Genomic DNA, 112,737 nt, shown 5'->3' with positions numbered 1-112,737 from the left:
AAGGCCAGCGCCGGCAGCCCGAAGGCGATGCCGTCCAGCAGCCACTGCACCAGGCCGACCACCAGCACCACCGGCACCAGCGCCAGCGCCAGGCCCCAGCGGCCGCTCCGGAAGCCGTCGTCGGGAAAGCGCCGGCCGAGCCAGCCGAGCAGCGCCGCGAACCAGCCGTAGTCGCGCAGGCCGGCCGCCAGCGCGGGCGCTACGTGCCCCAGCACCAGGGCCACCACCACCGCGAACAGGGTCGAGAACATGGGGCGATTCTAGCGCCGGCGGGCAGCGGCCACGGCTGCGCTCAGCCGCCGGCGTGCCAGCGCTCGATCAGCCAGCGCGAGATCGAGATCGACGGCGACAGCAGCAGGCCGTCGGGACCGCCCTCGCCGCGAAGCGCCGCCCCGACCTCGTCGCGGCCGAACCAGCGCGCGTCCTCGAGCTCGTCGCTGGGGCAGTGCGGCACGTCGGGGAAGGCCTCGGCCTCGAAGCCGAGCATCAGCGACGAGGGGAACGGCCAGGGCTGGGATCCGAGGTAGCGGCAGGCGCGCACGCGCACCGAGGACTCCTCGAAGACCTCGCGCACCACCGTCTGCTCCAGCGATTCGCCCGGCTCGACGAAGCCGGCCAGCACCGAATAGCGCCGCGGTGCCCATCCCGGCCCGCGCCCCAGCAACAGGCGTTCGCCGTCGCTGACCGCCACGATCACCGCCGGATCGGTGCGCGGATAGTGTTCGAGATCGCAGGCGGCGCAGTGGCCCAGCCAGCCGGCGCGGCGGAACGCGAGCGCGCCGCCGCAGGCGCCGCAGAACCGGTGCCGCGCACGCCAGTGCAGCACCGCGCGCGCCTGTGCGAAGGCGGTGGCCTCGAAGTCGGGCCAGGCCGCCGCGGCGCTGCGCAGGTCGATGCGCGCGGGCACATCGCGATGCGCGATGCCGGCATCCGCGACGGACGCGGTCGCGTCGACGGCCAGGTCGCCCTCGCGCATCGCGAACCAGCCCTCGTCCCCGCGCAGGCCCAGGAACAGTGCATCGCCCGGGCCGGCGGCCAGCCCCGCCGCCGGCGGCGCCAGGAGCGCGCCGTTCCCGTCCGCCCAGGCGCATCCCTCGGCGTCGAGTACCAGCGCGCGGCCGGCCGCCCACAGGCGCTCGAGCGCCGCGGCGTCGTCGCGCAGGTTCTCGGCGCGATCCAGCGCCGCTTCGACGAAGGCGTACGGCGCCGCGCGCCGCGGACTCATGTGGTGAAGCTGCTGCCGCAGCCGCAGGTCGACTTCGCGTTCGGATTGCGGATGGTGAACTGCGCGCCGTGCAGGCTTTCGACGTAATCGACCGAGGCGCCCATCAGGTACTGCAGGCTGAGCGGGTCGACCAGCAGCGTGACGCCGTCGGTCGCGACGGCGAGGTCGTCCTCGCCCTGCTCCTCGTCGAACTCGAAGCCGTACTGGAAGCCGGAACAGCCGCCGCCCTGGATGTAGACGCGCAGCTTGAGGGCGTCGTTGCCCTCGTCGGCGATCAGTTCGCGCACCTTGGCGGCCGCCGCGGTGGTGAACTCCAGCGGACGATCCAGGCTCTGGTAGCCCGGCGCGGACAGATCGATGGTCGTGCTCATGCCACCAAGGATGGAGGGTGCCGCGGCGGGCTTCAAGCGTCCGGGGCGGAACGGGGCGTCGCCGCCGTGGCCTCGGCCCAGGTGAACGACTCCTCCACCGCCTGCCCGCGCGGCGGCGTCAGCGTCACGATCACGCGCAGCGGCTTGAAGCCTTCGGGCAGGATCAGGTCGCCTTCGACCTGCTGGAAGTACTTGAACGAGTAGTCGACGCCCGGCGCGTCGCCGCTTTGCCGCAGGTCGGCCCAGGCGAGGCGCTCGAGGCTGTCGTTGCGCGAACCCTCGACCTCGACGGTCAGCGTGCCGCTGCTCACCGCGGCGCGGTTCAGGGTCTGCGTCAGCGTGGCGGTGAAGTGCCATGCGCCTTCGCCCTGCGACTGCAGGCGCAGGCCGTGCACGGTCAGGCCGCGGCGCTGGCTGGTGCTGCCGACCAGGCGCTCGTAGAAGGCGACGTCGGCGCGCAGCGCGGAAATCTCCTCGTCGCGCTCGGCCAGCATCAGCTGCAGGTCGCGGTTGGCTTCGCGGCTGACCTGGTCGGAACGCGTCAGCGTGGCGACGTCCTGGCGCAGGCCGTCGACCTCCTCGCGGAGCGGCCCGTCGCCGTCGCCGCCGGCACCGCTGGCGACCGTCCACGCCCCCCAGATGCCGAACAGCAGGCAGCCGGCCAGCACGGCCATCAGCGCCAGGTGCGCGCGCGGGTGGGGATGCTCGGGAGGCGGCGAGTCGGGCATCCCGGCATGTTAACCCCGGATCCTGAGCGCCGGGACAACGCGCGCGTGCCTATACTCCGCGCCAGTCCAGTCGCCCGGAGCGTGGCCATGTCGGAAGCCCACCTCTTCGCCGCGGGCGTGCTGCTGGCCTGGCTGGCGGGCATCCGCGTCTACCTCACCGTCTTCGGCGTCGGCCTGGCCGGCGCCCTGGGCTGGCTGGAGCTGCCGACAGCGCTCGAGGTCACCGCGTCGCCATGGGTGATCGGCATTTCGGGCGTGCTGGCCCTGGTCGAGTTCTTCACCGACAAGATCCCCGGCGTCGATTCCGGCTGGGACCTGCTGCAGACCCTTGCGCGGGTGCCCGCGGGCGCCTTCCTCGCCGCAGCGGCGCTGTCGCCCGACGGCGACCTTTCGGCGGGCATGCTGGCGACCGGGGCCGGCGTGGCGCTGGGCAGCCACGCCCTCAAGGCGGCCAGCCGGGTGCTGATCAACGCCTCGCCGGAGCCGTTGAGCAATTGGGGCGCCTCGGCCACCGAAGACGTCGCGACCGTCGGGCTGCTGGCGCTGGCCTTGGCCAACCCGCTGCTCGCGCTGGGGATCGCGCTGGCCCTCAGCCTGCTGCTGGCCCTGGCGCTGTGGTGGGTGTGGCGACGCCTGTTCCGACGGCAGCGGCCGGCACAGCCGGTGCGTTGAGCAGCCTGCGGACACCGGTATCGCCCGATCCCCCCGCGGTTTCTTGTAGGCTTGTCCGTTCGGGGGACGGCGGGCGTGCCGCGCTTCCGGAATGGCCCGACGGAGAAGTCCCGCAGTGAGCGCAGCCCCCGGAACACGGACCGCAGCGGACATGGGCCCGGCCACGCCGGCGCCAAGCCGTCCCGTGCGCGCCGAGTTCCCGCCGGCCCGCTACTGGCGGCGCTGGAGCGCCGACGCCGGCCCGCCCGAGCCCCTGCGCAGGGATGCCCCCGCCACCGAGCCGCCACCGCCCGCGGTCACGCCGCCGGTGGCCGCCGATGGCTCGACCGAGGCCGCCTACCGCGTGCTGGTGGTCGAGGACGACCTGAGCCAGGCGCTGTTCGCCGAAAGCGTGCTGTGCGGTGCGGGCATGGAGGCCGCCGTCGTGTCCGTGGCCAGCGAGGTCATGGCATCGCTGGAAGCCTTCCACCCGGACCTGGTGCTGATGGACCTGCACATGCCGGGCATGGATGGCGTCGAGCTGACCCACCTGATCCGCGCCCACGAGGCCCACGGCCACGTGCCGATCGTGTTCCTCACCGGCGACCCGGACCCCGAGCGCCAGTTCGAGGCCCTCGAGACCGGCGCCGACGATTTCCTGACCAAGCCGGTGCGTCCGCGCCACCTGATCGCCGCGGTGCAGAGCCGCGTGCGCCGAGCCCGCGTACTCGCCCGCGAGCGCAGCGGCGGCGGCGTGCACCCGGTCACCGGCCTGTTCACGCGTTCGCACATGCTGCAGCGCCTGAACGCGATGATCCCCGGCGACGGCAAGGGCGCGCTGTTCATGGTCGAGGTCGCCGGGATCGGTGCCCTGCGCGACCGCTACGGCTACACCGGCCTGGAGCAGCTGCTCACCGAGGCGGCCGCGCGCGTCGGCCAGGCGGCCGCCGGTCACGCGGTATCGCGCCTGAGCGACAGCATCTACCTGGTCCATGCCGCCGGACTCGAGTCCGACCGGCTGCCGGAAAGCGCGCGTTCGCTGCGCGACGCGCTCGGCCGCGAAGGCTTCGGGATCAACGACGAAACCGTGCGCCTGCGCGCCTTCGTCGGCTACACCTCGCTGTCCCACGGTTACGGCGACGCCAGCAGCGCGCTGGGCGCGGCCGAACGCGCGCTGCGCGAGGCGCGCACCCAGCCGACGGGCGTCGCCGGCTACCAGCCGCCGCGCCAGCGCGACCACGACCAGGCCATGGCCGAGGCCGTGCGCCAGGCCCTGGCCGACAACCGATTCCAGCTCAGCTTCCAGCCCGTGGTGGCCGTGGCCGGCGGCGAGGAGGCCCAGTTCCAGACCCTGCTGCGGATGCGCCAGGCCGACGGCAGCCTGCTGGCCGCCGGTGACTTCCTTGCTGCCGCCGACGCCGCCGACCTGATGCACGACATCGACCTGCGCGTGCTCGAGCTGGCCGTCACCGTGCTGCACGAACGCGCCGACGCGGGCAAGCCGGTGCGGCTGTTCGTCTCGCAGTCGGCGCGCAGCCTGGCCCGCGATGGCCACGCCGAACACGTGCTCGGGATGCTCTCCGCCTATGGCGTGGAGGGCAGCCGAATCGTGATCGACGTCCGCCAGGACGAGGCGCTGATCCACGCGCTGGCGCTGCGCGAGTTCTGCGACGCGATGGTGCCTGCGGGCGTGCAGCTCTGCCTGGGGCAATACCAGTCGGGGCGCGAGGCCGACGCCCTGCTGGGCCAGCTCCCGCTGGGCTTCGTGCGCCTGTCGCCGCGCTACTCGCAGAAGCTCGACGACCCGGCCGTGCGCGACGAGATGCGCCAGGCCATCGATCGGGCGCACCGCCTGGGCCTGTGCGTCATCGGCCAGCAGGTGGAGGACCCGCAGGCCGCCGCCACGCTGTGGATGAGCGGCGTCGACTTCATCCAGGGCAACCTGGTGCAGCACGTCGCGGGCGAAATGGACTTCGACTTCCACCACTCGGTGCTCTGACATGCTGACACGCGGACGCCCCACGGCCCTCATGATGCGCTGGCTCGCACTCGGTGCCGCGGCCGGCGCCGCGCTGACGCTGGTGCTGGACGTGATCGGACTGGAGGGACCGTGGCAGCACGCGGCGCTGGTGCTGGTGCTGCTGGCCCTGTTCTCGGTGATCGCGCTGCACGTGGGCCTGCACCAGCGCGAACAGCAGATGGACGAAGCCGACGAGCGAGCGCGCCGCGACGAAGCGGTCATGGCGCAGCTGCAGGCGCAGATCGAGCAACACACCCAGCTCGAGGCGCAGCTGCGCCAGGCCAAGCAGGCGGCGGAATCGGCGGTGATGGCCAAGGGCGAGTTCCTGGCCACCATGAGCCACGAGATCCGTACCCCGCTCAACGGCATCGTGCCGATGCTCGACCTGCTGATGCACGCGCGCCTCGCGGCCGACCACGCCGAGCTGGTGCGCACCGCATACACCTCGTCGCAGCAGATGCTGCGCATCGTCGACGACATCCTCGACTACTCCAAGCTCGAGGCCGACCGGCTCGAGCTGGAAACCACCGGCTTCAACCTGCGCGAGCTGCTCGACAGCGTGCTCCAGCTGATGGAGCGCCCGGCCCAGGGCAAGGGCCTGCGCATGATCCTCACCGTCGACCCCGCGGTGCGCCTGGCCGTGCGCGGCGATCCGGTGCGCCTGCGCCAGGTGCTGGGCAACCTGGTCTCGAACGCGGTGAAGTTCACCGAGCGCGGCTCGGTGTCGGTGTCCGTGCGCCGCATCGGCGAGACCCCCGCCCAGCACCAGCTGCGCTTCGAGGTCCGCGACACCGGCATCGGCATCCCCGCCGGCTCGCAGCCGCGCCTGTTCCAGGCCTTCAGCCAGGCCGACGCCTCCACCACCCGCCTCTACGGCGGCACCGGCCTCGGGCTGGCGATTTCCAAGCGCATCGTCGACCTCATGGGCGGGCGCATCGGCGTGGAATCCGAGCCCGGCCACGGCGCCACCTTCTGGTTCGAGGTCCCGCTGCTGAAGGCCGCCGGAGACATGCCGACCACGTCCGAGGACAGCACCGCGTCGCGCGGCCGCCTGCTCCTGCTCAGCGCCGATCCGCGTCTGCGCCTGCGCCTGTCCATGCTGCTGCCCAACTGGGGCCTGCGCGTGAGCTCGGTGGAGACCACCCAGGAAGCGCTCGACCGCCTGCGCGCGGCCGCCAACCAGGGCGCGCCCTGGGCCTACTCCCTCGTGCTGGCGGACCTCGCCGGCATGCGCAGCACCGCGGTGGCCCTGCACCGCAACCTCGGCCGCCAGGCCGTCTACGGCGACCTCAAGCTGGTCTGCCTGTACGGGGACGACCCGGTCCCCGACGAACTGCAACGCAGCGTCACGCTCCTCAGCCGGCAGGCCCCCGATGCCGATCTCCGCGCCGCCCTCCTCGGAGGGAGCTTCGCGATGACACCGGACTCCGGGGACACCACCGCCATGGCCCATACCCACATGCCTTCCTCGCCCGCGGCGCCCGTGCGTGCCGCGCGCGTGCTGCTGGTCGAGGACAACCCCGTGAACCTGATGGTGGGCCAGCGCCTGCTGTCGGTGCTCGGCATCACCTGCGACACCGCCAGCAACGGCGAGGCCGCCCTGCTGCGCATGGAAGCCTCGCGCTACGACATCGTGCTGATGGACTGCCAGATGCCGGTGATGGACGGCTACACCGCCACCCGTCGCTGGCGCGAGATGGAAGCCGCCGCCGACGACGGCCGCCACGTGCCGATCATCGCCATGACCGCGAACGCCATGGCTGGCGACCGCCAGAAGTGCCTGGACGCCGGCATGGACGACTACCTCGCCAAGCCGGTGACCCGCAGCGAACTCGAGCGCACGCTCGCTCGCTGGTGGAACGCCGAGACCGCCGCGGCCGCCGCGCAGCGCGAGTCCTACGACGTCGATCCCGAGACCGGCGACATGCTCGATCGCGCGATCGCGCAGGGCCTTCCGGTCGAAGTGGTGGAGGAAATCCCGCCGGTGCCGGAGCCGATGCCGGAGCCGGCCGCCATTCCGGCAGCGCCGTCATCCGTGCCGGCGGCACCCGTGGTACCGGCCGCGATGGCTCCAGCGCCTTCGCCGACAGTGGCCCGTGCGGTCCCCGCGGCCCCGCTGCAGCCGCTGCCACCGGTGCTCGACCACGAGATCCTCGATGAGCTGCGCGCCATGCTCGGCGGCGATCTCGACCACCTGGTCGACGTCTTCCTGGCGGACACGCCGCGCCTGGTCGCAGCGCTCGAACAGGCCGCGACCGGCCCGGACTACGAGGCGCTGCGCGACGCCGCGCACACGCTGAAGTCGTCCAGCGCGAACCTCGGCGCGATGTCGCTGTCGGCCGCGGCCAAGCGCGTGGAGCTCGGCGCCCGCGAGCGCCTGCTCGAGCGCCCGGCGGTGGCAGTGGCGCTGGTGGCCAACGAGTTCAGCAGGGCCCGCGCGGCGCTGCGCGCGGCGACCGGAGCGCAGGCCTGAGCGACCTGCGCGCGAGGGGATGGATGGGGCGGCCTCAGCCGCCCATCTTCGACTGCAGGTAATTCTGCTCGCCGATGCGGTTGATCAGGTCAAGCTGAGTCTCGATCCAGTCGACGTGCTCTTCCTCGGAATCGAGGATGTCCTTGAACAGGCGGCCGCTGGTGTAGTCCTTGATGCCGTCGCAGTAGGTGATGGCCTCGCGCAGCAGCGGAAGGCCGTCCAGCTCCAGCGACAGGTCGCATTCCAGGATCTCGCGCGGCGTTTCGCCGACGCGCAGCTTGCCCAGCGCCTGGAAGTTCGGCAGGCCCTCGAGGAACAGGATGCGGTCCGCCAGCCGGTCGGCGTGCTTCATCTCGTCGATCGATTCCTCGTACTCGTGCTTGGCGAGCTCCTCGATGCCCCAGTTCTTCAGCATCTTGGCGTGCAGGAAGTACTGGTTGATCGCGGTGAGCTCGTTGTAGAGCGCCTTGTTGAGGAACTCGATGACCTTGGGGTCGCCCTTCATGGCATGCCTCCTGCTGGAATGGATGCCGGGGACTCTAGCGCCTGCGATGGCGCCATGCCGGAACGGGAATCGTGATCATCCGCAGCCGCATCCCGACCGCAGGCCGGGCCTGCTTCGCGCGTACGGGTCAGGCCGCGTGGGCCAGGGGGAGCTCGTGCAGGACCCGGCGCGTGCCGGCTTCCTCTTCCAGCAGCGCCGCCGCGGTGCCCACGCAGCTGCCGCAGCTGGCGCCGCAGCCGGTGCGCATGGTCAGTTCGGCCATGCTGCCGCAGCCGGCAGCCGCCGCCTGGCGGATCTCATGGTCGGTGACCCCATTGCAGACACAGACGTACACGGCATGGCTCGCGGAATCCGGGACGCGTGCATTGTCGGCGCACATGAGAATGATTGTCAATACTGAACGAGATTCGTCCGCATTCAGGACGGCTCGCCCGAGGAGCGCCGGGCGCCGGCCGGTACCCGGGGCGCACCACGGAAACGGTCCCCCGGCCCCGCGCCCCCCGCGCGACCACGGCTGCGCTGGGTCTCGAGGCTGATGGTCGGCACCGCGGCCGAACCCGCGACCTGCCGCGCGAACGGCGCCAGGTGCTGCAGCGCGCGCACGTAGACGCCGCGCTTGAAGGTGACGACGTGCTCCAGCGGGTACCAGAAGTCGACCCAACGCCAGTGGTCGAACTCCGGCTTGTCGGTCAGGTCCAGGCGCAGGTCGGCGTCGTTGCCGGTGAAGCGCAGCAGGTACCAGACCTGTTTCTGGCCGATGCAGACCAGGCGGTCGTTGCGGCGGACGGCCCGCGGCGGCAGCCTGTAGCGCAGCCAGCCCGGCGTGACGCCCAGCACGTCGACGTGGCCGGCGGTCAGCCCGGTCTCCTCCCGCAGCTCCCGGTACATGGCCTCGAGCGGCGTCTCGTCGGAGTTCATCCCGCCCTGCGGGAACTGCCAGCCGTCACGGCGCACGCGACGCGCCCAGAACACCCGGCCGTCGGGGTTCATCAACACGATGCCCACGTTGGGGCGATAGCCGTCCGGATCGATCACGATGCGGACTCCCGAGTCTTTCGACGCTTTCAGCGTCACTGCGTCCGACTCTGCCACGGGCCGCCGGGAGGGACAAGCCGCGCCCGGGGGTTTGACGCGAGGGCCGGACTGGTGGACAATTGCGGGCTCGAAGCGCGATGCGCTAGAGCCCATGGCTATGTAGCTCAGACGGTTAGAGCGCGAGACTCATAATCCCGAGGTCGGTGGTTCGATTCCACCCATAGCCACCAGATTTCCGAATGAAATCAATGCATTAGCCGATGAAAGCCCGCCCTCGATGCGGGCTTTTCTGTGACAGGTCGACAGTCACAGTCGGACTGGGCTCACTGTTGAAGGGCCCGAGCCAGCCCACCCCGAAAAGCGCCGGAATGGCCTGTGACAGGTTCTGTGGCAAGTCCAGGCTTCCCGGGCAAGGACGCGATATTCGAGGCGCTCCTTGGCCAAGTGCTGCTCAACGCCAGGCTGGACGCCGACGCGATCTGGCAACCCGATGGCACGGTCGCACTGCCGGACATGGTGGACGCCTATCTCGACCGGATATACAGCATGGTGCAGAACCCGGTGTTCGCCGAGCTGTACCGGCTGGTACTGGCCGAGAGCGCGCGTGCCCCCGACCTGGTCCGGCGCTGGCACGATCAGGTCGTGCAGAAGTACCGCGCCGAAGAGCAGGCGCTGGTCGATGCCTGCGTGCGCCGCGGGGTGCTGCGCGACAGCCCTCTGACCGAGCTGTTCTCGCTTTCGGTCGCCCCGGCGTTGCTGTGGATGGTGGGCCGGCGGATCCTGGGCAAGGATTCCCCCTACCCGCTGGAGCAGGTGCGCCGCATCCATCGCGGGATGCTGCTCGACCAGCTGCAGCCGCGCTGACACCGTGCGCAAGGGCGTTGCACGGGCTGCGCTACCACTCGACCATCGCGCGGCGCGCCCCCCGCATCCCGGCACCCGCGCGCCCGCCACCCTGCCGAACCGGTGCCACCGGTCCGATCCTCAGCGCGACGGGTCGATCAGGTACTTCTCGCCCGTCGCCTTGCGCTCGTAATCGCGCAGGGTGTCGAGCTGCAGCGCGTCGCGCAGGCTGATGGTGCGGGTGTAACGGCTGGCGAATGTGGTGGTGAGTTCGTCGGCCACGCGCTGCCGCATCCGCGCCGCGACCGCGGGTCCCGCCTTCTGCAGGAACGGCGTCAGCAGCCAGCCACCCACGTTCCAGGTGAAGCCGAAGGTGCGGTGGAGCACCGTCGGCCCGGTGTCCAGGCTGCCGTAGATGTAGACCTGCTTGGGCGCGTTGGAGCCGTAGGGGCTGTAGCCCGCGCCGCGGTCGGCCGCTGCCTCCATCGCCTGCAGGATCTGCCCGGCGAGCGTGCCGCCGCCGATCGCGTCGAAGGCGATGGTGGCGCCGGTCTCGCGGATCGCCTGCGTGAGTTCCGCCTGGAAACCGGGTGACGTGCTGTCGACGACGTGCCGCGCGCCGATCGCGTGCAGCAGCTCGGCTTGCGCCTGGCTGCGCACGATATTGACCAGCCCGATCCCGTCCCCGATGCAGATCCGGTTGAGCATCTGGCCGAGGTTCGAGGCCGCAGCGGTGTGCACGATCGCGCTGTGGCCCTCGGCCTTCATGGTCTCGGTGAAGCCCAGCGAGGTCAGCGGGTTGACGAACATCGACGCCCCGTCCGCCACGTCCGCGCCCTCCGGCAGCAGGATGCAGTCGCGCGCCGGCAGCCTGCGCAGCTCCGCGTACATGCCGCCGCCGAGCATGCCGACCTTGCGCCCGAGGAATTGCCGGACGTGGTCGCCCGCCGCGACCACGGTGCCGGCGCCCTCGTTGCCGACGGCGAGCGACTGGTCCAGCCGGTCCCTGATCGCGCCCAGCCGCTGCGTGGGAATGTCGGCCACCACCACCGGCCGCTCCGGCGTCCCCTCGGCCCTGGCGGTCGCCAGGTCGGCGGGGCCGATCAGCAGGCCGAGGTCGGACGGGTTGATGGGCGTGGCCTCCACCCGCACCACCAGCTCATCCGGGCCGGGTTCGCCAGGCGTAGCGTCTTCCAGGCTCAGGCGCAGCTGGCCGTCGCGCGTGGCCAGTGACCGCAGTTCCAGTCCACGCATGGGATGTCTCCAGTCCGGGGTTGGCCAGTGTGCGGCCGGCGCGCCCGCGCGTCACCCGCTGCCGTCCGGGCGTGCGCGTCGCGGCGAATGCCAGGCTTGTCGCCGCCCGGGCACCCTCACCGCGCCAGCAACCGCCGCGTCCAGTCCAGCAGCACCAGCGGCAGCCGCTCCGGCGCCGACAACACCGCATAGTTGTCCGGCCCGAACACCTTGGGCAGATACCCCGGTGCCTGCAGGTCCACCGTCAGGCAGAACGGGAAGATGCCCTGCAGCCGCGCTTCGGTCACCGACTGGCGCATGTCCTCGACGCCGAACCGGCCGTCGTAGCGGTCGGCGTCGTTGGGCTTGCCGTCGGAGAGCACCAGCAGCAGCCGGTGTTCGGCGGGCTGGCGCATCAGCAGTGTCGTGGCATGGCGGATGGCGGCGCCGGCGCGCGTGTAGCTCTCGGGCTCGAGGCCGGCGATGCGCAGCGCGACCTCGTGCCCGTAGGTTTCGTCGTAGTCCTTCAGCATGCGCACGGTGACGCCGTGCGGGCCCTGGCCGGAGAAGGCCATGACCGAGAACAGCTCGCCCAGGCCCTGCAGGGCGACGCAGACCAGCAGCAGGGCCTCGCGCTCGACGTCGATGACCCGGCGGCCGCCGCCGATGAAGCCATCGGTCGAGCCGCTGGCATCGACCAGCAGCGAAACGGCGATGCTGCGCCGGCCTGGCCGGCGCGCCTCGTACAGGCCATCGCGCAGGAAACCCCCGGCGCGCAGGTCCGCGCGGCCCTGGACGCAGGCATCGATGTCGATGTCGTCGCCATCGCCCTGGCGGCGCAGGCGCACGCGCTCGGGACGCAGGGCTTCGAACTGCCGGCGGATGCCGTCGAGATGCGAGCGGTGGCGGGCCAGCGTGGCATCGACCCAGGAGGCGCTTCCCGCCGCCGGCGGCATCAGGCGCACGGTGGTGCCCTGCTCGAGATAGGTGGCGCTGGCGTGGTCCCACTCGGGATAGCGGAAGCGGGTGCCGCCGGCTTCGGGGGCGTCGAACTCCATCCGCGCGCGGCTGGCGGGCGGATCGTCGGACAGCAGCACTTCGCGCGGCGGGTCGGGGGCGGCGACCATGCGCGTGGACGACAGCTCGGACAGCATGTCGCCGTATTCGTCGGCGCTGGTCTCGTCGTCGCGGTCCACCGGCCGCTGCAGTCCGAAGGGGTCCTCGGCCACTTCGTGCGGCGCATCCTGCTGGATCATCCACACGCCCGGCTCGCTTGCCTTGTCCTCGTCCTCGATGGCCTCGCGCGCTTCCGGGCGCCGTTCCATGCGGGCGCTGCGCACGGGCCCCGCGTCGGCATCGTCCGCGTGACCCATCGGCTTGCCGTCAATGGAGCGCGCGCTGCCGCCACCGCCACGCAACTCGCCCGTCCACCAGTCGCGGTAGAGGGGCATCGGACCGAGGCTGCGGGCGTCGGTGGGGTCGATGGCCCAGGCCTTTACCAGGCCCCGGGCACGCTGGATCACCTCTTCGACCGGCGCCGGGTCGCCGGGCTCGCCCTCGAGAATCTCCCTGGCGAGGCGCTCCAGCAGTTGCCTGGCCGGGGCGAAATCGGCCAGGGCCGGGCGAGCGGCCAGCGCCAGGCGCCGCAGCCGCCGCAGCGCCGGCAGCAGGCCGGGGAATCCGCGGGCGACGACCGCTTCCGCGGCCTGCGCTTCGAGCACCAGCGCGGTGTCGCGCAGCAGCGGCGTGTCGAGCTCGAGGATCGCCTGCACGCCACCGCGGCGCGCGCGGAAGGCCTGCTGCAGGGCCATCGCGCGATAGAGCGCGGAGGCCTCGGCTGCGTCGCAGGTGCCGACGTCACCGGGCAACCAGATCGTGGCGCCATCTGTTGCCGGCACGGCCTGGCGGTGGCGCGGATAGGCGCGGCGGTGGAACAGCCGGTGCAGCACGGTCGGGCGCGCCGGCGGCAGCGCCACGCGCATCGCAATGCTGCCGCCACAGGCCGCCGAAACCAGGAGGTCGAGCCGCCGCAGCAGCGAGGCCAGCGTGACCGGAGCGTCGGGCTCGCGGGCGTAATGCCGCCGCCAGGTGTCGCGGATGAAGACGGTGGCGTGCCGCGCGACATCGACGACCAGGTCTTCGGCTTCGGCCACGTCGACTACCGCCTAGGGGAACATCGCATCGACGAGTTCGCGCATCGCGCCGAGCAGGGTCGGGTCGTCGCTGAGCGGCGCGACCACGGCGGCGTTGCAGGCCTCGCGCAGGCCGATGCCACTGGCGATCAGGCGCCCGGCGGCGATGAGGAGCCGCGTACTCGGCACTTCCGCCAGTCCGCGGTCGCGCAGCGAGCGCAGTCGGCCAGCCAGCTCGACCAGCGCCATCGCCGTGCCGCCCTCCACGCCGCTTTCGTTGCTGACGATCGCGGCTTCCGCAGGTGCCTCCGGAAAGCCCAGTTCGATGGCGACGAAGCGCTGGCGCGTACTCGGCTTGAGGTCCTTGAGCATGCGCTGGTAGCCGGGGTTGTACGAGATCACCAGCTGGAAGCCCGGCGCCGCTTCCAGGGTTTCGCCGGTGCGATCGATCGGCAGGATGCGGCGGTAGTCGGTGAGCGGATGCAGGACGACGATGGTGTCCTGTCGCGCCTCGACCACTTCGTCGAGGTAGCAGATCGCGCCCTCGCGCACCGCCCGGGTCAGCGGGCCGTCCTGCCACACGGTGTCGTCGTGGCGGATCAGGAAGCGGCCGATCAGGTCGCTCGCGGTCAGGTCGTCGTGGCAGGACACGGTGATCAGCGGGCGCCCGAGGCGCCAGGCCATGTGCTCGACGAAGCGGGTCTTGCCGCAGCCGGTCGGGCCCTTGAGCATCACCGCCAATCCCCCGGCGTGACACTGCTCGACGATGCCGACCTCGTTGCCGGTGGGCAGGTAGTACGGGCCGGCACCGGCCGGCCCTGCATGCTCGAGCACCGGTCAGCGTTCCTGTGCGACCTGCAGCCCGGCGTCGCCATCGTCCGCGACCACGTCGAAGCGCGGCCGGTAGCGGAAGAAGTCGTAGATGAACATGGCCACGCCCGTGGCGAAGATCGTCGCGGTCAGGATCAGCATCAGGAAATGCACCTGGACCTTGAGCTGGGCATCCAGATAGCCCATGCCCATGATCCGCTCCAGGTACACCTGTGCGATGCCCGCGGTGCCGAAGGACAGCGTCATCCCGAACATGCCCGACACCTGCAGCCAGAATGCCCAGTAACCCAGCGGCGAATACCTGTCCTGCGGCCTGTTGGTCAGGCCCGGGAGCGCATAGGTGATCATCGCCATGACGATCATCGCGTAGGCGCCATAGAACGCCGAATGCGCATGCATCGCGGTGATCAGCGTGCCGTGCGTCCACTTGTTGACGCTGGGCCAGGTGTGCGCCAGGCCGAGCAGGCCGGCGCCGAACAGCGCGAAGATCGCGCTGCCGATGGTCCAGTGCAGGGCCAGCGAGTTGGGATGTTTCACCCCCCCGCGGCGCATCGCCGCATAGGCGTAGATCGCCATCGCGGCCAGCGCCAGCGGCTCCAGCGCGCTGAAGAAGCCGCCGATCGGCAGCCAGATATGCGGCACGCCCACCCAGTAGTAGTGATGCGCGGTGCCGAGGATGCCGGCGAAGAACACCAGGCCCACGATCACGTACAGCCACTTCTCCATCACCTCGCGATCGATGCCGGACAGGCGGATCAGCAGGTAGGCGAGGAAGCCGGCCATGATCATCATCCACACGCCCTCGACCCACAGGTGGATCGTCCACCAGCGGTAGAAGATGGAGACCGTGTAGTTCTCGTAGTGCAGCAGCGCCGGGATGTACAGGATCGCCGACAGCGCAAGCCCGCCCAGCAGCACGCCCTCGGTGGTCGTGAACCGCCCGGACTTCCTGATGGTCATGCCGATGTTGTAGAGGAACATCAGCATGCAGATGACGATGACGAGCTTGTGCGGCAGCGGCTGCTCGAGCAGCTTGTTGCCGGTGCCGTATCGGAACAGGTAGCCGATGACCGCGGTCACGCCCATCAGCGTCCAAAGTCCCAGCTGCCAGTAGGCCAGCTTCGTGCTGTGCAGCTCGGTGCGCGACTCGTCCGGCACCATCCAGTAGGTCGCGCCCATGAAGCCCGTCAGCACCCACACGATCAGCAGGTTGGTGTGGATCGTCTTGGTGACGTCGAACGGCAGGATGTACAGGAGCGGGTCCGGGCCCAGGTACTTTGCGGCCGACAGCAGCCCGAACACGATCTGCAGCCCGAACAGCACCATCGCCACCGCGAAGTACCAGTAGGCCACTGATTGGGACTTGTAACGCATGGATGATCTCCCGGTGCCGGCGCAGGACGCCCGCCAGTCTTATTTCATCGATCCAAGGAAGGCCACGAGCTGGTCGACCTGCTCCGCGGTCAGGCTTTCCGCGTAGGTGTTGGGCATGAACGAGGTGCCCTCCGCCGAGAACATGGCGCCCGGCACCAGGTGTGCGCTCGGGTTGACGATCGACTCGCGGATGTAGCCCTCGACGTCGGTCGCGCTGCCGGTGTAGTCCGTGGAGGCGATCGTCTGCGCCGCGCGCTCGGCCATGCCGGCCATCGACGGGCCGGCCAGCTGCACGCCGGGTTGCAGCGAGTGGCAGGCGGTGCAGACGGGCACCGCCGTGCCGAACAGGTTCTCGCCGATGGCGCGCGGATCACTGTCGGCGCGCACGGGCCTGACCGCACGGGCTTCCGCGGCCCCGGCCTCGGTGCCCTGCGCCGCGACGACCGCGGCTCCGCCGGACACCAGGATCGGCCGCGGCGGCCAGCCCTGGTTGTCGACCTTCGACACCCAGTCGAGGAACTTGACCAGGTTCTCGATCTCGACCTCGCTGAGGTTCTGCGTCGGCATCAGCCGACGGTGGCGCTGCTCGTCGTAGAACTGCGACGGGTCGCGCATGTAGGCCTTGAGGTAGGCTTCGCCGCGGTGCTGCGCGATCTTGGTCAGGTCGGGCGCGTAGTAGGCACCCTCGCCGAACAGGGTGTGGCAGTTGATGCAGTTGTACTTGTGCCAGACATCCTTGCCGTGGGTGACTTCCGGCGTGATGTCTTGCGCGTTGGTCAGCTCGCCGAAGCGCGCATGGCTGTACCAGGTCAGGCCGAGGAATGCCACGGCGGCGAGGCCTGTTGCGACGATGGCGAAGATCCGGGACTGCCGCTTGTTCATGTGACCTTCCTCAGACGGCGATCGAGGGCCAGTAGGAAATCGCGGTATAGGCCGCGTAGACCACGGCGACCGCCATCAGCAGAAGGACGAACGATCCCACCCAGCGTACGGCTGTCATCAGGCTTGTCGCGTTCATTCGATGCTCCCCGGAAGGCTTTCAGGCTGTTCCGCCGCCAGAACACTGTGTCATCCCTCCTCCGCGCGTGCAAACCGTGACCTCTGCACGCAGGGGCCTGGATCAGGTTGCCGATCCCGCCCCGCCCCGTGCGTCGTTGCGCTCGTCGGACACCACGTCGCCGTCGACCAGGGTGATGGTGCGGTCGCAGCTCGCCGACAGCCGCGGATCGTGGGTCACCACCAGCACGGCGCAGCCGAACTGTTCGTTGAACCGGCGCAGCAGGGCGAACACTTCGGCCGCTGTCTTGGTGTCCAGGTTGCCGGTGGGCTCGTCGGCCAGCAGCAGCGACGGCTTCGTGACCAGCGCGCGCGCGATCGCCACGCGCTGCTGCTGGCCCCCGGACAGCTGGTCCGGGCGCCGGTCGGTGAACGCCTCCAGCCCGACCTCGGCCAGCAAGCCGCGCGCGGTGTCGAGGATCTCCGGCGTCGGTCGGCCGTTCGCCACCATCCACGGCATGAGCACGTTCTCGAGCGCGGTGAACGCGCCGATCAGGTGGTGGAACTGGAAGACGAACCCGATGTGCCGGCCACGCAGCGCCGTGCGGCCTTCGTCATCCATCGCGCGGGTGGGCGTGCCGCGCAGGTGCAGCTCGCCGGCGGTGGGCGAATCCAGCAGCCCGATCAGGTTGAGCAGGGTGCTCTTGCCCGACCCCGACGGTCCGACCAGCGCCGCGAAGTCGGCGCGGTCCAGGCGCAGGTCGATGCCATGCAGCACCTCGACTTCGTTGGGCCGGCCGATGTTGTAGGACTTGCGCAGCCCGTCGAGGCGCAGGACTTCGTCCGTCTCAGCCACGGATCGCCTCCACCGGATCGAGGCGCGAGGCGCGCGACGCCGGCACCAGCGCCGCACCGACGCCCGACAGCGTGGCCAGCGCCATCGCCGCCGGCACCAGCGCCGGCGGCATCGGGATCTCGAACAGCCCGGGGCCCAGGTTGTTGAAGGCCCACACCAGGCCCCAGCCGGCCAGCGCGCCCAGCAGCGCACCGGCCAGGCCCAGCACCGCGCCCTGGATCAGGAAGACCAGCAGCATCTGCCGGCGCCGGGTGCCCATCGCGCGCAGGATGCCGATCTCGCGCGTGCGCTGCGCCACGCTCACCGCGAGCACGCTGGCGATGCCCAGCGCCACCGACAGCGCGACGAACACGCTGATCATCCGCGTGGACATGCTTTGCGAGGTCAGCGCGTTCATCAGCTGCGCGTTGCTGTCCATCCAGCTCTCGGCCTTCAGGCCGGTGAGGCCGGCCACGCGCGCGGCGACCCGGTCGGCGCCGAACAGGTCCTGCACGGTCATGTCGATCACGGTCACGCCCCCCGGCAGGGCGAGCAGCGACTGCGCCTGCTTCAGGTCGAGGTAGACATAGCGGGCGTCGAGCTCGCGCACGCCGAGCTCGAAGATGCCGGCGACGTTGACGATCGCTTCGCGTCCCTCGCCCGCGTCCAGCCGCAGCTTGCCGCCCAGGCGCAGGCCGAGGTCCTCGGCCAGCTTGCTGCCGACCACCGCGTTGCTCGAGCCAACCTCCAGCCGACCTTCGACGATGTGCTCGTCGAGCGGGATCACGCGCAGGTAGCGCGGTATGTCCACGCCGACCAGCGCGACCGATTCCGCCGCGCTGCCGCGGCGCCCGAAGGCCGGTCCCGAGACGACCGGCGACACGGCGGCCACGCCCGGCAGGCGGTCGAGCACGTCGCGCACCTGCAGCCAGTTGTCGATGGGCCGCAGCGCCTGCGGACGCGGGTCCTCGAGCACCAGCTGCAGGGTTCCGACCGGTACGGGCGCGATGCGGTTGGCCTCGCGCGGCGCCTCCACGCGGACGTGCGCCTGCGTGCCCAGCGTGCGGTCGATGATGTTGGCCTGCAGGCCGGCGATCAGCGCGGTGACGAAGACGATCACCGAGACGCCCACGGCGATCCCGAACAGGATCAGCAGAGTCTGCGCACGTCCATGGCGCAGGAATCGCATCGCGATGGTGGACTCGATCCACACGGCTCAGTCGAACTGGACCGGCAGCTCGCCGCGGGTGTCGCTGCCGGAGGCCGCCGGCATGGGCTGGCTGTCGACGCGCGCCCGACTGCCGTCGGCGGGGATCGCGGCGGGCTCCAGCGCGCCGGCGGCCAGCAGCTGGTCCCCGGCCGCCACGCCGTCGACCACTTCGCTGGCCCCGAGCCCGCGCAGCCCGAGGCGCACGGGAACGCGCTCGACGCGGCCGCCACGCACCCGCAACACCTCCGCGCGATCGGACCCGTCGCTGCTGCCGATGAGCGCGTCGTCGGGGACGACCACGGCCTGCTCGCGGCGCCCGGTGAGGATGGTGGCGGTCACGGTCATGTCGGCCCGCACGAAGTCGACGCCGGGTTCGATGCGCAGGCGCACGTCGACGGTGCCGCGCGCCGGATCGATGCCGGGCGCGACGTGGTGCACGGTGGCCTGGAAGGGCCGGTCGGGGAAGGCGTCGGCGATGCAGGTCGCGGACTGGCCGACCTCGAGCCGGGCCAGGTTCTTCTCGTCCAGCGGCAGCAGGATCTCGCCCGGTGCATCGCGCGCGATCTCGAGCATGACGTCGCCGGGGGTCACCGTGTCGCCGGGCTCGACGTTGCGCACCAGCACGGTGCCCGGGACGGTGGCGCGGACCACCGCGCGTGCCAGTTCCGCCTCCGCCGCCTGCAGGCGTTCGCGCGCCTGGACCTCAAGGGCGCCGCCACCGGCCAGCGCATCGAGCGCCACCCGCGCCTGGCGCTCGGCCGCGCGCGCGGCGACGTCGGCCTGGGCGGCCTGCTCCACGCTTTCGCGCGACACCAGCTGCTCGCGGCCCAGGTCGCGTCGGCGCGCGAGTTCGCGCTCGGCCTGGGCGCGGCTGGCGCGCGCCTGCGCGAGCCGCGCCTCGGCATCGGGGCGCTCGGCCTGGCGCAGCGCGTCGAGGGCGGCGCGCGCCTCGTCGCGGCGGGCCTCGAGGTCGCGTGCGCGCAGCACCACCAGCACGTCGCCCTCCTCGACCCGGTCGCCTTCCATCACCCGGCGTTCGAGCACCAGGCCGGCGATCTCGGCGCCCACCTGGACCCGCGACAGCGACGCGGCGCGGCCGGTGGCGACGACGTGCTGCACCATCGGCCCCGACTGCAGCACGTAGCCCGGCAGCACCGGCCCGCGCCAACGCGCCACGCCCCAGGCCAGCAGGGCAAGGACCACCAGGAGGCCCACTGCGAGTGCCCACGTCCGCCGTCCGCCGCGCATGGCCATCGATCGATCCATCGGGAAAGACCGCATGGTGGCCCGGCAGCCGCCATCGCGGCAACGCAGGCACCCGCGCCGTGGTTCAGGCCGGGTCGTGCCTGCTGCCGCCCCGGCAGCGCGGCGAGTCCGGTGCGGCGCCCTGCGCGGCCCATTCGGCGGCGGTGTAGGTGTGCAGCGCCAGGGCGTGGATCTCGCCCATCAGCGGACCCATCGCGGCATACACCGCCTGGTGCCGGCGCACCGGCGAGCGGCCCTGGAAGGCTTCGCTTGCGATGACGGCCTTGTAGTGCGTCTCCAGGCCGCGGCTGTGCATGTGGCTTTCGTCCAGCACCTCGAGGTGGCTGGGCGCCAGCGCGCCGAGCGCGGCATGGATGCGGTCGAGCTTGCTCATGCCGGCATTATCGCCGATCGCGCCTGCAGGGCCGCGACCCACTCCTCGTTGGTCGGCTCGACGCCGACCCGTACGCGGCTGCCGGCGGTCGAGACCACCGCGGCATGCGCGGCGTTGGCGTCGTCGTCCAGCTCCAGTCCTAGGAAGGCCAGGTCCCGGCACACGCGCTCGCGGATGAAGGCGTTGTGCTCGCCGACGCCGGCGGTGAACACCAGCAGGTCCAGCCCGCCCAGCACCGCGGCCAGCGCGCCGATCTCGCGCACGATGCGGCGCACGTACAGGGCCAGCGCGATGCGTGCGCGTTCGCCGGTTTCGCCCTGGTCGTCTTCGTGGCGGACGATCACCCGCGGCTCCGGCGAGAGGCCGGACACGCCCAGCAGGCCCGAGCGGTGGTAGAGCAGTTGCCCGACTTCGTCCAGCGCCAGCTTCTCGATCTCCATCAGGTAGAGCAGCGCGCCGGGATCGAGCGCGCCGGTGCGCGTGCCCATCATCAGGCCGTCCAGCGCCGAGAAGCCCATGGTCGTGGCGACGCTGCGCAGGTCCTGCATCGCGCACAGGCTGGCCCCGCTGCCCAGGTGCGCGACCACGGTCCGCCCGCGGGCGATGGCGCCGTGCCGTTCGGGCAGCACCGTGGCCATGTAGGCGTAGGACAGGCCGTGGAAGCCGTAGCGCCGCAGGCCGCGCTCCCAGGCGTCGTAGGGCAGCGGCAGGATCTGCTCGACCTTGGGCAGGGTGTGGTGGAAGCCGGTGTCGAAGCAGGCCACCTGCGGCAGGCGCGGGTATTCGCGCAGCAGGATGGCCACGGCCTCCAGTGCGAAAGGCTGGTGCAGCGGCGCCAGCGGAATGTAGCCGCGCAGGTCGTCGAGCACCCCCGCGTCCACGCGCACGGGCTCGAAGTACCGGCTGCCGCCGTGCACCACGCGGTGCGCGACCACGCCCACGCGCCGCCCGGCCAGCCGCGCGAGGATGCGGTCGCGGATCAGGGCCAAGGCGGCGTGGTAGGGCTCGCCGGCATCGAGGGCGATGGCGAAGGGCGCCACGCCGCTCTCGCCGAAGTCGGCGGCCGGGCCGCCGATCCCCTGCACCTTGCCGTTCCACAGCGGCTTGCGCGGCAGCGGATCAACGCCGCTGTCATAGACCGCGAACTTGATGCTGGACGAGCCGCAGTTGAGCACCACCACCAGGTCGGCGCCGGACGACGCCACGGCCGGAGCCGGCGGCAGGGATGGGACCGCTTCGGTGTCGATGCTCACGGCGGACTCAGGCGGTAGTGGTGGGCGAGCATCAGCGCGATCGCGCACGAGGCCATGCGCGAGTCGCGCGGGTCGGCGCGGCTGGTCAGGACCACCGGCACCCGTGCGCCCAGCACGATGCCCGCGCTGGCCGCCTGGCCCATGAAGATCAGCTGCTTGGCCAGCATGTTTCCGCTCTCCAGATCGGGCACCACCAGGATGTCCGCCCGCCCGGCAACCGGCGAGAAGATGCCCTTGGTCTCGGCCGCCTCCATCGACACCGCGTTGTCGAACGCCAGCGGTCCGTCGAGCACGCCGCCGGTGATCTGGCCACGATCGGCCATCTTGCACAGCGCGGCGGCATCGAGGGTGGCCTGCATCGACGGGTTCACCGTCTCCACCGCCGCCAGGATCGCCACTTTGGGCCGGTCGATGCCAAGCACATGGGCGAGATCGATCGCGTTCTGCACGATGTCGGCCTTCTGCATCAGGCCGGGCGCGAGGTTGACCGCCGCGTCGGTGACGAGGAACGGGCGCGGATAGTGCGGCGTCTGGATCACGAAGCAGTGGCTGACGCGCCGCTTGGTGCGCAGCCCCGATGCGGAAGCGACGACCGCCGACATCAGCTCGTCGGTATGCAGGCTGCCCTTGATCAGGATCTCGACCTCGCCCTCGCGGGCCAGCTCCACCGCGCGCATTGCCGCGGCGTGGCTGTGCGGCACGTCCTCGACCGGCAGGCCTGAAATATCGACGCCGGCTTCCGCGGCTGCCGCCTCGAGGCGGCCACGCGGCGCCACGAGCACCGGCTGCACCAGCCCCTCGTCGCGGACGTCCAGCGCCGCGCGGATGCTCAGCGCGTCGCAGGGATGGACGATCGCCGCACGGACCGGCTCGAGTGCGGCCTGGCGGACATGGGCGAGCAGACGCGCGAGGCCATCGTTGCCGTTCGCGTCCGTGCCGTGGATGGCGGGGTTCGTCCGGGATCCTGCGCTCATCGCTGTTCCTGCTGCCGGCGGCCGCACAGTGTCGCGGCAAGCGCGATCCGGGACAATGGCGGCGGGTCGCGCAGCGCCCCTGCGTTATCGTGGCTGCTCGCCCACCACGCTCGCCCGGACGCGCCATGCCCTACGCCAACGTCGATGGCATGCTCACCTTCGACGCCTTCAGCAGCCTGACCCTCGCGATCCTGCTGCTGTTCACCGGAAAGGGCCTGGCCGCGCGCATCGGCGTGCTGCGCCGCTACGGCATCCCGGACCCGGTGGTCGGCGGCGTCCTGTGCGCGGGCGTGGTCTGCGTCCTTTACTACGTCGCCGGCGTCCGGGTCGAATTCGGGCTGGAAATGCGCGACATCCTGCTGCTGTATTTCTTCGGCGCGCTGGGCCTCAACTCCGACCTGCGCTCGCTTGCCTCGGGCGGCCGTGCGCTGCTCATCCTCGGCGTGCTGGCGACGGCCTACATCCTGCTCCAGAACGGCCTGGGCATGGCGCTGGCCGCACTGTTCGGCATGGATCCGCGCGCCGGCCTGATGGCGGGCTCCATCTCGCTGACCGGAGGCGTCGGCACCACGGTGGCCTGGACGCCGCATTTCACCGCGACCCTCGGGATCGCCGAGGCCGGAGAGCTCGGCCTGGCGTCGAACATGGTGGGCATGATCGCGGCCTGTGTGATCGGAGGGCCGATCGCCGGCGCACTGATCCGCCGCCACCCGATCATGCCGTCCGCCGATGCCAGCCTCGAGGTCGGGCGGCTGTACGGCGACGAGACGCGCACGACGCTCGACTATCACGGGGTGCTGCTGGCCCTGTTCTGGCTCAACGTCGCGTTGATGCTCGGCCAGGTGCTTGGCGGAATGATCCGCAGCGCCGGCCTCATGCTGCCCGACTTCGTCGGCTGCCTGCTCGGCGGGATCGTGCTGCGGGCGGCCGGCGACCTGCTGGCGCCCGAGGGCGGACGGATGTGGCGCTTCGGGGACATGCGGCCCGGCATCGCCCTGGTCTCGGACATGTGCCTGGGCCTGTTCCTGACCATGGCGCTGATGGGCCTGCAGCTGTGGATGCTGCAGCCCATGCTCGGCTTCATCGCGGTGTCGATGGCGCTGCAGGTGGCGATGGCGGTGGCCTTCACCGTGTTCGTGGTCTTCCGCGCGATGGGCCGCGACTACGAGGCGGCGGTGATCGCCTCGGGCTTCGGCGGCATCGCCCTGGGGTCCACCGCGACCGCGGTCGCGAACATGACGGCGGTGGCGCGCGAATACGGCGCGGCACCGAAGGCCTTCCTGGTCGTGCCGCTGGTCTGCGGGTTCGTGATCGACCTGGTCAACGCGCTGGTGATCGGGCTGGCTGCGCGTTGAGCGTTACGTGGGGGTCCTATTCCCCGGCCGCGGCCTCGAGCCGCTTCGCCGCTTCACGCTTGCCCATGCCGCGAAGCTCCGCCAGCGCCTGCACCTGCGCCGCGCGCGGCGCGGTCTTGCCGGCTTCCCAGTTGTAGATCGACTGCGCGCTGACGCCCGCCAGACGGCCGTACTCCGCCGCCGAAATGCCCAGTTTTTCGCGATGCGACTTGAGGCCCTTGGCCTGGAAACGCACGCGCGGGGCTTCGTCCCCGGCCGCCGTGGCCCCGCCGCGCTCCGCCCGTGGCGCGCGCAAACCCGATTTCAGCTGTTTCGACAGTGCCGCGACCTCGCGCTTCAGCGCTGCGATATCACGCCGGTAACCGGCATTGGCCTTGCGCAGCGGATCCAGCTGGGTTCTGGTTTCCTTGCGCGCAAGGCGGGCGATTTCGGACTTGAGGACGGTTGCGAGATTGGCCACCGGCGATGACTCCATGAAGCAGCGGGGGAATAATGGCCCAGTCTAGGGTTTGAATACGTCCGGCGTCGAACACGGATATCCCGGATTATCTCCGGACGGGCTTGCCGATCGATTGCCGCCCTCACGCGATCGCCCCTGCCCGGCGCGGCAGACTGCGGCATCACGCCGACACGATGGCCCGCGGAGCAACCGTGCTTTCGATCATCATCCCCGCCCACGACGAAGCGCCGGTGATCGGCGCCACCCTCGACGCCGTCATCGCCGCCACGCGCGGGAACCACGCCGGCGTCGAGGTGATCGTCGTCGACGACGCCTCGACCGACGCCACCGCGGCGATCGCAGAGGCCCGCGGGGCGCGCGTGGTCCGGGTGGGGGTGCGGCACATCGCCGGCGCGCGCAACGCCGGCGCCGCGGCCGCCAGCGGTGACCGGCTGCTGTTCGTGGACGCCGATACGCTGGTCAGCCGGGACGTCGTGGCCGCCGCGATGCGCGCGCTCGACGCGGGCGCGGTGGGCGGCGGCACGGCGGTGCGCTTCATGCGCCCGCTGCCGCTGCACGTGCGCGTGCTCGAGTCGGCCTCGATCGTCGCGTTCCGCATCTTCGGCGTCACCCCGGGCTGCTTCATCTTCTGCACCCGCGCGGCGTTCACCGCCGCCGGCGGCTTCGACGAAGGCCTGTACGTCGCCGAGGACGTCGCGCTCGGGCGCGCGCTGGCGAGGCAGGGACGCGTGGCGATCCTGCGCGAACCGGTCGTCACCTCGGCGCGGAAACTGCGGACCTATTCCCTGGGCGAGAAGCTGCGTTTCAGTCTGCGCTTCATGCTGTCGCCGCGGCGGTCCGCGCGCAGCCGCGACGCCCTGCCGCTGTGGTACGGCCCGAGGCGGCACGAAAAGCCGGTCAGGACACCTTCTCGAGAATGATCAACAGCGCCGCGGCGAAGGTCATCAGGGCGAAGAGCACCCCGCCCCAGCCGTTCACGGCCGACGCCGGTCGCCGCAGCCCGAAACGCAGGATGCCCACCACCAGGGATGGCAGCAGCAGCACGACCGCCAACAGCAACCAGCTGACTTCCGCCACGGTGATCTCCTTCACACCGGGCCGGGGCGGCCCGCGCCTCCAGACTCGCCGATCCGCGCCGTGCGGGTGTTGATCCAGGTCAGGCCGGCCCGCGGCGATACAATGGCGCCACCCACGCCAGCGTCCGCATCCCCATGACCAACAGCACGCTCCCCTTGAGCACGCACCGCAAGCCGCTTCCCGGAACCACGCTCGACTGGTTCGACGCCCGCGAGCCAGTGGAAGTCCTGCGCCCGGGCGCCTGGGCGGGCCTGCCCTACACGGCGCGCGTGCACGCGGAAAACATCGTCCGCCGCGCCGACCCGGCCCGCGTCGACGACTACCTTCTGCAGCTGATCGAGCGCCGCCGCGACCTCGACTTTCCCTGGTTCCCCGCGCGCGTGGTCTGCCACGACATCCTCGGGCAGACCGCGCTGGTCGACCTGGCCGGGCTGCGCGATGCGATCGCCGATGCCGGTGGCGACCCGGCGCAGGTGAACCCGGTGGTGCCGGTGCAGCTGATCGTCGACCATTCGCTGGCGGTGGAATGCGGCGGCTTCGATCCCGATGCCTTCACCCGCAACCGCGAGATCGAGGACCGGCGCAACGCCGACCGCTTCCACTTCATCGACTGGACGAAGCAGGCTTTCCGCAACGTCGACGTGATCCCGCCCGGCAACGGGATCATGCATCAGATCAACCTGGAGAAGATGTCGCCGGTGGTGTACGTGCAGGACGGCGTGGCGTTTCCGGATACCTGCGTCGGCACCGACAGCCATACCCCGCACGTGGACGCGCTGGGCGTGATCGCGATCGGCGTCGGCGGGTTGGAGGCCGAGAACGTGATGCTCGGCCGCGCCTCGTGGATGCGCACGCCGGAGATGGTGGCGGTGGAGCTGGCCGGCCGCCCGCAGCCCGGCATCACCGCCACCGACGTGGTGCTGGCGCTGACCGAGTTCCTGCGCCAGCAGAAGGTGGTCGGTGCCTACCTCGAGTTCCGCGGCGAAGGCGCCTCCGCGCTGACCATCGGCGACCGCGCCACGATTTCCAACATGGCGCCGGAATACGGCGCCACCGCGGCGATGTTCTTCATCGACGACAACACGCTCGACTACCTGCGCCTCACCGGCCGCACCGACGAGCAGGTGGCGCTGGTGGAGACCTATGCCAAGGCCGCGGGCCTGTGGGCCACCGACCTGGTCGACGCGCAGTACGAGCGCACGCTGCACTTCGACCTGTCCAGCGTGGTGCGCAACATGGCCGGGCCGTCCAACCCGCATCGCCGCTTGCCGACCAGCGCGCTCGAGGAACGCGGCATCGCCGGCGACCTGGCCGCCGCGCGCGCGCAGGAGGCCGAGGGCCTGCTGCCCGACGGCGCGGTGATCATCGCCGCGATCACCAGCTGCACCAACACCTCGAATCCGCGCAACGTGATCGCAGCCGCGCTCCTTGCGCGCAACGCCAATGCGCGCGGCCTGACGCGCAAGCCCTGGGTCAAGACCTCGCTGGCACCGGGCTCGCGCGCGGTGCAGCTGTACCTGGAAGAGGCGAAGCTGCTGCCCGAACTGGAGCAACTCGGCTTCGGCATCGTCGGCTTCGCCTGCACCACCTGCAACGGCATGTCGGGCGCGCTCGACCCTGCGATCCAGCAGGAGGTCATCGACCGCGACCTGTACGCGGTGGCCGTGCTGTCGGGCAACCGCAACTTCGACGGCCGCATCCACCCCTATGCGAAGCAGGCCTTCCTGGCCTCGCCACCGCTGGTGATCGCCTATGCCATCGCCGGCACGGTGCGCTTCGACATCGAGAAGGACGTGCTGGGCCATGACGCCGACGGCCATCCGGTCACGCTCAAGGATATCTGGCCCAGCGACGAGGAGATCGACGCGGTGGTCAAGGCCAGCGTCAAGCCGGAGCAGTTCCGCAAGGTGTACGAACCGATGTTCCGCCTGCACCTGGACACCGGCGAGCAGGTCAGCCCGCTGTACGACTGGCGCCCGATGTCGACCTACATCCGCCGCCCGCCCTACTGGGAGGGCGCGCTGGCCGGCGAACGCACGTTGACCGGCATGCGCCCGCTGGCGGTGCTGGGCGACAACATCACCACCGACCACCTCTCGCCGTCGAACGCGATCATGGCCTCGAGCGCCGCCGGCGAATATCTGGCGAAGATGGGCGTACCGGAGGAGGACTTCAATTCCTATGCCACCCATCGCGGCGACCATCTGACCGCACAGCGCGCGACCTTCGCCAACCCGAAGCTGCTCAATGAGATGGTGCGCAACGCCGACGGCAGCGTGCGCCAGGGCTCGCTCGCGCGCATCGAGCCGGAAGGCCAGGTCACGCGCATGTGGGAAGCCATCGAGACTTACATGGAGCGCAAGCAGCCGCTGGTGATCATCGCCGGCGCCGACTACGGCCAGGGCTCGAGCCGCGACTGGGCGGCCAAGGGCGTGCGCCTGGCGGGCGTGGAAGCGATCGTGGCCGAAGGTTTCGAGCGCATCCATCGCACCAACCTGGTCGGCATGGGCGTGCTGCCGCTGGAGTTCCAGCCGGGCACCACGCGGGTGACGCTCGGCATCGACGGCAGCGAAGCCTTCGACGTGGTCGGCACGCCCGCGCCCGGCGCGACCCTGACGCTGTCGATCACCCGCCGCGACGGCTCCAGCGTCGAGGTCCCGGTGACCTGCCGCCTGGATTCGGACGAGGACGTGCAGGTCTACGAGGCCGGCGGCGTGCTGCAGCGGTTTGCGCAGGATTTCCTGGCCCGGAACGCCAACGACGGCGACGCATCGCGCGCCACAGCCTGAGCAGAAGCCATGACGCAATCCACCACGCTCCACGCAGTGCAGCTCCCGGCTCCCCAGCTGCGCATTCCCGCCACCTACATGCGCGGCGGCACCTCCAAGGGCGTGTTCTTCCGCCTCGAAGACCTGCCCGAAGCCGCGCGCGCGCCCGGCCCGGCGCGCGACGCGCTGCTGATGCGCGTCATCGGCTCGCCCGATCCCTACGGCAAGCACACCGACGGCATGGGCGGCGCGACGTCGTCGACCAGCAAGTGCGTGATCATTTCGAAGTCCACGCGGCCGGACCACGACGTCGACTACCTCTACGGCCAGGTGTCGATCGACAGCGCCTTCGTCGACTGGTCGGGCAACTGCGGCAACCTCAGCACCGCGGTCGGGCCGTTCGCGATCGCCAGCGGCTTCATCGACCCCGCGCGGCTGCCGGAGAGCGGCTCGTTCGCGGTGCGCGTCTGGCAGGCCAACATCGGCAAGACCATCGTGGTGCACGTGCCGGTGACCAACGGCGAGGTGCAGGAAACCGGCGACTTCGAACTCGACGGCGTGACCTTCCCCGCCGCCGAGATCGTGCTCGAGTTCATGGACCCGTCCGACGACGATGGCGACGGCGGCGCGATGTTCCCCACCGGGAACCTGGTCGACGGGCTGGAAGTGCCGGGCCTCGGCACGCTGCCGGCAACGATGATCGCGGCCGGCATCCCGACCGTGTTCGTCAACGCGTCCGACATCGGCTACGACGGCACCGAGCTGCAGCCGGCGATCAACGAGGACAGGGCGGCGCTCGCCACGCTTGAGGCGATCCGCGTGGCCGGCGCGCTGCGCATGGGCCTGATCCAGGCCCCGGAAGAAGCCGCCAGCCGCCAGCACACGCCCAAGGTCGCCTTCGTGGCCCCGCCGAAGGACTACGTCGCCTCCAGCGGCAAGGCCATCGCCGCCGGCGACATCGACCTCAACGTGCGCGCGCTGTCGATGGGCAAGCTGCACCACGCCATGATGGGCACCTGCGCGGTGGCCATCGGCACCGCCGCGGCGATCCCGGGCACGCTGGTGAACCTGGCCGCGGGCGGCGGGACGCGGGATGCCGTGCGCTTCGGCCATCCCTCGGGCACGCTGCGCGTGGGCGCGGAGGCGGCCGAAGTCGACGGCCGCTGGACCGCCACCAAGGCGATCATGAGCCGCAGCGCGCGCGTACTGATGGAAGGCGCGGTCCGCGTGCCTGCCGACATCGGGGAGTGAGCGCCATGGACATCTTCAAGGTCTTCACCATCGAGTCCGCGCACCGCCTGCCGAACGTGCCGGAAGGCCACAAATGCTCGCGCCTGCACGGCCATTCCTTCCGCATCGAGCTGCACGTCTCCGGCGAACCCGGGGCCGACACCGGCTGGGTGATGGACTTCGCCGACATCAAGGCCGCGTTCAGGCCGCTGTACGAGCAGCTCGACCACCATTACCTCAACGACATCCCGGGGCTGGAGAACCCGACCAGCGAGCGGCTGGCCGCATGGATCTGGGAGCGGCTGCGGCCGGCGCTGCCGCAGCTGTCCGAGGTCGTGGTGCACGAGACCTGCACCTCGGGCTGCCGCTACCGCGGCCCGTCCGCGTAGGCGCTCCCGCAGATACGCGCAGGCCAGCGCGGGCTGAACGAACCGACGAGCGGTTGTTGCACCGCAACATGCGCCGGGTTATGCTGCACCGCACAAACCGGCAATCCCTGCCGGACATCAGCAGGAGCCCGCCATGTACCAGAACATCAACGAGCAGTTCGCGACCACCGCGCGCCAGTTCGCCGACACCGCCGCCCAGGTCAACCGCCTGGCCCTGTCGAGTGCCGAGAAGGCCTTCGGCCTGCAGCTGTCGACCATCGAGCAGAACACCAACGCCGCGTTCGCCTTCTGGGGCGAGCTGGCCGAGGTCCGCGACATCGATGGCCTGAAGGCCGTGTGGCCGAAGGGCGTGCAGACCGCCCGCGAGAGCATCGAGCGCTCGGTCAGCGCCGGCCAGGAAGCCTTCGGCCAGACCGTGGCCACCGGCGAAGCCATCGCCCGCATCGCCAAGGGCCAGGTCGAGGCCGCCCAGGCCAAGGCCGAGGAAGCCGTGCAGACCGCCACCCGCGCGACCGCCGGCAAGCCCCGCAAGTAAGCACCGTCTCTCCCCAAGGGGTTCCGGCAGCGGAACCCGGCGCCAAGCGATCCTCTCCCCGCGCGGCGCCACCTCCCAGACCCGGCAGCCCTGTGGCTGCCGGGTTTTTTCATGCCCGTGCGCTGCGCGCGGCGCGCGCCAGGCGTGCCCCCCGGTTGAGGCCGATGCGCAGCGCCAGCGGTACCGACTCCCAGGGCAGGCGATCGAGCGTGTTGCGCGCGGTCAGGCCGAGCTCGACGTCGCCGGTCAGCACCAGGCGGCGCTGGAAGAACAGCGTGTCGGCGTCCTCGAGCCGGCTTGCGAGCAGCAGCAGGTCGGTCGCGGTGCCGCGCACGCTGGCCTCGGGCGCCGCGTCGCCGGCCTGCAGGCGGCCGTCGCGCAGCTCCACCACCCAGTGCAGGTCGAGGTCGGTGACGTCGATACCCAGGCGGCGGCCTTCCATGAAGGCGAGGCTGCCGTCGGCCACCGGCGCGGCCAGGACCGCGGCCATGGCGCGCTCGAGCAGGCGCTGCTGCAGCCGCGGCGACAGCGCACGCAGCAGCGGCGCCCAGCGCCGCGGCGGGGGCACCAGGCGCAGGAGGGTGTTGGTGGCCTGTGGGGGAAGGGGCGTGCTGTGCATGGCGTGGCGGCTTCCGGTGGGTGGTGCGTGTGCGGCGACGGGCGGGACGGCGGCGATGGGCTGGACGGTTGCGGCTGTGGGACCGGCGGCGATGGCCGGTTCCCGATCGAGGCCTTGGGCGCGGCGTGCATCGGCGATAGCCAGCGTGACCAGCGCTTCGGCGGTCGAGGCCGGGAGGCCAATGCGGTGGGCGAGCGCGTCGACGCGGCGGCGCACGCGGACTTCGCGCTCCGGATCGGCCAGCGGGCGTCCGGCGCGGGCCTTGCAGCGCCCCGCGCGCACGGCGAAGCGCGCGCGGGCGCCGAGCAGCAGCACCAGCGCGTGGTCGATGCCGCCGATCGCCAGGCGCATGCGCGCCAGCGAAGCGTCCGCCGCAATGTCCAAGCCGTCGCGCCCTCCCCGGTTCCAGGCCGCCAGCAGACCACCGTCGCGGGCGCGGCGTCGCTGACCTGGATCAACCGCGGGCAACCCGGCGCAACGCACCCCGGTCGACGCACGCGCTTGACCGGGATCAGGGCGCGCCACGGCCCCGGGGCGCGACCCTGTCGCCCTCCACACATGACCCGGGGAACCTGCTTGGCCTTCCACGACCTGCGCTCCTTCCTGTCGCGGCTGGAGCGCGACGGCCAGCTGCGGCGCGTCGCCGCGCCCGTCGACCCGGTGCTGGAATCCACGGCGCTGTGCCTGCGCGCCCTGCGCGAAGGCGGCCCGGCGCTGCTGATGGAGCAGGCGGTCGGCGCGCAGCACCCTCTGCTCGGCAACCTGTTCGGCCACCGCGCACGCATCGAGGCAGCCCTGGCCGGGCGCCCGCTGGCCTCGCTTCGCGAGCTGGGCGAGCTGCTGGCCGCGATCAAGGAGCCGCGCTGGCCCTCGAGCCTGAAGCAGGCGCTCTCGACCTGGCCCGAGCTGGCGCAGCTGGCCCTGGTCGCACCGCAGGCGGTGCGCGAGGCGGACTTCAACGACGAGGTGCTGGAAGGCGGCGACATCGACCTGGCGCGCCTGCCGATCCAGCACTGCTGGCCCGGCGACGCCGGCCGGCTCGTCACCCTCGGCCTGGTGGTCACCCGCGGCACGCGCAAGCCGCGGCAGAACATCGGCATCTACCGCATGCAGGTGATCGGCCGCGACCGCGTGATCATGCGCTGGCTGCCGCACCGCGGCGGCGCGCTCGACTTCGCCGACTGGTGCGCCGACCGCCCGGGCGAACCCTTCCCGGTGGTGGTGGCGATCGGCGTCGACCCCGCGACCACGCTGGCCGCGGTGGCACCGGTGCCCGACACCCTGTCGGAATACAAATTCGCCGGCCTGCTGCGCGGCCATCGCACGCGCACCTGGCGCAGCGAGCGCACCGGCCTGGACGCGCCCGCCGGCAGCGAGATCCTGATCGAAGGCGTGATCCATCCCGGCGAGACCGCGCTCGAAGGCCCCTTCGGCGACCACACCGGCTACTACAACGCCGCCGCGCACTTCCCCGTGCTGCGCATCGAACGCATGCGCCTGCGTCGCGACGCGATCTACCAGGGCAGCTACATGGGGCGCGCGCCCTTCGACGAACCCTCGGTGCTGGCGATGGCGCTCAACGACATCTTCGTGCCGATCCTGCGCAAGATCTTCCCGGAGATCGTCGACTTCCACCTGCCGCCGGAGGCCTGCTCCTACCGCATCGCCGTGGTCTCGATCCGCAAGCAATACCCGGGGCATGCGCGCCGGATCATGATGGCGGTCTGGTCCTACCTGCGGCAGTTCACCTATACCAAGTTCGTGATCGTCACCGACGACGACATCGACGTGCGCGACTGGGCGCAGGTGGTGTGGGCGATGTCGACGCGCGTGGATCCGGCGCGCGACACCATGCTGGTGGAGAACACGCCGATCGACTACCTGGACTTCGCCAGCCCCGTTGCGGGCGTGGGCTCGAAGCTCGGCATCGACGCCACCAACAAGCTGCCCGGCGAGACCAGCCGCGAGTGGAGCCGGCCGATCGTGCCGGACCGCGACGTCGAGCGGCGGGTGGACGTGCTGTGGAGCGGAGTGATGGCCGAGTCGGCGTCGACCTGATCCAGGTCAAGGACGCTGGCGCAACGCGGCGGCGACGATGCCGCATTCATCGCCCTGGAGCCCCCGCATGCAACTGGTCTGTCCCGCCGGCAATCTGCCGTCCCTGCAGGCGGCGGTCGACGCCGGCGCGAACGCCGTCTATGCCGGCCTGCGCGACCAGACCAACGCCCGCGCCTTCCCGGGGCTCAACTTCAGCAACGACGAATTGGCCGCCGGCATCCGCTACGCGCACGCCAGGGGCGTGAAGGTCTACCTCGCGCTCAACACCTATCCCGACAGCGCGCGCGTGGCGCAATGGGAGGCCGCGGTCGACACCGCCGCGGGACTCGGCTGCGACGCGATCATCGCCGCCGAGATGTCGGTGCTCGACTACGCCGCGCGCAGGCATCCGCAGCTGCCGCGCCACCTGTCCGTGCAGGGCTCGGCGACCACCGCGCCGGCGCTGCAATACGCCTTCGAGCGCTTCGGCATCAGCCGCGCGGTGCTGCCGCGGGTGCTCTCGATCCAGCAGGTGGAGCGCCTGTGCGAGCGCGCGCCGGTGGCGATCGAGGTCTTCGCCTTCGGCAGCCTGTGCATCATGGTCGAGGGTCGCTGCCAGCTCTCGAGCTACGTCACCGGCGCCTCGCCCAACCGCCACGGCGTGTGTTCACCGGCGAAGTTCGTTCGCTGGGACGAGTTCGACGACGGCAGCCGCACCGCGCGCCTCAACAACGTGCTGATCGACCGTTTCCAGCCCGCCGAGCCGGCCGGCTATCCGACCGTGTGCAAGGGCCGCTTCGACGTCGGCGGCGAGATCTTCCACGCGCTGGAGGAACCGACCAGCCTCAACACGCTCGAACTGCTGCCGCGGCTGGCGCAGGCCGGCGTCGCCGCGCTGAAGATCGAGGGCCGCCAGCGCGGCGCCGCTTACGTGGCCTCGGTCACCCGCACCTGGCGTGCGGCCATCGACCGCCTTCGCGCCGATCCCGCCGCGTGGACGCTGCAGGAACGCTGGCAGTCCGAATTGTCCGCGCACGCCGAAGGCCACCAGACCACGCTCGGCCCCTACCACCGCGCCTGGCACTGAGCCGGACATCGAAAGGAACCACCGCATGAAGCTGAGCCTCGGCCCGCTGCAGTACTTCTGGCCGCGCGAGCGCAGCCTGGCCTTCTACCGCGACGTGGCCGGCTGGCCGGTCGACGTCGTCTACCTGGGCGAGACCGTGTGCAGCAAGCGCCGCGAGCTGCGCACCGTCGACTGGCTGGCACTGGCCGAGGAGATGGCGGCCGCCGGCAAGGACGTGGTGCTGTCGAGCCTGGCGCTGGTCGAGGCCGAATCCGAGCTGGGCGTGCTGCAGCGCCAGGTCGACCACGGCCGCTTCTGGCTGGAGGCGAACGACGTGTCCGCGGTGCAGCTCTGCCGCCGCACCGGCCTGCCCTTCGTCGCCGGCCCCTCGCTCAGCGTCTACAACCACCGCGCGCTGGCGATGCTGGTCGAGGACGGCCTGCGCCGCTGGGTGCCGGGCGTCGAGCAGGGCCGGCAGCTGATCGAGGAGCTGCGCGAGGGCATGCAGGCCGACGGCCATGCGATGCCGGAGCTGGAAGTGATCGCCTGGGGCCGCCTGCCGCTGTCGTTCTCGGCGCGCTGTTTCACCGCGCGCGCGCTCGACGTGGCGAAGGACCAGTGCGGCTTCCGCTGCATCGACTACCCCGACGGCATGCCTCTGGCCACGCGCGAGGGCCGGCCCTTCCTGCGCATCAACGGCATCCAGGTGCAGGGCGAGGAAACCACCGATCTCGGTCCCGAGCTGCCATCGCTGGCGGCGCTGGGCGTCGACCTGCTGCGCATCTACCCGCAGGCCGAAGGCACGCGGGAGATCGTCGAACGCTTCGACGCCGCGCGCGACGCGTCCACCGCGCTGCCGCTGGTGGGTGCGCGCAACGGCTACTGGCACGGCGAAGCCGGGATGACGCTGGCAGGGCACGGCGCCGGCGGCTGACACTGCGTCCAGGGGCCGACAGAGCGAAAGGCGTCTACCACGGATGACGCGGATTACGCGGATTTACGCGGATCTGGCCGAGGCGGGATTGAAGCGGGGCATGGCTGGAGATGCTTCTGCTTGAGACGGCTTGATCCGCGTAATCCGCGTAATCCGTGGCAACAAAAGCTTTCCCGGAAACAAGGAAGGGGCCGGAACATCCGGCCCCTTCGTGCATCAGCCCGCAGCGGGCGGCAACGTGCCTCCGCCGCCCGGCTTCGCGGCCGGCGCCGGATCGTCCAGGCGCTCGCCCAGCACCCGGCGGACGGTCACGAAGAACACCGGGATCAGCAGCAGGCCGAGGAAGGTCGCGAACAGCATGCCGCCGATCACGCCCGTGCCCAGCGCGTGGCGCGCGTTGGCACCGGCGCCCGACGACAGCGCCATCGGCGTCACGCCCATGATGAAGGCGAAGGACGTCATCAGGATCGGACGCAGGCGCATGCGCGCGGCCTCGATCACCGCCTCGCGCAGCGGCTTGCCCTGCGCGCGCTCCAGCACCGCGAACTCGATGATCAGGATCGCGTTCTTCGCCGCCAGGCCGATCACCGTGACCATGCCGATCTTGAAGAAGATGTCGTTCGACAGCCCCGGGCGCAGCATCGTGAACACCACCGCGCCGAGGATGCCCAGCGGCACGATCAGCAGCACCGCCACCGGGATCGACCAGCTCTCGTACAGCGCCGCCAGGCAGAGGAACACCACCACCACCGACAGCACCAGCAGCAGCGTCGCGGTATTGCCGGCGATGATCTCCTGGTAGGACATGCCGGCCCAGTCGTAGCCGAAGCCCGCCGGCAGCTCCTCGGTGACGATGCGTTCCATCGCGCCCATGGCCTCGCCCGAGCTGTGCCCCGGCGCCTGCGAGCCGACGATGTTCACCGCCGAGTAGCCGTTGTAGCGGGTCAGCGACGGCGTGCTCATCGTCCACTGCGCATCGACCACGTTGGACAGCGGAATCATGCTGCGCTCGCCGTCGGCGCCCACCGGGCCCGGCGTGTAGTAGCGCGCCAGTGAACCGGGATCGGTGCGGTAGGGCGCGTCGGCGCGCATGTTGACGCGCTTCACGCGGCCGTCGGCGAAGTAGTCGTTGACGTACACCGGCGCCAGCATCAGCTGGATCGCGCTGTAGATGTCGCTGACCGACAGCCCCATCGCCTGCGCCTGCACGCGGTCGACGGTGAGCTTGAGCTGCGGGGCGTCCTCGAGCGTGTTGGGGCGCACCGCCGTCAGCGCCGGATCCTGGGCCGCCGCGCCGAGCAGCTGGTTGCGCGCGGCGGTCAGGGCCTCGCGGCCGAGTCCGGCGCGGTCCTGCAGGTACATGTCGAAGCCGCCGAACTGGCCCAGGCCCTGCACCGTCGGCAGGTTCACCACGAAGATCTGCGCGTCGCGGATGCCGTACAGGGCGCCGTTGGCGGCCTGCAGGAAGTCCTGCACGGTGCCGTCGCGGTCGTCCCAGTCCTTGAGCTTGATGAAGGCCATGCCGACGTTCTCGCCCTGGCCGATGAAGCTGAAGCCGGCGACCTGCATCATGCTTTCGTAGCCGTCGACCTGCTCCAGCGTGGCGCGCACGTCCTCGAACACGGCCTGCGTGCGCTGCAGGGTGGAGCCCGGCGGCAGCTGCACGATGGCCATGGCGTAGCCCTGGTCCTCCTCGGGCAGGAAGCTGCCCGGCAGGCGCGTGAACAGCAGGCCGGTCACCACCACCAGCGCGGCGAACACCAGCATCCAGCGCGGGGCATGGCTGATCGCGCTGCCGATGTGGCGCACGTACACCGCCGCGACCCGCTCGTAGTACCTGTTGAAGGTGCGGAAGACGACGTTGCGGGGCTTGCCCGTTCCCTCGCCGTGGTGCACGTCGGAGGCCTTGAGGAAGCTGGCGCACAGCGCCGGCGTGAAGCCCAGCGCGAGGAAGGCCGAAAAGCCCATCGCCACCGCGATCGTGATCGCGAACTGCTTGTAGATCTCGCCCGACGCACCGCCCTGCAGCGCGCTGGGAATGAACACCGCCGCCAGCACCACGGTGATCGCGACCACGGCGCCGGTGATCTGGTCCATGGCCTTGATCGTGGCCTCGCGCGGTGCCAGGCCCTCCTCGGTCATGATGCGCTCGACGTTCTCGATCACCACGATCGCGTCGTCGACCACGATGCCGATCGCCAGCACCATCGCGAACAGCGTCAGCTGGTTCACGGTGAAGCCCAGGATGCTCAGGCCCAGGAAGGTGCCCAGCAGCGCCACCGGGATCACCAGCGTCGGGATGATGGTCGCGCGCAGGTTCTGCAGGAAGATCAGCATCACCAGGAACACCAGCACCACGGCTTCCAGCAGGCTCTTCACCACTTCCTTGATGGAGATGGTCACGAACGTGGTGCTGTCGAACGGCGAGAACCATTCCACGCCCTGCGGGAAGCTGCCCTGCAGTTCGTTCATGCGCGAGGTCACGCCCTCGGCCACGGTGAGCGCGTTGGCGCCGGGCAGCAGCTGGATGGCGAAGGCGCCCGTGGGCTGGCCGTTGAACTTGGTGTCGAAGCCGTAGCCCTGCGCACCGATGTCGATGCGTGCCACGTCCTTCAGCCGCACCGTGCCGCCATCGGCATCCGCGCGCAGGATGATGTCGCCGAACTGCTCCGGCGTGGCGAAGCGGCCCTCGGCCGACACCGTCGCGGTGAAGCCCTGGCCCTCCGGCGCGGGGTCGGAACCGATCGAGCCCGCGGCGAACTGGACGTTCTGCCCGCGCACCGCCTGCAGCACCTGGCTCGCCGACAGGCCGTAGCCCTGCATCCGGTCCGGGTTGAGCCAGATGTTCATGGCGTACTCGGAGCCGAACTGCTGGGTGCTGCCGACGCCGGGCACGCGCGAGATCTGCTCGAGCACGCTGGCGCCGATCAGGTTGTTGAGCGCGTTGCGGTCGAACGCGGGGTTCGACGAGCGCATGCCCACCACCATCAGGAAGCCGGCGTTGGCCTTGGCCACCACCACGCCCTGCTGGGTGACCTCGCTGGGCAGGCGCGGCGTGGCCAGCGCGACCTTGTTCTGCACCTGCACCTGGGCGATGTCGGGATCGGTGCCGGTCTGGAAGGTGAGCGTGATGCTGGCGCGGCCCGACGAGCTGGAGCTCGAGCTGAAGTACAGCAGGTTGTCGATGCCGGTGAGCTGCTGCTCGATCACCTGGGTGACCGCGCGCTCGGTGGTGGCGGCGTCGGCGCCGGGGTAGGTCGCGCCCACGGTCACCTGCGGCGGCGCGACGTTGGGATACGACTCGACGCCCATGTTGAGCAGCGCGATCACGCCCGAGAGCGCGATCAGGATCGAGATGACCCAGGCGAAGACCGGATGGTCGATGAAGAAACGAGGCATCGGCGTCAGTCCTGGCGACCGCTGGCGGCATCACCGGCCGACGCTGCTTCTGCGGCGTCGGCGGCGTCGGCCGCGTCGGTCGCCGGATCCGCCGCATCCGGATCGGCTGCGCCTTCGCCTACGCCCGGCGTCACGCCCGCGGCAGCGTCCTGGCCACCCGGTGCGGCCGCCGGCTGCGCTGGCGCCGCCGTCGCCGGCTCGCCCACGCGCGCGCGCTGCAGGCCCGACACCACCACCTGGTCGCCGGCGGCCAGGCCATCGGTCACGATCCACTGGCCGGCCTCGGCGCGGGCCGTGGTGACGTCCTTGCGGGCCACGTTGCCATCGGCGCCGACCACCAGCACGTAGGGGCCGTTGGCGTCGCGCTGCACCGCGGCCTGCGGCACCTGGAACACGCCGTGCTGCACGCCCAGCGTGGCCACCAGGGTCACGTAGGTGCCTGGCAGCAGGCGCCGGTCGGGGTTGGGCAGGGTCGCGCGCAGGGACACCGCGCCGGTGTCCGGATCCACGATGTCGCCGGAGAAGTCCATCTCGCCGGGGTGCGCGTAGACGCTGCCGTCGGGCAGCAGCACCTGCACCTCCACCGGCCCGTCGCGGTCCAGCTGCATGCCGCGGATCCGGTCGAGGTCGCCGGCGGCCATGCTGAAGTTCACGTACAGCGGGTCGATCTGGTCGACCGTGGTCAGCAGCGTCGCCGTGCCCTGGCCGACCAGCGCGCCCTCGGTCACCTGCTGCTTGCCGGCGCGGCCGGCGATCGGCGCGCGCACGGTGGCGTAGCCGAGATTGATGTTGGCGCTCTCCACCGCCGACTGCGCGGCCTGGACGGCGGCGTTGGCGCTGCGCTCCGCGGCCAGCGCGTTGTCGAGGTCGGACTGCGAGATGTACTTCTGCGGCGCGAGGCTGCGCGCGCGCGCCGCGGCGGCGCGGGCGTTGGCCTGGTTGGCCGTGGCCTGGGCGAGCGCCGCCCGGGCCTCGCCGGCGGCGGCGCGCAGCGGTGCCGGGTCGATCTCGAACAGCACCTGGCCTTCGGCCACGTCGCTGCCCTCCTGGTAGACGCGGCGCTGGACCACGCCGGGCACGCGCGCGCGGACATCGGCGCTGCGATAGGGCGCCAGCCGGCCGACGAGGTCGAGGCGCAGCGGCGCATCGGTGGGCTGCACCGCCACCACGCCCAGTTCGGGCGGCGGCGGTGCCTGTGGCGCGTCCTCCCCACCGCAGGCCGCCAGTGCCGCGAGCAGGATCGGGATCAGGGCGATGCGGCGCATGAGGGGTCCTTGGGGGAGATTCTGAACCGGAAAGTATGGCATCGCCTTGCCGCCGCGGACGTGCAGGAAGTCAGGGACGCGGATCGGCGCGCATTCACCCGCCTTCGGCGATGACGGAGGCCGCGGACGCCAGGTTCGACGCCAACGCCGCCGGGTCGGCGGGCGCCGGCGTCCAGGGCAGGACGCCCAGACAGGGGACGGGCAGCGCGTCGCGCAGCAGGGCGAGATAGTCTTGGCCGCGCCCGAAGCCCGGATCGACCGCGCTGGCGATCCAGCCAGCCAGCCGGCAGCCATCGCCCTGGATGGCGCGCACCGTGAGCCGGGCGTGGCTCAGGCAGCCCAGGCGCAGGCCCACCACCAGCAGCACCGGCAGCTCGAGCGCGTGCGCCAGGTCGGCGTGCTCGATGCCGTCGGCCAGCGGCGACAGCCAGCCGCCCGCGCCTTCGACCACGACCACGTCCGCGCGCGACGCCAGGCGCGCATGCGCCGCCAGCATGGGCGCCAGCGCGACCTCCACGCCCGCCGCGCGCGCGGCCAGCTGCGGCGCGGTCGGCTCGGGCAGCGCCCAGGGATTGACGTCGTCGTAACCGGGTACGGGATCGCTGGCCGCCTGCAGCGCCAGCGCATCCTCGTTGCGCCATCCTTCGGGGGTTGCGTCGCAGCCTGCCGCGACCGGCTTCATCCCCACCGCGCGCAGGCTGCGCGCCCGCAGCGCATGAAGCAGGACCGCGCTGGCCAGGCTCTTGCCGACGCCGGTGTCGGTCCCGGTGACCAGGACCCCGCGCGTTACACTCGTCTGCATGTTCACCACGCAAAGTCTAAGCGGCGACAAGCCGCAACAGTACGCCGGGCTTGCCGCACAGGCACGCGCCCTGCTCGCCGGCGAACGCGACCGCATCGCCAACGCCGCCAACCTCTCGGCGCTGGTCTACCACGCGCTGCCCGACCTCAACTGGGTCGGCTTCTACTTCTTCGACGGCACCGAACTGGTGGTCGGCCCCTTCCAGGGCCAGCCGGCCTGCGTGCGCATCCCGCTCGACCGCGGCGTCTGCGGCGCCGCGGCCAGCTCGGGCGAAACCCAGCGCGTCGAGGACGTCGAGGCCTTCCCCGGCCACATCGCCTGCGACGCCGCCTCGCGCTCGGAACTGGTGGTGCCGCTGTTCCGCGACGGCGCGCTGGTCGGCGTGTTCGACCTCGACAGTCCGGTTCCGGGCCGGTTCGACGTTGATGACCAGCGGGGACTCGAGGAGATCGCGCGCGTGTATCTGGACTCACTGGCGACATGAGCGCACCGCCGCTCAAGATGCGCAATATCGGGCCGAAATCGGCCGCATGGCTGCGCCAGGTCGGGCTGAGGACGCCCGAGGACCTGGTCGAGGCCGGGCCGCTGGAAGCCTTCATGCGCATCAAGCGCGCCGGCTTCAAGCCCAGCCTGAACCTGCTGTACTCGCTCGAAGGCGCGCTGCGCGACTGCCACTGGCAGGACGTGCCGGAGGATCGTCGCGCCGAACTGGTGGCCGCGGCCGAAGAGGCGATCGCCGAGCTGCCTGCGCCGCGCAACCGCCCGCCGGCGGGGCCGGTGACCACCACCGTGATGCACGACGACGACGCCAGCTGAGCCGGCCCGCCCGCCGGAACGCCGGGCCGCTCCGCACGGTCGCACCCACCCTGATCGCATCTGCCCGCCTGTAGGAGCAGCTACAGCTGCGACCGGCGTGGCTCGACGCGAGGACCGCGGTCGCAGCTGTAGCTGCTCCTACAGGGGATGAACGGGCACTCCCGCCGCCAGCACCAGGGCCAGCAGCAGCAGGGTTTCCATCGCCTCGATGCTGGCGCCCAGGCAGTCGCCGGAGATCCCGCCCAGCCGGCGCCGCCAGTACGCGCCGATCAGCGGCACCAGCGCCAGCGCCACCAGCAGCGGCGGCACCACCACGAGGCTCAGCGCCGCCAGCGCCAGCGCCCACAGCCACACCGCGCGCATGCCCAGCTTCCAGGAGAAGCGCTCGGCCATGCCGGCCTGCTGGATCGGCGGCAGGCGGCGACTCCACCACAGGGTGCCCCAGCGCGCCCAGGCCGGCAGCAGCGCGATGCCCCACCACCAGGCGGCGCCGGCCAGCTCGGCCAGCAGCACCAGCTTCAGCAGCAGCTGCACGACCAGGCTGACCGCGCCGAAGACGCCGATGTGCGGATCCTTCAGCACCGCGAGGAAGCGCGCCGGATCGCGGTGCGCCGCGCCCATCGCGTCGGCGACGTCGCTCATGCCGTCCAGGTGCAGCGCACCGGTCACCCAGGTCCACAGCGCCAGCGCCAGCACCGCGGCCAGCCACGGACGGTCGTCGAAGGCCCACAGCGGCAGCGCCAGCAGCAGGCCGATCGCGATTCCGACCAGCGGGTGGTAGACCGCCGAATGCGTGAGGTCGTCGTCGCGGAAGTCGTGCACCTGCGGCGTCGGCAGCCGGGTCAGGAACTGGAAGGCGAGGATCATGCGGCGCAGGCTCATGGCTGGGCGAGCTCCAGCAGTTCGCCCCAGGGGCGGCCGTCATCGCCCGTTTCCACGCGCAGGCGCAGGCGGGTGCCGTAGTCGATGCGCAGCGCCCACGATGCCGCCAGCGGCAGGCCGCAGGCCTGGACCAGGGCCATCCGCAGCGGGCCGCCATGGCTGACCACGAGCACCGGCTCATCTTCGGCGCTGGCGCCAGCCGCCGCGCAGACCAGCAGTGCGCGCAGCGCCGCCGCGATGCGCTCGCCGAACACATCCCAGCGCTCGGCACCGGGCGGCGGATGGCGCAGCGGATCGGCGTGGAAGGCGGCCACGGCGGCCGCCGGGAGCTCCGCGCCGCGCCGGCCGTCCCAGTCGCCGAAGTCGTACTCGGCCCATCGCGGCTCGGTCTCCACCGGCAGGCCCAGCGGCTTCGCCAGCGCCAGCGCGGTGTCGTGGGCACGACGCAGCGGCGAAGCGAGCACCCGCGACCAGCCGATGCCGGCATGGCGCCGGCAGGCCGCGTCGGTGGCGCCCACGACCAGCGCCGGATCGCTGCGGCCGTCCATATGGCCGCGGCGTCCGGTGTCGGCGTGGCGCACCAGGTCCAGGATCACGCCGGCGATGCCCCGGCCACCGCGGCCTCCTCGAAGGTCGCCATGTCGTTGTGCAGGGCGCAGGCCAGGCGCAGCAGCGGCAGGGCCAGCGCCGCGCCCGAGCCTTCGCCCAGCCGCAGGTCGAGCCGCAGCAGCGGCGTGGCGTCCAGCGCTTCGAGCAGTCGCGCATGGCCGCGCTCGGCCGAGCAGTGCGAGAACAGCAGCCAGTCGCGCACGCCCGGGTTGAGGCCCACTGCCACCAGCGCGGCGGCCGACACGATGAAGCCGTCGACCAGCACCGGAACGCCGCGCTGCGCGGCGGCCACCATCGCACCGGCCATGGCCGCGATCTCCAGCCCACCGACACGCCGCAGCGCTTCGAGCGCGGGCGTCGGCGCGGCGGCGATCGCACCGCCATGCAGGGCCAGCGCGCGCTCGATCACCCGCTGCTTGCCTTCGATCCGGGCGTCGTCGAGTCCGGTCCCGGCGCCCACCAGCCCATCGGCCGGCAGCGCGGCCAGCGCACAGGCCAGCGCGCTCGCCGGCGTGGTGTTGCCGATGCCCATTTCGCCCAGCAGCAGCAGGTCGGCATCCTGGCCGGCCTCGTCAACGGCGCGGCGTCCGGCCTCGAGCACGTGCGCCACCTCGACCGCGTCCATCGCCGCCTCCGCGCTAAGATCGCGGGTGCCGCGGCAGGGCTTGTCGACGGTAGCGCCGGGCACCGGACCCTCGGCCAGGGTGCCGACGTCGCGCAGGTGCAGCGGCAGCCCCAGCTCGCGCGCCAGCACCGCGATGGCGGCGCCGCCGGCGGCGAAGTTGGCGAGCATCTGCACGGTCACCTCGGCCGGGAACGCGGAGACGCCCTGCGCGACCACGCCATGGTCGGCCGCGAACAGCAGCACCGGCACCCGGGCAGCGCGGGGACGGTCACGGGCCTGCATCGCCGCCAGCTCGACGGCCAGGGTTTCCAGGCGGCCCAGCGCGCCGGGCGGCTTGGTCAGGCAGGCCTGTCGCGCTTCGGCGCGCTCCGCGTGCTCGCGCGAGAGGACCGCGCAATCCCCGCTCCACCACGCTCCGGCCATCCGACACCCCCAGTGAAAGAGGCCCGCATTCTATCGGCCGCGGTGTCCCGCGACCCGGGCGCGAAAGCTTTGGCGCCGCCGCCGGCGATCGCTTAGACTGCGCCCCACTTCTGGTGACCCGCGGGGATTCCTCCAAGGGTTGAAACGGGAAGCCGGTGACCTTCATCCCAGCCACGGCTGGCAAAGCATTCCGGCGCTGCCCCCGCAACGGTAGGCGTGGAACACCCCGGCAAACCGCCACTGTGCATCCGCACGGGAAGGCGCCGGGGCCGGGCGTCACGGTCGGTCCGCTGATCGCAATGCCCTTCCCGCAAGCCCGGAGACCGGCCAGGAGGACGACTGGTTGCGATGCGGAGGGCATTGCGGCGGCAGCGCGCGCCGTGCCGAAGCACGTCAACCCCTTCCGTCGATCTCCGTGACCGCAGCCCCCAACGACACCGTCGCGCGGGCGTGCGCGACGCATGGAGACACCGATGAAGCTGCAGCACCAGATCCTGACCACCGCCGTGGCGCTTGCCCTGTCCCCGGCCGCACTGGCCTCGGGCGCGATCCAGGCCACCGACCTCGACACCATCGTGGTGACCGCCACCCGCACCGCCATCAATGCCCAGGACAGCAACGTCCCGGTGCAGGTGATCGACCGTGCGGTGATCGAGCGCAGCCAGGCGACCTCCCTGGTCGACCTGCTGCGCGGGCGCGCGGGCATCAACCTCGCCAACCAGGGCGGGCCCGGCAAGCTGTCCTCGGTGTTCCTGCGCGGCACCGAGTCCGACCACGTGCTGGTGATGGTGGACGGCGTGCGCATCGGCTCGGCCACCTCGGGCATGGCCGCCTTCCAGGACCTGCCGCTGGACCAGGTCGAACGCATCGAGATCGTGCGCGGGCCGCGCTCGAGCCTGTACGGCTCCGAGGCCATCGGCGGCGTGATCCAGATCTTCACCCGCCGCGCCGCGGCCGGCGAAGGCCTGCGCTCCAACTTCAGCCTGGGCGTGGGCAGCAACAGCCTGCGCCAGGCCAGCGCCGGCATCGGCAATACCGGCGAGCGCGGCTGGTTCCAGGCCCAGGGCGCCTGGCAGCGCACCGACGGCATCGACTCCTGCCGCGGCACCGCCGCGGGCTGGGGCGCGGGCTGCTTCGCCGACGAGCCCGACCGCGACGGCTACCGCAACAGCTCGGTGAGCGTGCGCGGCGGCGGCAAGCTCGGCGACACCGTCGAACTCGAGGGCCATGCGCTGGTGGCCGACGCCTTCAACGAGTACGACGGCAGCGTCTTCGGCGGCAACGAGGCCGACACCCGGCAGCAGGTCTTCGGTGGCCGCATGGGCTGGCGCCCGGACCAGGGCACCGAGGTCAACGTCCGGATCGGCCGCGCCGACGACAACGCCGACAACCACTTCTTCGACCACGCCACCGGCACGCGCACCTTCGCCAGCACCTTCGACACCCGCCGCGACACCGCGTCGGTGCAGGGCGACTTCACCGTGGGCGAGGAGCAGGTCCTCAGCGCCGGCATCGACTGGATGCGTGACAAGGTCACCAGCAGCACGGAGTTCACCGTCCGCGACCGCGACAACACCGGGCTGTTCGTCGCGTACCAGGGCGGCTTCGGCGCGCACAGCCTCGAGGCCAGCCTGCGCCACGACGACAACGAGCAGTTCGGCGGCCACTCCACCGGCAGCCTCGGCTACGGCCTGGAATTCGGCGACGGCTTCCGCTTCACCGCCAGCGCCGGCACCGGCTTCAAGGTGCCGACCTTCAACGACCTCTATTACCCCGGCGGCTGGGGCAATCCGGACCTCGAGCCCGAGGAGTCGAAGACGCTCAACCTCGGCATCGCGCAGTACGGCGAAGGCTGGAACTGGACCTTCAACGCCTTCCAGACCGACGTCGAGGCGCTGATCGGCTACGACCTGGACTTCGCCCTGGTGAACGTCGACGAGGCGCGCATCCGCGGCGCCGAGCTGACCGGCTTCGTGTCGCTGGCCGGCTGGGACCTCAACGCCGAAATCAGCCACATCGATCCACGCAATGAAAGCGCCGGCAGCAACCACGACCACTGGCTGCCGCGGCGGTCGCGCAACACCGCTCGCGTGGACGTGGACCGGGCCTTCGGGGCGTTCCGCGTGGGCGCGAGCGCCTTCGGCAGCGGCGCGCGCTACGACGACGCCGCCAACCTGGTGCGCCTGCCCGGCTACGGCACGCTCGACCTGCGCGTGGAGTACGCCATCAACGCCGACTGGACGCTGCAGGCGCGCGCTTCGAACGTGTTCGACCGCGAGTACGAGACCATCGCCTGGTACAACCAGCCCGGCCGCGAATACGGCCTGACGCTGCGCTACGCCCCCGCCAACTGAGCCCGCGCTCCCCTGTAGGAGCAGCTATAGCTGCGAATTGCTTTGCATGCGGTGGGTCGCAGCTATAGCTGCTCCTACAGCTGCTCCTGCGGGCGGGCCAGGGACGGCAGGGTGGTGAGGTCGTCGAGCACGGCCACCGCACCCGCGCGCTCGAGGTCGAAGTCGCGCGGATAGCCATGGCGCAGCAGCACCAGGTCCATGCCGGCGGCCTTCGCGGCGCCGGCGTCGGCCTCGGAATCGCCCACCATCAGCGTGTCCGCCGCCGCCACGCCGTGCAGCGCCGCCAGGTGCAGCAGCGGCATCGCGTGCGGCTTGCGTTCGGCCAGGGTGTCGCCGCCGACGACGTGCGTGAAATAGTGGTCGATGCCCATCGCCTGCGCCAGCACGCGCGCCATGCGCTCGGGCTTGTTGGTCGCCATCGACATCGCCACGCCGGCGTCCGCCAGTGCATCGAGCGCTTCGACGGTGCCGGGATAGAGGCGTGCGTGGAGCAGCAGGCAGTCCTCGTAGTGGACCATCAGCCGCGGCATCACCGCGTCCACGTCGGCGGTGCTGCCGGCATGGCGCAGTGCGCTGTCGAGCAGCACGCGCGTGCCCAGTCCGATCCACGAGCGCACGGTGGCCTCGTCCTCGCGGGGATGGCCGAGCTCGTCGAGGGTGCGGTTCACCGCTTCGGCGATGTCGGCGGCGCTGTCGACCAGGGTGCCGTCGAGGTCGAACAGGACCAGTGCATAGGGAAAGGACACGCGGCGCCTCCTCGGCATGGGGGGAGCCATTGTCGCCGCGGTGGCGCGCGCGGGCTATTCGCTGACCCGCGCCACCGACAGGTCCAGGCGCGTGGTCGTGCCCTGCCCCGGCCGCGACGCGATCTCCAGCGTCCAGCCGAGATGCCCGCACAGCCGCGAGATCAGGTCCAGGCCGATGCCGCCGCGCTCGCGGCCACCTCCGCCGCGCGCCATCCGCGCATAGATCGCGCTGATCTCCTCGGGCGTCATGCCGTGGCCGGGATCATCGATGACCACGGCGCCACCGTCGACGCGGATGTCGATCTCGCCGCTGTCGCTGTTCTCGATGGCGTTGCGCAGCAGGTTGCCGATCGCGGCCTGGACCACCGGCAGCGGCGCCAGGATCCGGCAGCGCGCGGGCGCGTGCAGCAGCAGCGCCAGGCCCTTCTCGCGCGCCATCGGCAGGTGGTCGTCGATGATCTCGGGCAGCAGCTGCGCCAGGTCGATCCAGTCGCTGGACTGCGCCAGCCGCCCCGGATCCTTGGCCAGCACCAGCAGCAGCGCGATCAGGCGCTCGACCTCGCGCCCCGTGCGGCTGATGCGCGCGATCTGCTGCCGCGCCGCCTCCGGCACGCCGGCCTGCGCGGCCGCCAGCTCGGCCGCACCGGCGATCACCGAGACCGGCGTGCGCAACTCGTGGCTCATGCTGTCGATGAAGACGCGTTCGCGCTCCACGTACTGCTCGTTGCGCACGATGTAGTCGTTGAGCGCCTCGGCGATCACCGCCAGCTCGGTGCTGGCGTCCTCCGGCAGCGCGATGCGCTGGCCAACCCGATCCGGGCGCAGTCCCGCGATGCCCTGCGCAAACGCGCGCATCGGCCGCGTCAGCCGGTCGACGCCCCAGCCGATCGCCAGCCCCAGCAGCGCCACCATCACCAGCATCGCGCCCAGCACGCTGGCGGCGACGAAGAACTCCCGCCGCTCGAAATCGCCGATGTCGAGCGCGAGCGCCCACGGGTGCCCCTCCACCTCGCGCACCAGCACCACCCATTCCTTGCCGTCGAACACCACCTCGTCGTGCAGCCCGGGCGCCAGGCCCCGCAGCGCGTCCGGCAGCGGGCTCGCGGCATCGTCTCCATACAGGAATAGAGTCTCGGTATCGCTCCAGCGCTGGTCAGGCGAAAGCGCGCGCCGGCCTTCGATGTGGTCGAACTCGGCTTCGAGCAGCGACGTCCAGACCAGCTGTTCGGCATGCTCGTTGACGAGGAAGCCGTAGGAGTAGACCGCCGCCGAGACCAGCACCGCGTACGCCAGCAGGCCCTGCACCATCCGCCGCCGCAGGCTGGTCCTAGCCGGCATCGTCGTCCCCGGCCGCTTCGCCCAGGCGGTAGCCGATCCGCGGCAGCGTGTGCAGCAGCTTCACCGGCCAGGCGCCGTCGATGCTGCGCCTGAGCTCGTACACGTGCGAGCGCAGCATGTCGCCGTCCGGGGGATCGTCGCCCCACAGCGCCTGCTCCAGCCGCTCGCGCGTGACCGCGGCCGGGCTGGCGCGCATCAGCACCTCGAGCAGCTTCCGGCAGGCCGGATACAGGTGCAGGCTGCGGCCGGCGCGGGTGACGTCGAGGGTGGTGAGGTCGTAGCGCAGGTCGGCCACCTCCAGCACGCGGCCGCGTCCGCGGCCCCTGGCGCGCGCGACCAGGGCCTCGATGCGGACCTCCAGCTCCGGCAGCTGGAAGGGCTTGGTCAGGTAGTCGTCGGCACCGGCGCGGAAGCCTGCGATCTTGTCGGGCAGCTCGTCGCGCGCGGTCAGCATCAGCACCGGCATGTCGTGGCCGGCCTCGCGCAGGCGGCGCAGCACTTCGCGGCCGTCCAGCCGCGGCAGCATCCAGTCGAGCACCACGGCGTCGTAGGCCTGGGTCGAGGCGAGGTGGTAGCCGGTGGGTCCGTCCGGGGCCGCGTCCAGCACGTGGCCGCGCGCTTCGAAATAGTCGAAGAGGTTGGCGACCAGGCTCTGGTTGTCTTCCACGACCAGCAGGCGCATGGGAAGCTCCGGTGGGAGGGGACAGGCTGCGCGCCGTGACGTCGGAGCGATGTCGGAGGCGGCGCGCTCCGACGATTCTCCCACGCGCCGCCGACCACCATCGCCCGGACACCCGGTCCCCCGATGCAGACGCCGATGCCGCCGCCGCGCCCCGCCCGCACGCCGCTCCCGCCCCGCTGGCTACTGCTGGCACTGCTGCTGTTCGCGCTGGCCGCCGGCATCGGCCTGCGCGATCCCTCGCCGCCGGACGAGCCGCGCTTCGTCCTGGCCGCCAGCGCCATGGTCGACAGCGGCGACTGGCTGCTGCCACGCCGGGGCCGCGAGTTCTATGCCGAAAAGCCCCCGGTCTTCATGTGGATGCAGGCGGCCGCCTGGACCCTGGTCCGCGACTGGCGGGTGGCGTTCCTGCTGCCGTCGCTGCTGGCGGCGCTGGCGACGCTGTGGCTGGTGCGGCGCACGGGCGCGCGGCTGTGGTCGCCGCGGCACGGGCCGTGGGCGGCGGCGGCGCTGTTCGTCTGCCTGCAGTTCGGCCTGCAGGCCAAGCGCGCGCAGATCGACATGGTGCTGGTGCTGATGACCACGCTGTCGCTGTGCGCGCTGCTGCGCTACCTGCTGGACGGATACCGGCGGCGCTGGCTGGCGCTGGGCCTGTTCGCGGCCGGGCTCGGCACCGTCACCAAGGGCGTGGGCTTCCTGCCGGTGCTGGTGCTGCTGCCCTGGCTGTGGCCGGGGCTGCGACGGCGGCGGCCACGTCGGCCCGGTGCGCGCGTCGCCGGCGATGCGGTGCTCGGGCTGGCCGCCTTCGCCGCGGGCGCGGCGGTCTGGCTGGCACCGCTGGGCATCGCGCTGCTGCGCCATCCCGATCCCGCACTGCAGGCCTATGCGCACGAGCTGCTGTTCCGCCAGACCGGCACCCGCTACGTCAACGCCTGGCACCACGTGCAGCCGCCCTGGTACTACGCGCAGGTGATCGCGACCCTGTGGCTGCCGGGCGCCCTGCTGCTGCCCTGGCTGCTGCCGGCCTGGTGGCGGCGCCTGCGCCGCGGCGATCCGCGCCACGCGCTGCTGCTGGGCTGGGCGGCCCTGGTGCTGCTGTTCTTCTCGCTGAGCCCGGGCAAGCGCGAGGTCTACATCTTTCCCGCGCTGCCCGCGCTCTGCCTGGCCGCGGCGCCGCTGCTGCCGGCGCTGCTGCGGCGCGCCGGCGTGCAGTGGCTGCTGTCGGGCTGGCTGCTGCTGTGCGGCGCGCTGCTGCTGGGCGCCGCCGGCAGCGGCCTGTCCGACGCCGACTGGGCGACGCGGCTGGGTGGAACCCGGGGCATCGCGCCGGCCGACATGCGCGCTTTCCATTGGGCGCTGGGCGCACTCGGCGCCGCGGCCTGGGCGCTGGCCGCGGCCTTCCGCGGGCCGCGCGTGGGCTCCGGCCTGCTGCTGTTCACGGCCCTGCTGTGGGCCAGCTACGGGCTGGTGCTGGCGCCGGCGCTGGATGATTCGAGCTCGGGGCGGGCGCTGATGCGCGACGTCTCGGCGCGCATCGGCGTGCAGGGCGAACTCGGCGCGATCGCCTGGCGCGAGCAGCACATGCTGCAGGCCGGCCGCCCGATGCAGGAGTTCGGCTTCAAACAGCCACTGCACCTGCAGTGGCGCGAGGCCGCGGACTGGGTGGCGGCGGCGCCGGAGCGGCGCTGGCTCTGGATGCCGGAGTACGCGCTGGGACCCTGCATCGACCGTGGCCGCGCGCGGATGATCGGCCATGCCAGCCGGCAGGACTGGTGGCTGGTGCCCGGGACCGCGGTCGATCCAGGGTGCAGCGTGCCGCCATTCGCCGCGGACGGGGATTAACGAAGCGCCAACATCGCTCCAACGGCTCTCCGACAGCGGCGCCCGGATCATTCCGCCACCCCACGCTGCCGACGCCTGCGATGCCCACCACCATCTCCACCGCGCCCCGCCACCGTGGCGACGCCCTTGCCGGGACGCAGCCATGACGATGAATCCGTCCCTCGCGCGGCGTCCGCTGCCGCCGGCGCTCAGCGTCGTCGTGCCCGCCTACAACGAAGCCGACAACCTGCCCGCCCTGCTCGACGAGATCGACGCCGCCCTCCGCCACGTCACCCGCTACGAGATCGTCTGCGTTGACGACGCCTCCGACGACGGCACCGCCGCGGCGCTGGCCGCCTGTGCCGCGAACCGCCCGCAGCTGCGCGTGCTCCGCCACCGCGCGCGCAGCGGCCAGAGCGCCGCGCTGCGCACCGGGGTCAAGGCCGCGCGGGCGGAGTGGGTCGCGACCCTCGACGGCGACGGCCAGAACGATCCCGCCGACCTGCCGCGGCTGTTGCAGGCACGCGCGGATGCCGACGACAGCGTGCGCCTGTTCGCCGGCTGGCGCGTGCGGCGCGAGGATTCCGCCAGCAAGCGCTGGGCCTCGCGCATCGCCAACGCGATCCGCACCCGGCTGCTGCACGACGCCACCCCGGACACGGGCTGCGGGATCAAACTGTTCGCGCGCGACGCCTTCCTCGACCTGCCCGCCTTCGACCACATGCACCGCTTCCTGCCGGCGCTGATGCAGCGCGCGGGCTGGCGCACGCTCAGCGTGCCGGTGAACCACCGCCCGCGCCGCCACGGCCAGAGCAAGTACGACAACCTCGGCCGCGCACTGGTCGGCATCAGCGACCTGCGCGGCGTGCTGTGGCTGCTGCGGCGCAATCCCTGCGCCGTCGCGGACGAACGCATCATCCGCAGCGGGGAGCTGCTGTCATGAACGGGACCATCGAAGCACTCGCATGGACCGGCATCGCGCTGACACCGTGGAAGCTGGTCGGCGTGGCCGGCGCCCTGCTGTTCGGCGCGCGCTGGCTGGTGCAGTTCGGCGCCTCCCGCCGCGCCGGACGCGCGGTGGTGCCACGCAGCTTCTGGATCATCAGCCTCTGCGGCAGCGCGATGACGCTGTCGTACTTCCTATTCTCGGACAAGCAGGACGCCGTCGGCGTGCTGCAGAACCTGCTGCCGGCGCTCACCGCGGCCTACAGCCTGTGGCTGGAGCTGCGCCCGACGCGCGCCGCGCCCGCTCAGGCGGATGCGAACAGCGGCGCCTGGACCGGCACGTCGTCGGCATCCCGGAAGCCGGCCAGGCCGACGCCGGCCAGCCGGTAGCGGGTCGAGGCCGGCAGTTGCACGCGATCGCGCAGCGCCAGCGCGATCGCGGTGACCTGCTCCTCCGAGGCCGGTGGCGCGTCGGGGGTGAAGCTGCGGGTGAGGATGCGGAAGTCCGAGGTCTTGAGCTTCAGCACCACGGTGCGGCCGACGCGGTCGGTCTTGCGCGTCGCCGCCCAGGCCTTGGCCGCGAGCGCGCGGATCGCGGGCTCGAGTTCGTCCAGGCGCAGGTCGCTGGCGAAGGTGTCCTCGCTCGAGATCGACTGCACCGGCTGGTCCGGTTCGACCGGACGCTCGTCGATGCCGCGCGCGCGCCGGTACAGGCCGGCGCCGAAGCTGCCGAAGCGCGCCTGCAGCTCCTCCAGCGCGAAGGCGCGGAGGTCGCCGACGGTGGTCACGCCGATGTCGGCCAGCTTCTTCTCCATGACCTTGCCCACCCCGGGGATCTTCGACACCGGCAGCGGCGTCAGGAAGGCTTCGACCTGCGACGGCCTGACCACGAACTGGCCGTCGGGCTTGTTCCAGTCCGACGCGATCTTGGCCAGGAACTTGTTGGGCGCGACTCCCGCCGACGCGGTGAGCGACGTGGCCTCGCGGATTTCGGCGCGGATCATGCGCGCGGACTCGGTGGCGCTGGGCGAGGCGATCTTCGGCTCGGTGACGTCGAGATAGGCCTCGTCCAGCGACAGCGGCTGCACCAGGTCGGTGTGGGCGAGGAAGAGCCCGCGCACCTGCTTCGACACCGCCTTGTAGCGGGCGAAGTCCGGCGGCACGAACACGGCTTCCGGGCACAGCCGCTCGGCGCGCGCGGCCGGCATCGCCGAGCGCACGCCGAACACCCGCGCCTCGTACGACGCCGCGCAGACCACCGAGCGCGCGCCGCGCCAGGCCACCACCACCGGACGACCGCGCAGCGAGGGATCGTCGCGCTGCTCCACCGACGCGTAGAAGGCGTCCATGTCGATGTGGAGGATCTTGCGCATGGCCGCGCGATTATCGCCCACCGACGCCCACCGGCGCCTCCCGACGCCCGCCTGTAGGAGCAGCTAAAGCTGCGACCGTCCTTGTGGCGTGCCGGGGTCGCAGCTGTAGCTGCTCCTACAGGGGGGCGGCTTCGACGGGGAGGGTGACCAGCATCAGGGTGGCGTCGTCCGGGTCCGGAACCACCTGGAAGCCGAGGCGCCGGCACATGGCGAGCATGGTGCTGTTCTCGCGCAGCACCTGGCCCTCGATGGTGGACAGGCCCATCCAGCGCGCGACTTGGATCATCTCCTGCATCAGCCGCCAGCCCAGGCCGGCGCCCTTGAGGTCGGAGCGCACCATGATTCCGTATTCGCCGCGCTCGAAATCGGAGTCGGCCAGCAGGCGCACCGCGCCGAGCATCTCGCCGCTGGCGGCATCGATCGCCACCAGCGCCATCGAGCGCGCGTAGTCGAGCTGCACCAGGCGGGCGATGAAGTCGTGGCTGAAGTCGCGCACGGCGCGGAAGAAGCGCAGGCGCAGGTCCTCGGCGCTGACGTGTTCGAAGAAGCGCCGGAACATGGCGTCGTCCTCGGGGCGCACCGGGCGCACGAAGGCCTCGCGGCCGTTGGACAGCACCAGCGTGCGCTCCAGCTCGGTCGGATACGGGAATACCGCAAAGCGCGGATGGCCGCGGCCGCGATGCAGGCGCGTCGACGGCGCCACCGCGATCCGCGCGTCCACCGCCACCGCGCCCTCGGCGTCGGCCAGCAGCGGGTTGATGTCGACCTCGAGGATTTCCGGGATGTCGGCCGCCAGCTGCGCCAGCTTCACCAGCACCAGGGCCAGCGCGCGCTCGTCGGCGGCCGGCACGTCGCGGTAGGCACGCAGGATCCGCGACACGCGGGTGCGGCCGATCAGCTCGTGCGCGAGGCGCAGGTCCAGCGGCGGCAGCGCCAGCGCCGTGTCGTCGATCACTTCCACCGCGGTACCGCCGCGGCCGAACACCACCACCGGGCCGAACACGGGGTCGTCGGCGATGCCGGCGATCACTTCGCGCGCCTTCGCGCGCAGCACCATCGGATGCACGCTGACGCCGTCGATGCGGGCGTCGGGGCGCAGGGTCTGCGCCCGCGCGATGATCCCCGCCGCGGCCTCGCGCACCGCCGCTTCACTGCCCAGGTGCAGGCGCACGCCGTCGACGTCCGACTTGTGCGCGATGTCGGGCGACAGCACCTTGACCGCCACCCTGCACCCTTCGTCCAGCAGGGGACGGGCGGCCTCGACCGCGGCGTCGGCGTCGGCAGCCAGCACCGGCGCGGCGATGGCGATGCCGTAGGCGCCCAGCAGGCGCGCGGTGGCCGCGGGATCCAGCCATTCGCGGCCTTCGGCCAGCGCCGCGGCCACCAGCGCCTGCGCGGCCGCGCGGTCCACCGCGAAATCCTCCGGCAGGCTGGGCGGCGTCTCCATCAGCGCCGCCTGCGCCTCGCGGTGGCGCACCAGGTACATGAAGCCGCGCACGGCCTCGGCCTCGCTGGCGTAGGTCGGCACCCCGGCAGCCCCGAGCAGACCGGCGGCGCCGCCATCGTCGCCCAGCCATAGCGCCAGCACCGGCTTCTTCGGGGCGCCACGCGGACGCTGCTGGAGTACGCGCACCGTGGCTTCCGCGGTCTCGCGCGGATCCGACAGCACCGTCGGCACGTTGACCGCCAGCACGGCGTCGTTGCCGGGATCGTCGAGCAGGGCCTGCAGGCCGGCGGCATAGCGCGCGCCGTCGGCGTCGCCGAGCAGGTCGACCGGGTTCGCGCGCGACCAGCCGCGCACGAGTTCGCCGTCCAGCCGCGCCACCGTCGCGTCGGCGAGCTTCGCCGGCCGGCCGCCCAGGTCCTGCAGGCGGTCGAGCGCGAGCAGGCCGGTGCCGGCACCGTTGGTCAGGACCGCCAGGCGCTTGCCGGGCACGCTGCCCAGGTGCGACAGCGTCTCCGCCGCGGCGAACAGCTCGTCCAGCGCGTGCACGCGCAGCAGGCCCGCGCGGCGGAAGGCGGCGTCGTACACGGCGTCCGGCGTGGCCAGCGTGGCGGCATGGCTCGACAACGGACCCGGGCGCCGCGCGTGGCGGCCAGGTCGCACCACCACCACCGGCTTGCCGCGTGCGGCGGCGCGCGCCGCGGACAGGAACTTGCGCGCGTCGCGCACGCGCTCGAGATACAGCAGGATCGCGCGGGTGTGGCGGTCGGTGGCGAACCAGTCCAGCAGGTCGCCGAAATCGACGTCGACGGCGTCGCCAAGCGAGACCACCGCGGAAAAGCCCAGCCCGCGCGCGCTCGCCCACTCGATCATCGCCGCGCCGATCGCGCCCGACTGCGACACCAGGGCCAGGTCGCCCTTCGGCGGCCGGTGCGCGGCGAAGCTCGCGAACAGCTTCGAGTGCGGCGTGATCACGCCCAGGCAGTTCGGCCCCACTACGCGCAGCCCGCGCTCGCGCGCGACCGCCTGCAGCGCCGCGTTGTGCGAGCCGGGGCCTTCGCCCATGTCGCGGGTCAGCACGATCAGCGCGCGCGCACCGGCATCGGCGGCGCGCATCGCCACCCGCGCCACCGTGGCCGGCGGCGTGGCCACCAGCACCAGCTCGGGCACGAAGCCGAGCGCGTCCAGGCGCGGCGCGGTCGCCACGCCCTCGAGTTCGGGATAGCGCCTGTTGACCACGCCGATGCGGCCGCCGAAGCCGCCGTCGATGACCTGCCGCAGCACCAGCCGGCCCAGCGAGCGTTCGCGCGGACTCCCGCCCACCAGCGCCACCGAGGCCGGCGAGAACACGGATCCGAGCGCGTAGGTACCCATTCGTGGACGACCGGCCTTGGGGGACCCGACGATACCACCGCCTTCCCGCGGTCCTCGCTTGACGCAGGGCGCGGCGCTGGCCAACCTTCGGCGATGACGATGATGCTGGTCCGCAACGCGGACGTGTATGCGCCCGCGCCGCTCGGACGGCAGGACCTGCTGGTGGGCGGCGGCCAGGTGCTGTGGATGGGCGCGGAGGCCCCCGCGCTGCCGGACATCCTGGCGGCCACGACGGTGGACCTCGCGGGGCGGCGGCTGGTACCGGGCTTCATCGATGGCCACGTGCACGTGACCGGCGGCGGCGGCGAGGCCGGCTTCGCCAGCCGCGTGCCGGCGCCGATGCTCTCGCGCTACACGCGCGGCGGCGTGACCTCGGTGGTGGGGTTGCTCGGCACCGACGACGTCGCCCGCGGCACGCGCGAGCTGGTCGCCGGGATCAACGCCCTGCGCGAGGAAGGCCTGTCGGCCTGGGGCCATGCCGGCGGCTACCACCTGCCGCCGGCCACGCTCACCGGCAGCGTGCGCGCGGACCTGGCCTTCATCGACTGCCTCATCGGAGTCGGCGAACTCGCGATCAGCGACCATCGTTCGAGCCAGCCGACGCTCGACGAGTTGCTGCGCGTCGCCTCCGAGACGCACGTCGCCGGGCTGATGACGGGAAAGGCCGGCATCGTCCACCTGCACCTGGGCGACGGGCCGCGCGGCCTCGACCTCGTGCGCCGCGCGCTCGACCAGAGCGAGCTGCCGCCGCGCGTCTTCAACCCGACCCACGTCAACCGCCGCCGCGCGCTGTTCGACGAAGCCATCGAGCTCGCGCGCCGTGGCTGCTGCATCGACATCACCGCCTTCCCGGTGGCCGACGACGAGGACGCGTGGAGCGCCGCCGACGCCCTGGTCCGCTACTTCGCCAGCGGCGCGCCGCGCGAGCGGGTAACCGTGAGCTCGGACGCCGGCGGCTGCCTGCCCTGCTTCGACGAGCAGGGCCGCGTCTGCAGCATGGAGGTCGGCCACTCCGGCGCCCTCGCCGTGACCCTGCGCGAACTGCTCGCGCGCGGTGTCGCGCTGGAGGACGCACTGCCGGCCTTCACCAGCAACGTCGCCGACCTGCTGCGCCTGCCCCGCAAGGGCCGGATCGCGGTCGGTGCCGACGCCGACCTGGTGGCGCTGGACGACGACGGCGGAGTCACCGACGTGATCGCGCGGGGACGCGTGCACGTGCGCGGGGGCGCCGTGGTGCGCCGTGGTACGTTCGAAACGCAGCACACCTGAAACAGCGGAGCCATTGATGCCAAGCAAGCCCGTCAACGGGGAACAACGCGGCTGGATCATCCCGATCGGCGGTGCGGAGGACAAGGACACGAACCCGCGCATCCTCGCGCGCTTCGTCGAGCTCAGCGGCGGCGATGACGCCGACATCGTGGTCATCCCGACCGCAAGCCGGCTGAAGGACAGCGGCCTCAACTACCAGGCGCTGTTCCGCGAGATGGGCGTGGCCGAGGTCGAGGTGATGGACTTCGACACCCGCCGCGACTGCCAGGAACCCGGCCGCGTCCGGCGCCTGTCCGAGGCCAGCGGCATCTTCTTCACCGGCGGCAACCAGCTGCGGCTGTCGACCATCCTCGGCGGCACCGACATCGCGCGCACGGTGCGCTCGGCCAATGCCCGCGGCGTCACCGTCGCCGGCACCAGCGCCGGGGCCGGGATCCTGAGCGAGCACATGATCGCCTTCGGCAAGGAGGGCTCGTCGCCGCGCGCCAGCAGCGTGCGCCTGGCGCCCGGGCTCGGACTGACCAACCGCTTCATCATCGACCAGCATTTCCGGCAGCGCGACCGCCTCGGCCGCCTGACCGCCGCGCTGGCCTACAACCCCTTCGCGATCGGCATCGGCCTGGACGAGGACACCGCCGCCTTCATCTCGCCCGACGACACGCTCGAGGTCGAGGGCAGCGGCGCGGTGACCGTGGTCGACGCCCACGACCTGCAGTTCTCCTCGATGGCCCACGCCGACGAGGACGATCCGGTCTGCATGCTCGGCCTCGGCGTCCACATCCTGGTCGCCGGCGCCACGTTCAACCTGCACACGCGGCGCGCGTCCGCCGGACGACTCGCCACCCGCAAGACCTGACAAGGCAACCACACATGCGCATCCTCGAACGCACCGTCTACGTTGGCCCGTCGCTGCATGCGCACTTCCCGGTAATCCGGCTGCTGCTCGACCTGGGCGAGCTCGAGCAGTGGCCGACCGCGCGCCTCGGGCCCGGCTTCATCGACGGCCTGGTGGCGGCGCTGCCCGGCCTGGCCGAGCACGGCTGCTCCTACCGCGAGCCCGGCGGCTTCGTGCGCCGCATGCGCGAGGACGACGGCACCTGGCTGGGGCACGTGCTCGAGCACGTCGCGATCGAACTGCAGAACATCGCCGGCGAGGACGTGACCTTCGGCAAGACCCGCAGCGTCGACGGCCGTCCCGGCGTCTACACCGTGGTCTACGAGTACGCGCAGCGCGAGGAGGGCATCGCCGCCGGCGACCTGGCGCTGCGCCTGGTCGCCTCGCTGCTGCCCGACGCGCTGCGCCCGGCCGGCAGCGTGCCCGACGACTGGGCCTGGGACGAGGCGCGCGACGGTTTCATCCGCTATGCGCAGCGGCGCGCGCTGGGACCGTCGACCGCGTCGCTGGTGCGCGCGGCCGAGGAGCGCGAAATCCCGTGGCTGCGGCTCAACGACCGCTCCCTAGTGCAGTTCGGCCACGGTCGCTACCAGCAGCGCATCCAGGCCACCGTCACCGGGCGCACGCCGCACATCGCGGTGGAGCTGGCGAGCGACAAGGAAGAGACCAACCGCATCCTCGGCGCGCTCGGGCTGCCGGTGCCGCGCCAGGTGCTGGTGTCCAGCCAGACCGACGCGATCAAGGCCGCGCGCAGGCTCGGTGGCTCCGTGGTGCTGAAGCCGTGGAACGGCAACCACGGCCGCGGCATCACCATCGACATCCGCGGGGACGACGAGATCCGCGCCGCCTTCGCGGCGGCCCAGGAGCATTCCCGCTCGGTGATCGTCGAGACCTTCCAGCCCGGCGACGACCACCGCCTGCTGGTGGTCGACGGCCAGCTGGTCGCCGCGACGCGACGCACGCCGGGCCACGTCGTGGGCGATGGCCAGCGCAGCATCGCCGCGCTGGTCGACGAGGTGAACCGGGACCCGCGCCGCGGCGTCGGGCACGAGAAGGTGCTCACCCGTATCGAGCTCGACCGCGAGGCCGGCCTGATGATGGCGCGCGCCGGCTACGACGAGGACTCGGTGCCCGCGCCGGGAGAAATCGTCTACCTACGCTCCACCGCCAACCTCTCCACCGGCGGCACCGCCACCGACGTCACCGACCTGATCCACCCCGACAACCGCGAGATGGCGGTGCGCGCGGTGCGCGCGATCGGCCTCGACGTCGGCGGCGTCGACTTCATCACCCCCGACATCTCGGAAAGCCACCGCACCATCGGCGGCGCGATCTGCGAGATCAACGCCGCCCCCGGCTTCCGCATGCACGTCGCGCCGAGCGAGGGCACGCCGCGCGACGCCGCCGGCCCGGTGATCGACATGCTGTTCCCGCCCGGCTCGCCCAAGCGCGTGCCGATCGCCGCGGTCACCGGGACCAACGGCAAGACCACCACCGCGCGCATGCTCGCCCACATCGCGAAGATGTCGGGCCACACCCCCGGCCTCACCACCACCGACGGCGTGTACATCGATGGCAACCGGACGGTCGAGGGCGACATGACCGGTCCGGTGTCGGCGCGCATGGTGCTGCGGGATCCCACGATCGATTTCGCGGTGCTCGAGACCGCTCGCGGCGGCCTGCTGCGCGCGGGCATGGGCGTGACGAAGGTGGACGTAGGCGCGGTGATCAACGTGCAGTCCGACCACCTCGGGCTCAAGGGCATCGACACCCTGGAACAGCTGGCGGAGATCAAGCGCATCGTGGTCGAGGTCGCCACCGAATGCGCGGTGCTCAACGCCGACGATCCGAACGTGCTGCGCATGTCGGGCTACACGCAGGCGCGCACCATCTGCTACGTGACCATGAACCCCGGGCACCCGCTGGTGCGCGAGCACGTGCGCGCCGGCGGCCGCGCCTGCGCGCTGGAGGAAGGCGTCAACGGCCACATGATCACGCTGTACGACAAGGGCACCCAGATCCCGCTGCTGTGGACCCACCTGGTGCCGGCGACGCTCGAGGGGCGCGCGCTGCACAACGTGCAGAACGCGATGTTCGCCGCCTCCATGGCCTTCGCGATGGGCATCCGGCTGGACGACATCCGCCAGGGCCTGCGCACCTTCGACACGACCTTCTTCCAGGCGCCGGGACGCATGAACGTCTTCAGCGAACACCCGTTCAAGGTGCTGTTCGACTACGCGCACAACGCGCATGCGGTCGGGGTCATGGCCGACCTGGCGCAGCGCCTGGACGTCGACGGCCGCCGCATCGTGGTGGTGGCCGGACCGGGCGACCGACGCGACGACGACATCGTCGCCATCGCCGATGCGGTGGCCGGCCGCTTCGACCACTACATCTGCCGCCGCGACGACGGCCTGCGGGGCCGCGACGGCGACGAGGTGCCCAACCTCATCGCCCGTTCCCTGCGCGCGGCGGGCGTGCCGGACGACGCGATCTCGGTGATCCCGGACGAGCAGGCGGCGATCGACGCCGCGCTGCGCATGGGCCGCCCCGGCGACCTGCTGCTGGTGTTCGCCGACGCGCTGGCGCGCTCGTGGAAGCAGATCACGAAGTTCCGGCCGGAAGGCGCGGCCGAGGCGCCGGCCAGGCCCGCGCCGCCGCCGCTGCCCGGCTCCGACACGGCGCCTGCGTTCGAGCTCGAAGGCCTGGTGCGCGAGGAGCGCGGGCTGGTGTTCGCGCCGGACGAGGACAGCGACTGAGCCCGGGATCCACGATGAGCACCGCAGCGCCGCCCTTCGACGACTCTCGCCGCCTGACCGGGCCGAACCTGTATTTCGCCGGCACCGGCGCGGTGCTGGAGACCGGCATCGGCGCGCCGGTCGCCGACGCGCTGCTCGAGGCCTGGACACGGCGCATCGCGCGCGCCCGCGACGCGCTGGGCTGGCCCGACGGCCCCGTGCTGGTGCGCCCGCACGCCACCGGCGCCAGCCTCGCCTTCACCGCGCCCGCCGACGTGCTCTACGCCGCCACCGAAGTCAACGAATGGGCCTGGCTGGACACGCTGGCGGAGGCCGGCATCGACACCGGCGAAGCGGCGCTCCAGCCCGGGCACGCGCCGGTCGGCGACGAGGCCGCGGCCCTGCACCTGCTGCGCGCAGTGGCGGCCGCCGAGCACCTGCCGGGGCTGCCGGCGCTGCGCGAGGCGTCCGCGGTGCACGCGCTGCCGCTGCTGCTCGACGACGAGCGGCTGTCGATCGGCATGGGCACCGGCAGCCGCACCTGGGACAACCACGCCCTGCCCGCGCCGGACGAGGTGCCGTGGCAGGCGCTGCACGCCATCCCGGTGGCCCTGGTGACCGGGTCCAACGGCAAGACCACCAGCGTCCGGCTGCTCACGGCGATCGCGATGGCCCACGGCTGGCACACCGCCAACAGCTGCACCGACGGTCTCTACCTCGATGGCAGGCTGATCGAGGACGGCGACTATTCCGGCCCGGGCGGTGCGCGCACGCTGCTGCGCCACCCCGACGCGGAGGCCGCGGTCCTGGAGACCGCGCGCGGCGGCCTGCTGCGGCGCGGCCTCGGCGTCGAGCGCGCCGATGTCGCCCTGGTGACCAACGTCAGCCCCGACCACTTCGGCGAATACGGCATCCACGACCTGGACGGCCTCGCGCAGGTCAAGCTGACCGTGGCGCGCGCCATCGCCGCCGACGGCACCGTCGTGCTCAACGCGGACAACGCACTGCTGCGCGCGCATGCCGATGCGGTCGCCGCGCAGCTCGCATGGTTCTCCATCGACGACGACCACCCGCTGCTGCGACAGGCCCGCGGCGATGGCCGCGGCAGCTGTGGCGTGCGCGAGGGCCGCCTGCTGCTGTTCGACGGCACCCGCTCCCACGACCTCGGTGCAGTCGCCGACATGCCACTGACGCTCGGCGGACTGGCCACGCACAACGTGCAGAACTGCGCCGGCGCGGCGCTGGCGGCCAGTCGCCTGGGCATCGCGCCGGACACGATCGCCGCCGTGCTGGCCCGCTTCGGCAGCGCGCACGGCGACAACCCGGGGCGCCTGCAGCGCTGGACCCTCGGCGGCGGCGTGCAGGCCTACGTCGACTACGCGCACAACCCGGACGGCCTGCAGCACCTGCTCGAGCTGGTGCAGCGCGCGCGCGATGGCCGGGGGCGCCTGCACCTGCTGCTGGGACAGGCCGGCAACCGCAGCGACGAGGCCATCGGCGAGCTGGCGGCCACGGCCGCGGCGTTCGCACCGGACCACATCGTGCTGAAGGACATGGCGGGCTACCAGCGCGGGCGCGAGAGCGGCGCGGTGGCCGGGGTGCTGCGCGCGGCGCTGCTGCGCAGCGGCGTGCCGGCCGGCGCCATCGTCGAGTGTCTCGACGAAACCGCGGCCGCGCGCCTGATCCTGGCGGATGCGCGCCCTGGCGACAGCCTGGTCCTGCCCGTGCACGGCACCGGCAGCCGGGCGCGCGTGGTCACGCTGCTCGACCAGCTCCAGCGACTGGGCTGGGCCGCCGGCGACGCGCTGCCCCCGGAATCCACTCCGCCGTAAAGCCCGCCCGGCGGGCCGCAGCGTCCCGAACGCAGCGTCCGGCGCCTGCACACGGCCTTCAGGATCCGCTGGCTTACGATGGCCCGACCCGGCATGCGTTCGCATCCCGCCCCCTCGTCCGACGCCTCCGCGCAGGCGTCCACTCCGGAGGACCGACATGGTCTCGACCGCTCCTCGCCGGTACGCACCGGCGTTCCACCCCGTCCACGTGCTGCTGCTGGGCGGCGCGCTCACCCTCTTCCTCGGCGGCCTGCTCAGCGACATCGGCTACGCCCGCACCTACGAGATCCAGTGGCAGAACTTCGCGTCGTGGCTGATCGCCGGCGCGCTGGTGGTCAACGGCGCAGCGCTGGTCTGCGCGCTGGTCGCCCTGCTGCCCGGGCGCCGCACCGCCGCCGCGCTCCCGCACTTCGTGCTGCTGCTGGCGACCTGGATCGTCGGTTTCTTCAACGCGCTGATGCACGCGCGCGACGCCTGGGCCAGCATGCCCGGCGGCCTCGTGCTGTCGGTGATCACCGTCGCCCTCGGCCTGGTGGCGACGTTCTTCGCGGCCCGCGCCCCGCGCATCGGAGGTGTCGAATGAAGCGCCCGAGCCTGCTTGCCATCGCCACGTCCGCCGTGGTCCTCGCGGCCTGCAACCCCGACCCGGGTCCGATGCAGTACGGCAGCGACGTCAACCTGCCCGAACCCAAGCGCGGCATCCTGCCGCAGATGGTGATCGCCGACCCGTCCGAGTGGGGCGACCAGCTGCCGGTGGTTCCCGAGGGCTTCGAGGTGCGCGCCATCGCCACCGGCCTGGGCATCCCGCGCCAGACCCTGGTGCTGCCCAACGGCGACATCCTGGTGGCGGAAGGCCGCGGCGGCAACGCGCCCAAGCTCAAGCCCAAGGACGTGATCGCCGGCCCGATCAAGGCCGCCGGCACCACCGGGGTGAAGAGCGGCAACCGCCTGACCCTGCTGCGCGACGCCGACGGCAACGGCGAGTACGAAGTGCAGACGGTGTTCGCCGAGAACCTCAACGCGCCCTACGGCATGGCCCTGGTCGGCAACGACCTGTACGTGGCCAACCAGGACGCGGTGGTGCGCTTCGACTACACGCCCGGCCAGACCCAGGCCGCCGCAGGCGAGCCCGAAGTGCTGACCCTGCTGCCCTCGGACATCAACCACCACTGGACCAAGGCGATGACGGCCAGCGCCGACGGTCGCTTCCTGTACGTCGGCATCGGCTCCAACAGCAACATCACCGAGCGCGGCATGACCGCCGAGCAGGACCGCGCGATGATCTGGGAGATCGACGTCGAAACGGGCATGCACCGCCCGTACGCGACCGGCCTGCGCAATCCGACCGCGCTGGCGATCCAGCCCGGCAGCGGCCAGCTGTGGGCGGTGGTCAACGAGCGCGACGAGATCGGCCCGGACCTGGTGCCCGACTACCTGACGTCCGTGCGCGACGGCGGCTTCTACGGCTGGCCCTGGGCCTACTGGGGCAACCACGTCGATACGCGCGTGAAGCCGGAGAACCCTGAGAAGGTCGCCGAGTCGATCACCCCGGACTACAGCCTGGGCGCGCACGTGGCTTCGCTGGGCGTCGACTTCTCCAGCCCGGTGATGGGCCCGGAGTTCGCCGACGGCGCGTTCGTCGGCATGCACGGCAGCTGGAACCGACCGGATCCGTCCGGCTACAAGGTGGTGTTCGTGCCGTTCCGCAACGGTCGCCCGGCCGGTGACCCGATCGACTTCGCCACCGGCTTCCGCGACGACGACGGCACCACGCGCGGCCGCCCGGTCGGCGTGACCGTGGATCCGCGCGGCGCGGTGATCATCGCCGACGACCTGGCCAACATCATCTGGCGCGTGTCGCGCGTGGGTGGCCCGGCGGTGGTGCCGGACGCGCCCGTCGACGGCGCCGATGCGGATGCGTCCGCCACCGGCGAAGCGCCCGCGGACGCCGCGACGCCGGACGCTCCGGCGACCGGAACCTAGTCGGCGACGGCCGGGGGGCGCGACGCCCCCCGGCTCCGACGCGCCTTCGCGCGCGTCCGGCCCGGGGCCGCGGCGCCGGGCCTCGCGCCCGCGGATGCGGACGCCTCGCCGGGCTGCAGCACCTGCAGCCCCGCCAGCATGTCGACGTACGCGGTGAAGTGCCGCAGGTAGCCCGGCGACTCCTCCTGCATCAGCCGCAGCATCCGGCTCGCCAGCGCACGCGAGTTCAGCGGGCCGGCATCGGCCGGCGGCGGCACCAGCGCACGGCGGACCTGTTCGCGGCCGCGCAGCTGCGCCCAGAGCCCGCGGACGTCGTCCAGCCCCGGCAGCGCCGGCCATTCCGCCGCACCCGGCAGGCCGGCATCGAGCCCCGCCAGCAGCGCCTCGCGCTCCTTCGACCAGTCCCCGAGCGCGTCGACGAGTCCCGCGACCGCCCCCGCACCGGGTGTCGGCGGCGTGGCCGGCGGAGACACGCCCGGCGCGTCGTCGCGCGACGCCACGCCCTCGCGCTCGCCTTCGGTGGCGGTGCTATCGACCACGCGCCGCCCGCCCGTCCTGCGCCGGCGCCTGCCGCGGCACCGGCGCCATCTCGACGCGGCGGTTGCGCGCGCGCCCCGCCGCATCGGCATTGCTGGCCACCGGCTGCTCGGCGCCGAAGGCCGCGGCGAACACCGACGACGCCGGCACGCCCTGCGCCACCAGCGCGCGGGTGACCGTCAGCGCGCGCTGCGCCGACAGCTCCCAGTTGTCCGCGAAGCGCTCGCTGTCCCCGCGCACCAGCCGGTCGTCGGTGAAGCCGCTGACCATCAGGATCTCGTCGCGCCCGACGAGGTAGCCGGCCAGCGGCGCGGCCAGGCTTTCAAGCAGCTCCTCGCCCTCGGGCTGCAGGCGGTCGGAGCCGAGCGCGAACAGCACGCTGCCGCTGATGCCGATGCGGCCGTCGACCAGGGTGATGCGGCCGCTCGCCAGCGGCGCGGCCAGCGCCTGCTCCAGGGCCTCGCGGCGCTGCTGCTCCGCCTCGCGCTGCGCGACCTCGTCGGCCAGCTTCGTCTCCAGGTGCAGCTGCACGCCGATCACCCCGACCAGGATCAGCACGAACACGCCCAGCAGCACCGACATCAGGTCGCCGAACGCGGCCCAGACCGGCACCGACGCGTCGGCATCGCCTTCGACCTCCAGGCTCATGCCCCGGTCCCGGCGGCAGCGGGCAGCTGGCGCAGCTCGCCGATGATCTGCTTCTGCGCCAGCACGCTCAGGTCGACCAGTTCGCGCGCCTGCGCCACGTAGTAGGCCAGCTGCTCGTCGCCGCGGGTGCCGGCGGCTTCGAGCGCGGCGCCGATGCCTTCCAGGCGCTCAGCCAGCTCGGCGTTGCGTTCGCCGAACTGCTGCACGGCGCCGGCCAGCGCCTCGCCCAGCGCGGCCACGCCGGTGGCGCCGGCGTCCACGCGCGCGACCGCGGCCTCGATCGCGCCGGTGCCGGCGTCCACCCGTTCGCCGAAGCGCGCGCCGGCCTGCTCCAGCAGCGTCGAGGTCGTGGAGACGAGGGCGTCGATCGCGCCGCGCTGCTCGCTGGAGGCGTGGTTCACCGCGTCCAGCAGCGTCGACAGCGTGTCCATGAGCCGCGTGCGCTCGTCCAGCATCGCGGTGTCGCGCGCCATGCTGTCGGACAGCTTCTGGCGGAGTTCGGCCACCACCTCGGCGGCGGCGCGCGGCGCTTCCGACGCCGCCTCAACCAGGGTCGAGATCTCCGCGATGGTCGCGGCGGCGATCGCCTCGAGCCCGCCCTGCCACGCGGCCAGGCGCGCGGCGTCCTGCCCGGCCAGCGTCGACTGCAGGCGCGCATGCGTGTCTTCCAGCCCGGCGAGCAGCGCGGCGGAGCGGCCGTCGAAGGCCTCGCCAGCGGCGTCGAACGCCTGCCGGTGGCGCTCGGCCAGGGCCTCGTGCTGCGCCTGCTGGCGCGCGAGCGCCTCGTCCCAGGCGCTGCCGACCTGCAGCGTCGTGGCCTCGAGCCGCGACGACACCGCCTCGACCAGGTCGCCGGTGCGCTCGGCGAAGCGCTCGCCCGCGGCATCGAGGCCGCTGCGCAGCGACTGCGCCAGCGCCTGCTGCGAGCCCGCCTGCTGCTCCAGGGCCTGCCGCCACAGCGTCGTGGACGCGTCGGCACTGGCCCGGAAGCCGGCGTCCAGCGCGGCCAGCTGGCGCTCGACCGACTCCGCCACGGCGGCGTGCGTGCGCTCGCCCTCGCGCGCGAGCGCCTCCATCGCCGCGGCCACGGCGGGCTGCACGGCCTCGGCCGTGGCGCGCGCGCTGTCGGCGGCGCTGCGCTCGAGGGCCGCGCCGAGCGTGCCGGCCAGCTGCTGCCAGGCCGCAGTCGTGCCGGCGTGGAAGGTCTCCTGCTGCGCCGCCTGGTGCGCGTGCGCGGCCTGCGCCTGCCGCTCCAGCGCCAGCGCCAGCGCGTCCAGGCGATCCACCAGCGCCGGCATCGCCTCCGCCTGCGCCTGCGCCAGGCGCAGGGCCTGGTCGCGCTGGTAGGCGCGGGTGTGCACGTGCAGGCCCTCGACGCCGGTCGCGGCGGCGTCGAGCAGGCGCACGGCCCCGGCACGCTCGCGGCGGCACAGCGCGGCCAGCAGCCCCAGCATCGCCGACGCGGCGACGCCCGCGATCGAGGTGCCGAAGGCCACGCCCAGGCCCTCCACCGGCGCCGCCAGCGAGTCGCGCACGGCCTGCAGGTCGTTCGCCGACTGCAGCGCCATGCCGGTCCCGCGCAGCGTCACCAGCATGCCGAGCAGTGTGCCGAGCATGCCCAGCAGCACCAGCAGGCCGACCAGGTAGGGCGTCAGCGCCGGCGCCGGCAACGGTCCCTGCCCGCTGTCGATGCGCTGGCGCACCGCGCCGCGCAGGCCGGGGTCGAGGCCGCCCAGCCAGGCGGCCAGCCCCTCCGGTCCGGGCGGCGCATCGAGCGCCGAGACCAGGCCCGCGGTGGCCCGGCGGTAGCGGTGCAGCTCCAATCCGCCCAGTACGTACAGCACGCCGATCAGGACGGTGACCGCCAGCGCCAGCGCGTGGCTGCCGACGTAGCCCGCGCCGATCCAGCACACGGCCAGCAGGCCGAGCGCGAACACGAGGGCGTTGGGGAGGGTTCTGTTCATGCGTCGGGACCTGGACTGCGAAGCGCGGCAAGCAGGGCTTCGATGGGTTGGAAGCGGAGATCGAGTTCGGCCAGCAGCACCTGGCGGGCTTCGGCGCGGAAGCGGTCGCGCCAGCCGGCCGGGGCGACCGGGGCCGCCGCACCGGCACCGGCGTCGGCGCCGGCATCCGCGCCGGCGTTGAGGGCATGCAGCCGCTCGAAGCGGGCGACCAGCGCGGGGACCACGGGCACCAGCAGCGCGTGCTCGCGCGGCGCCAGCAGGCCCTCCATCACCGCGTCGACGGCGGCCAGTCGCGCCGGTCCGTCGCCGCGTCGGGCCAGCTGCTCGCGCAGCTCGCCGCGCAGGCGCCCGACGGCCGACTGCAGGTCGCGCTGCAGGCCCTGGCAATGCCGCTGCACCGCGCCCGCGCCGGCGGCGGCTCCCATGCCGTCCTCGCCCGGCCGCGGGCGCAGCGGCCGGGTCCAGTCGCGCGCGTCGTCCTCGATGGCGTCCACCAGGGCGGCGCGCCGCTCGAGGACCCCGGACGCCAGCGCCGCTGGAGCGTCGGGACCGCAGGCGGACGCGGTGCCGTCGGGCGTCATGCCGGCGTGCTCCGCGGCCTCCGGCTCGGGCGCCTGCGGCACGTCATCCAGCGCACGCGACAGCGCCACCGCGCGCTGCCAGTCCAGCCAGTCGCCCAGCAGGTCGGCCGGCGCCTGCGTCGGCTGGACGGGTTCGAGCGCCTCCAGCCGGGCCAGCAGCCTGGGAAGCGTGGCGCCCCGGGCGGGCGCCCGGGAGCGGTGCTGGAGCATGCGGATGGCCAAAAACGACCATTTTAGCGCGTCGCCGGCCGGGGCCGGGGGAACACGGCGAAGGCCCGGTTGCCCGGGCCTTCGCGTCGACGCCATGGCGATGTGGCCGGCCGCGTTACTCCACCGTCACGCTCTTCGCCAGGTTCCGCGGCTTGTCGACGTCGGTGCCGCGCGCCAGCGCGACGTGGTAGGCCAGCATCTGCACCGGGATGGTGTGCACGATCGGGCTCAGCACGCCGACGTGGCGTTCGGTACGGATCACGTGCACGCCCTCGCTGTCGGCGAAGTTGCTGTCCGCATCGGTGAACACGAACAGCTGGCCGCCGCGCGCGCGCACTTCCTGCATGTTCGACTTCACCTTCTCCAGCAGGCTGTCGTTGGGCGCGATCACCACCACCGGCATGTCGTCGTCCACCAGCGCCAGGGGGCCGTGCTTCAGCTCGCCCGCCGGGTAGGCCTCGGCGTGGATGTACGAGATCTCCTTGAGCTTGAGCGCGCCTTCCAGCGCGATCGGGTAGTGCACGCCGCGGCCCAGGAACAGCGCGTGCTCCCTGGGCGTGAAGTGCTCCGACCACATCGCGACCTGCGGTTCCAGGTTCAGCGCGTGCTGGACGTCGCCGGGCAGGTGGCGCAGGGCCTCGATGTACTCGGCTTCCTTCGCCTCCGGCAGGCGGCCATTGACCTTGGCCAGCGTGGCGGCCAGCGCGAACAGGCCCACCAGCTGGGTGGTGAAGGCCTTGGTCGAGGCCACGCCGATCTCGGCGCCGGCGCGGGTGTAGAACACGAGCCTGCTGGCGCGCGGGATCGCGCTCTCGGGCACGTTGCAGATCGACAGCGTCAGGTCCTGGCCCAGCGACTTCGCGTACTTCAGCGCCTCCATGGTGTCGAGCGTTTCGCCCGACTGGGAGATGGTCACCACCAGGTGCTTCGGGTTCGCGACCGCGGTGCGGTAGCGGTACTCGCTGGCGATCTCGACGCTGCAGGGCAGGCCGCTGATCGCCTCGATCCAGTAGCGCGCCACCGAGCCCGCGTAGAAGCTGGTGCCGCAGGCCAGGATCTGGACGCCCTCGACCTCGCGCAGCACGGCATCCGCGTCCTTGCCGAACAGGGTCGGCTCGAAGCCGCCGGCGTCGATGATCGCTTCCATCGTGTCGCCCAGCGCGCGCGGCTGCTCGTGGATCTCCTTCTGCATGAAGTGCCGGTAGGGGCCGAGCTCCAGCGAGGACAGCGAAACGTCGGACAGGTGTTCCTCGCGCTGTACCGGCTGGTCGTCGCCGTCGAACACGCGCACCGCGTCGCGGCTGATCTCGGCGGTGTCGCCCTCCTCGAGGAAGATCACGCGGCGCGTGGCCTGCAGGATCGCCGACACGTCGGAGGCGACGAAGTTCTCGCCCTCGCCCAGGCCGACCAGCAGCGGGCAGCCCATGCGGGCGACCACCATGCGCTCCGGCTCCTTGCGGCTGACCACGGCCAGCGCGTAGGCGCCATGCAGCTCCTTGACCGCGCGCTGCAGCGCGGCGAGCAGGTCCGCGCCGTCCTGGAGGTAGTGGTGGATGAGGTGCGCGATGACCTCGGTGTCGGTCTGCGACTCGAACTCGTATCCCAGCGCCTTGAGCCGTTCGCGCTGCTGCTCGTGGTTCTCGATGATGCCGTTGTGCACCAGCGCGACGCCGTGGCTGACGTGCGGGTGCGCGTTCGACTCGGTGACGCCGCCGTGGGTGGCCCAGCGCGTGTGGCCGATGCCCAGGGTCGCCGCGAATCCCTCGGCCGCGGACGCGTCTTCCATCGCGGCCACGCGGCCGGTGCGGCGCACCCGGCGGATGTCGGCGCCGTCCACGACGGCGATGCCGGCGGAGTCGTAGCCACGGTATTCGAGACGCTTGAGTCCTTCGATCAGGACCGGAACCACATCGCGATCCGCGATCGCACCGACGATGCCGCACATGTCTATAGGACGCCTTGCCTGGGGACTGCACAGTGTAACGGCGAAACCCGTCCGCGCCGTCCGCGCGGACGCGCGAGGTGTCCGCGCGGACACCCGGACACTTGGCAAAAACGTCCACATATCAAGCACTTGAAGTTGGCACGCCGCTTGCGTTGAAGGGATTGACCCCCGAATCGACGCCACCGGACACACCATGGAAACAAGCCGCGCCCGCATCCGCGACACCTCCGGCCAGGACCGCGCGCCGGCCACGACCGCGCCCGCGCGCCGTCGCCTGCGTGATCCGCGGATCGTCGCCGGGATCGCCGGCGCCGTGGTGCTCGGGCTCGCGGCCTGGGTGGCGGCGGGCTGGAGCAGCGGCGGCCGCTCCCACGACGCCTCGCGCATCCGCATCGCCGAAGTCGTGCGCGGCGACCTCGTCCGCGACCTCTCCGCCGATGGCCGCGTGATCGCCGCCAACAGCCCGACCCTGTACGCCATCGCCGGCGGCACCGTGGCGCTGAAGGTGGTGGCCGGCGACGCGGTGGAGAAGGGCCAGGAGCTGGCGGTGATCGACAGCCCCGAGCTGCGCAGCAAGCTGGTCCAGGAAGAGTCGACCCTCGCGAGCCTGCAGGGCGAGGCCAACCGCGCCCAGCTCGACGCCCGCCTCACCCGGTCGGATGCGCAGAAGCTCCTCGACCAGGCGCTGATCGACGAAGTCGCCGCCGAGCGCGACGTCGAACGCTACAAGCGCGCCTTCGAAGGCGGCGCGGTCTCGCGCAACGACTACGACCGCGCGCTCGACGGCCTGAAGAAGGCCGAGATCGGCGTCGCCTCGGCGCGCCAGGACTTCGCGCTGCAGGGCCAGGGCGCCGGCATCGACGCCAGCAACAAGCGCCTGCTGGCCGAACGCCAGGAAGCGGTGGTCGAAGAGCTGCGCCGCCAGGTCGACGCGCTGACCCTGCGCGCGCCCTTCGACGGCCAGGTCGGCCAGGTGCAGATCGCCCAGGGCACCAACGTCGCCGCCAACGCGCCGATCCTGGGCGTGGTCGACCTGTCGCAGTTCGAGGTCGAGATCAAGGTGCCCGAGAGCTTCGCCCGCGACCTCGGCATCGGCATGCCGGCCCAGGTCACCAGCGTCGGCAAGCAATGGCCGGCGGAAATCTCGGCGGTGTCGCCGGAAGTCGTCAACGGCGAGGTCAACGCCCGCCTGCGCTTCGCCGACGGCCAGCAGCCGCCCGGCCTGCGCCAGAACCAGAGGCTGTCGGCGCGCATCGTACTGGACACCCGCGAGGACGTGCTCATGGTCGAGCGCGGGCCCTTCCTCGAGCAGGAAGGCGGCAATTTCGCCTACGTCGTCGACGGCGGCAGTGCGCAGCGGCGGCCCATCCAGGCCGGTGCCTCGAGCCTGTCGGCGGTCGAGATCGTGTCGGGGCTGCAGGCCGGCGAACGCATCGTCGTGTCGGGCAGCGACCAGTTCCAGCAGGCGGACCGCGTCCGCATTTCCGGAGAATGACCATGCAAGCGACCACCGGTTTCCCCCACACCGTGCACTGGGATTCGTTCCAGCTGGCCGATGCGGTGCCGCGCCGCCTGAGCGAGCTGTACCACTTCGACGCCCGCGAACTCGCCCGCCCCACCGCCTTCCCCGCCGACGGCGAGCCCCGCCGCGCGCACGCCCTCCGCCCCTACCTCCCGTCCTCGTCCCTGCCCACCCGGTTCCAGGTCGACTGATGGACACCACCGCCAACACCGCACAGGGAAGCAACGCCATGCTGGACATGCGCCAGGTCACCAAGGTCTACCGCACCGAACTCGTCGAGACGCACGCGCTGCGCTCGCTCGACCTGCGGGTCAATGAGGGCGAGTTCGTCGCGGTCACCGGGCCTTCGGGCTCGGGCAAGACGACCTTCCTCAACATCGCCGGGCTGCTCGAGACCTTCACCGGCGGCGAATTCCACCTCGACGGCGAGGACGTGCGCGGGCTGTCGGACAACCAGCGCAGCCGCCTGCGCAACCAGAAGATCGGCTTCATCTTCCAGGGCTTCAACCTGATCCCGGACCTCAACCTGTTCGACAACGTCGACGTCCCGCTGCGCTACCGCGGGATGCCGGCGAACGAGCGCAAGCTGCGCATCGAGGACGCGCTGGGCATGGTCGGCCTGGGCTCGCGCATGAAGCACTTCCCGGCGGAACTTTCCGGCGGCCAGCAGCAGCGCGCCGCGATCGCGCGCGCCATCGCCGGCAGCCCGCGTCTGCTGCTCGCCGACGAACCCACCGGCAACCTCGACACGCAGATGGCGCGCAGCGTCCTCGAGCTGCTCGAGGACATCAACCAGCAGGGCACGACCATCGTGATGGTCACCCATGACCCGGAGCTGGCCGCGCGCGCGCACCGCAACGTGCACATCGTCGACGGCATGGCCACCGACCTGTCGGTCGAACCCAGCCTGACCCGCGCCTCGCGCGCCGGGCGGGTCGAGGCCGACGCCCGCGCCGCCTCCGAAGCCTGAGGAATCCCGCCATGCTCGCCTACTACTCCAGGCTCGCCCTGCGCAGTTTCCGCCGCAACAAGGTGCTGACCGCGCTGATGGTGCTGGCGATCGCGCTGGGCATCGGCGCCTGCATGACCACGCTCACCGTGTTCCGGGTGCTGTCCGGCGACCCGATCCCGGAGAAGAGCGACCGGCTGTTCTACGTGCAGCTCGACCCGGCGACGATGCGCGGCTTCGTCCCCGGCGAGGAGCCCGCCGCCCAGGTCACGCGCTTCGACGCCGAGACCCTGCTGCGCGAGAAGCGCGCCCTGCGCCAGGCGATGATGACCGGCGGCGCGGTCTCGATCACGCCGGAGAAGGCCGACCTGCCGCCGTTCTATTCCGACGCGCGCTACGCCACCGCCGACTTCTTCGCGATGTTCGCCGCGCCGTTCCTGCACGGCACCGGCTGGACGGAGGGCGACGATGCGTCCAGCGCGCGCGTGGCGGTGATCTCGAAGTCGCTCAACGACAAGGTCTTCGGCGGCGCCAACAGCGTCGGCCGGCCGCTGCTCATCGGCGGCAACGAGTTCCGCGTCGCCGGCGTGCTCGACGAATGGCGCCCCACCCCGCGCTTCTACGACATGAACAGCGACCGCTACGGCGAGCTCGAGGACGTGTTCCTGCCGTTCTCCACCTCGCGCGCGCTCGACTTCGGCCGCAGCGGCAGCATGGACTGCTGGGGCGACTCCGGCGCCGACGAGACCGCGCTCAACGCGCCCTGCGTCTGGATCCAGTACTGGGCCGAGCTCGAGGACGCGTCGAAGGCGTCCGACTACGAGGCCTACCTGGTCAACTACTCCGCGCAGCAGAAGGCCGCCGGCCGCTTCGAGCGCGAGCCCAACGTGCGCCTGCGCAACGTCATGGAATGGCTGGACTTCAACAAGGTGGTCCCGCGCGACGTGATGATGCAGCTGTGGCTGGGCTTCGGCTTCCTGCTGGTCTGCCTGCTCAACACCGTCGGCCTGCTGCTGGCCAAGTTCCTGCGCCGCAGCGGCGAGATCGGCGTGCGCCGCGCGCTCGGCGCCTCGCGCACCGAGATCTTCAAGCAGTGCCTGGTGGAAGCCGGCGCGATCGGCCTGGCCGGCGGCATCCTCGGCCTGGGCCTGGCCCTGCTCGGCCTGTGGGCGGTGCGGCAGCAGCCGTCCAGCTACGCCGAACTCGCGCACCTGGACCTGCCGATGCTGCTGGTGACCTTCGCACTGGCCGTGGTGGCCAGCATGGCCGCCGGCCTCCTCCCCGCATGGCGCGCGATGGACGTCACGCCCGCCATCCAGCTCAAGTCGCAGTGACCCCGAGGAACGACTGATGGACATCCGACCGATCCTGTCCACCCTGCTGCGGCACAAGACCGCGGCCGCGCTGATCGTGCTGGAGATCGCGCTGACCTGCGCCATCATCTGCAACGCGCTGTTCATGGTGGGCGAACGCCTGACCCAGATGCGCGAGCCCAGCGGCGTCGCCGTCGACGAACTGGTGCGCATCCAGATCATCCCCGTCGGCAACGACGCCGATGCCGCCGCGCAGACCCGCTCGGACCTGCAGGTGCTGCGCGGCCTGCCCGGGGTGAAGGCGGCCACGACCACCAATCAGGTGCCGTTCGTGAACTCGTCGTGGAACTCGGGCGTCAACCTGGTTCCCGACCAGCAGCAGCCGACAGTGGTGGCGACCACCTACATGGGCGACGAGCAGTTCCTCGATGCGTTCGGCATCGAACTGGTGGCGGGCCGCTACTTCACCAGCGACGAGCTTGTCCCGAACGACGATTTCAGCGACCCGGAGAAGGAGGTCACGATCCCCGGCGTCGTGGTGACGCGGAAGCTCGCCGAACGGCTGTTCCCGGGGCAGGACCCGCTGGGCAAGGCGATCTACGTCTGGGGCGACACGCCGGTCAGCATCATCGGCGTCGTCGCGCACCTGGTCCGCCCCGGTGCCATGGGCGGCCCCGAAAGCCGCGAGTACACCCTGGTCATGCCGGTGCGCGCCAACTACGACCTCGGCGGCCAGTACATCCTCCGCACCACGCCCGAGCGCCGGCAGGAGGTCCTGGCCAGCGCCAGCGAAGCGCTGCGCGCCAACGGGCCCAAGCGGATCATCATCGAAGAGAACACCAAGACCTTCCGCGAGCTGCGCGACGAGTACTACCAGCAGCAGCGCTCGATGGTCTGGCTGCTCGGCATCGTCTGCATCGCGCTGCTGCTGATCACTGCGCTGGGCATCGTCGGCCTGGCCAGCTTCTGGGTGCAGCAGCGCAGCAAGCAGATCGGCATCCGGCGCGCGCTGGGCGCCACCCGCGGCCAGATCCTGCGCTACTTCCAGACCGAGAACTTCATCCTGGCCACCATCGGGATCGTGATCGGCATGCTACTGGCGTTCGGCATCAACCAGCTGCTGATGGGCCGCTACGAGCTGCCGCGGCTGCCGCTGGTGTACCTGCCGGTCGGCGCGGTCGCGCTGTGGCTGCTGGGCCAGGTCGCGGTGCTGGGACCCGCGCGGCGCGCCGCCGCGGTGCCCCCGGCCGTGGCCACGCGCAGCGTATGATCCCGGAGCCATGCCGACCGTCCTGATCATCGACGACAACCCCGCCGTCGCCACCGCGCTGGACCTGCTGTTCTCGCTGCACGACATCGACACCGTGGCCGCGCAGTCGCCGGACGAGGGGCTGGCGCGGCTGCGGCGCGGCGACATCGACCTGGTGGTGCAGGACATGAACTTCCACGCCGACACCACCTCGGGCGACGAAGGCGTCGCGCTGTTCCATGCCATCCGCGGCCAGGAGCCCGACCTGCCGGTGGTGCTGCTCACCGCCTGGACGCACTTGGAGTCGGCGGTCGACCTGGTCAAGGCCGGCGCCGCCGACTACCTCGGCAAGCCCTGGGACGACCGCCGGCTGCTGGCGACGGTGAACAACCTGCTGGAGCTGTCGGAAGCGCGGCGCGAGCTGGCCCGCCACCGCGGCGCCGAGCGCCGCCGTCGCGACGCGCTGTCGCGCGGCCACGACCTGCGCGGCGTGGTCTACGCCGATCCGGCCAGCGAGCGCCTGCTGTCGCTGGCCTGCCAGGTCGCGCGCTCCGAACTGCCGGTGCTGGTCACCGGCCCGAACGGATCGGGCAAGGAAAAGATCGCCGAGATCGTCCACGCCAATTCGATGGTCAAGGACGGACCCTTCGTCGCGCTCAACTGCGGCGCGCTGCCGGGCGAGCTGATCGAGGCCGAGCTGTTCGGCGCCGAGGCAGGCGCCTACACCGGCGCGGGCAAGGCGCGCGAGGGCAAGTTCGAGGCCGCCGACGGCGGCACCCTGTTCCTCGACGAGATCGGCAACCTGCCGGCGGCCGGCCAGGTGAAGCTGCTGCGCGTGCTGGAGACCGGCCGCTTCGCGCGCCTGGGCGGCAACCGCGAGCGCCAGGTGCGCGTGCGCGTGGTGAGCGCGACCAATGCCGACCTGCCGGCGATGATCCGCGACGGCCGCTTCCGCGAGGACCTGTACTACCGGCTCAACGCGGTCGAGCTGAAGCTGGCGCCGCTGGCCGAGCGCCCCGACGACATCCTGCCGCTGGCGCGCCACTTCCTGCCCGAAGGCCGGCGCCTGGCCGCCGACGCCGAGCGCGCCCTGCTGCGCCACGCCTGGCCGGGCAACGTGCGCGAGCTGCGCAACGTGGTGCAGCGCGCGGCGCTGCTGTCGGCGGACGGGGACATCCGCGCCGACGCGCTGGGCCTGCCGCGTGCGCCGGTGCCGATGGCCGCGCCGCCGTCCACGGTGGACGAGCCGGACCGCGCCGCGATCGAGGCCGCGCTGGCGCGCCACGGCGGCGTGTTGGCGCAGGCGGCGCAGGAGCTCGGGCTGTCGCGGCAGGCGCTCTACCGGCGACTGGACCGGCTCGGGATCCGGCGCGACTGATGGCACGTCTCCCGCGCCTGCCGCTGAGCGTCTCGTTCACGGCCGTCGCCCTGGCCTACATGGCGATCGCCGGCGCGCTGGTGCTGCTGCTGGAGCCGTGGCTGGGATCGCGCTGGCTCGCGCTGCCGGTGGCGGTCGCCCTGCCCCTGCCGCTGCTGCTGTACCACGTCAGGCGCCTGCTGGCGCCGGCGCACTCGCTGTTCCGGGCGCTGGCCGGCAGCGTGGCCAGCTACCGCGACGGCGACTACAGCTTCGGTCTGTCCTGGGAAGGCGGCGGCGAGCTGGGGCATCTGGTCGCCAGCCACCGCGCGCTCGGCGATACCCTGCGCGAGCAGCGCCTGCGCCTGGTGCAGCGCGAACTGCTTCTCGACACCATGGTGCAGAACACGCCGGTGGCGATGCTGCTGGTCGATCCGGGCGGCCACGTGGTGCTGGGCAACCTTGCCGCGCGCAAGCTGCTCGGCGACGGCCACCGGCTCGAGGGCGTGCCCTTCGCCGAGCTGCTCGAGCGCGTGCCCGAAGCCATGCGCGACGCCTTCGCGCGCGGCGGCGACGGCATGTTCACCGTCGGCGACGACGACGACGAGGACATCTACCACCTCTCCCGCCGCCTGTTCCGCCTCAACGGCCGCCGCCACGAGCTGCTGCTGCTGCGTCAGCTCACCGCCGAACTGCGCCGCCAGGAAGTGCAGGTGTGGAAGAAGGTGATCCGGGTGATCAGCCACGAGCTCAACAACTCGCTGGCGCCGATCGCGTCGCTGGCCCATTCCGGCGCCGAGCTGCTGCGCCGCGGCCAGCACGAACGCCTGCCGGCCGCCCTCGCCACGATCGAGGAGCGCGCGCGCCACCTCGAGGGCTTCATCCGCGACTACGCGCGCTTCGCCAAGCTGCCGGCGCCGCGGCTGGAGCCGGTGGACTGGCGCGTCTTCCTCGAGCGGCTGCGCAGCCAGGTCGACTTCGGCATCGAGGGACACGTGGAAGGCCAGGTGCGGGCGGACGCCGCGCAGCTGGAGCAGGCGCTGCTGAACCTGCTGAAGAACGCCCACGAATCGGGCTCGGCGCCCGGCGACGTGCGCCTCGCGCTGCGGCGGCTGCCGGACAGCTGGCGCATCGACGTGCTCGATCGCGGCACCGGCATGAACGAGCCCGTGCTGGCCAACGCGCTGCTGCCCTTCTACTCGACCAAGCGCCACGGCACCGGGCTGGGGCTGGCGCTCAGCCGCGAGATCGCCGAAGCCCACGGCGGCCGCATCGCCCTGGCCAACCGCGAAGGCGGCGGCCTGGGCGTGACCCTGGTGCTGCCCGCCTGAGCTCCGCGGGCGTTCCGAGCCCCGTGGGCGTTCCGAACCCCGTGGGCATTGCCCTGTAGGAGCAGCTATAGCTGCGACCGCATCACTGGAAACTACGGCACCGACAGGTCGCAGCTATAGCTGCTCCTACAGGAGGGGTGATCGCAGGAGGGGTGGTCGGTCAGGAGGGTGCTCAGTCGGGCTTTGGCTTCTTCACGGGGCGCTGCCAGCCTTCGATGCTGAGCTGGCGTCCGCGCGCGATCGTCAGCTTGCCGTCGGGGGCATTGCTGGTGATCACGGAGCCGGCGCCGATGGTGGCGTCGCGGCCGATGGTCACCGGCGCCACCAGCGAGGAGTTCGAGCCGATGAAGGCGCCATCCTCGATCGTCGTGGTCGACTTGTTGGCGCCGTCGTAATTGCAGGTGATGGTGCCCGCACCGATGTTCACGCCGGCGCCGATCTCGGCGTCGCCCAGGTAGCTCAGGTGGTTGGCCTTGCTACCCACGCCCAGGACCGAGTTCTTGGTTTCGACGAAGTTGCCGATGTGCACGCCGTCGGCAAGCACGGTGCCCGGGCGCAGGCGTGCGAAGGGTCCCAGCTGCGCGGCGCCCTCGACCCTCGCGCCCTCGATGTCGCAGTGCGCGCGCACCACCGTGCCGGCGCCGAGCTCGGCGTCGCGGATGCGGCAGAACGGCCCGATGCGCACGCCGTCGCCCAGCACCACGCGGCCTTCCAGCACCACGTCGACGTCGATCTCGACGTCGCGGCCGACGACCACCTCGCCGCGGATGTCGACCCGCGCGGGATCGGCGAAGCGCGCGCCCTCGGCGCAGAGCGCGCGCACGCGCCGCCGCTGCATCGCGCGCTCGAGCTGGGACAGCTGCCAGGGATCGTTCGCGCCCTCGGTCTCCACCGGGTCGTCGACCAGCACCATCTCCGCGGCGCTGTATTCCTCGGCGGCCATCGCGAAGATGTCGGTCAGGTAGTACTCGCCCTGCGCGTTCTCGCTGGACAGGCGCTGCAGCCACGTCTTCAGCGCCGTGGACTCGGCCGCCACCACGCCGGTGTTGACGATGTCGATGCGGCGCTGCTCGGCATCGGCATCCTTCTCCTCGACGATCGCGCCGACGTTGCCCTCGGGGTCGCGCACGATGCGGCCGTAGCCGCGCGGATCCTCGAGACGCGCCACCAGCACCGCCAGCCGGCCTTCGGCGGCCAGCAGGCGGCGCAGGGTCGCGGCGGTGATCAGCGGCACGTCGCCGTACAGCACCAGCACCTGGGCGCCGTCGGGCACGTCCGGCATGGCTTCGCGCACGGCGTGGCCGGTGCCCAGCTGCCGCGTCTGCTCGACCCAGTTGATGTCGGAGCGGTGGCGGTAGGCCTCGCGCACCTGGTCGCCACCGTGACCATGGACCACGTGGATCGCCGCGGGCGACAGCTCGCGCGCGGCCGCCAGCACGTGCGACAGCATCGGCTTGCCGGCGATCTTCTGCAGCACCTTGGGCATCGCGGACTTCATGCGCTTGCCCTCGCCGGCGGCGAGGACCACGACGTGCAGGTCCGGGGCGGAGCTGGCGGTGTTGGCGGCGGTCATGGATCGGTCCTGTTCCCTGGAGGCGGCCATTCTAGCGATTGCGGCGCTCTGCTAGCATGCGCCGCGATGCCGATCCCGCCGCCGCAAGCACCCGACCATCGCCAGCGGCGACATGCGCTGAGCCTGGGCCGCCAGGGATCGAGCTACCTCGCGATCGGCGGCATCCAGTGGCTGCTGGACTGGGGCGTGATGGTGCTGCTCAGCCACCTCGGGCTGCGCATCGGCCTGGCCAACGTGGCCGGCCGCATCTGCGGCGCGCTGCTGGGCTTCTGGCTCAACGGGAGGATCACCTTCGCCGCCGACGACGGCCGCGCGCCGGGTCGCCGCCAGCTCGCACGCTTCGTGCTGATGTGGCTGGCCATGACCCTGCTCAGCACGGTCGCGATCGAGGCGATCGACGACGTGCTTGGCCGCAAGTGGGCCTGGCTGGCCAAGCCGCTGGTGGAGGTCGGCCTGGGCGTGCTCGGCTTCATCGCCTCCCGGCACTGGATCTACCGGCGCTGAGGCTGGCGGAACACGAAAAAGCCCCGCGCGATGGCGGGGCTTTCCGGAGACCGCGGGCGGCGCCCGTCAGTGCTTCAGGTTCTTGCGCAGGCGCTCCAGCGCCTGCAGCTGCGCGGCGACCTCGGCCATCTTCTTCTGCGCCTCGGCGACGTCCATCGCCTCGCCGCGGCCGGCCAGTACGCGCTCGGCCTCTTCCTTCGCCTTGCGCACCTTCTCCTCGTCGATCTCGTCGGCGCGGATCGCGGTGTCGGCGAGGATCGTCACCACCTGCGGCTGCACCTCGAGGATGCCGCCGCTGATGGCGAAGTCGAGCTTCTCGCCGTTGGCCTGGGTCACCACGACCTTGCCGGGCTTGAGCCGGGTGATCAGCGGCGCGTGGCGCGGCGCGATGCCGAGCTCGCCCACTTCACCGGTGACGACCACCAGGGTGGCCTCGCCGCGGAAGATCTCGGCCTCGGCGCTGACGATGTCGCAACGGATGGTGGTCATGGGTCGCTACCTGCCTCAGGCCTTCTCGGCCATCTTCGCGGCCTTCTCGACCGCCTCGTCGATGCCGCCGACCATGTAGAACGCCTGCTCCGGCAGGTGGTCGTACTCGCCTTCGACGATGCCCTTGAAGCCGCGGATGGTTTCCTTCAGCGGCACGTACTTGCCCGGCGAACCGGTGAACACCTCGGCCACGTGGAAGGGCTGCGAGAAGAAGCGCTCGATCTTGCGCGCGCGCGACACGGCCTGCTTGTCCTCTTCCGACAGCTCGTCCATGCCCAGGATCGCGATGATGTCCTTGAGCTCCTTGTACTTCTGCAGCGTCGACTGGACCTTGCGCGCGACCTCGTAGTGCTCGGTGCCGATCACGTTCGGGTCGAGCTGGCGCGAGGTGGAGTCGAGCGGGTCGACCGCCGGGTAGATGCCGAGCGAGGCGATCTGGCGCGAGAGCACGACGGTGGCGTCGAGGTGGGCGAAGGTGGTCGCCGGCGACGGGTCGGTCAGGTCGTCCGCGGGGACGTACACGGCCTGGATCGAGGTGATCGAACCGGACTTGGTCGAGGTGATGCGCTCCTGCAGGACGCCCATTTCCTCGGCGAGCGTGGGCTGGTAGCCCACCGCCGACGGCATGCGGCCCAGCAGCGCCGACACTTCGGTACCGGCGAGGGTGTAGCGGTAGATGTTGTCGACGAACAGCAGCACGTCCTTGCCCTTGCCGCTCTCGTCCTTCTCGTCGCGGAAGTACTCGGCCATGGTCAGGCCGGTCAGGGCGACGCGCAGGCGGTTGCCCGGCGGCTCGTTCATCTGGCCGTAGACCATCGCCACCTTGTCGAGGACGTTGGAGTCCTTCATCTCGTGGTAGAAGTCGTTGCCCTCGCGGGTGCGCTCGCCCACGCCGGCGAACACCGACAGGCCCGAGTGCGCCTTGGCGATGTTGTTGATGAGTTCCATCATGTTGACGGTCTTGCCGACGCCGGCGCCGCCGAACAGGCCGACCTTGCCGCCCTTGGCGAAGGGGCACATCAGGTCGATGACCTTGATGCCGGTCTCGAGCAGCTCGGTCGACGAGGACTGGTCCTCGTACGACGGCGCCGAGCGGTGGATTTCCCAGTGCGCCGAAGCGTCGACCGGGCCGGCCTCGTCGATCGGGCGGCCGAGCACGTCCATGATGCGGCCCAGCGTGCCGGCGCCGACCGGGACCGAGATCGCGGTGCCGGTGTTGGTGGCCACGAGGTTGCGCTTCAGGCCGTCGGTCGAACCGAGCGCGATCGCGCGCACGATGCCGTCGCCGAGCTGCTGCTGCACCTCGAGGGTGATCTCGGTGCCTTCGACCTTCAGTGCGTCGTACACCTTCGGCACTTCGCTGCGCGGGAACTCCACGTCGACGACGGCGCCGATGATCTGAACGATCTTGCCCTGGTTGCTCATTGCCTGTTCCTCTGAAACTCGCTGACTTTGTGGGAGCGGCCTTGGCCGCGATTTCGGGATCGGCCGCTGTCGGCCGCTCCCACACACGTTTGCATCAGACCGCGGCGGCGCCGCCCACGATCTCGGAGATTTCCTGCGTGATCGCCGCCTGGCGGGCCTTGTTGTAGACCAGGTTCAGCGTGTCGATCAGCTTGGTCGCGTTGTCGCTGGCCGCCTTCATCGCCACCATGCGCGCGGCGTGTTCGGAGGCGATGTTCTCCATCACCGCCTGGTACACCAGCGACTCGATGTAGCGGGTCAGCACGTGCTCGAGCACGGTCTGCGCGTCGGGCTCGTACAGGTAGTCCCAGTCATGGGTCACCAGCTTCTCGTCCGACGGCGGCAGCGGCAGCAGCTGGTCGAACGCGGCGCGCTGGACCATGGTGTTGACGAAGTCGTTGTAGACCATGAACACGCGGTCCAGGCGGCCGTCGGTGTAGCCGTCCAGCATCACCTTGACGATGCCGATCAGCTGCTCGACCTCGGGGTTGTCGCCCAGGTGGGTGACGCTGGCCAGCATGCCGACCTTGAGGCGGCGGAAGAACACCGTCGCCTTCTGGCCGATGGTGACCACGTCGACCTCGACGCCCTGCTCCTGCCACTGGCGCATCTCGCCCAGCAGCTTGCGGAACAGGTTGTTGTTGAGGCCGCCGGCCAGGCCGCGGTCGGACGACACGATCACGTAGCCGACGCGCTTGACGTCCGCCCGCTCCACCAGGAACGGGTGCTGGAAGTCGGTGTTGGCCTGGGCGAGGTGGCCGATCATCTGCTTCATCGCGCGGGCGTAGGGGCGCGAGGCCTTCATCCGCTCCTGTGCCTTGCGGATCTTCGAAGCCGAGACCATCTCGAGCGCGCGCGTCACCTTGCGGGTGTTCTGCACGCTCTTGATCTTGGTTTTGATTTCTCTGCCGCCGGCCATGGGTCGCTCGCTCTGGTCGCTGTGGGGTCTGGGTTCGGTGTCGTGGGCTCAGCCCGCGATCACCAGGAACCCGTCGCCTTGAAGTCTTCGATGCCCTTCTTGAACGCGGCTTCGATCTCGTCGTTCCAGGCGCCCGAGGCGTTGATCTTCGAGACCAGCTCGCCGGCCGTGTTGTCGAAGTGCGCGTGCAGGCCGTCCTCGAAGGCACCGATCTTGTTCACCGGCACGTCGTCCAGGTAGCCCTCGTTGACGGCGTAGATCGACACCGCCTGATGGGCGATCGACATCGGCTGGTACTGGCGCTGCTTCATCAGCTCGGTCACGCGCTGGCCGCGTTCGAGCTGCTTGCGGGTGGCGTCGTCGAGGTCCGAGGCGAACTGCGCGAACGCCGCCAGCTCGCGGTACTGCGCCAGCGAGATGCGGATGCCGCCCGACAGCTTCTTGATGATCTTGGTCTGCGCCGAACCACCCACGCGCGACACCGAGATGCCGGCGTTCACGGCCGGGCGGATGCCGGCGTTGAACAGGTCGGTCTCGAGGAAGATCTGGCCGTCGGTGATCGAGATCACGTTGGTCGGCACGAACGCGGACACGTCGCCGGCCTGGGTCTCGATGATCGGCAGCGCGGTCAAGCTACCGGTCTGGCCCTTCACTTCGCCCTTCGTGAACTGCTCCACGTACTCCTCGGACACGCGCGCGGCGCGCTCGAGCAGGCGGCTGTGCAGGTAGAACACGTCGCCCGGGTAGGCTTCGCGGCCCGGCGGGCGGCGCAGCAGCAGCGAGATCTGGCGGTAGGCCACGGCCTGCTTGGACAGGTCGTCGTACACGATCAGGGCGTCCTGGCCGCGGTCCATGAAGTACTCGCCCATGGTGCAGCCGGAGTAGGCGCTGATGTACTGCATCGCGGCCGACTCGGACGCCGTGGCGGCCACCACGATCGTGTGCGCCAGCGCGCCGTTCTCTTCCAGCTTGCGCACGATGTTCGCGACCGTCGAGGCCTTCTGGCCGATGGCGACGTACACGCACTTGATGCCGGTGCCCTTCTGGTTGATCACCGCGTCGATGGCCATCGCGGTCTTGCCGGTCTGGCGGTCGCCGATGATCAGCTCGCGCTGGCCACGGCCGATCGGGATCATCGAGTCGACCGACTTGTAGCCGGTCTGCACCGGCTGGTCGACGGACTTGCGCCAGATGACGCCCGGCGCCACGCGCTCGACCGGCGCCGACAGCGAGGCCGCGATCGGGCCCTTGCCGTCGATCGGCTCGCCCAGCGCGTTGACCACGCGGCCCAGCAGCTCCGGGCCGACCGGCACTTCGAGGATGCGGCCGGTGGTCTTGGCCACGTCGCCCTCGCGCAGGTGCTCGTAGTCACCCAGGACCACGGCGCCGACCGAGTCGCGCTCGAGGTTCAGGGCGAGGGCGAACGTGTCGTTCGGCAGCTCGATCATTTCGCCCTGCATCACGTCGGCCAGGCCGTAGATGCGCACGATGCCGTCGGACACGGAGGTGACCGTGCCCTCGTTGCGCGCCTCGGCGGCCAGCTTGACCTTCTCGATGCGGCTCTTGATCAGTTCGCTGATTTCAGAGGGGTTGAGCTGGGTGCTTGCCATTTCCGGTTCCTCGGTGCGCGCCAGCGGTGGTGGTGCGCGGTAAGTGGATCTTGGGGTGACCGTCGGGTCCGGCGGGGCCGGGGCCGCGATGGCCTGGATACTTGATCGAAGCTGTAGCTATCGCAGCTGTAGCTGCTCCTACGCGCCCAGCGCCGACTGCAGGCGCGCGAGCTTGCCGCGCAGCGAGCCGTCGATGACGACGTCGCCGGCGCTGATCACGGCGCCGCCGATGAGGGCCGGATCGACCGCGGCCTCGACCTCGACCGCGCTGCCGAAGCGGCGCTCGAGCGCGGCGCGGATGCCGGCCATCTCGGACTCCGACAGCTCGGCCGCCGACGTGACCGTGGCGCGCACGATGTTCTCGGCTTCCGCACGCAGGTCCTCGTAGAGGCCGGCGATCTCGGGCAGCTGCGCCAGCCGGCCGTTGGCCGCCAGCAGCGCGAGGAAGTCGCGCTGCCCGGCGTCCGCGCCCTCGACGGCCAGCAGCTCGACGGCGTCGGCGTCGGCCAGCGAGGGATGGCCCAGCAGCGGGGCGACGCGCGGGTCGGCGGCGACGCGGGCGGAGAACGCCAGCGCCTTCGACCAGCCCGCGAGGTCGCCGCGGTCGCGCGCGATCGCGAAGGCCGCGCGGGCATAGGGACGGGCGAGGGTGATCTCCTGGCTCATCGGGCTCAGATCTCCGCGGCGAGTTCGTCGAGCAGCGCCTTGTGGGCGCTGGCGTCGATCTCACGCTTCAGCAGCTTTTCCGCACCGGTGACGGCAAGCGCCGACACCTGGCGGCGCAGGTCCTCGCGGGCACGGTTGGCCGAAGCCTCGATTTCCGCGTCGAACATGGCCTTCTGCCGGATCGACTCGGTCTGCGCTTCGACGCGCGCGGCCTCGACGATCTGGTTCGCGCGCTGGTGCGCCTGGTCGATGATCTCGTTGGCCTTGGTGCGCGCGGCCTTGAGCTCCTCGTTCGCCTTGTCCTGGGCCTGCGCAAGGGCGCGCTGGCTGTTGTCGGCGGCGGCGAGACCCTCGGCGATCTTCTGCTGGCGCTCCTCGATGGCCTTGAGCAGCGGCGGCCAGACGAAGGTGGCGATCAGCCAGATCAGCGCAGCGAACGAAAGCGCTTGGGCGATCAGGGTGAGATTGATGTTCATGGCGTTGCCTGTCGTGGTGGTCGGGGCATGCGCGGGTGCACATGCCGGCCCTGCGGTATGGCCGGGGCGACGCGGGCCGCCCCTGCCGGACGCGAAGGGTTGATCAGCCGGCGACGCGTGCCAGCGCCTCGGTCCACGGACCGATGAACGGGCTGGCGAAGGCGAACAGCAGGCCGACGGCGACCGAGATGATGAACGCGGCGTCGATCAGGCCGGCGGTGATGAACATGCGGACCTGCAGCACCGGGATCAGCTCGGGCTGGCGCGCGGCCGACTCGAGGAACTTGCCCGACATGATGGCGAGGCCGAGGCCGGCGCCGAGCGCGGCGAGGCCGATCATGATGCCGATACCGAGGGCGGTCGAGGCCTGGACCTGGGCAAGCGTGGCGAGGATGGTTTCCATGGTGATCTCCGGGCGTGTTGCTTTGAGGGTTGGACGAAAGGGTGGAGGGTGGAACTGTTGAAGCTGGAACCTTAGTGGCTGTCTTCCGAGAGGCTCAGGTAGACGATCGACAGCATCATGAAGATGAACGCCTGCAGCGGGATCACCAGGATGTGGAAGATCATCCAGCCGAAGCCGAACAGGGCGCCGCCGATGAGGCCGAGGATGCTGGCGCCGCCAAGCACCCAGATCAGCAGGAAGACGATCTCGCCGCCGAACATGTTGCCGAACAGTCGCATCGCCAGCGAGATCGGCTTCGACAGCCACTCGACGATGTTGAGGATGAGGTTGAACGGCATCATCCACTTGCCGAACGGCGCGGTCAGGAACTCCTTCGAGAACCCGCCGATGCCCTTCGAGCGCAGCGCGAAGAACAGCATCAGGAAGAACACGCTGAAGGACATGCCGAGGGTGGCGTTGACGTCCGCCGTCGGCACCGGCTTCCAATACTCGATGCCGATCCACGACAGCGGGATGGCGAAGAAGTCGGCCGGGATGAACTTCAGCATGTTCATCATCAGGATCCAGAAGAACAGGGTGATCGCGATCGGCGTCACCAGCTTGCTGGAACCGTGGTAGGTATCGCGGGCCTGGCGGTCGACGAACTCGAGCAGGATCTCGACGAAGGCCTGCCACTTGCCGGGCACACCGGCGGTGGCGCGGCGGGTGCCGGCCCAGAACAGGAAGGTGATCAGCAGCCCCATCGCCAGCGAACTGACGAGCGTATCGACGTGCAGGGTCATGAACGACCCTTCGCCGACCGACGCGGTCAGGTTCTGCAGGTGGTGCTGGATGTAGCTGGTGGGGGTGAGATCCGCCGCAGCCGCCATGTCATGGATTCCCGTTTCGATGTCCGCTGGCCATGGCCAGCACCTGTGCCACCAGGGCGACGACCGCGCCCCCCATCACCGCCAGGGCCGGCAGCCTTGCCACTGCGATCGCGATGAACAGCGTCGCGATCACCACCAGCCACTTCGCCAGCAGCCCCAGCACCAGGCGCGCAAGCGCGCCGATGGCCGGGGCGATGCCGCCGCCCAGCGCGAGCACGCCGTACAGCGCGCCGCCCGCGGCGATGGCCCCGCCGCCCGCGAGGGCGGCCAGCGACCACGCAGGCCCCTTCGCCAGCAGCGCAAGCGAAAGCGCGGCGACCGCGACCGCCTGGAAGGCGATCGTGCGCCGCACCAGCCGCGACCCTGCGGCAAGGGGATTGAGCATTGGTGTCCTGTGATCCTGGTGCAGGAGCCGGTCCGGTTTGAATCGGCCCCGTAAAGCCCCGGAAGTATAACAGTCACCTGCGCCCCGGGGCCAATGCCCACGGCCTGTCTTGCTGAACAGGCCGCCGCCGGCCGGGAGGGCCATCCGGCAGGTCCCGGTGGCATTCCCGGGAACCCTGGCGCCACGGCGCTGTCAGACCCCTTGCGCGGCCCGTGCGCTCTCCCCTCGTCGATCCGCACGGCCCCGCGGAAGCCCCGGCATGCCGGGGCTTCGACTTTTCAGCCGTCCTGCCGCCGCTCCTCCTCGCGGGCGATCCAGTCCTCGATGGCGCGGCGGGCGCGCCGCTCCTCGGCCTTGTCGCGCAGCACTTCCATGCCCAGCACCCGCTGCAGCCCCACCATCACGCCCAGCATCAGCAGCGCGAACGGCAGCGCCGCCACCGTGATCAGCGCCTGCAGCGCGTCCAGGCCGCCGGCCATCAGCATCGCCGCGGCGACCAGCGCGATCGCGATGCCCCACGCGAATTTCCTCGCCAGCGGCGGGTCGCCGGCGTGCTCGCTCGACATCGAGCCCAGCACCAGCACGGCGGAGTCGGCCGAGGTCACGAAGAAGATCACCAGCAGCAGCACGCTCAGCCCCGAGAGCAGGCCGGGGAACGGGAGCATGTCGTACATGCCGAACAGCACCGTCTCGTAGCCCTCGGCGAGCGCGCCGGCCATGTCCGCGCCGCCGAACATCTGGCCCCACAGCGCGGCGCCGCCGAAGGTCGCGAACCACGCGAAGCCCAGCAGGCTCGGGACCGCGACCACGCCCAGCACGAATTCGCGCACGCTGCGGCCGTAGGAGACCCGCGCAATGAACGCGCCGACGAAGGGTGACCACGAGATCCACCAGGCCCAGTAGAAGATCGTCCAGTCCGCCACCCAGGTGCTGCCGGAGAACGGCGTCATCGTCAGGCTCATTCCCACCAGGTGGTCGAGGTAGCTGCCGAGCGAGGTGGTGAAGGTCTCGATGATGAAGCCGGTCGGCCCGAGCAGGGCCACGGCCAGCAGCAGCAGGCCGGCCAGCGCCAGGTTGAAGCTCGACAGCCACTTGATGCCGCGGTCGACGCCCGTCGCGCTCGAGGCCATGTAGAGCACGAAGCCCCCCGCGATCACCGCCAGCTGCATGCCGAGGCCGCCGGGCACGCCGAACACCCGGCTCATGCCGGCGCTTATCTGCATCGTGCCGAAGCCCAGCGTGGTGGCGACGCCGATCGCGGTCGCGACCACCGCCACGATATTGACCACGCTGCCCACCCACCCGAGATGGCGATCGCCGATCAGCGGCTGCAGCACGTCGCTGACCAGGCCGCGGCCGCTGCGGTTGTACTGGAACCACGCGATCGCCAGCCCCATCAGCGCATAGATCGCCCACGGATGCAGGCCCCAGTGGAAGAAGGTGTAGCGCATCGCCGCGCGCGCGGCCTGTGGCGTGCCGGGCGGCAGGCCCTCGGGCGGCCGGACCAGGTGCGAGACCGGCTCGGCCGCGCCCCAGAACACCAGGCCGATGCCCATGCCCGCCGCGAACAGCATCGCCAGCCACGTGGGTCCCGAGAATTCGGGCTCGGCATCGCGGCCACCGATGCGCAGGCGTCCGGCCGGACCGAAGGCAAGCCATGCCAGGAACGTCAGCGTCAGGAACACGATCAGCAGGTACATCCAGCCGGCGTGCGCGATCACCGCCGCGAGCGCGGCAGCGGTGAGTTCACCGAAGCGCTCCGGCGCGACGCCGGCGACCATCGACAGCAGCACCACCAGCAACAGCGAAACCCGGAACACCATCACGCACCTCCTCCGCCACGCGGCGACACCGCAGCATAGTCCTCGTTCACGCATCGGGGACCCGCGCACGAACAAAGATATGCACCCCCCCAACGCTGGACCCCCCATGACCCGTGCTTCCCGTGCAGCATCCCCGCGTCCCCGCATCCACCGCCACGCACTGGCCTTCGCGCTGCTGGCCCTGGCCGCCGCGCAGACCGCGTCCGCGCAGGACGACAACAGCCGCGACGACCGCTTCACCCTGCGCCTGAGCGCCTTCAATCCCGGCGCCGACCTCAACCTGGGCCTCGATGGCGAGGCCACCAGCGAGGGCGAGACCGCGGTCTTCTCCGACGCGGTGAACCTGGACACCGGCGACGAGTGGCGCCCGCGCGGCGCGCTCAACTTCCGCATCAGCGACCGCCAGTCGATCGGCGCCAGCTACTACGACTACGAGAACGACGAGGACTGGAGCTTCGGCGGCGGGTCCGTGGATCCCGGCCTGCCGGACGGCCCGGTCGGCCTGCCGGCGGTCGACGCCCACGGCCGCATCAAGTTCGCGATGGCCTCGGCCCACTACGAGTACGCGATCGTGGACACGCCGGCGCTTGAGTGGGGCCTCGGCCTCGGCGTCACCCATCTCGACCTGGAGGCCACCGCCGACGTCGCATGGTCGGGCACGGACGAGCTCGAGGCCGGCACCGCGCGGATGGAGGAAGGCTTCGACGGCTGGAGCCCCGCGGTCCACACCCGGCTCACCTGGCGACCGTCGGAGCGCTGGCGCGTCGACCTGGACGGCCAGTACCTGGATGCGGGCTGGGGCGACTTCATCGACGAGGACGGCCACTTCGAACGCGCCGGCGTGGTCGTCGAGTATCTCGTCACCGACCGCATCGGCATCCACGTCGGCTACGACTGGTTCCGGCTCAAGCTGCGCGACAACTTCTCCGGAACGATCGTGCCGCCCGCGGAGGCCGGCCTCGCCGACATCGCCTGGTCGGCGGCGGCGCGCACCGAACTCAAGGTGCACGGCCCGATGGCGGGCGTGACCTTCCGCTTCTGACCGCAGGCCCGCGGGGCGGCCATCCCGCCTCGCGGGCCCTCGCTCAGTTCCGCACCTGCACGTCGTCGATGTAGACGTTGATGTCGTAGCTGGTGTTGGCGTGGTACAGCCAGATCGCGTCCAGCTTCACGTTGCTCGCACTGATCGCGCCGTTGCCGCCTGCCCAGGCGCTCCACTGGCCGGCGTCGGCCAGCGGCCAGGACACGTAGGTCCAGCGGTTGGCCGGGATCGCGCGAGTGACCGAACGCTCGGTGCCATCGCTGTCGTCGATGCCCACCGCCACGCTCATCCCGCTGCCGCCGGCATAGACCCAGAAGCCGACGCTGCCCGTGCGCGACAGCGGCGCATTGGCCGCGGGAGTACCGACGCCCGACAGCAGGCGCACCGCCCAGGCGGCGCTGCTGCCGGGATCGTCCACCAGCCGGACATGCAGGGAACACGTGCCGCCATGGCGGACGCTGCAGGTCCGCATGGCAGTCGAGGCGGTGCTGATGCCCACGGTGCTGCCCGAGTAGGTGGGGCCGGTTCCGAACCGGCCCACGCCGTTCTCGAAGTTGTCGAGCATCGTGGTGGCGGTGGCGAGGTTGGCCAGGAAGGCATTGCGCATCCCGCCGGGCTGGTTGCTGTTGTTGAAGTAGTGGTTGGTGATCCACAGCCAGTCGCGCCCGTGGTTGGCGGCCCAGCGCTGCGTACCCCACTGGCTCATGCCGCGCCCGTGGCCGAAACAGCCGCGCCCGGTCCCGACCGGGTCGGACAGGCAGGGCCAGCCGTTGCGTGGCGATCCGTTGCGGCCGTTGCCGCAGCTGAGGTCGGGATTGCTGCATGACAGGCCATCGGACGGGTCGTCCCAGGCGTTGTTTTCGGCCGAGTATTCGCTGAAGGCGATGCTCTGGCCGTCGCGGGTCAGGACCACGCCGCGGGTGGCCGCGGCGGCGGCGACCGTGGCCGTCGCCGAACCCGGCTGGAACACCTGACAGGACGTGCTGCTGCAGATGTCGTACTGGCTGTTGACCGGATTCGCCACGTGGTAGGCGCCGTAGCTGCGGTACGCGATCGCGCCGGCGGCCAGCGACGCCGCCCGCCAGGACGCGATCCATTCATCGTCCAGGCCGCGGCCAACGTAATCCTCCAGCGCGTAGACCGACACCCCCGTGCAACTGCGCCCCGAGCAGTTGGTGCCGACGCGGATGCTGCCCGGCACCGGGAGGGTGGCAGCCTGCGCGGCGAGCTCGCGCGCCATCGCCACCGCGTGCGGATCGTCCGGATCCAGGGCCTGGTGCCGGTCGGTGGCGACGCGCTCGGCTTCGATCGCCGCCACGATCGGAGCCCCGGCCAGCGTGGCGCGCGCAGGCGCCGTCCCGGCCTGCAACTGGACGTGTCCGAAGTCGGCTGGCGGCGAGCCGCCAGGGGCGAGATCCAGGATCAGGTCATGGCTGTCCTGGTACAGCGCGAGATTGCGCAGCGCCTGCCGGTAGCCGCCGCCCTCGATCACCAGGCTGGTGGTTTCGGGCAGGGCTTCGGCGTCGGTGGTGGTGTGCGGGGATGCATGCAGCACCAGCTCGAACGCGCCGTCACGATCGGTGGTGGCGCTGCCCCCGCGTTCGGAGCGGATGCGCAGCCCCGGCAGCGGACGCCCCGAATCGCGATCGTAGACATGACCGGACACGATGGCGCAGACACCGCATTCAACGGCACGCAAGGCACGGCGCTCGGCCTCGACGGAGGGCCGCCGTGGCTGCAGCCAGAGCGTCACCGGCAACGCGGCCGTGCCGTCGACCTGGAGGGGCATCGACAGCGGGTGGTAACCCGGCGCCGATACGGACAGCTGGTACGCACCGTGCGCGACCTGCGCAAGTCGCGCACCCGAGGATGGCAGCGCGCCCTGGCGGACGGCATCGGCGCGCGCGAGTGATTGCAACTCGGCCTGGGCCGGCAGGCTGCGACCGCTCGCGCTGTCACGCACGCGCACCAGGGGCGCCGAAGGATCCGGCCGCGTGCCATCACTTGCCAGCAGCGGGGGTACAGGCCCCGCGTGCGCGAGGCCCGCCACGCAGGCGACGAACGCGGCCGCAAGGATCACGGCGCGGCGGCGGGGATGACCCGCCTTCCGGTCTGTCAGGGTGGACATGGGGCGTTTCCGGCGGATCGCTGGAATGCAACGGCAACTGCCGCGGGGCGGCCTGTCCGCATGCGGACCGCCCGCGACGGGCGCAGGCCCTCGCGCTGCCGCAGTGGGATGGGCGATGGCGGCGAACCGCCACCGCCCGGAGCCGGGTCAGTTCCTGGCCTGAACGTCGTCGATGTAGACGTTGATGTCGTAGCTGGTGTTGGCGTGGTACAGCCAGATCGCGTCCAGCTTCACGCTGCTCGCGCTGATCGCACCGTTGCCGCCCACCCAGGCGTTCCACTGGTTGGCATCGGTGAGCGACCAGGACACGTAGGTCCAGGTGTTGGCGGGAATCGAGCGGCTCACCGAGCGCTCGGTGCCGTCGCTGTCGTCGATGCCCACGCCCACGCTCATTCCGGAGCCGCCTGCGAACACCCAGAAGCCGACGCTGCCGTTGGCGCGCGACAGCGCGACGTTGCTGCCCGGATTGCCGCTGCCCGAGAGCAGGCGCACCGCCCAGGACGCGCTGGTGTTCGGGTTGTCCTTCAGCAGCACCCGCAGCGAGCAGCTGCCGTTGCGGCGGGTGGTGCAGGTGCGGGTCGCGGTGGACGCGGTGGAGATGCCGGTGGTGCTGCCGGAGTAGGCCGGCGACGTGTTGAAGTGCCCGACGCTGCTCTCGAAGCGGTCGAGGTACTTCGTGCCGCCACCGCTGCCGGGGTTGAGCAGGTTGTAGTAGCTGGCCCAGTTCCAGTTGATGCCCGGGTCGGTGTGGGTCTGGCCGCTGAAGTGCTGGTGACCCTTGATCTTGACCGAGGTCGGCAGGACGTTGATGCCGCTCGAGGGCGCGCCCTTGTAGGCGCTGGAGCAGGTGATGGCGCTGTACTTCGAGCAGAAGTTGCGCACCAGCGCCGCCGATGCGTTGTACATCGCGCTGGTGTACCAGCTGCTGTTGTTGACGTAGCCCTCGTGCTCGATGCCCAGGGTGTAGCTGTTCTGGTTGCGCACGTGCCAGGCGGTGTGGGCGTTGCGCACCATCTGCGTGACCTGGCCGTCGGAGCTGCGGATCACGTAGTGGGCGCTGACGTTGGCGGCCGAGTTCTTGAACCAGCTGATGGTGCCGGCGTAGCTGCCCTGCGCGGTGTGCAGGGTGACCGCGCTGACCGCGGCGCTGCGCGAGGCGTTGTAGTTGGTCGAGTGCGCCGGGTTCCAGATCGCCGGGCCGTAGTCGGTGCTCTGCGCGCGCACGCTGCCGTCGCCGCCGTCCTTCTTCGACGGCGTCCGCACCAGCTGCTCGCTGACCGGATCGATGGCGTAGCCGTCGACCTCGATGCGGTCGCCCTCGACGTCGAGGCGCACGAACGGCGCCTGCAGGCGCACCAGCATGTCGAGGTCGAAGGCGCGCTCCCACTCCACGGCCTTCTGCGGCACCACCATGCCCTTCTCGTCGATGCCGCGGTCCTGAGCCAGCAGCACGTCGAAGGCGAAGCTGGCGCGCGCGTAGTCGTCGATCGCGCCGCCGGCGGGCGACGCGGAGAAGCCCGCATAGCGCGCAAGCGCCGAGGCCAGCGCCGCGGGATCCCTGGCGTCATGGCCACGCAGCTGCCGGTCCAGCAGCGCCGCGGCCGCCATGATGCTGGTGGCCGGGTCGAGCCTGACGCGCTCGGCCGGCACGCCGAGCAGCCCCGCGGCCTCGCCCACCTGGTCGGCGAAGCCATCGCCGGCATACAGGCCCATCACGCCGTGCGCCGCGGGCATGTGGCCGTGATCGGCCATCGCGCCCGACTCGTCGGCGCGCACGTTCTGCCAGCGGCTCTGCACGTAGGCGATGGCCTCCAGCGTGCCGCGCGGAAGCTGCGGATACGCGGCGTAGGCGCGCTTGAAGTACGCGGGATAGGCGGCGCGCTCGGCGCGCAGGCGCACTTCCTCGTTGCGCAGGCGCTCGTCCATCGCCGCTTCCTGCTTCGCGGCGGCGAGGTCGTCCCCTGCGTCCCACTGCGCGATCCGCGATTCCCCCGCCGACGCCCCCGCAGCGGCCAGCGCGGTGGACAACAGCAGCACTGCCCCATGACTGTTCCGAATCTTCATCTCGACCCCTCGTTGCGCCTCTGGCGCTTGGCTCCCCCCGTTCCCGGAACCGGACCAGCGGGCGCGCGATCGCGCCCGCCGCTACCGGATACGCGGCCGCGGGGGGAAGGCGCCAGATGGGGTCGGCCCTAAGGGGACGGGAAGCGCGACGCAGTGACGGCGTCGATGTGCGCGCGGTCACACCGGCGCGCCGGATGCGGCCTGCCGCCCCACCCCGGGGACGGGGCGGGGAGGCGCGGCCGGCGCGCGGCCGGCCTACTTGCGCTTCGGGATGTAGAGGTCGGTGATCGTGCCGTCGTAGACCTCGGCGGCCATCGCCACCGATTCGCCCAGCGTCGGGTGCGGATGGATGGTGTGGGCGATGTCGCCAACTTCCGCGCCCATCTCGATCGCCAGCGCGGCCTCGGAGATCAGCTCGCCCGCGTGCACACCGACGATGCCGGCGCCGACCACGCGCTGCGTGGCCTCGTCGAACACCAGCTTGGTGAAGCCTTCGGTGCGCGCCAGGCCGATGGCGCGGCCGCTGGCCGCCCACGGGAACTTGCCGACGCCGACCTTGAGCCCCTTGGCCTTCGCCTCGTTCTCGGTCACGCCCACCCAGGCGATCTCCGGGTCGGTATAGGCCACCGACGGGATCACCCGCGCGACCCATTCCTTCTTTTCGCCGGCGGCCACTTCCGCGGCCAGCTTGCCCTCGTGCGTCGCCTTGTGGGCCAGCATCGGCTGCCCGACGATGTCGCCGATGGCGAAGATGTGCGGCGCGCTGGTGCGCATCTGCGCGTCGACCTCGATGAAGCCGCGCTCGCCTACGCGCACGCCGGCCTTCTCCGCGTCGATCTTCCCGCCGTTCGGCGCGCGGCCCACGGCCACGAGCACGCGGTCGTAGAGCTTGCCGTCGGGGATGCTGTCGCCTTCGAAGGCGACGTCGATGCCCTTCTTGGCGGCCTTCGCCTCCACGACCTTCGTCTTCAGGTGCACGGCCACGCCCTGCTTCTTCAGGCGATCGGCCAGCGGCTTGACCAGGTCGCGATCGGCGCCGGGGATCAGTTGGTCGGCGAGTTCGACCACGGTCACCTCGCTGCCCAGCCCGCGGTACACCGTCGCCATTTCCAGGCCGATGATGCCGCCGCCGACCACCAGCAGCTTCTTCGGCACGTCGGCCAGCTGCAGCGCGTCGGTCGAATCCATCACCCGCGGATCGTCCCAGGGGAAACCGGGCAGCTTCAGCGCCTGCGAGCCGGCGGCGATGATGCACTGCTCGAAGCGCAGCAGCTGGACCTTGCCGTCGTCGCCGGTGACTTCGATCTCGTTGGCCGACACGAAGCGGCCGGTGCCCTGCAGCACGCGCACCTTGCGCTGCTTCGCCATGCCGGCCAGGCCCTTCGTGAGCTGGCCGACCACGTTGTCCTTGTAGCCGCGCAGGGTGCCAAGGTCGATCTTCGGCGCGCCGAAGTCGACGCCGAAGGCGCTGGCGTGCGCGGCCTGGTCGATCACGTCGGCCGCGTGCAGCAGCGCCTTCGACGGGATGCAGCCGACGTTGAGGCAGACGCCGCCCAGGCTCTGGTAGCGCTCGACCAGCACGGTGTCGAGGCCGAGGTCGGCGGCGCGGAAGGCGGCGGTGTAGCCGCCGGGGCCGGCACCGAGCACGACGATGCGGCATTCGACGTCGGCCTTGCGGCCGCTGGATGCAGCGGCCGCCGCTGCCTCCGGCTCGGCCGGGGCGCGGTGCGAGCGCGCGACCGGCGGCTTGCCGGGGCCCGCGTCCTTCGACGCACCCGCGGCGGACGCAGCGGCGGGGGCGTCGGCCTTCGCCGGCGCAGGCGCGTCTTCCGGCGCCGCGCCATCCTTCGCCGGCACAGGCGCGTCGCCGCCGCCCTCGCCTTCGACCTCGAGCACCAGCACGACGCTGCCTTCGGCGACCCTGTCACCGACCTTGATGCGCAGCTCGCGCACCGTGCCGGCAGCCGACGAGGGCACTTCCATCGTCGCCTTGTCCGACTCCAGCGTCGCCAGGCCCTGGTCGACGGCGACGGTGTCGCCGACCGCCACCAGCACTTCGATCACCGGGACGTCGTCGAAACCGCCGATGTCGGGCACCTTCACTTCGATCGTGTTCGCCATGGCCGCGTCCTCAGAGCATGGCCCGGCGCATGTCGCCGAGCAGCTGTACGAGATGGGCGGTGAAGCGCGCCGCCGCGGCACCGTCGATCACCCGGTGGTCATAGGACAGCGAGAGCGGCAGCACCAGCCGCGGCTTGAACTTCTCGCCGTTCCAGACCGGCTGCATCGCCGACTTCGACACCCCCAGGATCGCCACTTCCGGCGCATTGACGATCGGCGTGAAGCTGGTGCCGCCGATGCCGCCGAGCGAACTGATCGAGAAGCAGCCGCCGGACATGTCGGCCGGGCCGAGCTTGCCTTCGCGCGCCTTCTTCGCCAGCGCGGAGGTTTCCTGCGCGATCTCGTTGATGCCCTTGCGGTCGACGTCGCGCACCACCGGGACCACGAGGCCGTTCGGGGTGTCGGCCGCGAAGCCGACGTGGAAGTACTTCTTCAGGATCAGCGTCTCGCCCGAGGCGTCGAGCGAGGCGTTGAACTGCGGGTACTTCTGCAGCGCGGACACCACGGCCTTCATGATGAAGGCGAGCATGGTGAGCTTGATGCCGGCCTTTTCGTTTTCCCGGTTCAGGGCGACGCGCAGCGCCTCGAGGTCGGTGATGTCGGCGTCGTCGTGCTGGGTGACGTGCGGGATCATCGCCCAGTTGCGCGCGAGGTTGGCGCCGCTGATCTTCTGGATCCTCGACAGCGGCTTCTCTTCGACCTCGCCGAACTTCGAGAAGTCCACCTTCGGCCACGGCAGCAGGTCGAGCCCGCCGCCGCCGGCCACCCGGCCGCCCGCCGCGGCGCCGCCGGCCAGCGCCGACTTCACGAACTGCTGCACGTCCTCGCGGGTGATGCGGCCGCCGCGGGCGCTGCCCGGCACCTGCTGCAGGTCGACGCCGAGCTCGCGCGCGAACAGGCGCACCGCGGGGCTGGCGTAGGGCACCTTGTCGGGCATCACCGCGTCGGCGTCGAGGACCCGCGGCGGGGCCGCGCGGTCCGGGCCACCCGGAGGCTCGCGGTCGATCGAGGCCCTGGCGATGTTGTCGGGCTGCGCCGGCACGGCCACCGGCTCCACCCGGGAGCCGGTCTCGGCCGCACGGGTGGTCGCCGCGGCGGCCTCGGGCTGCGCGCGCGACGCGTCGCCCGCCCCGGCCTTGGCCGGCTTCGCGGCCTCGGAGGCCGCCGGCGCAGGATCCGCGGCGGCATCGCCGGCCGGCTCGATCAGGGCCACCAGCCCGCCCTCGGACAGCGTGTCGCCCACCTTGACCTTGACCTCGCGCACCACGCCCGCGAACGGCGCCGGCACTTCCATCGTGGCTTTGTCCGATTCGAGCGTGATCAGGCTCTGGTCCTTCGCGACCGTGTCGCCGGCGGCGACCAGCACCTCGATCACCGGCACATCGTCGAAGCCTCCGATGTCGGGGACACGCGCTTCCTGGGGGCTGGCCATCGGGGGATCTCCACGGACATTCGGGCGGACCGCTATTGTGGCCCCGCGCGATGCACGCGCCAACCTCGTCCCCGACGCCCTGCCGCGGCGGCCGTAGCCCCCATGCGCCACGGCTGCCGGCGGGTCATGGCCGGTTCAAGGCCGTCGACGCCGCGTGCGGTGCATGAACCGCGCGTGCAGAAGTTCCCCTCGAACCCGCCTCCGCGACAAGCGTGATTCATGCACGCGTCGCTAGGGTGGCGGCGCCCCACTCCCCGGGGCCCATACGCAAGTAACGAGGAGATCCCCCATGTCCCGCATTGCCCCCATCACGAAGATCCTGGTCCCCGCGGCGCTGGCCCTGGCCATCGCGCCTTCGGCCTTCGCCCAGGACAACGCCCCCGACAAGCGCGTCTCGGTGACCGCCGGCTATTCGCTGGTCGAGCCCACGCGCAACCCCGAGATCGCCGGTACCCGCACGCAGTTCGACGGCGAGGGTACGCCGACGCTGGGCGTCACCTACCACATCACCGACAACTGGGGGGTCGAGGCCTGGGCCGCCGACAGCTACGGCCAGCGCGTCAACACCGCGGCCGGCAAGGCCGGCAGCGTGGATGCCCAGCCGTACTCGCTGAGCGGCCAGTACCGCTTTGGCACCCAGGACAGCATCGTCCGCCCGTTCGTGGGCCTCGGTTACCACGAGACCAACTACGACAGCGAAACGCCGACGGCCGCCGGCCAGCGCGTGGGCGTGGAAACCGCCAAGGGCGCGGTGGCGACGGTCGGCATGGACGTCAACATCAGTCCGACCTGGTTCGCCCGCGCCGACGCGCGCTACTTCCAGGCCGATTCCGACGTGCACATCGGCGGCGAGAAGGCCGGCGACGCCAAGCTCGACCCGGTGATGGTGGGCGTCGGCATCGGCGCGCGCTTCTGACCGCCAGTCCTTTCGCGTGACCGAAGCGGGCCCCTTGCGGGCCCGCTTCCTTTTTCGGCGGCTTCGAGACGCCTCTCGACGCGCTACGGCACCGTGTCCTGCACGGGCGCGACCTGGCCGCGCACCACGCGCTCGCGGCGCATCAGGTACAGCCCGCTGACCACGATGATCGCGGCGCCCAGCCAGGTCATGCCGTCCGGCAGCACGCCCCAGAGCACCACGTCGAGCAGCACCACCCAGACCAGTGCGGTGTATTCCAGCGGCGCGATCAGCGAGGCCTCGCCGAGCCGGAACGCATGCGTCAGCGCCACCTGGCCGAGGGTGCCGGAGACCGCGACCCCGGCCAGCAGCCAGGCGTCCGCCGCGCGCAGCGGAACCCACTCGGGCCAGGCCAGCAGGCCGGCACCCACGGCCACCATGCCGAGGAACCAGAACACCAGCGCCTGCGCGCTGTCGCGCTGCGCCAGCATGCGCACGGTCACCACCGAAGCGGCGTAGCAGACGGTGCCCAACAGCACCAGCAGGCCCGGGCGGGCCAGCACGCCCTCGCCACCGGGGCGCAGCACCACCAGCACGCCAAGGATGCCGACCACGATCGCGGTCCAGCGCCGCGGGCCCACGTGCTCGCGCAGCAGCGGCACCGCCATCGCGGTCACCAGCAGCGGGCCGACGAAGCTGATCGCATAGGCGGTCGACATCGGCAGGTCGCGCAGCCCGGCCACGAAGCAGGAGAGGAACAGCACGCCGAGCACGCCGCGCAGCAGGTGCAGCGGCCAGTGCACGCGGAACAGCGGACCCAGGCCCGTGGTCGCCAGCGCCCAGGCCAGCACCAGCGGCAGTCCCACCGCACCGCGCAGCGCCGCCACCTGCATCGGCGGGTAGTGCCCGGCCAGCTGCTTCATGCAGGCGTCCATCACGCACAGCACGGCGACCGCGAACAGCATCGCGACCACGCCCAGGCGGTGGTCGCGTGAGGCGGCATCAGGCATGGCGGAGTCCGGGCGTTGGGGAGCGGGGCGCACATGATGCACGAGGGCCCGGCGATCGGCGTTGCGGTACCCTGAGCGCCTGTTCCCCCGCACCGGAAAACGCGCCATGCCGTCCTTCGACATCGTCTCGGAAGTCGACACCCACGAACTCACCAACGCCGTCGACCAGGCCAACCGCGAGCTGTCCACGCGCTTCGATTTCAAGGGCGTCGACGCGGCCTTCGAGCGCGAGGACGCGGTGATCACCCAGCGCGCGCCCAGCGACTTCCAGCTGCAGCAGATGACCGACATCCTGCGGGCACGGCTGGCGGCCCGGAAGATCGATACCCGCTGCCTGGAATTCGGCGACGTCGAGAGTAACGTCGCCGGCGCGCGCCAGAAGGTCACGGTCAAACAGGGCATCGGCCGCGAGCTGGCGAAGAAGATCCAGGGCGAGATCAAGGCCGCGAAGCTGAAGGTCGACACCCAGGTCAACGGCGACAAGCTGCGCGTGACGGGCAAGAAGCGCGACGACCTGCAGGCGGTGATGGCGCTGCTGCGCGCCGGCGATTTCGAGCTGCCGCTGCAGTTCGACAACTTCCGCGACTGATGGATCCGATCTACGACACCCGGCGCTGGCTCGAGCGCGCGGTCATCGGCCTGAACCTCTGTCCGTTCGCCAAGGCGGTGGTGAACAAGGGCCAGGTGAGGATGGTACTGAGCGAGGCGCGCGACGAGGAGGCGCTGCTCGCGGAGCTCGGCGAGGAGCTGGTGCGCCTGCGCGATACGCCGGCGGCGGAGGTCGATACGACGCTGATCGTGCATCCGCAGGTGCTGGGCGACTTCCTCGACTACAACGATTTCCTCGACACGGCCGATGCGCTGGTGGAGGAGCTCGGCCTCGAAGGCGTGCTGCAGGTGGCGAGTTTCCATCCGCAGTACCAGTTCGCCGACAGCGGTCCCGACGACATCGCGAACTTCACCAACCGCTCGCCGTGGCCGACGCTGCACCTGCTGCGCGAGGACAGCGTGTCGCGGGCGGTCGAAGCGTTTCCCGATCCGGACGCCATCGTCGAGCGCAACGTCGAGACGTTGCAGAAGCTGGGACATGCGGGCTGGCGCGAGCTGCTCCAGGGGACGGATCCGGAGTAAGGGCACCGGCCTGCAGCGAGAGCCGGTTTGTCGCCGGGGCGCCGGCTTCGGGGGCGTCGGCTTCGGGTGGGGCGCGTGCCTCTCCGGGGGGAGCATGGACCGGCGAAGCAGCCATCCATGGCTGATTCGCCTTCCGCGCACGTCCTTGTGCGCTGTCCATGCTCCCCCCGGAGAGTCCCGCTTCCGCAAGGCCGCTGATCGCGGCTTCGGCAAGTTCCGCGTCCGCCAGCCCAGGCTTCACGTTGGGAGGAAGCCCAGGTGAGTCGTCGCAAAACGGAGTTGGGGCCGCTGCCTTCCAAGGCGCACTTCCCGCAGGTGGTCAATGCCAGGCCCGCTTCAGCTCGACTGCAGCACTGTCCCCGCCCTGAGTCGGAGCGAATCTTGCCTGGACGGATCATCACGGTGAATCCATGGCCCCGGCGTGCCGTAAGGGCAACGGTGCGGCGGCTGTTGCTTCTCGCCACGGAAGCGCGAAGAACGGTGGTGCAGGAGCCGGATGGCGGGGGGAGTGCGGAGAGTGGGCCATGGATGGCCCACGCCCCCGCTTCCAGCCATGGATGGCTGGCGGCGGGGCGGAGCACTCCCCCCGCCAGCCGGATCCTGCGGCGCGCCGTCCGGCCCTACTTCTCCTCAGGCAAAAAGCTGCGTGCGGTCCGACTCGTCGAGCATCCGCCACTCGCCCTCGGGCAGGTCGCCGAGCGACAGGCCGCCGACGTGGCTGCGGTGCAGGGCGTCGACGTGGTTGCCGACGGCCGCGAACATGCGGCGGACCTGGTGGTAGCGGCCCTCGTGCAGGGTCAGGCGCGCCCGGGTGGGCGACAGGACCTCGAGTTCCGCCGGCAGCAGCGGCGTGGTCTCGGAGTCGAGCATCAGCGTGCCGCTGGCGAAGGTGGCGGCCTCGTCGCCGCGCAGCGGTTCGGCCAGGGTCGCTTCGTAGACCTTGGGAAGCTTCGACTTCGGCGAGATGATCCGGTGCAGCAGCTGGCCGTCGTCGGTCATCAGCAGCAGGCCGCTGGTCTCGCGGTCCAGGCGGCCGACCGTCGACAGCGTCGGCGAACGGTGCGCGAAGCGCGGCGGCAGCAGGTCGTAGACCAGGCGGCCACGGTCCTTCGTCGAGCAGGTGTAGCCGGCGGGCTTGTGCAGCATCAGCAGCAGGCCGGGTGGCGGGTCCAGCGGCTCGCCGTCCACGTGCACCTCGTGCCACTGCGGCGTGTCGTCGGCGTAGAGCACCTCGCCCGCTGCGTCCGTGACGCGACCTTCGCGGAACATCAGCGCGACCTGCCTGCGGCTTCCGTAGCCGAGGTTGGCGAGCGACTTGACCAGCTTCATCGCGCGGAGCCTCCGCGTCCCGCCGCGGCCTTCACCGCTTCGACGACCTTGAAGCCGCCCTGCTGCGCCACCAGCCGCGCTTCGCCGAAGCCGGCACCCAGCGCCTGCTCATAGGGCAGGTGGCGGTTGGCGACCAGCCACAGGCGTCCGCCCGGCCGCAGCGCCGCGGCTGCGGCGGCGATGAAGGCGCGGCCGATGTCGGGGCGCTCGCGGCCGTCGGGCGCGTGGAAGGGCGGATTGGTGACCACGACGTCGTAGCGGCCGGGCACGCCGGCGGTCACGTCGTGCCAGTGGAACGCGAGCGCGGCGCGCGACGCCGCGCCGGCCAGGTTGTGGCGCGCCATCGCCAGCGCGCGCGCGTCGGCCTCGTAGGCGTCGAGCGCGACGATGCCGGGGCTGCGCTCGAGCAGCTCGGCCGAGAGATAGCCGTAGCCGGCGCCGAGGTCGGCGGCGCGGCCGGCCAGGTCGACCGGAAGGTGCTGCGCGAGCAAAGCCGAGGCGGCGTCGATCCGGTCCCAGGCGAACACGCCCGGGCGGCTCAGGAAGCGGCCGCCGGCCACTGGCCTCGGGGCATCGAGCCCGCGCCACTGCGCGGCGAGCGCGGGATCGCCGCCCGGCTGGCCGGCGCGCGCCCAGAACACGCGGCACTTGTGCTTGCTGCGCGTGGTCACCGGACCGGCGATGCGGGCGAAGTCCGCTTCGGCGGATTTCGCGCCAGCGTCGTTGGCGACGCTGGCCACCACCATCGCGCCGGGCGCCGCGCGCGCCAGCGCTTCGGCGAACAGCGCCCGCGCCTCGTCGCGCTGGCGGGGCGGAAGCAGCAGCACCAGCGGCCGCCCGGCGTCTTCACTGCCGATGCCTGCCGCGACCGCCTCGTCGGCGACGGTGAAGCCGGCGCGCGCGAGCGCCTCGGCGTCGGGCCTGAACGGGGCTTCGCAGTCCAGTCCCGGCCACTCGTCCGCGGCAAGCGACGCACCCGCGCGCGCGCGCAGGAACACGGCGCCCGGCGCGCGGACGAGCTCGCCGTCGGCGAAGGGAAGCATCAGCGCGTCGAGGGCGGGATCGCCATGGATGGCCATCGTGGATCCGGTGCGGGAACAGGCCGCGATTGTAGTGCCGCCGGCAGCCTGCACGCCGCGCGCACGCGCGCTTCATCGCGAGCGAATGCGCGGTTTGCCAGCATCGGCCTCCCCCATGCAGCACAGAGGAACGCATATGCGCGCACTCTTCGTCGGCGGCCCGGTCGACAACAGCGAACTCGACATCGAGGCCGACACGCCCCCCACCCACTACCCGCCCAATACCGGCGGCGGCCAGTCGCGCTACCGGCTGCAGCAGGTCGGACGCCGCGGCGACGAAGTCGTCTATGCGGTCTACGGCGCACCCGACAGCGCCGACGACGACGTGATCGCGATCGCCGACGAGCGCGACTACGCGCGCCGCTTCGACGCCGAACCCGAGCGCGTCGGCGCCTGAGGCGCGTCCGGCCCTGCGCTCAGCCCTGGAGCTCGCGCAGGGTCACGGCCGGCGGCGCGTCCAGCACGCGCCGCGTGGCCCAGAGCCCGGCCACCAGCGCCGCCGCCATGCCGGCCAGCCCGCCGGCCACGGCCATGCCGATGTCGGGCGTCCACGGCAGGTCGAACACCTGCGTGGCCACCACGCCCGCCAGCAGCGTCGCGGCCACCGCCGCAACCAGCCCCGACAGCAGGCCGATCACCGCGAACTCCGACGCCTGGGCAAGCCGAAGCTGCCTGCGGCTGGCACCAAGCACGCGCATCACGCCGCCCTCCAGCAGGCGTTCGTCCTGGCTGGCGCTGATCGCCGCCAGCAGCACCAGCAGGCCCGCCGCCAGCGCGAACCAGAACACCACCTCCACCACCGTCGACACCTGGTCGGCGGTGTTGCGCACCTGCGTGAGCACGGCATCGACGTCGATCACCGAGACGTTCGGATAGCGCTGGACCAGCTCGCGCGTGAACGCGGTATCGCCCTGCGGCACGCTGACGGCGGTGATCCAGCTCGCGGGATAGCCGTCCAGCGCGCCAGGCGAGAACAGCACGAAGAAGTTCGGGCGGAAGCTTTCCCACTCGACCTCGCGCAGGCTGGTCACGCGACCTTCGATGCGGCGTCCGGCGATGTCGAAGGCGATGCGGTCGCCGAGCGCCCAGCCGAGTGATTCCGCGAAGCCTTCCTCGACCGACAGCTCCACGCCATCGGCGCCATCGGGGCCCCAGAACTCGCCCGCCGTCACGCGGTTGTCGTCGCGCAGCTCGCGCGCGGTGGAGAGGTTGAACTCGCGGTCGGCCCGGCGCTGCGCACGGCGGGAGTCGTCGTCGGCGGCGCCATCGCCGTCGGACGCGTAGTCGGCGCCGCTCACCGGCACGCCGTCGTGCGTGGCCAGGCGCCCGCGGACCATCGGGTACAGCACTGGCGGTGCCAGGCCCTGCCCGGCCGCCACCTCGGCGACCCCGTCGACCTGGTCCTGCTGCACGTTGACGATGAAGCGGTTCGGCGCCTCCTCGGCCAGCGCCAGCTGCCAGCGCGCCAGCAGGTCGGTGCGCACGAAGGTCAGCAGCAGGAGCGCCATCAGTCCGAGGCCGAGCGCGGAGACCTGGGCGATGCTGGTGCCGGCGCGACGGCTGACGTTGGCCAGGCCGTAGCGCGCGCTGCCGCGCAGGCGCGTGCGCAGGCGGCGCACGGCCAGGATCATCAGCCAGGCCAGCAGCGCCAGCGCACCCAGGGTCAGCGCGATGCCGGCCAGCATGGCCAGCGCCAGCGCCGGCGAGCCCGCCTGCCACCACAGCAGCGCACCGATGCCGACGATGCCGGCGGCGAGCACCAGCAGCGCGGCGGGCTCGGTGGGGTCGAGGTCGCGGCGCAGCACGCTCAGCGCCGGCACCCGGCGCAGCGCCAGCACCGGCGGCGCGGCGAAGGCGAGCAGCACCACCAGGCCTACGCCGTAGCCACCGATCGCCGGCAGCACGCCCGCCGGCGGGATCGCGATGCCGAGCATGCCGGCCAGCCAGCCGCCGATCGCCCACTGCAGCGCCCAGGCGATGCCCACGCCCACGCTGCAGGCGAGCAGGCCCAGCATCAGCAGTTCGCCGACGTGGATCCCGGCCAGCGTGGCCTGGCTGGCGCCCAGGCAGCGCATCACCGCCGCGCCCTGCAGGTGGCGCGCGCTGTGCCGGCGCGCGGCCATCGCCACCGCCACCGCGGCCAGCACCACCGAGACCAGCGCGGCGAGCCCGAGGAAGCGGCCCGCGCGGTCCAGCGCCGAGCGGATCTCGGGGCGCGCATCGGCCGCGGTTTCCAGGCGCTGGCCGCGCGCGAGGTTGGCGCGCGCCACTGCGGTGAAGCGTTCGACCGCGCCGGCCTCGCCCGCCACCACCAGGCGGTGGCGGATGCGGCTGCCCTCCTGCACCAGGCCCGTGGCGGCGAGGTCGTCGGGATGGATGAAGACCTTCGGCGCCACGTTGAAGTAGTCCAGCGCGGCGTCGGGCTCCTGCACCACCAGCGCCGCCAGGCGCAATTCCATCGTGCCGATGCCGACGGTGTCGCCGATGCGCGCGCCCAGCGTGTCGGCGCCGCCGCGGCTCATCCACAGCGTGCCCGGCGCGGGCACGCCCGCGGCCGCGCGCTCGACGCCATCGGCGCCGGCGATGCGGTATTCGCCCCGAAGCGGGAAGCCCTCGCCGATCGCGCGCAGCTCGCCCAGCTTCAGCTGCGCGTCGTTGCCCCGGCCGACGCGCACCATGGTGTCGAGTTCGACCGTGTCGGCCATGCGCAGGCCCGCGGCCTCCGCCGCCTCGCGGGCGGGTCCGCGGATCGGCGCATCGCCGCGCAGCACCGCGTCGCCGCCCAGCAGCCGGTTGGCCTCAAGCGCCAGCGCGCGTGCGGCGCGGTCGGTGACGAAGCCGACCGCGGTCACCGCGACCACCGCCAGCACCAGCGCGGCCAGAAGGATGCGCACGTCGCCCGACGCCAGGTCGCGACGCATCTGCCGCCAAGCGAGTCCGGCGATCCTCATGCCGCGCGCCCGGAGTCCGCCACCAGCCGACCGCCCTCGATGCGCAGCGTGCGCCGGCAGCGCCCGGCCAGGTGCTCGTCGTGCGTCACCAGCACCAGCGTCGTGCCGGCGTCCTGGTTCAGCGCGAACAGCAGCTCGATGATCGCCTGCCCGGTCGCGGTGTCGAGGTTGCCCGTCGGCTCGTCGGCGAACATCAGCGAGGGACCGGTGACGAAGGCGCGCGCCACCGCCACTCGCTGCTGTTCGCCGCCGGACAGCTGGCGCGGGTAGTGGCCGAGGCGCTCGCCGAGGCCGACGCGGGCCAGGATCGCGCGTGCCGGGCCTTCGACGTCGGCGTCGCCGCGCAGCTCCAGCGGCAGCATCACGTTCTCCAGCGCGGTCAGCGAGGGCAGCAGCTGGAAGTTCTGGAACACGAAGCCGACCTTCTCGGCGCGCACGCGGGCGCGGCCGTCCTCGTCGAGCGTCGACAGCGCTGCGCCGTCGATCTCCACCGAACCCGCCGTCGGCGCGTCCAGGCCGGCCAGCAGCGACAGCAGCGTGCTCTTGCCCGAGCCCGAAGGGCCGACGATGGCCACGCTTTCGCCACGCGCGATGGCGAAGGCCACGCCGTCGAGGATCACCAGTTCGCCGCCGGGCAGCTGCACGCGCTTGCCGAGTGCGGTGGCGGAGAGCGCCGGCGCGGCGGGGGTTCGGGACGAGTCAGCCATGGGGTCCTTCATCGGGGCATGATGTCCGGCGCGGCGACCGGCTGGGCCGGGCGCGATCGACGGACGGAACGAGGAGTCGCTGGATGAGGTCAGGATACCGGGCGCCACGGCGCTGGCTGCAATGTGCCATTGGTGCGTGCCTGCTGCTGTCGGCCGCGGCCGCCCTGGCGCAGCCCGCGCCCGCTGCACGCCCCGCGGTGACGGCGCAGCCGGCCACGGCGCCGCGCACCGTGCTGGTCATGGGCGACTCGCTCTCGGCCGCCTACGGCCTGCGCGCGGACCAGGGCTGGGTGGCGATGGTCGGCGAGCGCCTCGCCCGCGAGCATCCCGGCTGGCAGGTGGTGAACGCCAGCATCAGCGGCGAGACCAGCGCCGGCGGCTCGGCGCGCGTGGTCGACGAAGTGCTCCGGCACCGGCCCGCCGTGGTGGTGATCGCGCTGGGCGCCAACGACGCCCTGCGTGGCCTGCCGCTGCCCGAACTGCGGCGCAACCTGGCGCGGATGATCGGTGCCTCGCGCCACGTCGGCGCGCGCGTGCTGCTGGTCGGCATGCGCATGCCGCCGAACCTGGGCCCCGACTACACCCGCGGCTTCGAGCAGACCTATCGCGACCTCGCCGCGTTCTTCGACGTCGAGCTGCTGCCCTTCCTGCTCGAGCCGGTCGCGGCCGACCGCGGCAACTTCATGGAGGACAACCTGCACCCCACCGCCGAGGCCCAGCCCGCCATCGCCCGCCATGTCTGGCCCGCGCTGGAGCCGCTGCTGCGCTGAGCACGGCGCTCAGGGCGCGCGGCCGGAGAGCAGCGGCCAGGGGTCGATCGGCGTGCCCTCCCACCAGCGCTTTTCAGGGCCGAGCAGGAAGATCGCGAAGTGCAGGTGCGGCGCCGCCGGATCGGCGTTGCCGGTGCTGCCGACGTAGCCGATGACCTCGCCCTGGCGCAGCGCGGCGCCTTCCTCGAGACCCGGCGCATAGCGCTCCAGGTGCGCGTAGTAGTACGCATAGCGACCCGTGGGTTCGAACTGGTACATCGTCAGGCCGCCGCGATCGCTGTCGAACAGCTTCTCGACGTGGCCGTCGGCGACCGCCAGCACCGGCGTGCCGGCCGGCGCCATGATGTCGAGCGCCTCGTGCACGCGGCCCTCGCCGCGGTCGTCGTCGAAGGTCGGCGACAGCGACGAGGGCGCGACGCCCTGCACCGGCACCACCAGGTCCGAGGGCAGCGGGACCGCGGAGGGCCGCGCCGCGACGGCGGCCGGCGTGGCGGCAGGCGCTGGATCGGGGACCGCGACCGGCCGGATCGCGCCGCTGGCGCGGGTGCGGTCGACGCGGCTGGATCGGGCATCGCGAACCTCCGCCTGCACCGGCACATCGGCCGCGCGCTCATCCCCATCAGTCACCGGCTCCGCCACGGTGGGCGTCACCTGCACGATGCGGCCGCGTTCGGCGCGCGGCATCGCCAGGTAGTACGCGGCTGCCGCCAGCAGCAGGCCCGCGAGGAGGACCGCGATAGAGCGCACCGGCTACTCCTGCAGCACCGCCGGCATGCCCGGCTTCACCGCGTCGGCCAGCAGGTCGACGTGCCAGTTGGCGAGGCGGATGCAGCCGTGGGAATCGGTCTTGCCGACCTTGCCCGGCTCCGGCGTGCCGTGGATGCCGTAATGCTCCTTCGACAGGTCGACCCAGGCCACGCCGACCGGATTGTTCGGACCCGGCGCGAGCGTGGCCTTGGCATGCGAGGGATCGGCGTCCCAGAACAGGTCGGGGTTGTAGTGGAAGGTCGGGTCGCGCGCGACGCCCTTGATGGTCCACTCGCCGATCGGCAGCGGATCGTGCTCGCTGCCGGTCGAGGCCGGGAACTGCGCCACCACCCGGTCATCGGCGGCCAGCAGCTGCACGACGGAATCCGACTTGTCGACGACCACGCGCGCGATTTCCGGCAGCGGCGCGGCCGTCGCCACGCCGGGCACCACGATCGTCGTGCCCGCCGCGGACAGGTCCTTGCCGGGATTGAGGCGCTGCAGCAGCGCGGGGCTGGCGTGGAAGCGCTCGCCCAGCGCCTCGGCCACGCTCTCGTAGCCGAGCGCCTCGAGTTCCGCCCGCTCCATCATCCCGTCGGGCAGTTCGCGGAACGGTCCGGCCACGTCGGCAGCGGTGATCGCGTACTGCACCAGCACCGGCGCCGCGTCCTCGCCCAGCGCCTGCCAGGTGGGTGCGTCCAGTTCGCCGGTCGGCTCCAGGCCGCGGCTGTGCTGGAACGCGGCAAGCGCGCGCCGCGTGTTCGTACCACCCTGGCCGTCGATTTCGCCGGGCGAGAAGCGCGCGCGCTCCAGCAGCACCTGCGCGCGCAGCATCGCGTGTTCGCCGGTGGTGGTCGCGGCGTCGTTGGCCGCATGGTCCGCGGCCTGCGCCGCGCTGCCAACGGCAGGCGTTGCCGGCGCATCGGGCGTGGCCGCTTGCGTGGCCCTGGCGGGATCTTCCTTCTCCTGCGCACCGGACGGCAGGGCGATGGACAGCATCGCGGACAGCGCGATGGCGAGCGGAGTGGCTGGTCGCATGCACGGAACCTCGGGTGTTCGGGTGGCCGCGATCCTGCGCGAGCCACGGGCCATGCCACGTGAAGGCATGCGGCATTCCACGATGCGCGCTGAACGTGCCGGGCCGATAGTCGCGGCGTCCATTGCAGCCGCGCAGGCGGCGGCGCAGACTCGTGCAGGTCCCGAACGGAGGACATCCCCGTGATACGCACGCGCCACCTGGCCACCGTCCTGATCTCCGCCGCACTGGCCGCGGCCTTCGCCGCACCGGCGTCCGCCGCGCGGGTCACGGATCCCGACGTCCCGCGCAGCCTCGAAGCCGAGGGGCCGGTCACGGTGTCGTGGACCGATCCGCAGGCGTTCACCGAAATCCGCTACAGCCGCAACCGCTTCGAGGCGGAACGCGGCGACTGGGTGCGCGGCATCGCGCGCCATCTCGCCACGCGCGCGGCAGGCGCGCTCGGTCCTGGCGAGCGCCTCGACGTCGTGATCACCGACATCGAACGCGCCGGCGACTTCGAGCCCGGCGCGGGCCGCAGCGACGGGGTCCGGATCGTCCGCGACATCTACCCACCGCGCATCGACCTGTCGTACACGTTGTACGACGCGTCTGGCGACGTGATCGGCTCGGGCGAGCGCAGCCTGCGCGACATCGGCTTCCTGCACCGCCACGCGGGCACGGTGGGCAGCGGCGATCCCCTGCGCCACGAGAAGCGCCTGGTCGATGACTGGGTGCGCGACGAGCTCGCCGGCCGGACGCACTGAGCCCGATGGCGGTCTATGTCGACGATGCGGTCACGCTGTGGCGCGGCCGCCGCTGGGCACACCTGATGGCCGACACCCTGGACGAGCTGCACGCGTTCGCCGCCGCCCTGGGCATGCCGCGCCACGCCTTCCAGGACCGCACCAGCGGCGCCCACTACGACGTGACCGCGGAGCTGCGCGCGCGCGCGATCGAACTCGGCGCGGTGCCGATCTCGCGCCACCGCGACCGCGTGCGGATGCGCGCGGTGATCGCCAACGCCCGCCGCCAGGGGCGCCGCGAAGCGCCGTGACGCGCGCCCGGGATGCCGGGGCGATAATGGGCGCCGGACCACGCAGGAGATCCGCATGACCGGCTTCGACCTCAGCCCCCCCGACGATGCCCGGCGACGCGAGCTCGTCGAGGCGCTCGACGACGACGCACGCCGCGTGCTGCTTGCCCACGGCACCGAGGCGCCGTTCTGCGGCGCCTTCCTCGACAACCGGCGCGAGGGCACCTATACCTGCGGCCTCTGCGGGCTGCCGCTGTTCCGCTCCAGCGCGAAGTTTGACTCCGGCACCGGCTGGCCCAGCTTCTTCGCGCCGCTCGATCCCGCCCATCTCCGCTACGTGCGCGACCTCGGCCACGGCATGGTGCGCATCGAGGAAACCTGCGCGCGCTGCGGCAGTCATCTCGGCCACGTCTTCCCCGATGGCCCGCCGCCCACCGGCGAACGCCACTGCCTGAACTCGATCGCGCTCGGCTTCGTCGCCGATGGCGATCCCCTGCCCGACCTGCTGGGCCGGGGCGCTCCCGAAGGCAAGCCGCTGGCCTGAGGCTGCAGCGGGCGCGGCAGCCAAGTATCCTCTTGCGCCGCGCGCGCCCGCGCCCGGCGCCGCGCACGAACGCCTGGAAACCGACATGACGCAGACCCCGCCCGACCGCCTCAGCAACGATCCCCGCAGCCCCTACTACGACGAAGCCACGCTGGCGCGCGGCATCGGCATCCGCTTCAACGGCGAGGAACGCACCAACGTCGAGGAGTATTGCGTGAGCGAAGGCTGGATCCGCGTGGCCGTCGGCCGCGCGCTCGACCGCCGCGGCAACCCGATGACGATGAAGGTCAACGGCCGCGTCGAACCCTGGTTCCGCGACGCGGAATGAACGCGGGGCGCCATCGGGCGCCCCGCATCCGTCCAGAGCGGGCTGCAAGCGGGCTCAGTCGCGGTCCTTGCCGACGACCTTGCCCGTGTCGGGATCAAGCGTGAGCTTCAGCTCGCGCCCGTTCGCATCGTCCGCCTCCGCGGTCCACATGCCGTCGTCGAACTTCACATCGTGGATGTTCGAATATCCGGCGGCGCTGAGCTTCGCACGCACGTCGGCCTCGGCGAGCTGCGCCACCGCGTCCTCGGGATAGACCTTGCCGGTTGCCGGGTCGATGCGCAGCTCGACGCGCTGGCCGTCGGCGCTGCGCGCGTCCGCCTTCCACACGCCGTCGTCGAACTCGACGTCGTTGACGTTGGTATAACCCTGCGACTCGAGCGAGGCGCGGACCTGCGGCACGGTCATGGCGTCGTCGGCCTGCTGTGCGGCGGCGCCGCCGGCGGCGGCCATCGAAACGGCCAGGGCGAGCGCCTGGATGATGGCGTGCTTCATGGGAGAACCTCCTGCTGGGGGGAGGCCCGAGTATTGGAACCACCATGCGAACCGCGCATGAAATGCGCGGTCGCGTTCACGCTGCGGCAAGCGTCTGCTCACGCCGCGTCGATCCGCCCGGGAGTATCAATCGGCTCCCCCACGCAACATGGCGAGTAATACCGATGACCAGGACCAAGCGCATTCAGAACGGCACGCTGATGGCCACCGCCCTCTCCCTTCTGCTGGCGGGCGGCCATGCGATCGCAAACGACGACCCGAAGACCCATGCCGACCACGCCGGCGACTCCGACCAGCCCGTCGACGACACCTGGATCACCACCAAGGTCAAGGCCAGCCTGCTGGCCGACGAGGACGTCGCCGGCCTCGAAATCGATGTCGAAACCGTCAACGGCGTGGTGACGCTGCGCGGCGACGTGGCCAGCCAGATGCAGGTCGACGAGGCCAAGCGCATCGCCGCCGACATCAAGGGCGTGACCGACGTCGACGCCAGCGGCCTGTCGGTCGACGCGACCGAGTAGCCGACCGACCACGCGCCCACGCGGCGCCAGAGACGAGAACACCGGCCTCGCGCCGGTGTTTTTTTTGGTTCTTCTCCCAACCTAGGGGAATGTTCGCGTTGGTGTTTTCGGGCTGCGGCGACCCGGCGCGGACGCAGGGGGGATGCCCAGCCGGAATCTGCGCTGTCCTGCTCCCACTTCCGGCCGCCGGCCATCCAT

The 112,737-nt window shown here is 71.7% G+C and carries 104 protein-coding genes, 1 tRNA gene, 1 pseudogene and 1 riboswitch (1 of these 107 only partly in view); of the genes and pseudogenes, 45 read left to right on the top strand and 61 right to left on the bottom strand.

The annotated features are described in order from the left end of the window. The 4 genes in view from H9645_RS12910 to H9645_RS12895 are tightly spaced (at most 41 nt apart) and all read right to left on the bottom strand, a layout consistent with a single transcriptional unit that may run on beyond the window. Positions 1-251, bottom strand: partial view of a hypothetical protein gene (locus tag H9645_RS12910; RefSeq protein WP_191730116.1) — the 5' portion only. It extends 781 nt beyond the left edge of the window; 251 of the gene's 1,032 nt are visible here — the first part of the coding sequence; the start codon lies at positions 249-251; the stop codon falls past the left edge of the window. A 41-nt stretch (positions 252-292) separates the two neighbouring features. Further along, on the bottom strand, positions 293-1,225 hold the full coding sequence (gene nudC / locus H9645_RS12905) for an NAD(+) diphosphatase (protein WP_191730082.1): 933 nt from the start codon (positions 1,223-1,225) through the stop codon (positions 293-295). Next, positions 1,222-1,596, bottom strand: coding sequence for an iron-sulfur cluster insertion protein ErpA (gene erpA / locus H9645_RS12900; RefSeq protein WP_189497711.1), 375 nt, complete (start codon positions 1,594-1,596; stop codon positions 1,222-1,224). Before erpA ends, nudC begins: the two co-directional genes overlap by 4 nt. A gap of 32 nt (positions 1,597-1,628) precedes the next feature. Continuing rightward, positions 1,629-2,324: a DUF6776 family protein gene (locus tag H9645_RS12895; protein WP_191730081.1), complete on the bottom strand. Its 696-nt coding sequence runs from the start codon at positions 2,322-2,324 to the stop codon at positions 1,629-1,631. A gap of 87 nt (positions 2,325-2,411) precedes the next feature. Between H9645_RS12895 and H9645_RS12890 the strand changes: the two genes are divergently transcribed. The 3 genes from H9645_RS12890 to H9645_RS12880 all read left to right on the top strand — a co-directional run bounded on the left by H9645_RS12890 (position 2,412) and on the right by H9645_RS12880 (position 7,468). Then, a complete protein-coding gene (locus tag H9645_RS12890) occupies positions 2,412-2,996 on the top strand; it encodes a DUF4126 domain-containing protein (RefSeq protein ID WP_191730080.1) in 585 nt (194 codons plus the stop codon). Positions 2,997-3,180: 184 nt separating this feature from the next. Further along, positions 3,181-4,974 carry an EAL domain-containing response regulator gene (locus H9645_RS12885; RefSeq protein WP_318240547.1) on the top strand — a complete coding sequence of 598 codons (1,794 nt, stop codon included), beginning with the start codon at positions 3,181-3,183 and terminating at the stop codon, positions 4,972-4,974. 1 nt (position 4,975) lies between these two features. Beyond that, the gene (locus H9645_RS12880; protein ID WP_225218249.1) at positions 4,976-7,468 is read left to right on the top strand and encodes a hybrid sensor histidine kinase/response regulator; all 2,493 of its coding nucleotides are present in this window, start codon (positions 4,976-4,978) and stop codon (positions 7,466-7,468) included. A 34-nt stretch (positions 7,469-7,502) separates the two neighbouring features. Here H9645_RS12880 and bfr read toward each other — a convergent pair whose 3' ends face one another. From bfr to H9645_RS12865, 3 genes are all read right to left on the bottom strand, one after another. Then, positions 7,503-7,973 (bottom strand): bacterioferritin, encoded by a 471-nt coding sequence (gene bfr, locus H9645_RS12875; protein ID WP_191730079.1) that lies wholly within the window; start codon positions 7,971-7,973, stop codon positions 7,503-7,505. A gap of 127 nt (positions 7,974-8,100) precedes the next feature. After that, positions 8,101-8,307, bottom strand: coding sequence for a (2Fe-2S)-binding protein (locus H9645_RS12870; RefSeq protein WP_191730078.1), 207 nt, complete (start codon positions 8,305-8,307; stop codon positions 8,101-8,103). Positions 8,308-8,390: 83 nt separating this feature from the next. Further along, positions 8,391-9,008, bottom strand: a complete 618-nt coding sequence (locus H9645_RS12865) for an RNA pyrophosphohydrolase (protein ID WP_191730077.1) — start codon at positions 9,006-9,008, stop codon at positions 8,391-8,393. 153 nt (positions 9,009-9,161) lie between these two features. Here H9645_RS12865 and H9645_RS12860 point away from each other — a divergent pair. Together H9645_RS12860 and H9645_RS12855 are read left to right on the top strand one after the other, a co-directional pair. Continuing rightward, positions 9,162-9,238 (top strand) — tRNA-Met (locus H9645_RS12860). 157 nt (positions 9,239-9,395) lie between these two features. Then, positions 9,396-9,872 (top strand): TetR/AcrR family transcriptional regulator C-terminal domain-containing protein, encoded by a 477-nt coding sequence (locus H9645_RS12855; protein ID WP_191730076.1) that lies wholly within the window; start codon positions 9,396-9,398, stop codon positions 9,870-9,872. A 120-nt stretch (positions 9,873-9,992) separates the two neighbouring features. Here the strand turns inward: H9645_RS12855 and H9645_RS12850 are convergent, their stop codons facing one another. From H9645_RS12850 to H9645_RS12800, 12 genes are all read right to left on the bottom strand, one after another. Next, on the bottom strand, positions 9,993-11,105 hold the full coding sequence (locus tag H9645_RS12850; protein ID WP_191730075.1) for a zinc-binding dehydrogenase: 1,113 nt from the start codon (positions 11,103-11,105) through the stop codon (positions 9,993-9,995). Positions 11,106-11,221: 116 nt separating this feature from the next. Beyond that, positions 11,222-13,237, bottom strand: a complete 2,016-nt coding sequence (locus H9645_RS12845) for a nitric oxide reductase activation protein NorD (RefSeq protein WP_191730074.1) — start codon at positions 13,235-13,237, stop codon at positions 11,222-11,224. 12 nt (positions 13,238-13,249) lie between these two features. Next, positions 13,250-14,050, bottom strand: coding sequence for a CbbQ/NirQ/NorQ/GpvN family protein (locus H9645_RS12840; RefSeq protein ID WP_191730073.1), 801 nt, complete (start codon positions 14,048-14,050; stop codon positions 13,250-13,252). A 3-nt stretch (positions 14,051-14,053) separates the two neighbouring features. Continuing rightward, a complete protein-coding gene (locus tag H9645_RS12835; protein WP_191730072.1) occupies positions 14,054-15,421 on the bottom strand; it encodes a cbb3-type cytochrome c oxidase subunit I in 1,368 nt (455 codons plus the stop codon). Between the two features lie 39 nt (positions 15,422-15,460). Further along, positions 15,461-16,303: a c-type cytochrome gene (locus H9645_RS12830; protein ID WP_191730071.1), complete on the bottom strand. Its 843-nt coding sequence runs from the start codon at positions 16,301-16,303 to the stop codon at positions 15,461-15,463. A 10-nt stretch (positions 16,304-16,313) separates the two neighbouring features. Continuing rightward, positions 16,314-16,439: a hypothetical protein gene (locus H9645_RS14310; RefSeq protein ID WP_255527401.1), complete on the bottom strand. Its 126-nt coding sequence runs from the start codon at positions 16,437-16,439 to the stop codon at positions 16,314-16,316. 102 nt (positions 16,440-16,541) lie between these two features. Next, positions 16,542-17,273 carry an ABC transporter ATP-binding protein gene (locus tag H9645_RS12825; protein WP_191730070.1) on the bottom strand — a complete coding sequence of 244 codons (732 nt, stop codon included), beginning with the start codon at positions 17,271-17,273 and terminating at the stop codon, positions 16,542-16,544. Further along, complete coding sequence (locus H9645_RS12820) at positions 17,266-18,465, bottom strand: ABC transporter permease (protein ID WP_318240546.1); 1,200 nt, start codon at positions 18,463-18,465, stop codon at positions 17,266-17,268. Before H9645_RS12820 ends, H9645_RS12825 begins: the two co-directional genes overlap by 8 nt. Positions 18,466-18,468: 3 nt before the next feature. Then, on the bottom strand, positions 18,469-19,716 hold the full coding sequence (locus H9645_RS12815; protein WP_191730069.1) for an efflux RND transporter periplasmic adaptor subunit: 1,248 nt from the start codon (positions 19,714-19,716) through the stop codon (positions 18,469-18,471). A 76-nt stretch (positions 19,717-19,792) separates the two neighbouring features. Continuing rightward, the gene (locus tag H9645_RS12810; RefSeq protein ID WP_191730068.1) at positions 19,793-20,101 is read right to left on the bottom strand and encodes a BolA family protein; all 309 of its coding nucleotides are present in this window, start codon (positions 20,099-20,101) and stop codon (positions 19,793-19,795) included. Further along, positions 20,098-21,354 carry an acetate/propionate family kinase gene (locus H9645_RS12805; protein WP_425490249.1) on the bottom strand — a complete coding sequence of 419 codons (1,257 nt, stop codon included), beginning with the start codon at positions 21,352-21,354 and terminating at the stop codon, positions 20,098-20,100. The genes H9645_RS12810 and H9645_RS12805 overlap by 4 nt, the downstream gene beginning before the upstream one ends. Beyond that, on the bottom strand, positions 21,351-22,328 hold the full coding sequence (locus H9645_RS12800; protein ID WP_191730067.1) for a bifunctional enoyl-CoA hydratase/phosphate acetyltransferase: 978 nt from the start codon (positions 22,326-22,328) through the stop codon (positions 21,351-21,353). Before H9645_RS12800 ends, H9645_RS12805 begins: the two co-directional genes overlap by 4 nt. Before the next feature lie 125 nt (positions 22,329-22,453). Here H9645_RS12800 and gltS point away from each other — a divergent pair, with 125 nt between their 5' ends. Then, positions 22,454-23,683, top strand: a complete 1,230-nt coding sequence (gltS, locus tag H9645_RS12795) for a sodium/glutamate symporter (RefSeq protein ID WP_225218247.1) — start codon at positions 22,454-22,456, stop codon at positions 23,681-23,683. 16 nt (positions 23,684-23,699) lie between these two features. On the opposite strand, the gene H9645_RS12790 is transcribed toward gltS, so the two are convergent. Continuing rightward, a complete protein-coding gene (locus H9645_RS12790; protein WP_191730066.1) occupies positions 23,700-24,143 on the bottom strand; it encodes a helix-turn-helix transcriptional regulator in 444 nt (147 codons plus the stop codon). Positions 24,144-24,334: 191 nt separating this feature from the next. On the opposite strand from H9645_RS12790, the gene H9645_RS12785 reads away from it, so the two are divergent. Beyond that, on the top strand, positions 24,335-25,063 hold the full coding sequence (locus tag H9645_RS12785) for a glycosyltransferase (protein WP_191730065.1): 729 nt from the start codon (positions 24,335-24,337) through the stop codon (positions 25,061-25,063). On the opposite strand, the gene H9645_RS12780 is transcribed toward H9645_RS12785, so the two are convergent. Next, positions 25,041-25,220 (bottom strand): hypothetical protein, encoded by a 180-nt coding sequence (locus tag H9645_RS12780; protein ID WP_191730064.1) that lies wholly within the window; start codon positions 25,218-25,220, stop codon positions 25,041-25,043. The genes H9645_RS12785 and H9645_RS12780 overlap by 23 nt on opposite strands. A gap of 134 nt (positions 25,221-25,354) precedes the next feature. On the opposite strand from H9645_RS12780, the gene acnD reads away from it, so the two are divergent. The 4 genes from acnD to H9645_RS12760 all read left to right on the top strand — a co-directional run bounded on the left by acnD (position 25,355) and on the right by H9645_RS12760 (position 30,142). Continuing rightward, the gene (gene acnD, locus H9645_RS12775; protein ID WP_425490248.1) at positions 25,355-28,009 is read left to right on the top strand and encodes a Fe/S-dependent 2-methylisocitrate dehydratase AcnD; all 2,655 of its coding nucleotides are present in this window, start codon (positions 25,355-25,357) and stop codon (positions 28,007-28,009) included. A 9-nt stretch (positions 28,010-28,018) separates the two neighbouring features. After that, entirely contained in the window at positions 28,019-29,239 is a 1,221-nt protein-coding gene (prpF, locus tag H9645_RS12770) for a 2-methylaconitate cis-trans isomerase PrpF (protein WP_191730063.1), read from the top strand. A gap of 5 nt (positions 29,240-29,244) precedes the next feature. Next, the gene (gene queD, locus H9645_RS12765; protein ID WP_191730062.1) at positions 29,245-29,607 is read left to right on the top strand and encodes a 6-carboxytetrahydropterin synthase QueD; all 363 of its coding nucleotides are present in this window, start codon (positions 29,245-29,247) and stop codon (positions 29,605-29,607) included. 133 nt (positions 29,608-29,740) lie between these two features. Further along, a complete protein-coding gene (locus tag H9645_RS12760; RefSeq protein ID WP_191730061.1) occupies positions 29,741-30,142 on the top strand; it encodes a phasin family protein in 402 nt (133 codons plus the stop codon). A gap of 109 nt (positions 30,143-30,251) precedes the next feature. Here the strand turns inward: H9645_RS12760 and ubiT are convergent, their stop codons facing one another. Next, complete coding sequence (gene ubiT / locus H9645_RS12755; protein WP_225218244.1) at positions 30,252-31,145, bottom strand: ubiquinone anaerobic biosynthesis accessory factor UbiT; 894 nt, start codon at positions 31,143-31,145, stop codon at positions 30,252-30,254. 192 nt (positions 31,146-31,337) lie between these two features. Here ubiT and H9645_RS12750 point away from each other — a divergent pair, with 192 nt between their 5' ends. The 3 genes from H9645_RS12750 (at position 31,338) to H9645_RS12740 (ending at position 34,798) form a co-directional block, all read left to right on the top strand. Then, positions 31,338-32,819 (top strand): UbiD family decarboxylase, encoded by a 1,482-nt coding sequence (locus H9645_RS12750; protein ID WP_191730060.1) that lies wholly within the window; start codon positions 31,338-31,340, stop codon positions 32,817-32,819. 67 nt (positions 32,820-32,886) lie between these two features. Continuing rightward, positions 32,887-33,885, top strand: a complete 999-nt coding sequence (gene ubiU, locus H9645_RS12745; protein WP_191730059.1) for a ubiquinone anaerobic biosynthesis protein UbiU — start codon at positions 32,887-32,889, stop codon at positions 33,883-33,885. 25 nt (positions 33,886-33,910) lie between these two features. Next, on the top strand, positions 33,911-34,798 hold the full coding sequence (locus tag H9645_RS12740; RefSeq protein ID WP_191730058.1) for a U32 family peptidase: 888 nt from the start codon (positions 33,911-33,913) through the stop codon (positions 34,796-34,798). A 216-nt stretch (positions 34,799-35,014) separates the two neighbouring features. Here H9645_RS12740 and H9645_RS12735 read toward each other — a convergent pair whose 3' ends face one another. The 3 genes from H9645_RS12735 to bioD all read right to left on the bottom strand — a co-directional run bounded on the left by H9645_RS12735 (position 35,015) and on the right by bioD (position 40,264). Beyond that, positions 35,015-38,197, bottom strand: coding sequence for a multidrug efflux RND transporter permease subunit (locus H9645_RS12735; RefSeq protein ID WP_191730057.1), 3,183 nt, complete (start codon positions 38,195-38,197; stop codon positions 35,015-35,017). A 5-nt stretch (positions 38,198-38,202) separates the two neighbouring features. Then, on the bottom strand, positions 38,203-39,462 hold the full coding sequence (locus H9645_RS12730) for an efflux RND transporter periplasmic adaptor subunit (RefSeq protein ID WP_191730056.1): 1,260 nt from the start codon (positions 39,460-39,462) through the stop codon (positions 38,203-38,205). Between the two features lie 94 nt (positions 39,463-39,556). Beyond that, positions 39,557-40,264 (bottom strand): dethiobiotin synthase, encoded by a 708-nt coding sequence (bioD, locus tag H9645_RS12725; protein WP_191730055.1) that lies wholly within the window; start codon positions 40,262-40,264, stop codon positions 39,557-39,559. On the opposite strand from bioD, the gene H9645_RS12720 reads away from it, so the two are divergent. Both H9645_RS12720 and H9645_RS12715 read left to right on the top strand, forming a co-directional pair. Then, positions 40,263-40,748, top strand: a complete 486-nt coding sequence (locus H9645_RS12720; RefSeq protein ID WP_191730054.1) for a GAF domain-containing protein — start codon at positions 40,263-40,265, stop codon at positions 40,746-40,748. The genes bioD and H9645_RS12720 overlap by 2 nt on opposite strands. Further along, positions 40,745-41,080: a TfoX/Sxy family protein gene (locus H9645_RS12715; RefSeq protein ID WP_225218243.1), complete on the top strand. Its 336-nt coding sequence runs from the start codon at positions 40,745-40,747 to the stop codon at positions 41,078-41,080. Before H9645_RS12720 ends, H9645_RS12715 begins: the two co-directional genes overlap by 4 nt. A 138-nt stretch (positions 41,081-41,218) precedes the next feature. On the opposite strand, the gene cobS is transcribed toward H9645_RS12715, so the two are convergent. The 3 genes from cobS to cobT are packed head-to-tail and all read right to left on the bottom strand — an operon-like array spanning position 41,219 to position 43,619. Continuing rightward, positions 41,219-41,962 carry an adenosylcobinamide-GDP ribazoletransferase gene (gene cobS, locus H9645_RS12710; protein WP_225218242.1) on the bottom strand — a complete coding sequence of 248 codons (744 nt, stop codon included), beginning with the start codon at positions 41,960-41,962 and terminating at the stop codon, positions 41,219-41,221. After that, positions 41,959-42,558, bottom strand: coding sequence for a histidine phosphatase family protein (locus H9645_RS12705; protein WP_191730053.1), 600 nt, complete (start codon positions 42,556-42,558; stop codon positions 41,959-41,961). The genes cobS and H9645_RS12705 overlap by 4 nt, the downstream gene beginning before the upstream one ends. After that, positions 42,555-43,619, bottom strand: coding sequence for a nicotinate-nucleotide--dimethylbenzimidazole phosphoribosyltransferase (gene cobT / locus H9645_RS12700; RefSeq protein WP_191730052.1), 1,065 nt, complete (start codon positions 43,617-43,619; stop codon positions 42,555-42,557). The genes H9645_RS12705 and cobT overlap by 4 nt, the downstream gene beginning before the upstream one ends. Positions 43,620-43,713: 94 nt before the next feature. Then, positions 43,714-43,965, top strand: a riboswitch (cobalamin riboswitch). 127 nt (positions 43,966-44,092) lie between these two features. Between cobT and btuB the strand changes: the two genes are divergently transcribed. Further along, the gene (btuB, locus tag H9645_RS12695) at positions 44,093-45,973 is read left to right on the top strand and encodes a TonB-dependent vitamin B12 receptor (protein ID WP_191730051.1); all 1,881 of its coding nucleotides are present in this window, start codon (positions 44,093-44,095) and stop codon (positions 45,971-45,973) included. Between the two features lie 74 nt (positions 45,974-46,047). Here the strand turns inward: btuB and gph are convergent, their stop codons facing one another. Genes gph through H9645_RS12680 form a run of 3 tightly spaced genes read right to left on the bottom strand, consistent with a single transcriptional unit; the run spans position 46,048 to position 48,739 of the window. Then, positions 46,048-46,719, bottom strand: a complete 672-nt coding sequence (gph, locus tag H9645_RS12690) for a phosphoglycolate phosphatase (RefSeq protein WP_318240545.1) — start codon at positions 46,717-46,719, stop codon at positions 46,048-46,050. Between the two features lie 54 nt (positions 46,720-46,773). Next, entirely contained in the window at positions 46,774-48,057 is a 1,284-nt protein-coding gene (locus H9645_RS12685; RefSeq protein ID WP_191730049.1) for a sensor histidine kinase, read from the bottom strand. Continuing rightward, complete coding sequence (locus H9645_RS12680) at positions 48,047-48,739, bottom strand: response regulator transcription factor (protein WP_191730048.1); 693 nt, start codon at positions 48,737-48,739, stop codon at positions 48,047-48,049. Before H9645_RS12680 ends, H9645_RS12685 begins: the two co-directional genes overlap by 11 nt. Before the next feature lie 135 nt (positions 48,740-48,874). Here H9645_RS12680 and H9645_RS12675 point away from each other — a divergent pair, with 135 nt between their 5' ends. The 3 genes and pseudogenes from H9645_RS12675 to H9645_RS12665 all read left to right on the top strand — a co-directional run. Beyond that, positions 48,875-50,578: an ArnT family glycosyltransferase gene (locus H9645_RS12675; protein ID WP_191730047.1), complete on the top strand. Its 1,704-nt coding sequence runs from the start codon at positions 48,875-48,877 to the stop codon at positions 50,576-50,578. Positions 50,579-50,726: 148 nt separating this feature from the next. Further along, positions 50,727-51,500: a glycosyltransferase family 2 protein gene (locus tag H9645_RS12670; protein WP_191730046.1), complete on the top strand. Its 774-nt coding sequence runs from the start codon at positions 50,727-50,729 to the stop codon at positions 51,498-51,500. Further along, positions 51,497-51,787, top strand: a pseudogene (locus H9645_RS12665) (lipid-A-disaccharide synthase N-terminal domain-containing protein); the annotation flags it as partial. The gene H9645_RS12670 and the pseudogene H9645_RS12665, both read left to right, overlap by 4 nt. Before the next feature lie 20 nt (positions 51,788-51,807). Here H9645_RS12665 and dinB read toward each other — a convergent pair. Together dinB and H9645_RS12655 are read right to left on the bottom strand one after the other, a co-directional pair. After that, the gene (dinB, locus tag H9645_RS12660) at positions 51,808-52,875 is read right to left on the bottom strand and encodes a DNA polymerase IV (RefSeq protein ID WP_191730044.1); all 1,068 of its coding nucleotides are present in this window, start codon (positions 52,873-52,875) and stop codon (positions 51,808-51,810) included. 115 nt (positions 52,876-52,990) lie between these two features. Beyond that, positions 52,991-55,693, bottom strand: a complete 2,703-nt coding sequence (locus tag H9645_RS12655) for a bifunctional acetate--CoA ligase family protein/GNAT family N-acetyltransferase (RefSeq protein ID WP_191730043.1) — start codon at positions 55,691-55,693, stop codon at positions 52,991-52,993. Between the two features lie 99 nt (positions 55,694-55,792). On the opposite strand from H9645_RS12655, the gene iadA reads away from it, so the two are divergent. The 6 genes from iadA (at position 55,793) to H9645_RS12625 (ending at position 64,410) form a co-directional block, all read left to right on the top strand. Continuing rightward, positions 55,793-56,962: a beta-aspartyl-peptidase gene (iadA, locus tag H9645_RS12650; RefSeq protein WP_191730042.1), complete on the top strand. Its 1,170-nt coding sequence runs from the start codon at positions 55,793-55,795 to the stop codon at positions 56,960-56,962. A 16-nt stretch (positions 56,963-56,978) separates the two neighbouring features. Further along, a complete protein-coding gene (locus tag H9645_RS12645; protein WP_191730041.1) occupies positions 56,979-57,818 on the top strand; it encodes a cyanophycinase in 840 nt (279 codons plus the stop codon). A 14-nt stretch (positions 57,819-57,832) separates the two neighbouring features. Beyond that, a complete protein-coding gene (gene cphA, locus H9645_RS12640; RefSeq protein ID WP_191730040.1) occupies positions 57,833-60,616 on the top strand; it encodes a cyanophycin synthetase in 2,784 nt (927 codons plus the stop codon). A 14-nt stretch (positions 60,617-60,630) separates the two neighbouring features. Next, positions 60,631-62,427: a Mur ligase family protein gene (locus H9645_RS12635; protein WP_191730039.1), complete on the top strand. Its 1,797-nt coding sequence runs from the start codon at positions 60,631-60,633 to the stop codon at positions 62,425-62,427. A 157-nt stretch (positions 62,428-62,584) separates the two neighbouring features. Next, positions 62,585-63,010 carry a DUF2231 domain-containing protein gene (locus H9645_RS12630; RefSeq protein ID WP_191730038.1) on the top strand — a complete coding sequence of 142 codons (426 nt, stop codon included), beginning with the start codon at positions 62,585-62,587 and terminating at the stop codon, positions 63,008-63,010. After that, on the top strand, positions 63,007-64,410 hold the full coding sequence (locus H9645_RS12625; protein ID WP_191730037.1) for a PQQ-dependent sugar dehydrogenase: 1,404 nt from the start codon (positions 63,007-63,009) through the stop codon (positions 64,408-64,410). The genes H9645_RS12630 and H9645_RS12625 overlap by 4 nt, the downstream gene beginning before the upstream one ends. On the opposite strand, the gene H9645_RS12620 is transcribed toward H9645_RS12625, so the two are convergent. The 5 genes from H9645_RS12620 to glmS form a co-directional block, all read right to left on the bottom strand. Beyond that, on the bottom strand, positions 64,407-64,949 hold the full coding sequence (locus H9645_RS12620; protein ID WP_318240544.1) for a DUF2894 domain-containing protein: 543 nt from the start codon (positions 64,947-64,949) through the stop codon (positions 64,407-64,409). The genes H9645_RS12625 and H9645_RS12620 overlap by 4 nt on opposite strands. Beyond that, entirely contained in the window at positions 64,939-65,595 is a 657-nt protein-coding gene (locus H9645_RS12615) for an OmpA family protein (RefSeq protein WP_191730035.1), read from the bottom strand. The genes H9645_RS12620 and H9645_RS12615 overlap by 11 nt, the downstream gene beginning before the upstream one ends. Continuing rightward, the gene (locus H9645_RS12610; protein ID WP_191730034.1) at positions 65,592-67,559 is read right to left on the bottom strand and encodes a DUF802 domain-containing protein; all 1,968 of its coding nucleotides are present in this window, start codon (positions 67,557-67,559) and stop codon (positions 65,592-65,594) included. Before H9645_RS12610 ends, H9645_RS12615 begins: the two co-directional genes overlap by 4 nt. After that, positions 67,556-68,350, bottom strand: coding sequence for a DUF3348 family protein (locus tag H9645_RS12605; RefSeq protein ID WP_191730033.1), 795 nt, complete (start codon positions 68,348-68,350; stop codon positions 67,556-67,558). The genes H9645_RS12610 and H9645_RS12605 overlap by 4 nt, the downstream gene beginning before the upstream one ends. A gap of 115 nt (positions 68,351-68,465) precedes the next feature. Continuing rightward, entirely contained in the window at positions 68,466-70,295 is a 1,830-nt protein-coding gene (gene glmS, locus H9645_RS12600; RefSeq protein WP_191730032.1) for a glutamine--fructose-6-phosphate transaminase (isomerizing), read from the bottom strand. A 193-nt stretch (positions 70,296-70,488) separates the two neighbouring features. Here glmS and H9645_RS12595 point away from each other — a divergent pair, with 193 nt between their 5' ends. The 7 genes from H9645_RS12595 to H9645_RS12565 are packed head-to-tail and all read left to right on the top strand — an operon-like array spanning position 70,489 to position 78,016. Continuing rightward, complete coding sequence (locus H9645_RS12595) at positions 70,489-71,790, top strand: efflux RND transporter periplasmic adaptor subunit (RefSeq protein ID WP_191730031.1); 1,302 nt, start codon at positions 70,489-70,491, stop codon at positions 71,788-71,790. Between the two features lie 2 nt (positions 71,791-71,792). Further along, positions 71,793-72,008 carry a hypothetical protein gene (locus H9645_RS12590; protein ID WP_191730030.1) on the top strand — a complete coding sequence of 72 codons (216 nt, stop codon included), beginning with the start codon at positions 71,793-71,795 and terminating at the stop codon, positions 72,006-72,008. Between the two features lie 38 nt (positions 72,009-72,046). After that, on the top strand, positions 72,047-72,787 hold the full coding sequence (locus H9645_RS12585) for an ABC transporter ATP-binding protein (RefSeq protein WP_191730101.1): 741 nt from the start codon (positions 72,047-72,049) through the stop codon (positions 72,785-72,787). 11 nt (positions 72,788-72,798) lie between these two features. Beyond that, a complete protein-coding gene (locus tag H9645_RS12580) occupies positions 72,799-74,100 on the top strand; it encodes an ABC transporter permease (RefSeq protein ID WP_191730029.1) in 1,302 nt (433 codons plus the stop codon). A gap of 16 nt (positions 74,101-74,116) precedes the next feature. Then, positions 74,117-75,349 (top strand): ABC transporter permease, encoded by a 1,233-nt coding sequence (locus H9645_RS12575; RefSeq protein ID WP_191730028.1) that lies wholly within the window; start codon positions 74,117-74,119, stop codon positions 75,347-75,349. Positions 75,350-75,359: 10 nt separating this feature from the next. After that, positions 75,360-76,706 carry a sigma-54-dependent transcriptional regulator gene (locus H9645_RS12570; RefSeq protein ID WP_191730027.1) on the top strand — a complete coding sequence of 449 codons (1,347 nt, stop codon included), beginning with the start codon at positions 75,360-75,362 and terminating at the stop codon, positions 76,704-76,706. Next, entirely contained in the window at positions 76,706-78,016 is a 1,311-nt protein-coding gene (locus H9645_RS12565) for a sensor histidine kinase (protein WP_191730026.1), read from the top strand. Before H9645_RS12570 ends, H9645_RS12565 begins: the two co-directional genes overlap by 1 nt. Positions 78,017-78,188: 172 nt before the next feature. Here the strand turns inward: H9645_RS12565 and glmU are convergent, their stop codons facing one another. Then, complete coding sequence (gene glmU / locus H9645_RS12560) at positions 78,189-79,589, bottom strand: bifunctional UDP-N-acetylglucosamine diphosphorylase/glucosamine-1-phosphate N-acetyltransferase GlmU (protein ID WP_191730025.1); 1,401 nt, start codon at positions 79,587-79,589, stop codon at positions 78,189-78,191. 117 nt (positions 79,590-79,706) lie between these two features. On the opposite strand from glmU, the gene H9645_RS12555 reads away from it, so the two are divergent. Continuing rightward, on the top strand, positions 79,707-80,093 hold the full coding sequence (locus H9645_RS12555) for a GtrA family protein (RefSeq protein ID WP_191730100.1): 387 nt from the start codon (positions 79,707-79,709) through the stop codon (positions 80,091-80,093). Between the two features lie 66 nt (positions 80,094-80,159). Here the strand turns inward: H9645_RS12555 and H9645_RS12550 are convergent, their stop codons facing one another. From H9645_RS12550 to H9645_RS12505, 10 genes are all read right to left on the bottom strand, one after another. Then, positions 80,160-80,582: a F0F1 ATP synthase subunit epsilon gene (locus H9645_RS12550; RefSeq protein WP_191730024.1), complete on the bottom strand. Its 423-nt coding sequence runs from the start codon at positions 80,580-80,582 to the stop codon at positions 80,160-80,162. 15 nt (positions 80,583-80,597) lie between these two features. Next, on the bottom strand, positions 80,598-82,007 hold the full coding sequence (atpD, locus tag H9645_RS12545) for a F0F1 ATP synthase subunit beta (RefSeq protein ID WP_191730023.1): 1,410 nt from the start codon (positions 82,005-82,007) through the stop codon (positions 80,598-80,600). A gap of 94 nt (positions 82,008-82,101) precedes the next feature. Beyond that, on the bottom strand, positions 82,102-82,965 hold the full coding sequence (gene atpG / locus H9645_RS12540) for a F0F1 ATP synthase subunit gamma (protein ID WP_191730022.1): 864 nt from the start codon (positions 82,963-82,965) through the stop codon (positions 82,102-82,104). A gap of 59 nt (positions 82,966-83,024) precedes the next feature. After that, on the bottom strand, positions 83,025-84,575 hold the full coding sequence (gene atpA / locus H9645_RS12535) for a F0F1 ATP synthase subunit alpha (protein WP_191730021.1): 1,551 nt from the start codon (positions 84,573-84,575) through the stop codon (positions 83,025-83,027). A 138-nt stretch (positions 84,576-84,713) separates the two neighbouring features. Continuing rightward, positions 84,714-85,241 carry a F0F1 ATP synthase subunit delta gene (locus tag H9645_RS12530; protein WP_189497607.1) on the bottom strand — a complete coding sequence of 176 codons (528 nt, stop codon included), beginning with the start codon at positions 85,239-85,241 and terminating at the stop codon, positions 84,714-84,716. Between the two features lie 5 nt (positions 85,242-85,246). After that, complete coding sequence (locus H9645_RS12525) at positions 85,247-85,717, bottom strand: F0F1 ATP synthase subunit B (RefSeq protein WP_189497605.1); 471 nt, start codon at positions 85,715-85,717, stop codon at positions 85,247-85,249. A gap of 103 nt (positions 85,718-85,820) precedes the next feature. Continuing rightward, on the bottom strand, positions 85,821-86,120 hold the full coding sequence (gene atpE, locus H9645_RS12520; RefSeq protein ID WP_189497603.1) for a F0F1 ATP synthase subunit C: 300 nt from the start codon (positions 86,118-86,120) through the stop codon (positions 85,821-85,823). Between the two features lie 71 nt (positions 86,121-86,191). After that, positions 86,192-86,989, bottom strand: coding sequence for a F0F1 ATP synthase subunit A (atpB, locus tag H9645_RS12515; protein ID WP_191730020.1), 798 nt, complete (start codon positions 86,987-86,989; stop codon positions 86,192-86,194). Position 86,990: 1 nt separating this feature from the next. Beyond that, on the bottom strand, positions 86,991-87,374 hold the full coding sequence (locus H9645_RS12510) for a hypothetical protein (RefSeq protein ID WP_225218241.1): 384 nt from the start codon (positions 87,372-87,374) through the stop codon (positions 86,991-86,993). A 278-nt stretch (positions 87,375-87,652) separates the two neighbouring features. Beyond that, positions 87,653-89,197, bottom strand: a complete 1,545-nt coding sequence (locus tag H9645_RS12505; protein WP_191730019.1) for a BCCT family transporter — start codon at positions 89,195-89,197, stop codon at positions 87,653-87,655. Positions 89,198-89,303: 106 nt separating this feature from the next. Here H9645_RS12505 and H9645_RS12500 point away from each other — a divergent pair, with 106 nt between their 5' ends. Continuing rightward, positions 89,304-90,239: a TonB-dependent receptor gene (locus H9645_RS12500; protein ID WP_191730018.1), complete on the top strand. Its 936-nt coding sequence runs from the start codon at positions 89,304-89,306 to the stop codon at positions 90,237-90,239. A gap of 43 nt (positions 90,240-90,282) precedes the next feature. On the opposite strand, the gene H9645_RS12495 is transcribed toward H9645_RS12500, so the two are convergent. The 4 genes from H9645_RS12495 to H9645_RS12480 all read right to left on the bottom strand — a co-directional run bounded on the left by H9645_RS12495 (position 90,283) and on the right by H9645_RS12480 (position 98,095). After that, positions 90,283-92,367 carry a SpoIID/LytB domain-containing protein gene (locus H9645_RS12495; RefSeq protein WP_191730017.1) on the bottom strand — a complete coding sequence of 695 codons (2,085 nt, stop codon included), beginning with the start codon at positions 92,365-92,367 and terminating at the stop codon, positions 90,283-90,285. A 147-nt stretch (positions 92,368-92,514) separates the two neighbouring features. After that, entirely contained in the window at positions 92,515-94,431 is a 1,917-nt protein-coding gene (locus tag H9645_RS12490) for an N-acetylmuramoyl-L-alanine amidase (protein WP_191730016.1), read from the bottom strand. Between the two features lie 255 nt (positions 94,432-94,686). Beyond that, entirely contained in the window at positions 94,687-96,552 is a 1,866-nt protein-coding gene (gene lpdA / locus H9645_RS12485) for a dihydrolipoyl dehydrogenase (protein ID WP_191730015.1), read from the bottom strand. 10 nt (positions 96,553-96,562) lie between these two features. Beyond that, the gene (locus H9645_RS12480; protein ID WP_425490247.1) at positions 96,563-98,095 is read right to left on the bottom strand and encodes a dihydrolipoyllysine-residue acetyltransferase; all 1,533 of its coding nucleotides are present in this window, start codon (positions 98,093-98,095) and stop codon (positions 96,563-96,565) included. Positions 98,096-98,273: 178 nt separating this feature from the next. On the opposite strand from H9645_RS12480, the gene H9645_RS12475 reads away from it, so the two are divergent. Continuing rightward, complete coding sequence (locus H9645_RS12475; RefSeq protein WP_225218240.1) at positions 98,274-98,900, top strand: OmpW/AlkL family protein; 627 nt, start codon at positions 98,274-98,276, stop codon at positions 98,898-98,900. Between the two features lie 83 nt (positions 98,901-98,983). On the opposite strand, the gene H9645_RS12470 is transcribed toward H9645_RS12475, so the two are convergent. After that, the gene (locus H9645_RS12470) at positions 98,984-99,889 is read right to left on the bottom strand and encodes a DMT family transporter (protein WP_263598390.1); all 906 of its coding nucleotides are present in this window, start codon (positions 99,887-99,889) and stop codon (positions 98,984-98,986) included. A 106-nt stretch (positions 99,890-99,995) separates the two neighbouring features. Here H9645_RS12470 and H9645_RS12465 point away from each other — a divergent pair, with 106 nt between their 5' ends. After that, positions 99,996-100,478, top strand: coding sequence for a YajQ family cyclic di-GMP-binding protein (locus H9645_RS12465; RefSeq protein ID WP_191730013.1), 483 nt, complete (start codon positions 99,996-99,998; stop codon positions 100,476-100,478). Beyond that, positions 100,478-101,020 (top strand): DUF1415 domain-containing protein, encoded by a 543-nt coding sequence (locus H9645_RS12460; RefSeq protein WP_191730012.1) that lies wholly within the window; start codon positions 100,478-100,480, stop codon positions 101,018-101,020. The genes H9645_RS12465 and H9645_RS12460 overlap by 1 nt, the downstream gene beginning before the upstream one ends. A gap of 630 nt (positions 101,021-101,650) precedes the next feature. Here the strand turns inward: H9645_RS12460 and H9645_RS12455 are convergent. After that, the gene (locus H9645_RS12455; RefSeq protein WP_191730011.1) at positions 101,651-102,349 is read right to left on the bottom strand and encodes a 16S rRNA pseudouridine(516) synthase; all 699 of its coding nucleotides are present in this window, start codon (positions 102,347-102,349) and stop codon (positions 101,651-101,653) included. Then, positions 102,346-103,428, bottom strand: a complete 1,083-nt coding sequence (locus H9645_RS12450; protein ID WP_191730010.1) for a class I SAM-dependent methyltransferase — start codon at positions 103,426-103,428, stop codon at positions 102,346-102,348. Before H9645_RS12450 ends, H9645_RS12455 begins: the two co-directional genes overlap by 4 nt. A gap of 136 nt (positions 103,429-103,564) precedes the next feature. Here H9645_RS12450 and H9645_RS12445 point away from each other — a divergent pair, with 136 nt between their 5' ends. Then, positions 103,565-103,825 carry a hypothetical protein gene (locus H9645_RS12445; protein ID WP_189497578.1) on the top strand — a complete coding sequence of 87 codons (261 nt, stop codon included), beginning with the start codon at positions 103,565-103,567 and terminating at the stop codon, positions 103,823-103,825. Between the two features lie 19 nt (positions 103,826-103,844). Here the strand turns inward: H9645_RS12445 and H9645_RS12440 are convergent, their stop codons facing one another. Beyond that, positions 103,845-106,379, bottom strand: a complete 2,535-nt coding sequence (locus H9645_RS12440) for an ABC transporter permease (protein ID WP_191730009.1) — start codon at positions 106,377-106,379, stop codon at positions 103,845-103,847. Then, positions 106,376-107,086 carry an ABC transporter ATP-binding protein gene (locus H9645_RS12435; protein WP_191730008.1) on the bottom strand — a complete coding sequence of 237 codons (711 nt, stop codon included), beginning with the start codon at positions 107,084-107,086 and terminating at the stop codon, positions 106,376-106,378. Before H9645_RS12435 ends, H9645_RS12440 begins: the two co-directional genes overlap by 4 nt. A gap of 83 nt (positions 107,087-107,169) precedes the next feature. Here H9645_RS12435 and H9645_RS12430 point away from each other — a divergent pair, with 83 nt between their 5' ends. Continuing rightward, positions 107,170-107,856 carry an arylesterase gene (locus tag H9645_RS12430; RefSeq protein ID WP_191730007.1) on the top strand — a complete coding sequence of 229 codons (687 nt, stop codon included), beginning with the start codon at positions 107,170-107,172 and terminating at the stop codon, positions 107,854-107,856. A gap of 9 nt (positions 107,857-107,865) precedes the next feature. On the opposite strand, the gene H9645_RS12425 is transcribed toward H9645_RS12430, so the two are convergent. Then, positions 107,866-108,603 (bottom strand): M23 family metallopeptidase, encoded by a 738-nt coding sequence (locus H9645_RS12425; protein WP_191730006.1) that lies wholly within the window; start codon positions 108,601-108,603, stop codon positions 107,866-107,868. 3 nt (positions 108,604-108,606) lie between these two features. Next, positions 108,607-109,641 (bottom strand): L,D-transpeptidase family protein, encoded by a 1,035-nt coding sequence (locus H9645_RS12420; protein WP_191730005.1) that lies wholly within the window; start codon positions 109,639-109,641, stop codon positions 108,607-108,609. 183 nt (positions 109,642-109,824) lie between these two features. Here H9645_RS12420 and H9645_RS12415 point away from each other — a divergent pair, with 183 nt between their 5' ends. From H9645_RS12415 to H9645_RS12400, 4 genes are all read left to right on the top strand, one after another. Continuing rightward, positions 109,825-110,385: a DUF3016 domain-containing protein gene (locus H9645_RS12415; protein WP_191730096.1), complete on the top strand. Its 561-nt coding sequence runs from the start codon at positions 109,825-109,827 to the stop codon at positions 110,383-110,385. A gap of 5 nt (positions 110,386-110,390) precedes the next feature. Next, positions 110,391-110,675 (top strand): DUF4031 domain-containing protein, encoded by a 285-nt coding sequence (locus tag H9645_RS12410; protein WP_191730004.1) that lies wholly within the window; start codon positions 110,391-110,393, stop codon positions 110,673-110,675. A 55-nt stretch (positions 110,676-110,730) separates the two neighbouring features. Continuing rightward, the gene (gene msrB, locus H9645_RS12405) at positions 110,731-111,198 is read left to right on the top strand and encodes a peptide-methionine (R)-S-oxide reductase MsrB (RefSeq protein WP_191730003.1); all 468 of its coding nucleotides are present in this window, start codon (positions 110,731-110,733) and stop codon (positions 111,196-111,198) included. An 85-nt stretch (positions 111,199-111,283) separates the two neighbouring features. Next, positions 111,284-111,526, top strand: coding sequence for a DUF3297 family protein (locus H9645_RS12400; protein ID WP_191730002.1), 243 nt, complete (start codon positions 111,284-111,286; stop codon positions 111,524-111,526). Between the two features lie 54 nt (positions 111,527-111,580). Here the strand turns inward: H9645_RS12400 and H9645_RS12395 are convergent, their stop codons facing one another. After that, positions 111,581-112,018 (bottom strand): PepSY domain-containing protein, encoded by a 438-nt coding sequence (locus H9645_RS12395; protein WP_191730001.1) that lies wholly within the window; start codon positions 112,016-112,018, stop codon positions 111,581-111,583. 164 nt (positions 112,019-112,182) lie between these two features. Between H9645_RS12395 and H9645_RS12390 the strand changes: the two genes are divergently transcribed. Next, positions 112,183-112,539, top strand: coding sequence for a BON domain-containing protein (locus H9645_RS12390; protein ID WP_191730000.1), 357 nt, complete (start codon positions 112,183-112,185; stop codon positions 112,537-112,539). Positions 112,540-112,737: the final 198 nt, after the last annotated feature.

Origin of the sequence: Luteimonas colneyensis, assembly GCF_014836665.1 — a bacterium.
GTDB lineage: Bacteria > Pseudomonadota > Gammaproteobacteria > Xanthomonadales > Xanthomonadaceae > Luteimonas > Luteimonas colneyensis.
Note: the sequence above shows the minus strand (reverse complement) of the source record. Positions and strands in the feature narration are given on the sequence as shown.

Bases quoted from the DNA above. Each gene is read 5' to 3' on its own strand.
- dinB (WP_191730044.1), bottom strand. From the start codon at position 52,875: ATGCGCAAGATCCTCCACATCGACATGGACGCCTTCTACGCGTCGGTG.
- H9645_RS12815 (WP_191730069.1), bottom strand. From the start codon at position 19,716: ATGGCCATGCGCGGCGGACGGCGGACGTGGGCACTCGCAGTGGGCCTC.
- H9645_RS12580 (WP_191730029.1), top strand. From the start codon at position 72,799: ATGCTCGCCTACTACTCCAGGCTCGCCCTGCGCAGTTTCCGCCGCAAC.
- H9645_RS12610 (WP_191730034.1), bottom strand. From the start codon at position 67,559: ATGAACAGAACCCTCCCCAACGCCCTCGTGTTCGCGCTCGGCCTGCTG.
- glmU (WP_191730025.1), bottom strand. From the start codon at position 79,589: ATGACCGCCGCCAACACCGCCAGCTCCGCCCCGGACCTGCACGTCGTG.
- H9645_RS12410 (WP_191730004.1), top strand. From the start codon at position 110,391: ATGGCGGTCTATGTCGACGATGCGGTCACGCTGTGGCGCGGCCGCCGC.
- H9645_RS12605 (WP_191730033.1), bottom strand. From the start codon at position 68,350: ATGCTCCAGCACCGCTCCCGGGCGCCCGCCCGGGGCGCCACGCTTCCC.
- H9645_RS12895 (WP_191730081.1), bottom strand. From the start codon at position 2,324: ATGCCCGACTCGCCGCCTCCCGAGCATCCCCACCCGCGCGCGCACCTG.
- H9645_RS12715 (WP_225218243.1), top strand. From the start codon at position 40,745: ATGAGCGCACCGCCGCTCAAGATGCGCAATATCGGGCCGAAATCGGCC.
- H9645_RS12525 (WP_189497605.1), bottom strand. From the start codon at position 85,717: ATGAACATCAATCTCACCCTGATCGCCCAAGCGCTTTCGTTCGCTGCG.
- H9645_RS12675 (WP_191730047.1), top strand. From the start codon at position 48,875: ATGCCGCCGCCGCGCCCCGCCCGCACGCCGCTCCCGCCCCGCTGGCTA.
- H9645_RS12685 (WP_191730049.1), bottom strand. From the start codon at position 48,057: ATGCCGGCTAGGACCAGCCTGCGGCGGCGGATGGTGCAGGGCCTGCTG.
- prpF (WP_191730063.1), top strand. From the start codon at position 28,019: ATGACGCAATCCACCACGCTCCACGCAGTGCAGCTCCCGGCTCCCCAG.
- H9645_RS12880 (WP_225218249.1), top strand. From the start codon at position 4,976: ATGCTGACACGCGGACGCCCCACGGCCCTCATGATGCGCTGGCTCGCA.
- H9645_RS12420 (WP_191730005.1), bottom strand. From the start codon at position 109,641: ATGCGACCAGCCACTCCGCTCGCCATCGCGCTGTCCGCGATGCTGTCC.
- H9645_RS12505 (WP_191730019.1), bottom strand. From the start codon at position 89,197: ATGGTGTTCCGGGTTTCGCTGTTGCTGGTGGTGCTGCTGTCGATGGTC.
- H9645_RS12495 (WP_191730017.1), bottom strand. From the start codon at position 92,367: ATGTCCACCCTGACAGACCGGAAGGCGGGTCATCCCCGCCGCCGCGCC.
- H9645_RS12570 (WP_191730027.1), top strand. From the start codon at position 75,360: ATGCCGACCGTCCTGATCATCGACGACAACCCCGCCGTCGCCACCGCG.
- H9645_RS12585 (WP_191730101.1), top strand. From the start codon at position 72,047: ATGCTGGACATGCGCCAGGTCACCAAGGTCTACCGCACCGAACTCGTC.
- H9645_RS12645 (WP_191730041.1), top strand. From the start codon at position 56,979: ATGCCAAGCAAGCCCGTCAACGGGGAACAACGCGGCTGGATCATCCCG.
- H9645_RS12730 (WP_191730056.1), bottom strand. From the start codon at position 39,462: ATGCGCCGCATCGCCCTGATCCCGATCCTGCTCGCGGCACTGGCGGCC.
- H9645_RS12565 (WP_191730026.1), top strand. From the start codon at position 76,706: ATGGCACGTCTCCCGCGCCTGCCGCTGAGCGTCTCGTTCACGGCCGTC.
- H9645_RS14310 (WP_255527401.1), bottom strand. From the start codon at position 16,439: ATGAACGCGACAAGCCTGATGACAGCCGTACGCTGGGTGGGATCGTTC.
- ubiU (WP_191730059.1), top strand. From the start codon at position 32,887: ATGCAACTGGTCTGTCCCGCCGGCAATCTGCCGTCCCTGCAGGCGGCG.
- H9645_RS12430 (WP_191730007.1), top strand. From the start codon at position 107,170: ATGAGGTCAGGATACCGGGCGCCACGGCGCTGGCTGCAATGTGCCATT.
- msrB (WP_191730003.1), top strand. From the start codon at position 110,731: ATGACCGGCTTCGACCTCAGCCCCCCCGACGATGCCCGGCGACGCGAG.
- H9645_RS12470 (WP_263598390.1), bottom strand. From the start codon at position 99,889: ATGCCTGATGCCGCCTCACGCGACCACCGCCTGGGCGTGGTCGCGATG.
- H9645_RS12390 (WP_191730000.1), top strand. From the start codon at position 112,183: ATGACCAGGACCAAGCGCATTCAGAACGGCACGCTGATGGCCACCGCC.
- erpA (WP_189497711.1), bottom strand. From the start codon at position 1,596: ATGAGCACGACCATCGATCTGTCCGCGCCGGGCTACCAGAGCCTGGAT.
- H9645_RS12455 (WP_191730011.1), bottom strand. From the start codon at position 102,349: ATGAAGCTGGTCAAGTCGCTCGCCAACCTCGGCTACGGAAGCCGCAGG.
- H9645_RS12830 (WP_191730071.1), bottom strand. From the start codon at position 16,303: ATGAACAAGCGGCAGTCCCGGATCTTCGCCATCGTCGCAACAGGCCTC.
- H9645_RS12500 (WP_191730018.1), top strand. From the start codon at position 89,304: ATGACCCGTGCTTCCCGTGCAGCATCCCCGCGTCCCCGCATCCACCGC.
- H9645_RS12630 (WP_191730038.1), top strand. From the start codon at position 62,585: ATGGTCTCGACCGCTCCTCGCCGGTACGCACCGGCGTTCCACCCCGTC.
- H9645_RS12510 (WP_225218241.1), bottom strand. From the start codon at position 87,374: ATGCTCAATCCCCTTGCCGCAGGGTCGCGGCTGGTGCGGCGCACGATC.
- H9645_RS12575 (WP_191730028.1), top strand. From the start codon at position 74,117: ATGGACATCCGACCGATCCTGTCCACCCTGCTGCGGCACAAGACCGCG.
- H9645_RS12740 (WP_191730058.1), top strand. From the start codon at position 33,911: ATGAAGCTGAGCCTCGGCCCGCTGCAGTACTTCTGGCCGCGCGAGCGC.
- H9645_RS12890 (WP_191730080.1), top strand. From the start codon at position 2,412: ATGTCGGAAGCCCACCTCTTCGCCGCGGGCGTGCTGCTGGCCTGGCTG.
- iadA (WP_191730042.1), top strand. From the start codon at position 55,793: ATGATGCTGGTCCGCAACGCGGACGTGTATGCGCCCGCGCCGCTCGGA.
- H9645_RS12450 (WP_191730010.1), bottom strand. From the start codon at position 103,428: ATGGCCATCCATGGCGATCCCGCCCTCGACGCGCTGATGCTTCCCTTC.
- H9645_RS12625 (WP_191730037.1), top strand. From the start codon at position 63,007: ATGAAGCGCCCGAGCCTGCTTGCCATCGCCACGTCCGCCGTGGTCCTC.
- H9645_RS12835 (WP_191730072.1), bottom strand. From the start codon at position 15,421: ATGCGTTACAAGTCCCAATCAGTGGCCTACTGGTACTTCGCGGTGGCG.
- H9645_RS12655 (WP_191730043.1), bottom strand. From the start codon at position 55,693: ATGGGTACCTACGCGCTCGGATCCGTGTTCTCGCCGGCCTCGGTGGCG.
- H9645_RS12760 (WP_191730061.1), top strand. From the start codon at position 29,741: ATGTACCAGAACATCAACGAGCAGTTCGCGACCACCGCGCGCCAGTTC.
- H9645_RS12490 (WP_191730016.1), bottom strand. From the start codon at position 94,431: ATGAAGATTCGGAACAGTCATGGGGCAGTGCTGCTGTTGTCCACCGCG.
- H9645_RS12395 (WP_191730001.1), bottom strand. From the start codon at position 112,018: ATGAAGCACGCCATCATCCAGGCGCTCGCCCTGGCCGTTTCGATGGCC.
- H9645_RS12800 (WP_191730067.1), bottom strand. From the start codon at position 22,328: ATGAGCGCAGGATCCCGGACGAACCCCGCCATCCACGGCACGGACGCG.
- H9645_RS12550 (WP_191730024.1), bottom strand. From the start codon at position 80,582: ATGACCACCATCCGTTGCGACATCGTCAGCGCCGAGGCCGAGATCTTC.
- atpE (WP_189497603.1), bottom strand. From the start codon at position 86,120: ATGGAAACCATCCTCGCCACGCTTGCCCAGGTCCAGGCCTCGACCGCC.
- nudC (WP_191730082.1), bottom strand. From the start codon at position 1,225: ATGAGTCCGCGGCGCGCGGCGCCGTACGCCTTCGTCGAAGCGGCGCTG.
- H9645_RS12735 (WP_191730057.1), bottom strand. From the start codon at position 38,197: ATGCCTCGTTTCTTCATCGACCATCCGGTCTTCGCCTGGGTCATCTCG.
- H9645_RS12615 (WP_191730035.1), bottom strand. From the start codon at position 65,595: ATGAGCCTGGAGGTCGAAGGCGATGCCGACGCGTCGGTGCCGGTCTGG.
- H9645_RS12465 (WP_191730013.1), top strand. From the start codon at position 99,996: ATGCCGTCCTTCGACATCGTCTCGGAAGTCGACACCCACGAACTCACC.
- H9645_RS12595 (WP_191730031.1), top strand. From the start codon at position 70,489: ATGGAAACAAGCCGCGCCCGCATCCGCGACACCTCCGGCCAGGACCGC.
- atpB (WP_191730020.1), bottom strand. From the start codon at position 86,989: ATGGCGGCTGCGGCGGATCTCACCCCCACCAGCTACATCCAGCACCAC.
- H9645_RS12850 (WP_191730075.1), bottom strand. From the start codon at position 11,105: ATGCGTGGACTGGAACTGCGGTCACTGGCCACGCGCGACGGCCAGCTG.
- cobS (WP_225218242.1), bottom strand. From the start codon at position 41,962: ATGAGCCTGCGCCGCATGATCCTCGCCTTCCAGTTCCTGACCCGGCTG.
- bioD (WP_191730055.1), bottom strand. From the start codon at position 40,264: ATGCAGACGAGTGTAACGCGCGGGGTCCTGGTCACCGGGACCGACACC.
- gltS (WP_225218247.1), top strand. From the start codon at position 22,454: ATGCCCTACGCCAACGTCGATGGCATGCTCACCTTCGACGCCTTCAGC.
- H9645_RS12530 (WP_189497607.1), bottom strand. From the start codon at position 85,241: ATGAGCCAGGAGATCACCCTCGCCCGTCCCTATGCCCGCGCGGCCTTC.
- cobT (WP_191730052.1), bottom strand. From the start codon at position 43,619: ATGGCCGGAGCGTGGTGGAGCGGGGATTGCGCGGTCCTCTCGCGCGAG.
- bfr (WP_191730079.1), bottom strand. From the start codon at position 7,973: ATGAAGGGCGACCCCAAGGTCATCGAGTTCCTCAACAAGGCGCTCTAC.
- lpdA (WP_191730015.1), bottom strand. From the start codon at position 96,552: ATGGCGAACACGATCGAAGTGAAGGTGCCCGACATCGGCGGTTTCGAC.
- H9645_RS12680 (WP_191730048.1), bottom strand. From the start codon at position 48,739: ATGCGCCTGCTGGTCGTGGAAGACAACCAGAGCCTGGTCGCCAACCTC.
- H9645_RS12435 (WP_191730008.1), bottom strand. From the start codon at position 107,086: ATGGCTGACTCGTCCCGAACCCCCGCCGCGCCGGCGCTCTCCGCCACC.
- H9645_RS12400 (WP_191730002.1), top strand. From the start codon at position 111,284: ATGACGCAGACCCCGCCCGACCGCCTCAGCAACGATCCCCGCAGCCCC.
- atpG (WP_191730022.1), bottom strand. From the start codon at position 82,965: ATGGCCGGCGGCAGAGAAATCAAAACCAAGATCAAGAGCGTGCAGAAC.
- H9645_RS12590 (WP_191730030.1), top strand. From the start codon at position 71,793: ATGCAAGCGACCACCGGTTTCCCCCACACCGTGCACTGGGATTCGTTC.
- H9645_RS12475 (WP_225218240.1), top strand. From the start codon at position 98,274: ATGTCCCGCATTGCCCCCATCACGAAGATCCTGGTCCCCGCGGCGCTG.
- cphA (WP_191730040.1), top strand. From the start codon at position 57,833: ATGCGCATCCTCGAACGCACCGTCTACGTTGGCCCGTCGCTGCATGCG.
- atpA (WP_191730021.1), bottom strand. From the start codon at position 84,575: ATGGCAAGCACCCAGCTCAACCCCTCTGAAATCAGCGAACTGATCAAG.
- H9645_RS12810 (WP_191730068.1), bottom strand. From the start codon at position 20,101: ATGAGCAAGCTCGACCGCATCCATGCCGCGCTCGGCGCGCTGGCGCCC.
- atpD (WP_191730023.1), bottom strand. From the start codon at position 82,007: ATGAGCAACCAGGGCAAGATCGTTCAGATCATCGGCGCCGTCGTCGAC.
- btuB (WP_191730051.1), top strand. From the start codon at position 44,093: ATGAAGCTGCAGCACCAGATCCTGACCACCGCCGTGGCGCTTGCCCTG.
- acnD (WP_425490248.1), top strand. From the start codon at position 25,355: ATGACCAACAGCACGCTCCCCTTGAGCACGCACCGCAAGCCGCTTCCC.
- H9645_RS12720 (WP_191730054.1), top strand. From the start codon at position 40,263: ATGTTCACCACGCAAAGTCTAAGCGGCGACAAGCCGCAACAGTACGCC.
- H9645_RS12445 (WP_189497578.1), top strand. From the start codon at position 103,565: ATGCGCGCACTCTTCGTCGGCGGCCCGGTCGACAACAGCGAACTCGAC.
- queD (WP_191730062.1), top strand. From the start codon at position 29,245: ATGGACATCTTCAAGGTCTTCACCATCGAGTCCGCGCACCGCCTGCCG.
- glmS (WP_191730032.1), bottom strand. From the start codon at position 70,295: ATGTGCGGCATCGTCGGTGCGATCGCGGATCGCGATGTGGTTCCGGTC.
- H9645_RS12635 (WP_191730039.1), top strand. From the start codon at position 60,631: ATGAGCACCGCAGCGCCGCCCTTCGACGACTCTCGCCGCCTGACCGGG.
- H9645_RS12670 (WP_191730046.1), top strand. From the start codon at position 50,727: ATGAATCCGTCCCTCGCGCGGCGTCCGCTGCCGCCGGCGCTCAGCGTC.
- H9645_RS12440 (WP_191730009.1), bottom strand. From the start codon at position 106,379: ATGAGGATCGCCGGACTCGCTTGGCGGCAGATGCGTCGCGACCTGGCG.
- H9645_RS12460 (WP_191730012.1), top strand. From the start codon at position 100,478: ATGGATCCGATCTACGACACCCGGCGCTGGCTCGAGCGCGCGGTCATC.